Origin of the sequence: Limnohabitans sp., from assembly GCF_031539175.1 — a bacterium.
Classification (GTDB): Bacteria; Pseudomonadota; Gammaproteobacteria; order Burkholderiales; family Burkholderiaceae_C; genus Limnohabitans.
Genome location: NZ_JAVKLQ010000032.1, coordinates 1 through 113,903 on the forward strand (window position 1 = coordinate 1; position 113,903 = coordinate 113,903).

Genomic DNA, 113,903 nt, shown 5'->3' on the forward strand with positions numbered 1-113,903 from the left:
TCGCCGCCAAACTTGGCCGACAGGATCGTGGTGATCGCTGCAGTCAAGGTTGTTTTGCCGTGGTCAACGTGACCAATCGTGCCGACGTTCACGTGCGGCTTGGTACGTTCAAATTTTCCTTTTGCCATTTTTCGACTCCGAAAAAAATAAGTCAATCACAAAAATTTGGTGCCCTTGGCGGGAATCGGACCCGCGACCTCTCCCTTACCAAGGGAGTGCTCTACCACTGAGCCACAAGGGCAAAACTCTGACCGCCAATCAATCCAACAAAAACAACAATTGGAGCGGGAGACGGGAATCGAACCCGCGTCATTAGCTTGGAAGGCTAGGGTTCTACCATTGAACTACTCCCGCATCTAGCCAGAAACTGGCTTTAGCAGCTGCAGGATCACCTAGGCAACGCTTGTTGTTTTCGCTGGTGGAGGGGACTGGATTCGAACCAGTGTAGGCGTAAGCCAACAGATTTACAGTCTGCCCCCTTTAGCCACTCGGGCACCCCTCCGGCGACCCTCAGACTATAACAGAGTTTAGAAGCGCAGAGCCGATCCTGAATAAATTTTGCTCATAAAGCCCAAGAGATTTCTTGATGGTGCTGAGCAAGCCACGCTGTCGCCGTCGAAAAATGCCCGCAACCCATGAAAGGCTGCGGCGGGCGCAAAGCAGACAACGGCGATGGGTGATTCGCCTGCAGCACCAAAGCCTCACGACGAGGCGACACCTCGCCCTCAACATCAGAAACAACCTGCCGCGTCTGCATCTCAATCATTGACGCCTTCGCTTGCGCATGGGCACCCCACAACATATAAACACACGCGGGCGACGTGCGCGCCACCTGTGTAAGCAATGCATCCGTCAAACTCTCCCAGCCTCTCTTGGCATGACTCGCTGGCAGGCCTTGCTCAACCGTCAAGCAGGTATTGAGCAACAACACGCCACGCTTGGCCCACGCTTCGAGAGAGCCACTTTGCGGCAAGGGCAACCCCAAATCTCTCTGCAATTCTTTGAAAATATTGCGCAGTGAAGGCGGTATCTTGACGCCCGGCGCCACGGAAAACGACAAGCCTTGCGCTTGATAAGGTCCGTGATAAGGGTCTTGCCCAAGAATCACCACGCGCACGCTCGACAATGGCGTGAGCAACAAAGCCCGAAGTGGGTGTTCTGGGTAAACAATGGCGCCAGCAGCCAATCGCCCGCGCACAAAAGTCGCCAAAGACTGGCCTTCAGGACTGCGCCAAAAAGCATCCAATATCGGCCGCCAATCCTCATGGACCTGCCACGCCTCTGGGGACCATGCTTTCAAATGCGGCGCCAACGAAGAGGCCGCACCTGCCGCCATCTCATCGCCAAACAAATCCCGCGTCATTCCCGCCGCTCAAGCACTCAAGCAGCAAACAATTGCGCCAGCGCAGCCCCTGGATCTGGCGCGCGCATGAACGCCTCACCCACCAAAAATGCGTGCACATTCGCGTCACGCATGGTTTGCACATCGCTGCGCTGCACGATGCCGCTCTCGGTCACCAACAATCGATCAGCGGGCACATCTGTCAACATGCCAAGCGTGGTGTCTAACGAAACGTCAAACGTGCGCAAATTCCGATTGTTGATGCCGATCAGTGGCGTTTTTAACTTCAAGGCACGTTGCAACTCAATGGCATCGTGGACTTCGACCAAAACCGCCATGTCCAAACTGCGCGCAATCGCCTCAAACTCCGCCATTTGCGCGTCATCCAAACAAGCCGCGATCAGCAAAATGCAGTCAGCCCCCATCACGCGCGACTCATAGACTTGATAGGGGTCGACCATGAAGTCTTTGCGCAACACAGGCAAATCGCATGAAGCACGCGCTTGCTTCAAATAGTCCACACTGCCTTGAAAGAAGTCTTTGTCCGTCAATACCGACAAGCAAGCAGCACCATGTTCGGCGTAGCTTTGCGCAATATCGGCGGGGATGAAGTCTTCGCGAATCACGCCTTTAGAAGGGCTGGCTTTTTTGATTTCTGCAATCACCGCCGGCAAACCCGCAGCGACCTTGGCACGCAACGCGCCCACAAAGTCACGGGTCAAGACGCGGCTTTCGGCATCCGCGCGCATGGCTTGCAATGATTTGCGTTTGAGCGCCGCAGCCACCTCTTGGTGTTTGACGTCGACGATTTTTTTCAAGATGTCACTCATGCTTGGCTTTCTTTTCGCCCTCGGGCGACTGATTTTTTAAAACATTCACAAACACGCGGTGCATCGCCACGCCAACGCACACAAAGCACGCAGAGACACCGATGGCAATCCAAGCCTCTAGGTTATTCCACATCGCTCGGGCTTTAAACAGTCAGGGCATGCGCAGCAGTCACCAACTGATCGAGCTTGGCTTTGGCCGCCCCCAAAGCCAACACCTCACGCGCAAGCGCAATGCCCACCTCGATGCTGTCTGCCACATTGGCCGCATACAAAGCCACGCCTGCATTGAGCAGCACGATGTCCCGGGCAGGACCGGCTTGGTTGTCCAACACCCCCAGCAACATGGTGCGCGATTGCTCAGGCGTTTCTACACGCAACGCACGGTTGCTGCTCATCGCAAAACCGAAGTCTTCAGGGTGAATTTCGTATTCGCGCACTTTGCCGTCTTTGAGCTCGCCCACCAACGTCGAGGCCCCCAACGACACCTCGTCCAAGCCGTCACGGCCATAAACGACGACTGCGTGCTCAGCGCCCAAGCGCTCCAACGCACGCACTTGAATACCCACCAAGTCAGGGTGAAACACACCCATCAAGATATTGGGTGCGCCTGCGGGGTTGGTGAGTGGCCCCAAAATGTTGAAGATGGTGCGCACGCCCAACTCTTTACGAACCGGCGCCACATTTTTCATGGCAGGGTGATGGTTGGGCGCAAACATGAAGCCAATGCCGACCTGCGCAATGCACTGTGCAATTTGTGCAGGCGTGAGGTTGATATTGACGCCCAAGCTCTCCAGCACATCAGCGCTGCCGCTTTTGCTGCTCACACTGCGACTGCCATGCTTGCTGACCTTCGCGCCAGCGGCCGCAGCCACAAACATGGAACACGTCGAAATATTGAACGTGTGCGAGCCATCGCCGCCCGTGCCGACGATGTCCACCAAGTGACGCCGATCGGCCACCTCCACTTTGGTCGAAAACTCACGCATCACTTGCGCGGCCGCGGTGATCTCGCCAATCGTTTCCTTCTTCACGCGCAAAGCGGTGATGAACGCCGACATCAACACCGGCGACATTTCGCCCGCCATGATGAGCCGCATGATGTGCAGCATTTCGTCGTGAAAAATCTCACGATGCTCGATCACGCGTTGCAGCGCTTCTTGGGGGGTAATTGCATGCATGGCCGTCATGGTGCGCCTTTACAAAAAGTTCTTGAGCATCGCGTGACCGTGCTCCGTGAGGATGGATTCAGGGTGAAACTGCACCCCTTGAATGTCGAGCTCCGTGTGCCGCACGCCCATGATTTCGCCGTCATCCGTCCACGCCGTTGGCTTCAAACACGACGGGCAGCTGCTGCGTTCAATGGCCAAGGAGTGGTAACGGTTGACCGTGAATTTCTCGGGCAAACCGGCAAACACGCCTTCTTGCGTCGTTGTGATGACGCTGGTTTTGCCATGCATCAGCGCTTGTGCGCGAATGATCTTTCCGCCAAAAGCGGCACCAATGCTCTGATGCCCCAAACACACCCCCAAAATAGGCAACTTGCCAGCAAAGTGCTGAATAGCCGCCACCGAAATACCCGCCTCAGCGGGTGAGCATGGACCGGGGGAAATCACCAAACGATCTGGCTTGCGCGCGGCAATGCCTTCCAGTGTGATTTCGTCGTTGCGAAAGACCTCAACCTCGGCCCCCAGCGCCCCAAAATATTGAACGATGTTGAAAGTAAAGCTGTCGTAGTTGTCGACCATGAGAAGTTTGATTTTTTTCATGATGTTTACTCCAAGCCTTCTTCCACCAACTCGCTGGCACGCAGCAGCGCACGCGCTTTGTGCTCCGTCTCTCTCCACTCCAACTCGGGCACAGAATCGGCCACCACACCCGCGGCAGCTTGCACATACAAGGTGTCGTTTTTGATGATGCCCGTGCGAATGGCAATCGCCACATCCATGTCGCCCGCAAAGCTCAAGTAACCGCAAGCACCGCCGTACAAACCGCGCTTGGTAGGCTCGAGTTGATCGATCAACTCCATCGCATGGACCTTCGGCGCACCTGTCAGTGTGCCCGCAGGGAACGTGGCCTTGAGCACATCCATGCTGGTGAGTGGCTGACCATCTGCGCCGTCAAGCAACAAACCTTCCACGTTGCTCACGATGTGCATCACATGGCTGTAACGCTCGACCACAAAAGCCTCGGTCACTTTGACGCTGCCAATTTTGGCAATCCGCCCAATGTCGTTGCGCGCCAAGTCAATCAACATCACGTGCTCGGCACGCTCTTTGGGGTCGTTGATCAACTCAACCTCTGCCGCCTTATCAGCCTCAGGCGTGGCACCGCGTGGTCGCGTGCCTGCCAATGGACGGATGGTGACTTTTTGGCCTTCAGGCGTGGACTCTTGGCGCACCAAGATCTCGGGGGAAGCGCCCACCACATGGGCGTCGCCGAGGTTGTAGTAATACATGTACGGGCTGGGGTTCAGCGAACGCAAGGCGCGGTACAACGACAATGGGCTGGCTGTGAACTTCTTGTGAATGCGCTGGCCCACTTGCACCTGCATGAAGTCGCCAGCAGCAATCAAATCTTTGGCACGCAAAACCGCCGCCAAATAATCGTCTTTGGCAAAGCTGCGCTCGGCGGGGTGACTGGCGCAAGGCGCAATCGACGGCGCTTGTGCGGGCGCTTTCAAGCGCTGCTTGAGTTCTGCCAAGCGCGCTTGCGCTTGTGGGTAAGCATCGGGCTGCGCTGGATCGGCGTACACGATGAGTGAGAGCTTGCCCGACAGGTTGTCAATGACCGCCAACTCTTCGGTTTGCAACAACAAAATGTCTGGCATACCCAAGTCATCGGGCGGGCACGAGTGGGCCAATTTCTTTTCAATGTGACGCACGGTGTCATAGCCAAAATAGCCCGCCAGTCCGCCGCAAAAACGGGGCATGCCGTCCAGCAACGCCACCTTGAAACGCTTTTGGTAAGCCGCCACAAAATCCAGCGGATTACCCGAAGCAGTCTCGATCACGACGCCATCGGTGACCACCTCGGTCTTCGCCGCAGCACCAAAGCCACTGGCGCGCAACAAGGTGCGTGCAGGCAACCCAATGAAGCTGTAACGCCCAAAACGCTCGCCACCCACCACAGATTCCAGCAAAAAGCTGTGTTTGCCATCGTTTTGGACATGCGCCAGCTTCAAATAAAGCGACAAAGGAGTTTCGAGGTCGGCAAACGCTTGCGCCACCAACGGAATACGGTTGTAGCCTTGTTGGGCCAATGTTTTGAATTCGATTTCGGTCATTGTGAGCCTCCACAGCTCTGCCCCGTGTAGATGGGGCGTTCATTCGGACAGGTGCTGATGCAAAACCATGCATCAACGCGGGGCACGGCTTGAGTCGCGTGCGTTAAACGAGCGTGAACAAAGGCGTACGCCAGGGCCAAGCTCCCCGGTCGTGACAACCTGTGACAGTGCTGCGATGAATGAACATAAAGATCAGTTTAACAAAGGCTCAGCAAGACAAGGTCAAGGCACCCTGAATTTGGGTCAACACGTCGACATGCGCGTCAGCATCCACCGCATCCACGGGTTCACCATGGTTGTAGCCGTAACGGACCAACACCACAGGGCAACCAGCGGCACGGGCGGCTTGGGCGTCGTTGCTGGAATCGCCCACCATCAAGGTGCGCGCCGGTTCCGTGCCCAAGATGTCGCAGGTGCGAATGAGTGGCAGCGGGTCTGGTTTTTTACGTTCAAAACTGTCGCCACCGAAGACATGCGAAAAATACCTGTCTAGACCTTTGGCCGCCAACAAGGGTTTGGCAAACGACAAAGGTTTGTTTGTCAGACACGCGAGCGTCAGCCCCGCGCTGCGCAACTGCTGCAGCCCCTCTGCCACACAGGGATAGACCTGCGCAAACTCACCGTTGATGGCCAAATAATGGTGTTGGTAGCGGGGCCACGCCAATTCATACAAATCATCTAAGGTGCGACTTGCGCACATCAGCCCGGAGGACGCCACCTCGGGTAAAGCCAATTGGTGCGTCAGCACCGAACGGATCAAATGCTCCGACCCTTTGCCTACAGTGCGCGACACCAACTCACGCTGAATCTGCGGCAGATCCAAATCTGCGAGCGTGCGGTTCAGCGCCACTTCGAAATCGCCCAAGGTATCGACCATGGTGCCGTCTAAATCGATGATGGCGGACTGCAAGTGTGAGAAATGGGTCTTCATGGTTTTGAGTTTATCGCCCCTAGCGATTGCGTTGAAAATACATGCTATCTACACAACGCTCCTCTGATTGCACCACGCCCATGCGCATCAAGACGCCCCTTCACGCGCTACAGCCGCTTCTCGCGGCACTGGCTGCCACGGTTGCAACCGTCGCCTTCGGTGCGTCTTATGAATTGCGGGTCTACGCTGATGACATTCCGAAAAAAGATGACGCTGAAATTGAACTGATTGCCAGCATCGCCAAACCCAAATCTTCGGCGACAGGCCCCAACGGCCATGTCACGCAGCTGCTGGTGGAATACGGCTACGGACTTGGCAATGGCTGGACGATCGGTCTAGAGTTGCCAATGTCGCAAGTGCAGGGACAGCGCAAACTTGAGGGGCTGAAAACAGAGGTGCAATACGTGGCACCGCACGCGCCCGATGTGGGCTTTTACTGGGGCGTGCGCGCAGATGTCGGGTACACATCCACGCCTTATGACAGCCAAGGGGGCAACAGCATCGGCATCAATCCCATCTTGGGTTTCCGATGGTTCACATGGCATGTCACCGTCAACCCGTCGTTGGAAATACCACTCAGTGGTGAGAGCACACAAGCGCAGTTTCAACCCGCGGCCAAAATTTCTAAGATGATCAATCCCCGACGCCAATTGGGGTTTGAATACTTCAGCAATTGGGGGGCCGCCTCAGCCCCGCTGGCACGGCATCTTCGAGACGAAGCCCTTTACGCCGTTTGGGACGAGAAGCTGCAGTCGCACCGACTCCAATTGGGCTTGGGTCGCCCTTTGCACCCCGCAGGTGGCAGCGTGGACAAATGGATCGTGAAGGTCGGCATGAATGTGGACATCGACTGACCGCTGCCAGCGGTGATCTCAAGACACGCCGTCCCTCAAGGCGCCGCCAAGGTCAATCCGTGCGCTTGAAAAATCTTGGTCAACTCACCGTTCTCGCGCAATGCACCCAATGCTTGGTCTAACGCAGTAGCCAGCGCGGTGTTGTCGGCTTTGACAGCCATACCAAGCGGCCAGCCATTGGGCATCACGCCAGGCAAAGTCAAGCTAGACAGCGCCCATTTGTTTTTCTCTCCTGCCGCAAAAATCGCAGCCTCGGCCTGCGCACGGCTGACAAACGCGGCATCCATCTGCCCCGACAACACCCGCTTGGCGGCCTCTATGCCGTCTTTGAAAATCGACACTTGCGTGCGCAGCAACCCACCGCGATAGCCCATCAAGGCACTGGCGGCACCACTGCCTTGTTCGGCAGACAAGGTCTTGCCCACCAAGTCCTCGGGGTTGTAGACCGAGGCAATTTTGGAAGGGTCGTGCAACACCACCAAATGCTCGCGTACATAAGCTCCAAAAATCAAGGTCTGCTTGTTTTCACTCATCAAATACCGATCCACAGGCACATGCATCATCACATCCGCAGGACCGTAACCTAGGTAGTGCCCCTTCCAAACCATGTTGCGCAAATCATCATTCATGTTTTCGCCAGCATCAAATGGCAGCAAAGACAACTTGAGATTCAACTGACGCGCCAAGGCCTGGGCCAGCGTGATGTCTAAACCGTGCAGATCGTTTGCGGGGCCATCCGAGTAAGGACCGTTGTCTTTGTAGACTGCGACCTTCAGCGTGCCGCGCGCTTTGATTTTTTCCATCGCGCTCGGTTCTTGCGACCACGCAGAGGCGCCCCATAACAAAGCAGCAAGCCCCATCGCCTGACGTCGAGAAACAGTGTGGCGCAAAGCGCTAGAAACGGGCATGCATCTCTCCTTCATAAAGTCGCTCATCGGCTCAAGGCTCGCGTCGGGTTTCAAGGTAAGTTTTGATGGACCACATGGCTTCTTGGGTCAACACCCCCTCAAACGGCGGCATATACACACGGCCATCGCGGGTGCGTCCACGTCGCACCGTGGCGACAAAGTATTCATCCATTTCTTTGAAGCACGCATTCTTCTTGGCAGCATCGGCCAAATCGTTGCAATCGCGGTCGAGTTTGCGCAAATCGGGAGACACGCCACCCGAAATAGCCTCTAGGCCATGGCAACGTGCGCAGTTTTGGTTGTACGCCGATGTACCAATACGCAACGCCTCTTTGCTGGCGGGGCCAGTTGAGAATGGATTGGATTCCTGCCACTTAGGACCCAATTGCGGCAAGGTGCTGGTGTCCACCGACTGCGGCACCACGTCGCCATGCGCCAACGCCTGTGACGACACAGCCCCCAACATGAGTGCCAACGAAACGCCGAGCAAGCGGCGAAGAAGAGAAGTAGCAACGAGAGACATGACAAGCACAACCTTTATAGAAACGGTGTTGGAGCAAGAGTTATCTCTGTCTAGCAAAGATCAAGCCATGAGGTGGTTGTGCAATTTGTCTCAATTTGGAACACCTGTGCGTTGTTTCGTCACAAAAAGCTAGGGAAACAACTGAGTGGGTTAGACAAGCAAGTCCGCAAAATCTTCATACTGAAGAGTATTACAAAAACGAACGATGTCACGGAGACTGCATGCTCAACTCAACTGCCGCATTGCCGCTGGGCGCACTCAAAGCCTACGTTCAAGGTGCCGCCTTCAATAGCCCTGAACATGCAGCCATCATCGCGTCGTCCAAAGAACGCTCACGCGATTACGGACTCAACACCGTCGACCTTCCCGACTACACGCCTCTGAATTTAGGCGCTCTGGAACAACTGCGCGAGGACAACCATTTTTTGTTCCAGCATGCCGCCCCTGTGATGGAGACGCTGTACGAGCAAATCGCCAACACACACAGCATGGTGATCTTGACCGCGCGCAGCGGCACGATCTTGCACTCCCTTGGCGACCTCGATTTTTTAGAAAAGGCGGCGCAAGTTGCCTTGGCGCCAGGCGCGGAATGGTCCGAACGCTGCAAAGGCACCAATGCCATTGGCACAGCATTGACAGAAGGCCAGCCCATCGTTGTCCACGGCGATCAGCATTACTTGAAAGCGAACCAGTTTTTAACATGCTCATGCACCCCTATCTTTGACCCGCATGGGGCAGTCATCGGCGCGCTCGATGTCACTGGCGACCACCGCAGCTACCACCAACACACCATGGCTTTGGCGCGCATGTCTGCACAAATGATTGAAAACCATATGTTTGCCGACGTGTTTCCCACGGAGGTACGGGTCCACTTTCATGCGCGCTCTGAGTTTCTCGGCACATTGATGGAAGGCATCGCGGTCTTCTCCACGGACGGTCGGTTTTTGTCGGCCAATCGCAGCGCCCAATTTCAATTCGGACTATCGGTCAACGCACTCAAAGCACACACTTTTTCGTCGCTGTTCAACGTGGCGGTGTCACAGTTTCTCGATCGCGTGCGCGAAGCGCGCGGCCAAGCATTCAGCCTGAGCCTCAGCAACGGCGTCAATGTTTGCTGCAAGAGCGACCTGCAATTTCCGTCCGCCTTCAATGCCATGAACTTCGCTGAGCCCCAATCGGCCCCTACGGCACCACCGCCTGCACGTGAAAAACCGTCGATCGACAAAGCCCCTCTCTCGAGCTTGCGATACCTCGACACAGGGGATCCCCAAATTGCGTCCGTGATCCACAAATTGCGCATCATTCAAGGCCGCGATATTCCAGTCATGATCTTGGGCGAAACCGGCACCGGCAAAGACTTGCTGGCTCAGGCCATTCACAACGACTCCGCCAGGGCGCACAAAAACTTCGTCTCCGTGAACTGCGCCTCCATTCCCGAAAGTTTGATTGAGTCAGAACTGTTTGGCTACGAAGAAGGGGCGTTCACAGGCGCCAAACGCAAAGGATCAACGGGCAAGATTTTGTTCGCCAATGGCGGCACACTGTTTCTAGATGAAATTGGCGACATGCCACTGCACTTGCAAGCCCGTTTGTTGCGCGTGCTGCAAGAACGCAAGGTCAGCCCTCTGGGCTCTGGGCGCGAGGTCGATGTCGATGTCGCGGTGGTTTGCGCCACCAATAAAAACCTGAAAGAAATGATCGCGCAAGGCACATTTCGCGAAGACTTGTACTACCGGCTGAACGGCCTTGTGGTGAAACTTCCTGCATTGCGAGACCGTCAAGACTTGGAGGTGGTGACGCGCAAAATACTCAACAGCGTTTGCTCAGCCAGTCAGCCAATTGGCCTCTCACCCGAAGTGATGTCTATCTTTCGTACCTATGCATGGCCCGGCAATTTCCGACAAATGTTCAACTTGCTTCGCACAGCAGTCGTGATGGCGGAGTGCGCGCACGACATTGGCCTTGAGCATTTGCCCGATGACTTTTTAGATGAAATCAAAGAAGCACAGCACACGCACATCAAGTCGCATCAAACGCTGCCGCATGCCAACGCGTGGTCAGCACCATGCTCCGTGGCAACGCCATCACCCACCCCTTCGTTGGTTTTAGAAAACGTCGCCATCGACACCATGGCACAAGCCTTGAGAACAGCAAAGGGCAATGTGTCGGTCGCAGCCAAAATCTTAGGCGTCTCGCGCAACACGATCTACCGTAAAAAAGCGCAGCTTCCAAGCGACGTTTGGGGATAAATCAAAGAGGCCAGCAACGCTGAAAGGGTAGGTCGGGTTTATTTCACCGTGAGCACCCAGCGCGCCAACAAATTCAAATCGTCGTTGCTGATGCTGCCATGTGCAGGCATAGGAATGCGCCCCCACTTGCCCTGCGAGCCATTGCGAATAGATTGGGCCAACGATGCTGCGGCGTCTTTGTCGTCGCTGTATTTGGCCGCAATTTTTGAATAGGCTGGACCAACAATTTTTTCATCCATCGCATGGCAGCTTAAACAGCCATTGCTCTTGGCCAACTCGACGGCGGCTGCCGACTCTTTGGCACTCAAGCTCGGCGCAGCCAAGGCGGCTTGACCGCAAGCCCAAACGATCATCAAAGATAGTGTGATTTTTTTCATCATGTGTGTGTCATTGAAAAAGGGGCTCCGTCGGACTCTCGTCCTTCAGAAACCCCTTTTTATGTTCAAGTTAATCGAGGTTTACTTGGGCAGTTTGAAAGTCCACACGGAACCACCCTGCTCGAGGAAGTTGACTTTCTTCGCTACTTCGCCGCCCCACAAAGGCACAGCACCGCCCCAACCCGACACCACGCTCACGTACTGATCAGCGCCATCGTTCCAAGTGATGGGAGGCGCCACAACGCCAGAACCCGTTTGGAACTGCCAGAGGACTTTACCTGTTTTCGCATCGGCCGCTTTGAGGTAACCCTCTGGCGTGCCCCAGAACACCAAGTCGCCAGCTGTCGTCAAAACACCACCCCACAAAGGCGCGCTGTTTTTAACTTCCCAAGCCACCTTGCCCGTTTTGGGGTCGATCGCACGGAGTGAGCCGATGTGGTCGTCAAACAAAGGCTTGATGGTGAAACCAGCGCCTAAATAAGCCGCGCCCTTTTTGAAGCTGATGGGCTCGTTCCAGATTTCCATGCCCCATTCGTTGGTGGGCACATAGAACAACTGGGTCTTGGGGCTGTAGGCCATTGGCATTTGGTTTTTGCCACCCAAGAAACCGGGTGCCGCAAACACAGAAGCGCCTTTCTTGCCATCGGCGCTGGCGGTTGGATCGCCAGGGCGGTTGGCAGGGTCAAACACAGGACGGCCGGTGTTCAGGTCAATGCTGCTGGCCCATGTTGTTTTCTTCACGAAGGGGAAGGCGTTGACCAGTTTGCCGGTCTTGGCATCGTTCACATAGAAGAAGCCGTTGCGGTCGGCCTTGCCGCCCATGCGTTTGCCATCCATGTCAAAGGTGACAAATTCGTTCACGCCGTCAAAGTCCCAAGCATCGTTCGGGGTGTTCTGGTAGCTCCAAGCGATCTTGCCGGTCTTGACATCAATCGCCACCGTAGACGATGAGTACAAGTTATCGCCCTTACGCACATGGCTGTTCCATGGACCGGGGTTGCCCGTACCGAAATAGGCCAAACCGGTAGAGGCGTCATAAGAGCCGCCCAACCAAGTGGAAGCACCACCGGTTTTCCAAGTTTCACCCGGCCATGTGGCATTGGTGGTGCCACTGATGCCGTTTTCTTTGCCATCTTTGTAGCCCATGTGGCCTTCAACGGTGGGGCGCGTCCAAACCAGTTTGCCCGTCTTGGGGTCGCGCGCTTCGACACGGCCAACAACACCGAATTCACCGCCGGACACACCGGTCAGCAACAAACCTTCGGCGATCAGCGGTGCTGCGGTGTAGCTGTAACCTGCCGCGTAGTCGTCGATCTTTTCGCGCCACACCACTTTGCCGGTGTTCTGATCGAGGGCCACGAGCTGCGCATCGAGCGTGCCGAAGATCACCAAATTGTCATAAAGGGCAGCACCGCGGTTGACCACGTCGCAACAGGGCATGATGCCTTCGGGCAGGCGGTGTTCATATTTCCAAAGCTTTTCACCCGTCTTCACGTCCACCGCAAAGATACGCGAGTAAGAGGCCGTGACAAACATCTTGCCTTTGTAGACCAACGGCTGAGATTCTTGGCCGCGCTGCTTTTCGCCACCGAAAGACATGGACCACACCGGGGCCAATTTGCTCACGTTTTTGGTATTGATGGTGGTCAAGGTCGAATAGCGCTGACCTTGTGTGCCCATGCCCCAACTCAACACGGAATCCGTGTCTGTCGCGTCTTTGGCAATCATGGCATCGGTCACTTGGGCTGATACGTGCGCCGTGGCGAGCATGACAAGCAGGCTCAATAGTTTTCTTTTCACAGCAGGTCTCCTGTATTTTTAACGGATGATTTGGCAATCGACGGTGTGTCGAATGTTCTTAAGCGAGCCGCGCGTTGCACATCACGCGAACCCGTGCGTTGTGGTTAGCAATACACATGCCAAAACACAAACCGACCTGACGGCCTCAAAGTAGAAAAAATCCGAGAAGTGCCGCGTTTGCCTTAGACATGTTGAAACGAGACGTCGCCCATGGTGTCGCGCACTGTCACACTGTTCAAATTTGGAACACTTCACGTGTCACAAGGCACACCTCATGCAGAATGCCACCGCAGCCCCTCCGAGGCCTTCCAACGACCGGACTTGTGCACCACCAAAGCATCCACACGCCAAGCCTTGGCCAAGGCCAAGGCTTTTTCAAAGCCCGCGACAAACAACACCTTCGTCAACGCATCCGCCTGCAAACAATTCGAAGCCGCCACCGTGACGCTGGCCAGATCGGTGGGTGAGTAGCCCGTATGCGGATCAAAAATATGATGATGCCGTCGGTCCTCGCTGAACGCACACAACGCATCGGCCGACGTAGCCACACATCGCCCCTGCAAAGACAAACGTCCTAACAGGGCATGGTCCTGACGAGGGTCGGCCACACCCAGCGACCAATCGGCCGCGTGCGCCGACTGGCCCAGCGACGACCACTCCCCAGTGTTGATCAAGGCATGCGCGATACCCGCCTGTTTCAACGTCTCTCGCACCCGATCGGCGGCATACCCCTGCGCAATGCCATTGAGGGTGATGCCCATGCCCGGAGTTAAAAATCGAACTTCGCGTGCATCCACCGCCAAGCGCTGCCACCCCACGTGTTGGGTCGCCGCCGCAACCTCGCGTGCATCAGGCAAAGCGCCATGCGCTTTGGCTTGCTCAAAGACACGCCAAAGTGGCTGCACCGTGATATCAAACGCACCTTGGCTTTGTGCAGAAATTTGCTGGCTGCGTTGAAGCACATGCAACAAATCAGGCGCAGGCGTGCGCAATATGCCCTCGCGATTGAGTTGTCGAATGGCACTGTCGGGGCGAAACAAACTCATCTGATCTTCGACGCGCGCAATCACTTGTTTCGCCTGTTGCAACGCCTGCTCGAGCACACCCAAATCCTGATGCGCCGCCCGAATAGACAGCACCGTGCCCAAGCCCGTGAAGGTGATGTTGCGCCACTGCAAACGGGCAGTTGCCTCAGATACAAATGGCAACAAGCCTAGCCCCAAACCCGTTTTCATCCATGCTCTGCGCTTCATGATGTCATCTCCTTCGACGGTCCAACTGCCGCGACGTTGATTGGAATCACCCGCGCATTGGCACCTTCACGCTGCGCCAAGATGAGTGGCACACACAAGCTGTCGCTTTCGTAAATCACCATGCAATCGGTGCACTGGAAACACTCGTCATAGTCCACCTTGCCCTGCTTGTCGATGGCTTGGTACGCGCAATCGTTGCGACAGCGCTGGCACGGCTGGCCGCATTCGCTGCGCCTTGCAATCCAATCGAAACGTCGCAGCTTGCCCAACACGCCCATGCCCGCACCCAGCGGACACAGGTAACGGCAATAACCTTTGTAAAAAAACGAGCTCACCAGCACCAAGGCTACCGCCCACAAGACGAACGGCCACGCGCGCACAAAGTTCAGCGTGATGCTGGTCTTAAACGGCTCCACCTCCACCAATCGGTCCGTCCAAGCCACCGACACACAGGCGCTCACCAGTAAGGCCGCAAGCACCACGTACTTCACCTTTTTCAAACGCTGGTCCCACACCTGCGGCACGCGAATCCACGACAACCCCAAGCGCCGCGTGACTTGACTCACCAACTCTTGCAAAGCCCCAAACGGACACAACCAACCGCAAAAAGTACCACGCCCCCAAACGAAAAACGTCACCACGACAAACGCCCACAGCAAGACCGTCATCGGGTCGTACATGAAGAAGTCCAAACTACGCCCCGCCAGCACCGCTTGCACCACCGCCGTGAGGTTGACGATGGACAACTGCCCTTGCGCATACCACCCAATGAAGCACAGCGTGAACACCAAATACGCCATGCGGAACTTGAACATGCGCGCGGGGTGGTGCATCAGCCACGTCGGCTCACGCAAGGCCCACACCAACACCGCCAAACCACACACCAGCACCGCCAGCTCGACCCACCGGTCGGTCCAAATCGAATGCCAGGTCTTTTGATCCGAACTGGCCTGCGTCACATAGTCGCTCGGCAACTGACCACCAAACGCAAAGCTTTGCCGTACACGTTCTGGGTACACCATGCCTTTGATGCGCGTGACATTGAGCTGAAAATCCAAAGGCATCGCGGGGTCTAAACCTGCAGGGGCAATCACACGCACCACCATCCACTGCGCACCCTGTAAATTGGCCGGCACCTTCAAGACCGCATCCAAATCCAAATCACGGATTTCGATGGGCAGCTTTTGTTGATTGAGCGTGAACCCATCGGGCACGGTGCCACGTACAAAGTCATCAGACATCAAGGCAGGTCGCCCTACCGCCATCACCAACAATGCGTGATCGCCTGGGTCTAAGCGTTGCTGCAAATAGTCCCACTTCTCGGGACTCAATAAGTTTTTCCCAACGGCGGGCACATTCAAATGTGCCGCGTACAAATCGACGTACACATCATCAGGGGCACGCGTCACCTCGGCATCCAAACCTTCACCGGCGGTGCCTGCAAATGCTTTTTCTACCTCTTTGTTTTTCAGCGTCGTGCGATGCACCAAGCCTGCTTTGAGCAAGGCGTTCCAATCCATGATCTTGAAAACATCGGGCCGGATGCGTCCGATCAAATCGGGGTCACGTCCTTCGCCGTAACCCAACTTGGCTCGCGCGACTTTCAGCGAAGCGGCCAACAAGGTTTGGTTCAGAATTCGCACCGACGCCGTGGCTTTGGCCACGCCATCGATGTAGACATTGGCGCTGCCATCTTTGCCGCCTTTGCTTTGGCCGGTACCAATTTTGATGCTTTGTTTGAGTGACAAATCTTTGTACTGCTCGACAAAGGTCAACAGCGGCTTCTCACCCAATCCATCCAAAAACACGGGCTCGTGATGGGACAAAACGCGTACATCCATGAACTGCCCATTGGGATCGAGCGCGATCAACAAATTGAACGGTGTGCCAGAAAAACCAGGAATGGCCACGAAGTCTTGCGACTCAAAGGCGTACGCTGCAATCGTGGTCGACGTCAGGTCTTGTTTGAAGATCGGCCACACCGGTAAATCGCGCTCTTTTTCGCCCACCACCAACGGCGCGGGAAAAGCCTGCACCATGCGCTCACGGGTCATGACACCGGCCTGCGCACATGCCCACAACAAACTCGCCATAACCAAGGTGACTCGCCCGATTAGGCGACACAGATGAAGACTCATAAGATGACAAAACTCCAGGCATCGATCGGTTCAAATACGATCGAATGCATGACATCAAGCACGAAAAATGCCACCTTTCAAAGACGCTCACGCATGGAACAGCTTTTGCTTTTATTCATTGCGCCACATGAACAAAACATCGCATCTAGACCACGGAAGACACCATGAAGAAAACACAAAAACATCAAAATCTTGAAATTCGTCATACGCTCAAACTTGTGGCAAGTTTGTGTCTTGGGGTTTTCCCCAGCGCCGCATTGCATGCCCAAAGTGCAACGACCGCACTAGCTGATGTGATGGTGCAAAGTGGGCGTTTAGAGCAAAAGCAATTTGATGCACCTGCGTCAGTTTTTGCGATCGATGCAGACACCATTCGCAATTCAGGTCCACAAGTCAATATCTCCGATGTGCTGAATCGTGCGCCCGGCGTGGTGGCCCTCAACCGCAACAATTACGCCCAAGACGTGCAAATATCGATCCGCGGTTTTGGCTCGCGCGCCGCCTTTGGCTTACGCGGCATCCGTTTGATCACCGATGGCATTCCCGCGTCTATGCCAGATGGGCAGGGTCAAGCGTCCACCGTCAGCATGACTTCCGCAGATCGGGTTGAAGTCCTCACCGGACCTTTGGCGCAGCTGTACGGAAACGCATCAGGTGGCGTGATTCAGACCTTCACGCGTGAAGCGGGCGCCACACCTGAAGCACAGGTCAGTTTGTACGCAGGCTCATACGGCATGACGCGCACGGACTGGCAGATCAGCCAGCGTTCAGGCAACGTCGGCCTAGTGGCTGACTACAGCACATTTGCCATCGATGGTTACCGTCAAAACAGCGATGCACGCCGCCAACAACTCAACAGCGTCATCACCGTCGATGCACAACCTGACACACGCATCAAACTGATCGTGAATGTGTTTGACATGCCTTACGCCAAAGACGCATTGGGATTGACCTCTGCCCAACTGGCCGCCAACCCTGCACAAGCGGGAACCAGTGCACTCGCGACTGGCACACGCAAAACCGTCAAGCAAGAGCAAGTGGGCGCGGTGCTGGAGCACAGCGTCAACAGCGACTTGCGGTTGCAAGCGCGCGTCTACGGTGGCACACGCAGCAATTTGCAATACCAAGCCACCAGCGCTTGGACAGGCTTGGAGCGTCGCTTCGAAGGTTTAGGCCTGCAAGCCAATGGCAAGGCACAGGTATTTGATGGCCAACGCATGACCTGGGTGGTCGGCTATGACCAGGATCATGCACAAGAACAACGTCAAGCAGGTGCGACGGCGGCTGGTGAAAAAACAGCCACGCCCGTCACACGCAATGAACTGAACGAAGCCAGCAACCGAGACTTCTTTGCGCAAGCCAATTGGTCCTTGGGCGAACGCTGGACCCTGACCACAGGGGCACGCCAAAGCACCGTCACACTGAAAAGCAGCGACAACATGCCCGTCACAGTGACCGATCCCGACGGCTCAGGCAGCGTGACCTACAAAGCCACCAGCCCCGTCCTAGGTCTGACTTGGCATGCCAGTGACAACTTGAACATTTACCTCAACCAAGGCAAAGGCTTCGAAACCCCCACACTGGCTGAGGCTGCCTACACACTGACGGCGCCCACCACCATCAAAGGGCAATTCAACCCCAACCTGCTGGCCTCACGCAGCAAACATTTGGAGCTGGGAACCAAATGGCAACCCACGTCAGCCACGCGAATTGATGCGGCGTGGTTCCAAATCAAGACCGACGATGAGATCGTCACGGCCCGCTCATCATTTGGCCAAACTGCGTTCACAAACGCATCCAAAACCGTGCGTGATGGCTTCGAGCTGTCACTGCGTCACCAACACAGCAGCCATTGGCGCAGCCAAGTTTCAGGCACGGTGATGAACGCCACCTACGACCAAGCATTCAGTAGCGTGATCAGCGGTGCCAGCGTCCCTGTCGCTGCGGGCAACAGCCTTCCCGCCATTCCCAAACAACAGCTCTTCGCATCGCTGCAATGGTCTGAAAAAGGATTCAGCGCGGCAGGTCAAAAACCCGCGCTCGGCACTGAATTTGGCATCGACTGGATCAACCGCTCTAGCATGTGGGCCAGTGACACCAACTCTGCGGTAGATGGCTTAGCGCCAGGCTACAGCGTCTTCAACGCCCGGGTTCGCCAGCGCTACCAAGTGGGTGCCGCACGGGTGGAAGCCTTTTTGGGCATCGACAACTTGACCAACCAATCAACGGTGAGCTCCGTGATCGTGAACCAAGCGTCCAAGCAATACTTCGAACCTGGCCTCCCCCGCAACTGGGTGGTGGGCCTGACCAGTCAAATTCCACTTTAAACCGTCTATGAAGCGCCATCACTTCTTTCTCAGCCTGTGCCTCATCGGCATGACCAGCCTGCCCGCCTTTGCCGCCAACCAAGTCTTTGTGACCAACGAAGGCAGTGGTGATATTTCCGTTGTAGACAGCAAAACAGATGAGGTGGTGGGCAACATCAAAACTGGGGGCAAGCCACGTGGCATTGCGTTGTGCAAAAACGACGCGCACTTGTATGTGAGCAACCAACAAGGTTCGCAACTGCAAGCGATCGACACACGCACACTCGCCACCACGCAAACACTGACATTAGGCGACTCGCCTGAAGCCGTGTATTGCTCACCCGATGGTCAATGGATCGCCGTGGCCAACGAGGGCAGCAACAGTGTGAGTTTTGTGTCGACGGCACGCTGGAAGTTGGAGTTCAGCATTCCCGTGCACGGCAAAAATCCAGAGCACGCGGTGTTCAGTCCTGATGGCAAACGCATGTTGGTCTCGGCAGAAGAGGCAGACCAGGTGGATGTGCTGGACCTCACCACGCGACAGCAAATTGCCAGCATTCGTGTAGGCAATCGCCCGCGCGGCATCGCCTTCAGCACCGATGGCAACACGGCCTATGTCGCCGTCGAAACCGACAGTTTGCTGGTGGCCATTGACATGCAGCAACTCAAGGTCAAGGGCACGTTGCAAGTCGGCGCACGCACCAACGGTGTGGTGATGCACCCCAATGGAAAATGGCTGTTTGCCAGCAATGGTGGCGATGCCGACGTGGCCGTGATCGACACCCAAAGCTTCACCGTGATCGCCAAAGCAGCCGTAGGGCAACGCCCTTGGAATATGGCCATCAGCGCCGATGGCGGAAAAGTCTACGTGGCCGCAGGCCGTAGCCACGCATTGAGCGTCATCGATGTGGCCACCTTCAAACCCCTCAAGAATATTCCCGTGGGTCGTTTGCCATGGGGCGCTGCGGCCAACTAACCTGTCCACATCGAACTACTTATGACTGCCACAGCCCCCGAAGACCTCACCACCGCCATACCAACACCTGGCCGATACACCACTGTCGCCATCGTGCTGCATGCGGTGTTGGCGATCGGCTTGATGTACCAATTGGGCTTAGGCGTGTGGATGGACAGCGTGCCCAAAACGCCGCCCGGCTTGCGCGCGGGCTGGTTCAACTGGCACAAGTCCATCGGCATGGTGCTGGGCTTGCTGATTGTGTTGCGCGTGCTTTGGCGTTTGACACATGCGAGTCCCCCGCTGCCTGACACCACACCACGTTGGCAAATTCAAGCGGCACGCCTGAACCACGCCACGCTTTATGCCTGTATGGTCGTGATGCCCTTGAGCGGTTTTTTGGGTTCGAGTTTCACAAAATATCCAATCAAGTTTTTTGATCTGGCTTTGCCCCGTTTGTGGGAAGCATCGGCTGAACTCAAAACACTCTTCGGCACCATTCACACGGGGGCAAGCTACGTCTTCATGGCTGCCATTGCGGTGCACATCTTGGCAGCCGTATGGCATGGCGTTCGGCGCGATGGCGTGGTCTCACGCATGCTGCCGCAACGCACCCGAGCACCTATCGAAGCCGACACACACTGAACGTCTGACATGCCCGCACACCAACACCAGACCGCCGCACGCACTTGGCGTGACGCCTTGGGTGTGATCGCGGTGGTGGTGTGCTTCGCCAGCATTGCCTTTCACTTGGAGTTGTCCGAGCTGCTGCTGCCTTGGCTCAAGCGTCATGAGTCTTGGCAACTCGACGAATTGCCACTCACGCTTGTGGTCTTGTCATTGGGCTTGGTGTGGTTTGCTTTTCGACGCGTGGCCGACACCCAACGTGAACTGCACGAACGTGAGGTCGCACAAGCGCAAGTCACCACGCTGCTGGCACACAACCGCGATTTGACGCAGCGCCTTTTCAACGCGCAAGAAGACGAGCGTCGCCTTTTAGCGCGTGAGCTGCATGACGAAGTGGGGCAAGCTTGCACGGCGTTGCGCATTGAGGGCAGCTATATTGCCAAAGCCGCCTTCACACAGCCCGACGCTGTGGTGTTGGCCGCCCATCGCATCAGCACCACGTCACAACGCATGCACAGTTTGACGCGCGACATGCTCAAACGCTTGCGTCCACCACAACTCGACAGCATGGGACTGGAGAGCGCACTCCATGAACTGTGCCGAACTTGGCAAACGCAGTGCGGCATTCCATGCCAACTCAAGATACAAAGCGTGTCCGACACGCTAGACGATTACACCTCGACAAGCCTGTACCGCGTGACGCAAGAAGCCCTCACCAACATCGCCAAACATGCCCAAGCCTCGCAAGTGCACATCCACTTGCAACGCCTCACCGACACCCTGCACCTGTGCGTCGAGGACGACGGCATCGGCATGACCCGTGCAGCAGACGACACACACGGCTTGGGCTTGATGGGCATGCGAGAACGAGTCGCCAGTCTGCAGGGGCGTATCGACTGGGCCGATGCCCAGCCAGGCTTGCGCATCGACGTTCATATTCCGATGAAAGATGCACACCCATGATTCGCGTGCTCTTGGTCGATGATCACCCCATCGTGCGCGATGGCTACGCGAGATTGCTGATGCAAGACGGCGACATGGTGGTCGTCGCCAACGCAGCCTCGACCGAGGAAGGCTACGCTGCGTTTATAGACCACGCCCCCGATGTGACCGTGTCTGACATGGCGATGGGGGGTGCCGGTGGTTTGGAGTTGTTGCGAAAAATCAAACAGCGCGACGCGCAAGCAAAGGTCCTGCTGTGCAGCATGTATGACAGTGACAGTGTGGTTCGTGCAGCGTTGGAAGGCGGCGCCATGGGCTTTGTGACCAAAACTTCGCCCCCCGAAAATCTGTGTCACGCGGTGCGTGCTGCCTTCGCTGGACAACGCTATCTGAGTGAAGATTTATCACCCCAATTGATGCAAAGTCGCCCCAACGAAGAAGCCGAACGCATCGCTCAGCTGAGCTTGCGTGAGCTTGAAATTTGGCGCTTACTGGCCATGGGCCGTTCTCACACAGAATGTGCGCAGTTGCTGAATTTGAGTTTGAAAACAGTGGCAAACAACCAAACTCAAATCAAAGAAAAACTCGCGGTCAGCAACACAGCCGCCTTGGTCCATCTGGCTCAACGTCACCAGTTGATTGCTGCTCCCACGCTTTGATGCAGCGAAGGTCTTGCGGACGCCCTAATTAACGACCTAATTTGTACGTCAAGCTCACCCAAATGCCACGCGGTGGCGCAGGCGTGTTGAACTGCTGCGTGACCAAGGTGTAAACGCTGGTCATGCCAGCCAAGCCGTAGGTCGAATACGCCTTGTTCAACACATTGTTGATCTGGGCCGACACCCGCACATCTTTGCTCAAGGCGTAGTGCGCATCAACGTTGAACAAGCTGTAGCCTGCCACCTTGCCATCCGGGTCGTTGTTGCTTTCATTCCCATGTGCATATTGACTGCCTACAACGATCACATTCGCACCGAATAACAAATCGGGGCTCGCGGCGTAAGTGGGCCGCAACTTGAGGGTTTGGCTGGCGATGCCTGGAATTTTCTTGCCCGACGTCACGTCTTGCCCAGCGGCTGTCGTGAAGGCTGATTTGTAAGTCGCATCCACATAACCGTAGTGAGCGGACAGAGACCATTTATCCAGTTTGGTGTGGGTGCCCCATTCAAAACCACGCCGCTCGGTATTGCCGACATTGGAAAAATAGCCCAGGGCGGCAGACGACGCAATGAATTGGATGTCATTGCTCAGGCGTGAATTGAACACGGCGGCATTCCAAGAGGTGCTGCGACTCAGTTTGCCTCGACCACCCAACTCGATGGTTCTCGCCACCACCGCCTTGAGATCGGGATCCCCATTGAAACCCGTCGGCAACGCACAAGGACTGTTGGGATCAGCACAAGACAGTTCGATGGAAGTGGGGGCGCGCATCGATTCGCTATAACCCCCAAAAATCCCACGCTCATTGTCAAAGTTGTAGTTGAAGCCGAGCGCTGGATTAAAGCGCCGGTATTGATGCTGCCCGTTCAGGCTATTCGTTTGTGGCCCCGCGATGCCGCCCACCAGCGCCGTGACGGCGGACACACCAGTCCCCGCATTGGCAGACTTGTACGACCCGAGATAGGCAGGGTTGTAGTACGACGTGCCATCCAACGCGGTCCAGTTGTAACCGCCATCCTCATTCAAATATTGCTGATTAGCGCCCGTCTGATCAATCGTGGTTTGGTTCACGCTGCCCGATGCCGTGATGCTGAGCTGGTCGCTCCATGCCATCGTGTCTGTGAAGTACACACTCAGATTGGTCGTCTTGGAATCTAAATTAACCGCACCCAACACATTGCCGCCATTGAAGCTGGGGAGGTTGCTGGCCGATGGTGCCAAGCCATTGGGGGTGAAGCCGTAATTTTGATTGGGTGTCGCGAGCACTTGGTAATTGACCAACTTCGCTAATGTGGTGCTCTGCGCATACGTGACCTTGGACTGATCAAATGAACCGCCAAGCGTGAAGGCATTTTGGCGGCCAAGCCAGTGATCAAAGTTGGCCCATTGCAAAGACGTACCCACCGTCTCTTGCTGCGTCGTTGAACTCACAAGGCTCGAATTGATGACGCTGGTCCAGCGGCCATAACCGTACGCCAAGGCATTGGCATTGGAAACGGAATTAACTGCTGTGCCATTGGGTGCTTTGTTGGCGCATTTGGGGGCGCTGCCGGCCATGACCAAAGAGCCATCGGCGTTGAAGCACCCATCGTCCAAATTCACATTGCTGTTGACGTTGTTGGAATGGCCTTTGCGGAAAAAAATATTTCCCGCCAAGTGTTGGTGGTCGTCCAGCACATGGGTGCCCTTCAATTGAAGAAGCGCCATCCGGTTTGCCGTGCTGTCTGGCCACGTGTAGGCCGCACGTCTGTTGTCCATCATGTCCATGGGCAGGGCTTGGGTCCCGCGCAACGTCGTATCGGCCAAGGCGCCCGAGAGTTCCAAGCGCGTATTGCCACCATTGCCTCGCCAGCGGGCTTTGCCAAACAACTGTTTGACGTCTGAACCTGAATGGTCACGAAACCCATTCTGTTGATCCACGTTACCTGCAAAGAAGTAATCGGTGTCGTGCTCGCGGTCGACCCAGCCATTGTCAAAGTTCACGCGCTGTCGGCCGAATGAACCGCTCAAAATGCCGATCGATGCGCCGGGGCTGTCTTTGCCGTTTTTCGTATCGATCACCAAAGCCCCCCCGAGCGTGTTCAAACCAAACATGGGGTTGGAGCCCGGCAACACGCTCACGCGAGACATCGCGTTCATCGGGATCAGGTCCCAGTTCACCACCGAGCCGAAAGGCTCGTTCATCCGAATGCCATCGAAGTAAACCGACAAACCCACAGGCGCGCCCAACAACGACGAGGCTTGAAAGCCGCGGTAGTTGACGTCGTTTTGGTAGCCATTGCCAACGCCATTGCTCACGCTCACAGGGCCGAGGTTGTTGTTCAACAAGTCAGCGAGGTTGGTCACGCCTTGCTCGTTCGCATCCTTCGCCGTGAGTGTTTGTGCATTGGCGGGAAACTGAGACAGTGGCACCCCCACGCCCCCTAAGGGCGTGGCGCCCACCACTTCAACCGTGGGCATTTGCAAAGGGGTCAATTGATCTGCCGAGAAAGCAGGCGGCATCCAGCCTGCAGCCATCAGGACAACCGAAATAAACGACAGGGGTAGCTTTGCCATACGAACAGACTGAACCTCAAAAGCCAAATAGCGAAAGGTAAAAACCTTCCCAACATGCCGTTGAATTTAGACTGTTCGCCTCAGAAAAAGTAGGGAATAAATCCCGCTCACAGCACCCAACTGGCTAGGTAAAACCCGAGGGCGATCCAGATCGCCACAAAGCATGCAGCCGCCCACAGGCTGCGCGGCCTCGCCAGCATGGCATCGGCTTGGATGCGCGCATTGGCCAGCACCTCGCGGGGCATCAAACGCATGACCAGCAACAGGCCCAAGGGCACGATGAGCAGGTCATCCAAGTAACCCAAGACGGGGATGAAGTCGGGAATCAAATCAATCGGGCTGAGCGCATAAGCCGCCACCAGCGCAGCCAACAAGCGCGCACCCCAAGGCGCTTGGGGGTCGCGCGCAGCAAAGTACACCGTCACCACGTCGCGCTTGATGCTGCGTGCCCACGTCTTCGCTCGCGCGAGCAGCGAGGTCTTGGGTGTGGGTGAATCAGTCATGTTCAAAAAAGACGCGATAGAAAATGGTGGCTGACGATGGCGTGTTCTGCGCGACGCGTTAAGCTAACGCCACCCGCATTTGGTCAATCACCGCCTTGTAGTCAGGTTTGCCAAAAATCGCGCTGCCGGCCACAAACGTGTCGGCGCCTGCATCGGCCACTTGACGGATGTTGTCAGGCTTGATGCCGCCGTCCACTTCCAAGCGAATGTCGCGGCCGCTGGCTTCGATCAGTTTGCGGGCGTGCTCCACTTTGCGCAGTGCAGAGTCGATGAAGCTTTGGCCACCAAATCCTGGGTTAACGCTCATGATCAAAATCAGATCAATTTCATCAATGGTCCAGTTCAACACATCCAACGATTCGGCAGGATTGAACACCAAACCCGCCTTCACGCCTTTGCTCTTGATGGCTTGTACGCTGCGGTGCACATGGGCGCTGGCATCGGGGTGAAAGCTGATGAGGTCCGCACCGGCATCGGCAAACGAAGCGGCCAAGGCGTCCACGGGCGAAATCATCAAATGCACATCGATCGGCACGGCCACACCCGCTGCGGTTTTGGCGTGGGGTTTCAGGGCTTGGCAAATCATGGGCCCGAACGTCAAGTTGGGCACGTAATGGTTGTCCATCACATCAAAGTGAATCCAGTCAGCGCCAGCGTCAATGACGTTTTTGACCTCTTCGCCCAAGCGGGCAAAGTCGGCCGACAAAATGGAGGGTGCGATACGAAAGGTGGGGCTTTTGCTGTTCATGGGGGTGATTATTTCATCCCCGCCAAGGCCCCTTGAGGCTTAGGCCAAAATCAACCCATGCAACGCTACAAATTCCAAGTCGAAGTTCATCCCCAATACCTGCCCGAGCAATCGGATCCAGAGGGCGGGCTGTACATGTTTGCCTACACGATCACCATCACCAACATGGGGACCATCGCCGCGCAGCTGATCTCGCGCACTTGGAACGTGAACGACGCCGAAGGCATGCACGAAAAGATTCGTGGCTTAGGTGTGGTGGGCCATCAACCCTTGCTCAAGCCCGGCGAACAGTTTGAATACACCAGCGGCACCCGCTTGCGCACCCCCACGGGCACCATGCACGGCAGCTACTTTTGCGTGGCCGAAGACGGCGAAAAGTTCGATGTGGACATTCCCATGTTTGTGCTGGACGCCTTGAGCGATGCGCCAGGCAATCGCAATCTGCACTGAGGCCACTCATGGGTGAATTCGAACTGATTGAACGCTACTTCAAGCGCCCCACCCAAAAAGCGGTGCTGGGCGTGGGTGACGACTGCGCCCTGTTGGCCCCCACACCGGGCATGCAACTGGCCATCTCCAGCGATATGTTGGTGGAAGGCCGTCATTTCTTGAGCACCGTGGACCCCGCCCGCTTGGGCCACAAAGCCTTGGCCGTCAATTTGAGCGACTTGGCGGCTTGTGGCGCCACCCCCATCGCCTTTACCTTGGCCCTCTCGCTGCCCCGCGTGGACGAAGCGTGGCTGGCGGGGTTTTCCAGTGGCTTGCTGCAATTGGCAGACGCGCACGGCTGCGAGCTCGTGGGCGGCGACACCACCCAAGGCCCGTTGAACATCTGCATCACCGTGTTTGGTGAAGTGCCCCCGGGCGATGCACTGCTGCGCCACAACGCGCAAGTGGGCGACGACATTTACATCAGCGGCACCGTGGGCGATGCGCGCTTGGCCCTCGAAGTCTTTCGCGGCACCCAGTCCTTGGATGCTGCGGGCTTAGAGTTCGCCCGTTTGCGCATGGAGCGTCCAACACCACGCGTGGCCCTCGGCACCGCCTTGCGCGGCGTGGCCAACGCCGCCATCGATGTCAGCGACGGTTTGCTGGGCGATTTAGGTCACATCTTGAAGCGCTCGGGCGTGGGTGCGCAAATCGACACCGCATGGTTGCAATCATCCAACACCCAACGCCACAGCGCAGGCCTTGAAGCGGATGCAGGCATCAGTCCTTGGCTGGCGGCACTGTCGTGGAACAAACGGCTCGACTATGCCCTCGCAGGCGGTGACGACTACGAGCTGTGCTTCACCGCCCCCGTCGAACAGCGCGAAATGGTCCACGCCGCCGCGTGGGAAAGTGACACGCCCGTGACCCGCATCGGCCGCATCACTGCGCAGCAAGGCTTGGTGGTGCTTGACCCACATGGGCAACCCATTGCACGCCGCTTTGCCTCGTTTGATCACTTTGCGTGAGCGCTGAGCGCTGCACCACCCCTCACCGAACCCTCATGCTGAACCGCCGCTTCGTCCTCTCTCATCCCGCCCATTTCATCGCGCTTGGCGCGGGCTCTGGCCTGAGTCGTTTCGCACCAGGCACGGCTGGCACCTTGTGGGCATGGGCAGTGTTTTTACTCTTGCAAATTTGGCTCACGCCCTTCCAAATGGGCCTGCTGATTGGCGCATCCACGCTGGTGGGCTGGTGGGCTTGCACGCTCACCGCTCGCCACATGGGCGTGGCCGATCCGGGCGCGATTGTGTGGGACGAGGTGGTCGCGTTTTGGTTGATCTTGTGGCTGGTCACACCCACGACGTTTGGCGGCGAGTTGGGCGCATTCATCTTGTTTCGTTACTTCGATGCGGCCAAACCCGGCCCCGTGCGTTGGGCGGATCAACTGTTCAAGGGCTTTGGTTGGCGCGGTGGCTGGGGCATCCTGTTTGACGATTTGGTCGCTGCGTTTTGCACGTTGTTGGTGATGGCTTTATGGAGAGTTCTATGACGACAGAAACGACATCGACGAACGTTGAGGCCTTGGCACAAGCCCTGCTTCAGCACGGCTGGATGCTGGCCACAGCCGAGAGTTGCACGGGGGGCATGATCGCCGCACGCTGCACCGACTTGGCAGGATCCAGCCAATGGCTAGAACGCGGTTTTGTGACCTACTCCAACGAAGCCAAGCACGAGATGTTGGGCGTTGACAGTGCGTTGATCGCACAGCACGGCGCCGTGAGCGAGTCCGTGGTGCAAGCCATGGCTTTGGGTGCGATGCGCCATTCGCGGGCGCAAGTATCGGTGGCGGTGACAGGCGTGGCAGGTCCCACCGGCGGCTCAGCCGAGAAGCCCGTCGGGGCGGTGTGGTTCTGTTGGGCATTGCCCAGCGATGCAGGCCCAACACTGGGCGCAGAAACGGCGTGGGTCAAAACCGAAGTGATGCACTTTGCGGGCGATCGCGCTGCGGTGCGCGAGGCCACTGTGCAGCACGCTTTGCGCACGCTGCTGGCCTTGCTGCAAACACCTTAAAGAGAAGCTCTGCGCCAACAACGCCAGCAGCCTTCTCATTTGCCGCTTAGCCCGGCAACACCGCCGGAAAACGCTTGGCAACAGCCACCCCCAACCGAGCCATGCGGTTGCGCATGGTCAACACGGCTTTGTCTTTGCTGATGAGTTGTGCCTTGAGCTGCGCCGCGAGGTCGATGAACTTTTGATCATCCCCGTCTTTGCACATGAACTGCGCTTTGGGCGCGATGGAGTGCAACACCGCATGGGCATCAAACTGGCGCAAGATATCTTCAGCTGTCAACGCGCTGAAGGCCAAGCGCCGGGCGATGTGGGTGTACGCCAACACACGTTCCAACTCGTCACGCATGACTTGCGTCGCACACCATTGCACAGACTTGGCGCTCAGCGCCGCTTGCAGCTCAGGCGTCGCAGGGTCTTGGTACAGCCACAGGTCCAGCACGATGTTGGTGTCGAGCACCACGCACACAGGCGACAGGCTGGCTTGCAAATTCAAGCCATCACTCACGATGTGGCTGGCCCTTTGCCCTCGGTGTGCTGAGCATCAGGGGCTTGGGCGTCGCTGGGCTTGTTGCGCATCGAGCCAGCGCGCAAATCAAAGCGGAACATGCGGCATTCGATCGGGCCGTTCCACATGGGCACGCGACGCGACTCTTTGAAACGCATGCGGGTGGGCAGCTTGAGGTCAGGGGTCAGCATCCATGCCGACCAACCGGCGTAGTTTTTCTTCCAGTGGCTGGCAAGTTGGGCGAAGAAATCGCCACCGTCTTCGGTTTGGGCAATGTCACGGGCGCCAAAGCGCGGCACATCGTCTCGGATCATGCCGCTGTCGTCACCTGATTCGTCATCAAACCCTGCATCGCCGTTGCGCTTCACGTCTTCGTAAGGTGACACATATTCGCTAGGCGGCGCGTAACGCGCACGACGCGCGGCACCCGCAATACCGGCGGCTTCAATACGCTCGCCATAAGGCGGGTTGACCAGCATCACGCCCGGTTGTTCGCAAGGTGGCATGCGTTGCAAGGCATCGCCACCGCGCAATTGCACGGCATGCGCCACGCCACCGCGCTCGGCATTGCGCTCGGCAAAGTCGACCATACGGAAAGCCACATCGCTGCCAAAAATTGGCGCACGCGGTTCGCATTCTTGACTGCGCGCGTTGTTGAGCAAGCCTTGCCAAACGTGGGCTTGGTAAGGCACCAATTTTTCAAACCCAAAACGGCGCATCGAACCCGGGGCGATGTTGCACGCGATTTGCGCCGCTTCAATGGCGATGGTGCCGCTGCCGCAACATGGGTCATACAACGGCACGCCTTGCGCCACCAACCCGTCTGGATTGGCCGCCGTGCCGTCGCCTTGGCTCCAGCCGCTGGCCGCCAACATGGCTGCGGCCAATGTTTCTTTCAATGGCGCATCGCCTTTGTCAGCGCGCCAACCGCGTTTGAACAAAGGCTCGCCCGAGGTGTCGATGTAGAGCGTGAGGTTCTCGGTGGTCAAGTGCGCGTAGATGCGGGCATCGGGCCACTGCGTGTTGACGTCAGGGCGCACGCCGGTCTTGTGACGGAAGCGGTCGGCCACCGCGTCTTTGATTTTGAGCGCCGCAAAGTTCAAGCTTTTCAACGGACTGTGCTGCGCAGTGATTTCAATCTTGAACGACTCTTTGGGCGAGAACCACAACTCCCACGCCACTTCGCAAGCGGCGTTGTAGAGGTCTTGCTCTTGGCGATAAAACGTGTGCGACAACTCCACCAACACGCGCTGCGCCAAACGGCTGTGCAGGTTCAGCAACATGGCATCGCGCCACGAAGCACGCAGCATCACGCCGGCGCGGAAAGCACGCAAATCCTCATCGGCCACGCCGGTGATGCGTTTGACCTCGGTGGCCAAATAGGTTTCAACGCCTGCCGCACAGGGCAAGAAAAGGGTCAACTGATTCATAAATGTCTTTAAAGCGCTTTGCGCAAAGTGGTTGGCGCAATGCGTAGCGCCTCACGGTACTTGGCCACGGTGCGGCGGGCGCACTCAATGCCTTGTTCTTTCAGCATCTCAGACAGCTGGTTGTCTGACAGCGGCTTTTTGGTGTTTTCGTTGGCGACAAACTGCTTGATCAACGCACGCACCGCGGTGCTGGACGCGTTGTTGCCACTGTCCGTTTCGAGCCCCGAGCCAAAGAAATACTTCAACTCAAAGGTGCCGTAGGGCGTGCTCATGTACTTGTTGGTGGTCACACGGCTGATGGTGGACTCGTGCAAGCCCAACTCCTCGGCAATCTCGCGCAGCACCATCGGGCGCATGGCAAGTTCGCCGTGGATGAAGAAGTTTTTCTGGCGCTCGGCAATCGCATTGCTCACGCGCAAGATGGTGTCAAAGCGCTGCTGAATGTTTTTGATGAACCAACGTGCCTCTTGCAAACGCTGCTGCAGTCCGGCGTGGTTATCGCCTTTACCGCCCTTCAAGGCGCTGGCGTAAATGTCATGCACACGCAAACGTGGCATCACATCGGGGTTCAAGGCCACGCGGAATTTGGGGGCGGCGGTGGACTTGCCCACACGCGTCACCAACACATCGGGCACCACCACATGGCGCTCCACATCGGCAAAGCGGCGACCGGGTTTGGGCTCCAAACGGGCGATCAAGGCAATGGCCAATTTGACGGTGGCTTCGCTGTCATTCACGGCCACGGCCAGTCGCTTGAAATCGCGCTTGGCCAGCATCTCCAGCGGCTGTTTGCACATGGCCAGTGCCACGTCGCGCACATTCGTGGCCTCTTCGCTGAACACATCCATGGCCTTGAGTTGCAAGGTCAAACACTCGGCCAAATGGCGAGCGCCCACACCCACAGGCTCTAAGCTTTGCAGCAGCGACAGCGCCACTTGGAAGCGGTGTTCGAGCTCTTCGATTTGCTCTTCGTCGTCACCACCCAAACCTTCGGCCAAACTGCGCAAGCTGTCTTCGAGGTAACCATCGTCGTTGAGGTTTTCAATCAAGTAGCGCAGGGCGGCGCGGTCGGTTTCGCTCAAACGCAGCGCCAAGGCTTGGCGGTGCAAAAACGAGGTCAGCGATTCTTGGCTGCGTGCCAGCTCGGTGGCGTCAGCCACATCGCTGTCGGCGGTGTTGTTGTTTTTGCTGGCGGGGGCGTCGCCGCCCCACTCAGAGTCGTCCGCTGAGAACTCCACGCTGCCATCACCATCCCAGCTCTCGGCAATGCCATCCACACTGGGCTCGGTGTCGCTGGCGGTGTTGTCGACCGTGATCTCGGACATCCCGCCGTCGAGCGAAGGCACCTCACGCACAGGCTCAACCTCTTCGTCGCGGGTGGGCGTGTCCGCTTGATCGAGGCCAAACTCTTCACGCGGCGCTTCTTCAAACTCTTTGTCGAGAAAGGGGTTGTCGTCGAGCATTTGCTCGATCTCTTGGCTCAACTCCAGCGTGGACAACTGCAACAGACGGATGGACTGCTGCAACTGGGGCGTGAGCGCCAGATGCTGAGAAACGCGAAGTGATAAGCCTTGTTTCATGCCATCACATTCGGAAGTGTTCGCCGAGATACACGCGGCGCACGTCGGCGTTTTCGACGATCTCAGTGGGTGTGCCCTGCGCCAGCACGCGTCCATCGCTGATGATGCACGCGTGGTCGCAAATGCCCAAAGTCTCGCGCACGTTGTGGTCGGTGATGAGCACCCCCATGCCACGCGCTTTCAAAAAACCAATGATGCGTTGGATCTCGATCACCGCAATTGGGTCGATACCCGCGAACGGCTCGTCCAACAAAATAAAGCGTGGGTTGGTGGCCAAGGCTCGCGCAATCTCGACGCGACGGCGCTCACCGCCCGACAACGCCACCGAAGGCGAAGCACGCAAGTGCTCCACGCGCAGTTCTTGCAACAAAGAGGTCAGGCGCTTTTCAATTTCATCGTGACTCAACGGCTTGCCGAGGTCATCGCGCTGCAGCTCAAGCACAGCGCGCACGTTGTCTTCCACATTCAGCTTGCGAAAAATCGAGGCTTCTTGGGGCAAATAACTCAGCCCCAAGCGCGAACGGCGGTGGATGGGCAAATGCGTCACGGGCTGGCCATCAATCGTGATGGTGCCGCCATCGGCGCGCACCAAGCCCACGATCATGTAAAACGAGGTGGTTTTGCCAGCGCCGTTGGGGCCCAACAACCCCACCACTTCGCCCTTGTTCACCGCGATTGAGACGTCATGCACCACCTTGCGACTGCCGTATGACTTTTGCAAATGGCGTGCTTCTAGACGACTCACAGCCGCCTGTGTGGGTGCCACGGGAGACAAGGGAACGATCACTTTTTATCTTTGTCCAGAGTTTTGTTGCGCGGGGCCAACGTCACGCGCACACGCCCAGGCGTGGGCTTGCCGCCCTCTTCGGTGCGTTGACCGTCGATGGCGAACACATCGGTCAAGTTGTCATAGGTGATGAGTTTGCCGGTCATTTGGTCACCCAACACCGCGCCTCGGTAACGACGCACCTCGGCTTGGTCGATCAGCTTGACGCGGTCCGCGCGGCCGTCATATTCAATGCGCAAGCCTTCGCCTTCCATGAATTCGTCAACGCCCTCGCGTTTTTGACGAAAGAAGGCCCGCTTGTTGGGCTCCGGCAGGATGGTGCCGAACTGATAACCATCGGGATCTTGGCGAATTTCAATGCGGGCGCCGCGCAGAATCATGGTGCCCTTGGTCAACACAGCGCGCCCCGTGAACACGCTGACTTGCTTCAGCTCGTCGTGCACCATGCTATCGGCCTCGATGTTCATGGGCTTGTCGCGGTCGGCTTTTTCAGCCCACACCGCAGCAGGGGCAAGCGCCACCAACGACATGATCAACAAGGAAAGAAATGAGTTCAAGGCACGAATATTGCTGTATTTAACTGAGGCTGATTCTAACCACGCCCCAGACCGTCCTCGCTGGCCGCCGGCGCGGCCACTTGAGCTCAGCGACCGCGACGCACTTCACTCAACAAATAGTCGGTCACTTGAACCGCACGGTCCATGCTGCCCGTCAACGAACCGTCGGTGTAGAAGCGCCCAGCAATGCCCAAAGCGGGCACGCCTTGCACCTTGAATGCTTCTTGCAACTGGGTCGCGCGGCGGGCTTTGGTGGCGACGCCAAAGCTGTTGAAGGTTTCGGTGAACTTTTGCTCACTCATGCCGTTTTTGCCAGCCCAAGCGGCCAAGGCAGCCCCCGTGTTGAGCGTCTGACGCTCGGCATGGATGGCATGAAACAGCTTGCCGTGCATAGCATCCACCAGTCCTAAGGACTCAAACACGTAATACGCGCGCTGCTGCGCTTCAAAGTCATCACGGAAACGCACGGGCACACGCTTGACCACCACGTCTTTGGGCAAGGCCTTGATCCATGCCGCGAACCGAGGTTCAAACGCGTTGCAATGCGGGCAGCTGTACCAAAAGAACTCGATCACTTCGATCTTGCCAGCTTCCACTTCGGTGGGCACGCGCTTGTCGAGCGAGATGTACTCAATGCCTTCTTCCGGCTTTTTACCCGCAGCAGGGCCTTGGGCCTGCGCCAACAAGGGCAGACCAGCCATGGAAATGGCGGTCAAAGAAAAATCACGACGTTTCATAAGTCACCCTCAAAGGAAAATTTAACGTTGCACCCGCACCATGGCGGAGTCGAGATGCGCGGCTTCGAGCTTGGCGCGCACGCGTTCGGCTTCGATTTTGTCCAACGGCCCCACGCGGACGCGGTAGACCGTGCGACCGCCTTGATCGCGTTCGCTCACTTTGGCATCCAACGCCAACAGGCTCATTTTGGCGCGCTGTGCGTCGGCCTCCTCAGGCGTACGGTAAGCACCGGCTTGCACAAAATAAATGAAAGGGTCTGCAGCCACCGGCATAGGGGCAGGGGCCGACTTGGCATCGGCCGCTTTCGCCTCCGCTGTTTTGGGCTCAGCAACCTTCAGATCGGCTTTGGCTTTGGCCAAATCACCCAAAGGATCGGCACTTTTTGGATCGACTTTGACGGCAGCGTCGGGCTTGGACTCCACAGGTTTAGCGACCGGCTTCACGTCAGCCTTGACGTCTGGTTTGGGTGTTTCTGGTGCAGCGTCAGCTTTATCCGCAGCTTTCGCAGGGTTCTTGCCGTAAAGCGGGGCGTTGGGGTCCCAGTCTTTGTTTTTCTTTTCTTCCGCAGCGTCTTGTTCCGCCGAACGGGTCATGCCTTTGTTCATGAAAGGAATGGGCACCTTGGTCACGTAAACGGCCACGCCCAAGGCCACGGTCATGCCCACGACCAAACCCATGATGAAACCCACCAAGGTTCCGCCGCGTTGTTGATTCAACATTGAAATAGGTCTCCGAAAACAGGATTACATGCTGGCAGGCGCTGAGACGCCCAACACCGCCAAACCATTGTGCAGCACCTGTGCGGTGGCAGCCACCAACGCCAAGCGGGCTTTTTTCACCGTTTCGTCGTCCACCAAGATGCGCTCGGCATCGTAGTAGCTGTGATAACTGGCGGCGAGGTCGCGCAAGTAGAACGTCACATCGTGCGGCGCAAAATCGGCCGATGCGGCGCTCAGCATGGCGGGGTACTTAGCCAGCTGCAACATCAGTGCTTGCGCTTGTGGGCTTTCGAGCGCAGACAAGTCCACGTCTTGCAGCGAAGCCACATCGCCACCGTCTTTGTCAGCCCAGGCGCGCAGCACCGAGCAAATGCGGGCGTGCGCGTATTGCACGTAGTACACGGGGTTGTCGTTGTTCTTTTGCACAGCCAAGTCCACGTCAAAGGTGTACTCGGTGTCGGGCTTGCGGCTCAGCAAGAAGAAGCGCACGGCGTCTTTGCTGGTCCACTCGATCAGGTCGCGCAAGGTCACGTAGCTGCCGGCACGCTTAGAAATTTTCACCTCTTCGCCACCGCGCATCACGCGCACCATGGTGTGCAACACGTAGTCGGGGTAGCCCTCGGGAATGCCCACATTCGCCGCTTGCAAGCCCGCACGCACGCGTGCGATGGTGCCGTGGTGGTCGGTGCCTTGGATGTTGACCACCTTGGTGAAGCCGCGCTCCCATTTGGCGATGTGGTACGCCACGTCCGGCACAAAGTAGGTGTACGTGCCGTCCGTCTTTTTCATCACACGGTCTTTGTCGTCACCGTAGTCGGTGGACTTGAGCCACAACGCGCCGTCTTGCTCGTAGGTCTTGCCAGCGGCTTGCAGGCGACTCACGGCATCGGCCACTTTGCCGCTGGTGTAGAGGCTGCTTTCCAAGTAGTAGTTGTCAAACTTGACGTCAAAGGCCTTCAAGTCGAGGTCTTGCTCATGGCGCAGGTAGGCCACGGCGAACTCGCGCATGCCGTCCACATCGTTCACATCGCCGCTGGCGGTGAATTCGCGGTCGTCTGACCTCACCGTTTTACTGGCTAAGAAATCGGTGGCAATGTCTTGGATGTAGTCGCCGTTGTAAAACGCTTTGCTCTCTGGGTTCTCGGGGTCCACAGGCCAGCACTCATCACCGGGCTTGAAACCTTGGGCGCGAAAGTGCGTGCTCTTGGCCAAGGTGTTGATTTGTACGCCCGCATCGTTGTAATAAAACTCACGGTAGACGTCGAAGCCTTGCGTGGCAAACAAATTGCAAATCGCATCGCCCAGCGCGGCTTGGCGGCCGTGACCCACGTGCAGCGGCCCCGTAGGGTTGGCTGACACAAACTCCACCAACACGCGCTGGCCGTTGTCGGCTTGGAAGCCGAATTGTTCTTTAGCAGCCAACACCTCGCGCACGATTTGTTGCTTGGCGGCGGGTTTCAAACGGATGTTGATGAAGCCAGGGCCTGCAATCTCAATGTCTTGCACCCACTGTTGGTAAACGGGCGCCGCCAGCAGCGCGTCGCGCAGCTGTTCGCCGAGTTGACGGGGGTTGAGTTTGAGGGGCTTGGCCAGCTGCATGGCCGCGGTGATGGCGTAATCGCCGTGCGCGGCAACCTTGGGCGATTCAAAAGCGGCCTTGTTGCCGGAACCGGGCAACAAACCGTCGAGGGCTTGGCTCAGGGCGGCCAGCAATTCTTGTTTAACTTGGAGCATGGCAAGATTTTACGGGGCACCCCTCGCTTTCAGGAGATACGCCATATTTTTTGGCATGATCTACCCCACTATGCGCGACGCCCACGACCTCTCCCCCTCCGACCGTTTTCAATACACCCCCACCCTGTCGTGCGTCATGCCCGCCTACAACGAGGGTAAAAACTTGGGCACCTTGGTGCCACAGGTGCTGCAAGCCTTGCAGGCGCTGGGCTCGCAAGTGGAAATCGTGCTCATCAACGACGGCAGCCGCGACGACACCGCGCAAGTCATGCAAGCCTTGTGCGAAGCGCACCGCGAGGTGGTGGGCATCAACCTGTCACGCAACTTTGGCAAAGAAGCCGCCCTGACCGCTGGCATTGACGCCGCACGCGGCGAGGTGGTGGCGCTGATGGACTCCGACGGTCAGCACCCCGTGTCGCTGGTGGCAGACATGCTCAAGCGCTGGCGCGAGGGCTCAGACGTGGTGTATGCCATTCGCCGCACACGCGACGACCAATCGGCCTTGCACGCGGGGCTGACAGGCATGTTTTACAAGCTCATCAACATGGGCAACCGCGTGAAAATTCCTGCACACGCGGGCGACTTCCGCTTGATGGACCGCCGTGTGGTGGACGCCCTCAAGTCACTGCCCGAACGCAACCGGTTCATGAAAGGCTTGTACGCCTGGGTCGGTTTTGCCAGCACCGCCATTGATTACGAACCGCTGCCCCGTGCCGCAGGCGAGAGCAGTTTTGGTTTGCGTGGGTCGTTTGCCTTGGCCTTGACGGGCGTATTGGCGTTTTCCATCGCGCCCCTGCGCGCCTTGACCGTGTCAGGCTTGCTGCTGGCCACGGTCGCCATAGGCTACGGCGCTTGGGTGGTGGCGGAGTATTTCATGTGGGGCATTGATGTGCCGGGCTACGCCACGCTGGTGGTGGGCATGATGTTTTTCAGTGGCATTCAATTGCTGTCTATCGGCATCTTGGCTGAGTACGTGGGGCGTATTTACGAAGAGGTCAAGCAGCGGCCCATGTATTTGGTGAGCCACCACTGGGGCTCGGGATTGGCCTTGGCGCCCGTCAAAGCGCCAGCGCCTTCGATGGCTCAGTTCGATAACGAACACCCGATCTAAAGCGATGCACAGTGGCTTTTGGTTTTTGGTGGTGGGCAGTGCCGCAGCGGCCACCCACATGGGAGTGTTCGAGCTGACCAAAGCCCATCTGTGGCCCGAGTTGGCCAATGCCGCTGGGTTTTGCGTGGCATTTGTGGTCAGCTTTGCGGGCCATCGGCGCTTGAGTTTTCAAGATGCGGGCACCAGCTTTTGGCAAAGTCTGCGTCGGTTTGCAGCGACCGCGCTGGCGGGCTTTGTCGCCAACGAACTCATGTTTGTGGCGCTGCTGCGGGGCTTGAATTTGCCAGACTGGTTGGCTTTATTTTTGGCCTTGGTCTTTGCATCCGCGCAGACCTTTTTGCTCAGCCGCTTCTGGGCTTTTCGCCGACGCAGTTGACGCCGGCGCACCTAGGGTCGCCGCACTCGATTGGTACAGGCTCCAAGCGCGGCCTGCAAACACCAACTCAAATCCTGCGTGATGCTGCATATTCAGCGTGCTGGAGGTGTTGGGCGCAACCACCCATGCATGCGGCGTTTGCTTCAAACTGTCTAAGCGAGACAGGGGAACCAAGCTGCGCGCAGCGTGCGCATCAAAGTCTGCACCTTCAAACAACTCACGGCGCCAGTTGTCACCCGCGGTTTGACGCAAGGTGTCCCAATCTTGGATGACTTCCAGCGGTTGGGTGAATTGCGCGTAAAACGGCAAGTCGTAGGGGTATTCGTCCACCGCAGCCACCACGTCTGAAGGGCGCGCTTGACACGCGAGCACAGCGGCGACATCTAAGCTGCTGTGTTTTTGGGTGTAGCGCTCAGCGGCCACTTGCCCACCCACAGCCAGCGCCACATTGAGCCCCACCACGATGGCAAAAATCCGATCACCCCATGTGCGTGTCGCCACATGGTTTTGCCACCACAGCGCAGCGAGCAGCGCCAGCGGGGGCATCACAGGCAAGGCGTAGCCAATCAGCTTGGAGTTGGGAATAGAGAAAAATCCCAAAATGGCCACGATCCAAATCCAACATAGCGCGGTCCAGCGCGGGTCAACGTTCACCTCCGCATGCGACGTGTTTGCCGTAGGCAACGTGGAGGTCGATGGCACGGAGGCTTGCGGCTTGAGTGCGATCACCCGCTCGCGCAAACTGCGCACAGCACTGGCTGCCACCAAAAACACCCACGGGAACATCAACACCGCAATGGCCACGCCATAAAACCACCAAGGTCTCGCGTTGTTGAAGGTCGTGGCGGTGTAGCGACCAAACTGGTGCTTGCCAAACATATAGGCCAGCATGTCGGGATGCTCGCGTGCGGCCACCACAAACCAAGGCAAAGCCACCGCCAAGAACAACACAATGCCGCTGAGCCAAGGCAAAGCCCACACTTTGCGCCATTGCCACGTCCAAGTCACCCACACGCACAGCACCAAGCCGGGCAGCAGCAAGCCAATCAAACCTTTGCTCAAGACGCCCAACGCGCAGGCGATAAACCCAGCACGTGCCCAGCCCGCATGCACGCCGTTCGCCTGCATCAAGGCACGGGCAAAGCACCAAATGCCCACGCCCATCCACGTCGCCACCATGGTGTCGTGGTTGACGTATTGGCCGCCGATCAAAAATGCCAAGCTGCTGCCCAACATCCAAGCTGAGCGGTTGGCCACAGCCACGCCGGCGATGTGGCGCGCGCACGCCCAGAGCAAACCCAACATCAAGCAGGCATGCAACGCGACCACCAGCCGTGCCGCCCAAGGGGTGGCGCCCAACACGGTCATGGCGCTGGCTTCTAACCAGTAAAGCAAGGGCGGTTTGTGAAAGAAAGGAATACCGTCCAAGCGTGGGGTGAGCCAGTCACCGCTCATCGCCATCCATCGGCCCACCTCTGCATAACGCCCTTCATCGGGCAGGGCCAAAGGACGCAAAGCAGCCAAGATCAGCAGCAACACAGGCAGCAACACCAGCGCCCAAGTGCGGCCTTCGACACGCGGTTTAGAAGAAGTCATATGAAAACGCAGGTGATGCGCAGCAAAAGTGCGCGGTTAAATCGAGGCCATGGGCTGGCCGCTACCGCGCACCAAGCGAACACCAGCGTCGCGCAAATCTTGCACGAAATCGTGGCTGGCCAAATAGGAAAACTCTCGGGCGCGCGCGGGACCGATCTCGTCATCCGCGTGCGCCGACGCAGCAGGGTGGCACATGATGATGGCGGGGTGTGCCGGGGCATCGGGCAAATCAGCCAACCAGCCACGCATGCGGTTTGCATAGTCGGCCACGTTGCCGTCAAACGCGTAGGCGCCCGACAAGGGGCTGACCGTAGGCCAGTGGTGATCGTCCGCCCAAGCCTGTAAGGTTTTGGAGCCCATCGTGGAGATCACACGCGCTTTAAACCCCGCTTGTGCCACGTTGGAAATACGCAGCCACGGACGCGGCGCAGCGCGGCCGTAGCGGCGCAACAGCACCTCGAACAGCGCATCACGCAAACCCGCAAATTGGTGCACATGCTGGTGGCCATCGATGTGGTCTGGCGCAGCGTGCCAATGTTGCTCAAAGGCATCGAGTTGGCGCTCGATCTCATCACGCAAGACTTGGACATCGAAGCGGCGCAGCGCAGCACGGCGCATCACCGTGCTCAAAGCCCCACCAAAACCGGCGCTTTGGGCAAAGCTGCTGGTCCAGTCCAAATGCAAGCCCACGTCCAAGCGGCCACGCAGGTCTCGCAATGCGGGTGCGTCCTCTACCCAACGGGGGGAAAGCGTCATCACGCTGGTGGCGCTCAAACGGCCTAGCACCACCAAAGCCACGATGCCTTGCGATGTAGGCGCGTTGACTGCGTAGTCATCGGCGCAAAGCACCACGTCTCGGATGGACTGGGCACTCATGCGGCCGCACTCCAATAAGTGGCTTGGCCGTAGTGATCTTTGAGAAAGTCAATCCACAAGCGCAACCGCAATGGCAGGTGCTTGCGCTGCGAAAAAATGGCATAAATACCATTCGGCGGCGCCGCAAAGTCATCCAACAGCGTGACCAATTGGCCACTGCTCACCTCAGCCTCGACCTCCCAGGTGCTGCGCCATGCGATGCCATAACCCGCCATGCACCAATCGTGCAGCACTTGGCCATCGGAGCAATCCATCGGACCACTGGGGCGCAAGTGAATCACCTCATGGCCGGCGACCTCACCGCCTTTGGCCGAAGTGGGCGCACGAAAGGCCCAGCCACGGGTTTGCGACGCATCGCTGGACAAGGTGAGGCAGTGAAAGCGCATCAAGTCATGTGGCGTTTGTGGCGTGCCGTAGCGCTTCAAAAACTCAGGGGTGGCCACGCACAGGCGACGGTTGTCAGCCATGCGCACGCTGACCAGCGACGAGTCGGGCAAATCGCCCACGCGCACAGCGCAGTCAAAGCCCTCGGCGGCCAAGTCAACCACACGGTCGCTGAGGTTGAGCGACACCGTCACATCGGGATGCATGGTGTGAAATTTGGGCACCAGTGGCGCCACATGACGCCGACCAAACCCAGCCGGCGCGGTGATGCGCAAATGGCCGCTGGCTTTCAAGCCGCCTGCGCTGACGCTGGCTTCGGCGTTGGCCACCTCGGCCAACAAACGTTGGCAGTCTTCCAAAAAGGCGGTGCCTTCATGCGTGAGCGTGATGCGCCGTGTGGTGCGCACCAAAAGCTTGACGCCCAAGTGCGCTTCGAGGCTGTCCAAACGTCGGCCCATGATGGCGGGTGCCACGCCCTCGGCGACAGCGGCCGCAGTCAAGCTGCCCTTTTGGGCCACCGACACGAAGGACTCGAAGACTTTGAGTTTGTCCATGCCGTCGATTATCCACGCGAGGCCTCTGAGAAGCCCACGCCTAAAATCGGCCACATGAACGCCACCACCCCCAACGTCCGCACCCCATGGGCGCACCACGCCATCGCACGCTTGGCGCATCTGAGCCCCGCTTGGTTTGTGTTGGTCATGGGATGGTGCGGCTTGGCTCAAGCTTGGCTGCGCGCCACCGATGTGCTGGGCGACATGGCGCTGGGCATGAGCTTGGTCTCGGGAGCCTTTGCCCTGCTGATTTTTGCCATTCTCTGCGTGGCTTGCCTGGTGCGACTCAACACCCACAAAACTGCCGTGCAAGTCGACCTGAAGCACCCCGTGCGCCATGCGTTCATGGCCACGCTGCCGATTTCGCTGATGCTGCTCTCGACCTTGGTCGCAGGATTGTTTTGGAATGTCCACCCGTGGCTGGACCAGCTGCTGCGCACGACGTGGTTGCTGGGCTCTCTGTTGGAGTTGGCAGCCACCGTGTGGGTCTTGGGTCGCTGGCTTCGCGCCAAAGAACAAGGCGGCTTGCAATGGGCCACCTTCACACCTGTGCTGTTCATCCCCGTGGTGGGCAATGTGCTGGCCCCCTTGGGCGGCGTGACGATGGGGTTTGCGCCTTGGGCCACCGCACAATTTGGCATCGGTCTGCTGCTGTGGCCCGTGCTGCAAACCTTGCTCATCGTGCGCTTGGTGCAAGCGGGTCCGTTGCCTGAGCGCATGAGCCCTGCGCTGTTCATCACCGTGGTCCCGCCGTCCATCATTGGGCTCGACATGTTGCAACTCAATGCCCTCATGCCCGTGGTGTGGGCCCTGTGGGGCGTAGGCCTGTTCTTTTTGATGTGGGCCATGACACAGCTCGACACCATCCGCTCACAGCCTTTTGGGATGGGGCATTGGGGCATGAGCTTTCCGTTGGCCGCCTTTACCACCTTGACCTTGCGACTGAGCAGCGCCCCCGAGGGGACCTGGCTACAGCTGCCCGCGACGGCCCTTTTGGCCATCACCTTTTTGGTGATTTTGGGGCTGACTTTGGGCACTTGGCGCGGTCTGCGCGCGGGCACGCTGTTGGTCGCCGAAGGCTGATTAGGCATCTAGAAGTCACGACATCTGAAAAATTTAGCCACGCAATACGAGCGTGGCTTTGACCTAAGATTCGTCTTGAATTTTTGTTTTTGAGATCTGTATTTTTGAAACTACCTGAGAGAGTTGACCCATGACCCAAAACACCACACCACGCACGCAAATTCACAGCCTGCAAGTGGCCACCCAGTTGCAAGACTTCATCAACACCCAAGTGTTGCCAGACACCGGTGTGAGCCAAGACAAATTCTGGAGCGGCTTTGATGCCATCGTGCAAGACTTGGCCCCCAAAAACATCGCCTTGTTGGCAGAGCGTGATCGAATCCAACTGGAAATGGATGCTTGGCACAAAAAGAACCCCGGCCCCATCAAGAAGATGAAGGCCTACCGCGCCTTCCTTGAAAAAATCGGCTACCTCGTGCCACAGCCTGACAAAGTCAAAGCCACCACCAAGAACGTGGACGCTGAATTGGCCTTGCAAGCTGGCCCCCAATTGGTGGTGCCCGTCTTGAATGCCCGCTACGCCTTGAACGCTGCCAACGCACGTTGGGGCTCGTTGTATGACGCCCTGTACGGCACCGATGCTTTGCCAGAAACCAACGGCGCTGAAAAAGGCAAAGGCTACAACCCCGTGCGCGGTGCCAAAGTGATCGAGTACGCACGCTATGTGCTGGACCGCACGGCCCCACTGAAGAGCGGCTCGCACATCGATTCCACCGGCTACACCGTGGTGGGTGGCGAGTTGGTCGTGTCCTTGAAAAATGGCAAGACCACCAAGCTGGCCAAAGCCGCGCAATTCATCGGTTTCCAAGGCGATACGGCTGCCCCCTCGTCGGTGCTGTTGCAACACAACGGCCTGCATTTGGACATCCAAATCAACCGCAACACCGCCATTGGCGCGTCTGATGCAGCGGGCGTGAGCGATTTGATCGTGGAAGCCGCCTTGTCCACCATCTTGGACTTGGAAGACTCCGTGGCCGTGGTCGATGCCGAAGACAAAGTGCTGGCCTACGGCAACTGGTTGGGCATCGTCAAAGGCACTTTGACCGAGGCTGTCGAGAAAAATGGCAAGACCTTCACCCGCGGCCTCAACGCTGACCGCGTGTATACCGGCAAAGACGGCCAGCCCGTCAAGCTGCATGGCCGCTCGTTGCTGTTCTTGCGCAACGTGGGTCACCTGATGACCAACCCCGCCATTTTGTACACCGGCAAAGACGGCGCCACCCACGAGATCCCCGAAGGCATCATGGATGCGGTGATCACCACCACCATCGCCCTGCATGACTTGCAAGGCCACGGCAAAGACGGCATTCGCAACTCGCGCACGGGCTCGGTCTACATCGTGAAACCCAAAATGCACGGCCCCGCTGAAGTGGCGTTTGCCGCTGAGTTGTTTGGTCGCGTCGAGAAGGTTTTGGGTTTGGCTGACAGCACCGTCAAGCTGGGCATCATGGACGAAGAGCGCCGCACCAGCGTGAACTTGAAAGCCTGTATCGCCGCTGCGGCCAGCCGCGTGGCGTTCATCAACACCGGCTTCCTCGACCGAACCGGCGACGAAATGCACACCGCCATGTACGCCGGCCCCATGATGCGCAAGGGCGACATGAAGTCCAGCGCGTGGATTCAAGCCTACGAAAAGAACAACGTGCTGGTCGGTTTGTCATGCGGCTTGCGCGGCAAAGCGCAAATCGGCAAAGGCATGTGGGCCATGCCCGACTTGATGGCCGAAATGCTGAAGCAAAAAATTGGTCACCCCAAAGCCGGTGCCAACACCGCTTGGGTGCCAAGCCCCACCGCCGCCGTGTTGCACGCCATGCATTACCACCAAGTCAAAGTGGTGGACGTGCAAAAAGAGTTGGAAAAAGTCGACTACAGCAAGGTGCGCGATGGCATCTTGGACGACTTGCTGCAAGTGCCCGTGGTGGCCAAGCCCAAGTGGAAAGACGCCGACAAGCAACAAGAGTTGGACAACAACGTGCAAGGCATCTTGGGCTATGTGGTGCGCTGGATCGACCAAGGCGTGGGCTGCTCGAAAGTGCCAGACATCCACAACGTGGGCTTGATGGAAGACCGCGCCACGCTGCGTATTTCTAGCCAACACATCGCCAACTGGTTGTTGCACGGCGTGGTGACACCTGCTGAAGTGAAAGCCACGTTCAAGCGCATGGCGTCTGTGGTGGACAAGCAAAACGCGGGCGACCCGTTGTACCAAAAGATGGCCGGCCGCTTCAGCAAGAGCGCTGCCTACCAAGCCGCCCTCGACTTGGTGTTCAAAGGCAAAGAACAGCCCAGCGGCTACACCGAGCCATTGCTGCACGCTTGGCGCCTGAAGGTCAAGGCTGGCGAGGCGTAATCTGCCTGCGTTTTGACCTTGCGCAAACGGCTCCTTCGGGAGCCGTTTTTCATGGGCGCTCGGCACTATGATTCGGCATACTTTTCACTTCTTTCGAGAAACACCATGACCGCCCCTTTTGCCCAAAATTTGATCCGCGTCGCCTTGCGCTCTTTGATGGGCTTGGTGCTCATCGTCGCGTTGATAGCGGGCGGCTACCTGCTGTTTGCTTATCACTTCACCTACTCCAAGGGCGAGAGCGTGGGCTACGTGCAAAAGCTGTCCTACAAAGGTTGGGTCTGCAAAACATGGGAGGGCGAACAAGTTCGTGCCTTAGCCAACATGCCGACCATTCCCGAGAAGTTCACCTTCACAGTGCGTGACACCGCGATTGCCGATCAAATCAACGCGCACATCGGCCAAAAAGTGGTGCTCGAGTATGAGCAACATCAAGGCTTGCCGGAGTGCTTCGGCGAAACCCAGCACTTCATCGTGGCAATTCGCTTGGCCCCTGGCGAGTAAGCGGCGACACCAATTGCTGCAAGTGGCGCACGTCTTTGGTGACTTGCGTCCACCATTTGAAAAATGAGTCTTGTGGTTTTTCCAACTGCTTGAACAAGCGCGGCGCGGGGCGTTGCACCAAGTTGACACGCGCCAGCTCGGGCAAACGCAAATGGGCCACCGTGTGCACCTGCGCAGCCGTTGACAAGGCCAAGGCCACCTCTTGCCGCGTGCCGAACCAACGCTGGGACGCGAGATGCGACATGCGCTCCCCAACAAACTGCCAACGCATCACGTTCCAAGGCTGGGCCCACGCCAAGTCAGACCAAACAACGGCGACACACACCACATCGTCAGGCAAATCCGAGGGCATGTCTGCCAAATGCCAGGGGTGTACCAACCACACCGTTTTGTTCAGCACGTCGTGATGGGCAGGCGTGGTGAATCCCAAATGTTCGGGGGGGTGTGACACAACGGCGGGCTCTTCGCAGGGCTCGCTCTCTCGACGTTCATGCGCCACGGTGGCACGGTTGTTCGCCAGCAACTCGATGACGTCGTAACTCGCATCCAACACGGTACCGGGGCTGTGCCAAGACGGTGGCGCAAATTTTTCCAAGCTCTCCGCATTGAACAAATACGGCTTGCTGCTGCTGGTGCCCGCGATCCACTGCCAACTCAAATAGTTGCTGGCCAAGTCGCCATCGAGCAAATGGCTGTAGAGCCAATCGGCGGCGACGCGCCAATGCACTTTGCGGAAATGCACCAAATAGCTGGCCAGCCACATGCGCGCGTGGTTGTGCAAATAGCCTGTGGCATAGAGCGAGCGCACCGCTTGGTCAATCACCGGCACATGGGTACACGCGGTACGCACATCGTCGGGTACCGAATCGCTGTAGGCGTCATCGGGTAGCACACCGGCGTGCAAAGACTGCGCAATGCCATCGCCCAAGTGGGCATGTAAATGTTGGTAGTACTCCCGCCAGCCCAATTCAAACAACAGCTTGTGCTGCACACCCAAACGATGCTGCTTGTACATGGCCAAGGCCACCTCAGGCACGCTCAAAAATCCGTGGGTCAAATAAGGCGATAAACCCGTGACCGCGCCATCCAACGCATTGCGCGTCTGGGCATAGTCTCTGGGGTTGACCTGGGCTAACCGCTCCTGAGCGGCGTGGGGCGTGGGAAGAAATGCGTGCATGTCGTTTTTGTCAATTGTGCCTTGCCCGCGTGGCTACACTTGGTTGCATGCACGCACCAGGCTCACTCGCCGACCTCCAAAGCCGCTATGGCACGCGTCACCGCTGGCTGATGTTGACCACGGTGATGATCGGCTCCATGGCGGCCATCATGTCGTCCACCATCATGAACGTGGGCATTCCCGGCTTGAGTTTGCACTTTGGCATTGGCCAAGAACAAGCACAGTGGGTGAGCTCCAGCTTCATGGTGGCCATGACCGTGTCGATGCTCACCACCCCTTGGTTGCTGGCACGCTTTGGCTATCGCACCACCTATTACGGCTGCATGTGGCTGCTGATGACCGCAGGCATAGGCGGTGGACTGGCCACCGACTACAACTGGGTGCTGGTGGCGCGGGTCAGCGAAGGCCTCGCCGCAGGCGTGGTGCAACCCATTCCCGCCATCATCATCTTGCGCGCTTTTGACAATGCCGAACAAGGGCGTGCCAACAGCTTTTTCGGCATGGGCGTGGTGCTGGCGCCCGCTATTGGGCCCAGCATTGGCGGCATTTTGGTGGATTGGATGAGCTGGCGCTCCTTGTTTTTCATGGTGATTCCGTTTTGCTTGGCCTCCCTCTGGATGGCCAAACGCTACGTCCCCGTCACCGCGCCCGGCGGCGTGAGCGCCAACCATGGCAAACCCACGCTCGATGTAGGCGGACTCACCCTCGCCACCGTGGGCACTTTGTGCCTGCTCAATGGCTTGGTGCTGCTGCACAGCGGCCAGTGGGTCACCTCCGCGTGGTTGATTGCTGGCGCTTTGTTGTGCATCGCGAGCTTCATCGGATGGCAGCGTCTGCAAGCCCAACGCGGTGGCCTGCCTTTGATGAATTTGACGCTGTTCAACCACCGCCCCTTCGCCATGGGAACGCTGGTGGCCTTCATCTACGGCATTGCCATGTTTGGGTCGACCTATTTGATCCCCGTGTATTTGCAGCTGGGGCTTGGGCTGTCGCCGAGTCATGTGGGCACCTTGATGCTGCCTTCTGGCTTGTTACTCGCGTTGACCATCGCCGTGGTGGGGCGCTATGCCAGCACACACCCGACACATTTGTTTGTGAGCTTTGGCTTGTCACTGCTGGCGCTGTCGTTCGCCCTGATGGTGCTGGTCAATTTACAAACGGCGCTGTGGGTCTTGGTGGCATTGGCAATTTTGGGACGCATCGGATTGGGGTTCATCTTGCCGTCGCTCAACATGGGTGCCATGCGCTCGCTGCATGCCAGCCTGATTCCACAGGGCGCGAGTGCCATTAATTTTTTACGCATGTTGGGCGGCGCGGCGGGCGTCAGCTTGTGCGGCATTCTGTTGGAATGGCGCTTGGCGGTGCACGGCGACACATTGGGCAACACCGCCACCTCGGCCGCTAGACTGGCGGCTTTTGACGATGTCTTTTTGATGCTGGCCGCCGTGTGCGCCTTCGCGTTGATTGCCGCTTGGCAGATTCGCGAACCGCGTGTGCAGCGCCATGACGACACGGCGCCGTGATCAGCGCCTGAACCCGCACCTTTTGCCACTTCAATTTTCTTCACCAAGCTCTCACCATGTGCCAACTGCTAGGCCTCAACTGCAACAACCCAACCGACGCCACGTTCAGCTTCAGTGGCTTTGCACAACGTGCCGGCGTGACCGATCACCACGCAGACGGCTGGGGCATTGCATTTTTTGAAGGGTCAGAACAAGACCGAGGATTGCGTCATTTCATTGACCACTTGCCTGCCAGCAACTCCCCCGTGGCAGAGCTGATTCGCAAATACCCCATCAAGAGTCGCAACGTCATTGCACACATCCGAAAGGCCACACAAGGCGTCGTGGCGCTGGAGAACTGCCACCCATTTGTGCGCGAACTTTGGGGGCGTTATTGGGTGTTCGCCCACAACGGCAACCTTGAAAATTACAAACCCAACTTGCACGGCAACTTCAAACCCGTGGGCCACACCGACAGCGAAGAAGCGTTTTGTTGGTTGATGCAAGAGATGGCCAAATCACATGCCAGCGTGCCCACCACCGAAGAGCTCACCCTGACCTTGCGCGAGTTGGTGCCACAGATCGCCAAGCATGGCACCTTTAACTTCTTGCTCTCCAACGGGCAGGCGCTGTGGGCCCATGCCTCCACGCACCTCTGGTACATCGAGCGTCAATACCCGTTTGCCAAGGCCACCTTGAGCGATCAGGACATGAGCATCAACTTCGCAGAGCATGCCAAAGCGGACGATCGTGTAGCGGTGGTGGTCACGGCGCCGCTCACCACCGATGAGGTGTGGACAGCATTCAAACCCGGGGAGTTGAAAGTGTTTGTCGAAGGCAAAAGCCAACGCGCTTGAGCGCCTTAAGCCGCGGCAGCTTCTAGGGCATCGATGAACATCGCGGCCACATCAAAGCCGGTTTGATCAAAGATTTCTTGGAAACACGTGGGGCTGGTGACGTTCACCTCGGTCAAGCAATCGCCAATCACATCGAGGCCCACCAGCAGCAAACCGCGCTCGGCCAACACGGGGCCCAGCGCTTGTGCAATGTCGCGGTCACGCGCAGAGATGGCTTGCGCCACGCCTTTGCCGCCCGCCGCTAAGTTGCCGCGCACTTCACCGCCCTGTGGAATGCGCGCCAAGCAAAACGGCACCACTTGACCACCGATGACGAGCACGCGTTTGTCGCCTTGCTCAATGGCGGGAATGAACTTTTGCACCATCACGGTTTGAGCGCCGTCTCGGTTGAGGGTTTCGATGATGGCGCCCAAGTTCAAGCCATCGTCTTTCACACGGAAGATGCCCATGCCACCCATGCCATCGAGTGGCTTCAAAATGATGTCACGATGCTGCGCATGAAAAGCGCGAATGGCGTCAGCACTGCGGGTGACCAAGGTGGGGCTGATGAAGCGTTCAAACTCCAAGATCGCCAACTTTTCAGGATGGTCGCGTAGCGCGCGCGGCTTGTTGAACACCTTGGCACCTTCTCGCTCAGCTTGCTCCAACAAGTGGGTGGCGTAGAAGTATTCGCTGTCAAAAGGCGGGTCCTTGCGCATCACAATGGCGTCCACGCTGTGCAACGCGCAATGCGCGTCCACACTTTGCACCTCGAACCACACTGTCGCGTCGCCTGTCAAACGCACGTGTTGCACGCGTGCTGTGACTTTTTGACCGCTTTGCCACACGATGTCTTGTGGCTCGCACGCCAACACCTGATGGCCCCGTTTTTGCGCCTCGCGCATCATGGCGAAGGTGGTGTCCTTGTAAATTTTGAAGGACGACAACGGGTCAGCGACGAACAGAATGTGCATGGGTTAGATCTCGATCTTGCTGCCCAACTCGACCACCGAGTTGCTCGGCAAGTTCAAGAAGTCCGCAGCCGAGCTGGCGTTGAGATGCATTTGTGCAAAGATTTTTTCACGCCATGGCGCCATGCCCGTACCAATCGTTGGCACGATGCTGTCACGCGACAAAAAGTAGCTGGTGGTCATCGGATTCACCTCGCAGCCCATGCCACGCAAATGCGTCAAAGCGCCTGGCACATCGGGGTTGTCTTTGAAACCGTAATGGATCACCACTTGCCAGCATTCATTGGCCAACGGTGTGATGACCAAGCGTTCGTTCTCTGCGATCCAAGGCACTTCGTGGTTTTGCACGTTCACAAACAAGTTTTGTTTGTGCAGCACTTTGTTGTGCTTGAGGTTGTGCAGCAAAGCGTTAGGGACTGAACCTTTGCCGGTGGTCAAGAACACCGCGGTGCCTTCAACACGCGTAGGCGGAGACAAAAAGACGGCCTCTAAGAAGCTGTCCAAATCCAGGGCCTCTTCTTTGCGAATGTCATTGAGCAATTCACGACCATCGCGCCAAATCAGCATGAGCATCATGATGAAGGCGGCGATCAACAGCGGGAACCAACCCCCGTCAAACAACTTGAGCAAGTTGGACGCCCAGAAGGTCAAGTCGATGACAAAGAAAAAGCCGGTCGCGCCCAAGCACATCCAGAGCGGGTATTTCCAGCTGTAGCGAATCACAAAGAACGTCAACACGGTGGTGATCAGCATGTCGGTACACACCGCAATGCCATAAGCCGCCGCCAAATTGCTAGACGACTTGAACATCACCACGGCCAACACGATGACAGCAAACAAGCCCCAGTTCACAAAGGGGATGTAGATTTGGCCGGTGTCTTTGACGCTGGTGTGCAGCACTTGCAAACGCGGCAAAAAGCCCATTTGCACCACTTGCTTGGTGACGCTGAACGCACCTGAAATCAAGGCTTGCGAGGCGATCACCGTGGCCGCCGTGGCCAACAACACCAAAGGCAACAGTAACCAGTCAGGGGCCATGTTGAAGAACGGGTTAGAAACCGCATCCGGATCACTCAACAGCAGCGCGCCTTGGCCAAAGTAATTCAAAGTCAACGAGGGCATGACGACCGTGAACCATGCCATGCGGATGGGCTTTTTGCCAAAGTGGCCCATGTCCGCATACAAGGCCTCACCGCCCGTCACGCACAACACCACAGCGCCCAAAATCAAGAAGGTCACCGCAGGCTCTGCAAAGATAAAACGCAAAGCATGGTGCGGACTGATGGCCCACAAAATCTCAGGATGCGATGCGATGTGGTACAGACCCAAAGCCGCAATCGCCATGAACCAAATCACGGTGATCGGTCCGAAGAATTTGCCAATACCGCTGGTGCCACGCTTTTGGACGGCAAACAAGCCAAACAAAATCACAATGGTGAGCGGAATCACATACTTCTTAAAGGCCGGCGAAACCACCTCCAAGCCTTCCACCGCAGACAGCACCGAAATGGCAGGGGTGATGACACCATCGCCATAAAACAAACAGGTGCCAAAAATACCCACGATCAGCATGCGTTGTCGCAGTTTGGGCTTGTCTTTGACGGACATTGAGGCCAGCGCCAGCATCGCCACCAAGCCCCCTTCACCATGGTTGTCAGCGCGCAGCACCAACACCACGTACTTGATGGACACGATGATGGTCAGCGTCCAAAAGAAGATGGACAAGATGCCAAAAATATTGTCGGGTGTGAACTGCACATGGCCAGACCCAAATACCTCTTTCATGGCATACAGCACACTGGTGCCGATGTCCCCATAGACCACGCCAATGGCGCCCAAGGTCAGCGCCGCGAGCGACGATTTAGCGTGTTGTTCCATGAAAAATCTCAGTCGTAATTTTCAGCTTCGGGGTCAGTCGCTTCCAGCTCGTAGCTGGCGGCCAACATCGCAAGGCGTCCAATGACGCCGTACATATAAAAGCGATTCGGGGTGCTGGCACCCGGCTTCATGCCTGGTTGCGGCGTGTGGGCGCTTTGCTCGAAAGCCAAGGGTACAAAACTGGCACCGGGGGCGTTGAGGTTTTCGTCCACACCACGCTCGGCGTGCACACGGTAAAAGCCGCCCACAACGTAGCGATCCATCATGTAGACCACCGGCTCGGCCACCGCGTCGTTGACGCGTTCGTTGGTCAACACGCCTTCTTGGATGATGACTTGGTTCACCGACTGGCCATCTTTGACCACGCTCATTTTGTTGCGCGTTTTGCGGTTGAGGACATCCAAGTCTTTCACGTCGCGCACGGTCATGATGCCCATGCCATACGTGCCGTTGTCTGCCTTCACCACCACAAACGGCTTTTCATTGATGCCGTACTCTTTGTATTTACGCTTGATCTTGGTCAGCAAGGCGTCCACATTGGTCTGCAAACACTCCATGCCCGTGCCTTCGGCAAAGTTGACTTCGCCGCATTGGTTGAACATGGGATTGATCAGCCAAGGGTCGATGCCCAACAGCTTGCCAAAGCGCTTGGCGACCTCTTCGTAGCACTCAAAGTGCTTGCTCTTGCGGCGCACGCTCCAGCCCGCATGCAGTGGCGGCAACAGGTGCTGCTCGTGCAAGTCTTCCAAAATGCCGGGAATGCCCGCGCTCAAATCGTTGTTGAGCAAGATGGTGCACGGGTCAAAGTCTTTCAAACCCACACGGCGAGCGCCACGGATCACAGGCTCCAAGGTGACGCTGTCGCCATTGGGCAAGTTGATGGTGGTGTTTTCTTTGATCTCGGGGTTGATGGACCCAATGCGCACATTCAAACCAGCCATGTGGAAGATGCGCTGCAACTGCGCCACGTTCGACAAATAAAACGTGTTGCGCGTGTGGTTCTCGGGAATCAGCAGCAAGTTGCGTGCTTCAGGGCAAATCTTTTCGATCGCGGCCATGGCCGCTTGCACCGCCAAGGGCAGCATCTCAGGCGTCAGGTTGTTCCAGCCGCCGGGATAGAGGTTGGTGTCCACGGGCGCCAGCTTGAAGCCAGCGTTACGCACGTCGACCGAACTGTAAAAAGGCGGCGTGTGCTCCATCCATTCCAGACGAAACCAGCGCTCAATGGCAGGCATGGAGTCGAGAATGCGCTGCTCAAGCTCGTTGATGGGGCCGGTGAGGGCCGTGATGAGATGGGGAACCATGGTGTCCTTCTTGATGGAGCGCAATTCTAGGCCGTTAGGGCACCTCACTCATTAGAGGCGCAACCCAAGTACCGGACGGATTTAAACCCGAACCTCGCCTTGACCCAAAACCACGTATTTGAGCGAGGTCAAGCCTTCAATGCCGACAGGGCCACGGGCATGGAACTTGTCGGTTGAAATGCCTATCTCGGCGCCTAAACCGTATTCAAAACCATCCGCAAAGCGGGTGCTGGCGTTGACCATGACGCTGGATGAGTCCACCTCACGCAAAAAGCGCTGGGCGTGCATGTGGTCACGGGTCAGGATGGCTTCCGTGTGATGGCTGGAGTAGTGGTTGATGTGGGCGATGGCGTCGTCCAACCCTGTCACCACTTTGACACTGATGATGGGGCCGAGGTATTCCTCAAACCAATCTTGCTCAGTCGCGTCTTTCAGACTCGCCCCTTGAACACTGGCCAAAATGGCTTTGGCCTCGGGGCAGCAACGCATTTCCACGCCCTTCGCCGCGTAAATCGCACCGATCTTGGGTAAAAACTCGGCGGCCACACCACGCGCCACCAGCAAACTTTCGCTGGCGTTGCAAGGGCTGTATTTTTGGGTCTTGGCATTGTCAGCCACGGTGACGGCCATGGCGATGTCGCATGGATCATCCACGTAGGTGTGGCAGTTGCCGTCCAAATGCTTGATGACGGGCACTTTGGCATCGCGACTGATGCGCTCAATGAGCCCCTTGCCACCGCGTGGAATGATGACGTCCACAAACTCTGGCATGGCGATGAGGTGGCCCACGGCTTCGCGGTCGGTGGTTTGCACCAGTTGCACCGCATCGGTCGGCAAGCCGCTCTCGCTCAGCGCTTGTTGGACGAGCTTGGCCAAGGCTTTGTTGGACTCGATCGCTTCCGAGCCACCGCGCAAGATGCAGGCGTTGCCACTTTTGATGGACAACGAGGCGGCCTCAATCGTCACGTTGGGGCGGCTCTCGAAAATCATGCCGAACACACCCAAAGGCACGCGCATTTGCCCCACGCGAATGCCGCTGGGTTGCTCTTTCAACCCCGTGATCTCACCGATCACCTCGGGCATGGATGCGAGTTGCTCGCAGCCTTGCGCGCAGGTCTCCAAGACTTTGGGGCTGAGTTTCAGGCGGTCCACCATGGGTGCATCCAGCCCTGCAGCCAAGGCGCGCTCAATGTCTTTGGCGTTGTCAATTTGCAGCGCATCGATGTTGGCGCGCAGCAAAGCAGCCAAGCTGCGCAAGGCTTTGTTTTTAACGGCTGCCGAGGCTTTGGCCATTTGAGCCGAGGCTTTTTTGGCTTGTGCGCCCAAGGCGTGCATGTGGTCGGCGACGTGGGATTCGGTCATGGTGTGATTCTCTTTCAAGCCTGGCGCGGCATACAAGCGCGGCACAGACGCAAGGCCAAACGGTGCAAGGCCTGCCAGTTATCGGTGGGCCAATCGGCCACTTTGAGGCCTTTGACAATGCCATCGACTTGGTGTGCCGATTGCAACAATTTCTCGAGCATGCCCACGCTCAAGCGCGGCAGCACGCGTTCAAACAAACGCTCACGCGGGCCCCAAATGCGTTGCTCGCGCAGCGCCATGGGCAAGGCTTTACCAGCAGCCACCGCGTCTTTGACGCGTTTCAAAGCACGAATTTCTTCGGCCAACGTGTAATGCACCAGCACTTCGGCTTCGCCCTCTGCTTTCAGACCATCGAGCATGCGCTGCACGCGCAGCGGTTGACCACTCAGCACCGCCTCCGACAGTTTGAACACGTCGTAGCGCGCCACGTTGAGCACCGCCCGCTCCACTTGCTCAAAGCTCAACTCGCCAGCAGGGTAAAGCAGCCCGAGTTTTTGAATTTCTTGGTGGGCGGCCAACAAGTTGCCTTCGACCCGATCGGCAAAAAACTGCAAGGTGTGCTGGCCCGCTTCGCCTTCGCTCACACGCTGCTGTTGCGCGCCCAAGCGATGCGCAATCCAAGTGGGCAAGGTGTGACGCTCGATCGGGTCAACCTGCACGCTGATGCCGTTGTTCTCTAATGCGGAAAACCAAGCCGAGCTTTTGGTGGCTTTGTCCAAACGTGGCAGCAGCAACACCGTCAAGTTGCTGTCGTTGCCCACCGCCAACTCCGCGATGTTTTGCAAGGCCACACTGCCGTCTTTGCCGGGCTTGCCTGAAGGGATGCGAATCTCAATGATTTGCTTGTCGGCAAACAAACTCATGGAGCCGCCTGCGGCCAGCACCTCACCCCAATCAAAGTGAGCCCCAGCCACCGTGAACACACTGCGCTCGGTGAAGCCCTGCGCGCGGGCTGTGGCGCGCAGCGCATCCAAGGCCTCTTGCTGCAACAAAGGCTCATCACCATGGAAGGTGTAGAGGCTGCGCAGCCCTTTGGCGGCTTGCGTCTGCAAGTGTTGGCTGAATTGATGGGCGGCGACTTGCATGGTCAGAGCTGACGAATCGCGGCCAAACGTCGCTGAATTTGCTGCACCAAGTCGTTTTCCATGTCGCGGTACAGCAAGCCTTCTTCAGACTCTTTAGAGAGTGCGCCGGTTTCGTTGAAGTTGATGTCACGGGTGAGCACCAACTCGGTGTCAGGAATCAACTCTTTGCCCGCTTGTGTGCGGACACGGAAGCGGTAGCGCAAGCGCAATTGGAATTCACGGATGGCCCCTGTCGAGGTACGCCCCACCACCACTTTCTCACGCAGCTCCATCAGCTGATCGAAGATGACTTGGGCACGTTCGATTTGCTTGGGATCGCTGATGACTTCCACTTGGCCCGTGGCCGCCAAACTGCGATGCAGCTTGATACCCAAGGGTGACACCACGGGCACGCTGCTGAACAGGGTGCTGAAGGCATAGTTCGGCGCCTTGCGCAACTCGAAGCCACACCCCGCCAACCCAACAACGAAGCTAGACGAGATCAGCAGGGCACGGCGTGTGGTGAACATGGCAACGCTTAAACGACGATGTTGACCAACCGGCCAGGCACGACGATGACCTTCTTCGGCGCAGCGCCATTGGCTTGCTTGATGAAGGCTTCGGTGGCCAAAGCGGCTTGTTCGATTTGCTCTTTGGTCGCTGTCGCGCTGACCAACACGGCGCCACGCAGCTTGCCGTTGATTTGCAACATCAACTCCAACTCGTCGCGTTGTAACGCGCTTTCATCCACTTCTGGCCAAGCGGTGTCGAGCAAGTCGCCGGTCTTGGAAGCGTAGCCCAATTCAGTCCACAAGTTGGCCGTGATGTGCGGGCAAGCGGGGTAGAGCATGCGCAGCAAGATGGAGACGCCTTCGCACAACACGGCGTTATCGCCGTCACTGCCGTCCGCCTTGAAGTCTTCCAAGGCATTGAGCAATTTCATGCAGCCCGACACCACGGTGTTGTATTGCATGCGGTCGTAGTCGTAGCTGACTTGCTTCAACACCACGTGCATTTCGCGGCGCAAATCGGCAGCTTCTTTACGCGGCTTGGTCGCGCTCAGGTTGCCAGCAGTAGCAGCCTTGAGGGTGGCTTCGTGTTTGTGCGCGAAGTTCCACACACGACGCAAGAAACGGTAGCTGCCTTCCACCGCCGCATCGTTCCACTCCAGCGTGGCTTCCGGCGGCGCGGTGAACATGGTGTACAGACGCGCGGTGTCGGCGCCGTAGCGCTCGATCAGGTCTTGCGGGTCCACGCCGTTGTTCTTGGACTTGGACATGGTGCCCACGCCTTCGTAGTCGATGGCAGTACCCACGGGCAGTTTGCCGTCGCTGCTATCGGCTGCGTTTTTGAGCTTGGCGCCCACCACTTTGCCTGCGTCATCGAGCACGTGCTCGACATCGTGTGGCCAGAAGTAGTCTTTGCCACCTTTGGCCGTGCGGCGTGAGTAGATGTGGTTGAGCACCATGCCTTGCGTGAGCAACTTGGTGAACGGCTCGTCCACTTTGACCAGGCCCATGTCGCGCATGACCTTGGTCCAGAAACGTGCGTAGAGCAAATGCAAGATGGCGTGCTCAATGCCGCCAATGTATTGGTCCATCGGCGCCCAGTACTGCGCCCCCTCGGCCACCATCGCTTCGGCATTGGTCGGGTCGCAATAGCGCATGAAGTACCACGACGAATCCACAAACGTGTCCATCGTGTCGGTCTCGCGGCGTGCGGGCTTGCCGCACACAGGGCAAGTCACACCCGCATGGAAGCCCACGTGCTTGTGCAGCGGGTTGCCAGAGCCATCGGGGATGCAGTCTTGCGGCAATACCACGGGTAAATCTTTTTCGGGCACAGGCACTGCGCCGTGTTCGTCGCAGTGAATGATGGGGATCGGCGTGCCCCAATAACGCTGGCGGCTGATGCCCCAGTCGCGCAAACGCCAGGTGGTTTTCTTCTCGCCTAAGCCTTTGGCTGCGAGCAACTCGGCCACTTTGTTGACCGCTGCTTTTTGGTTCAAACCGTCGAGCTCGCCAGAGTTGATACACACGCAGCATTGCTTGTCGCCGTACCACTCCTGCCACTCTTTGTCGTTGAACGCTTGGTCTTTGACCGATACCACTTGTTGGATGGGCAAGTCGTATTTCAAAGCAAACGCAAAGTCACGTTCGTCATGTGCAGGCACGCCCATGACGGCGCCATCGCCGTAAGACATGAGCACGTAATTACCCACCCACACTTCGACTTTCGCACCGGTCAATGGGTGCGTGACAAACAAGCCCGTGGGCATGCCTTTTTTCTCTTGCGTAGCCAACTCGGCTTCAGTCGTGCCACCGCTCTTGCATTCTTCGAGGAAGGCAGCCATTGCAGGGTTGGTCGCCGCAGCGTGCAACGCCAGCGGATGCTCAGCTGCCACCGCGCAGAAGGTGACGCCCATGATGGTGTCGGCACGCGTGGTGAACACGTACATCCTGCCCTGCTCACCAGCAGGTGAGCTTTCTGATGCTCCAACCAACGCGCCGTCTGCACTGCGAATGTCGTGCGTGAACGCAAAGCGCACGCCCTCAGACTTGCCAATCCAGTTCTCTTGCATCAAGCGCACTTTGTCGGGCCAGCCGTTCAAGGTGGCTTTGTCGTTGCCCATCTGCACGTGCTCAAGCAACTCTTGCGCGTAGCTGGTGATGTCGAGGTAGTAGCCAGGAATTTCACGCTTCTCAACGGGTGCGCCTGTGCGCCAGCCTTTGCCGTCTATCACTTGTTCGTTGGCCAACACGGTTTGGTCCACTGGGTCCCAGTTCACCACTTGGGTCTTGCGGTAGGCGATGCCTTTTTCAAGCATCTTCAAGAACAACCATTGGTTCCACTTGTAGTAGGTCGCATCGCAGGTGGCCACTTCGCGTGACCAGTCAATGGCCAAGCCCATCGCCTGCATTTGCTTCTTCATGTAGGCGATGTTTTCGTAGGTCCACTTGGCGGGTGGCACACCGTTTTTGAGCGCGGCGTTTTCAGCGGGCAAACCAAATGCATCCCAGCCCATGGGCATCAACACGTTGAAGCCCTTCATGCGCAGGTTGCGCGTGAGCATGTCGTTGATGGTGTAGTTACGCACGTGGCCCATGTGCAGCTTGCCGCTGGGGTAAGGCAGCATGGAGCAGGCGTAAAACTTTTTCTTGGACGCGTCTTCGGTCACGCGGTAAGCATCGGCGTGGGTCCAAGCGGCCTGAACAGCGCGCTCGACCTCGGTGTGGTTGTATTTGTCTTGCATGGAATCAGTCAGAGAACCCCGACGAGTACGGGGAGCACCGCCTTTAAAAGCAAAGGCTGGATATGCCTAGATTTTAGGGCTTGGATCAGGGTGGAAGTCAGGGGGTCGTCGCGGGCGGTTTGCGCTCGGTCACAAAGCCAATGCGGTTCATGCCCACTTGCTGGGCCAGGCCCATGACTTCGACGACACGCCCATAGGGCACACGCTCATCCGCACGCAATTGGACCTCGGGTAACTCACCCGCCCCTTGGGCCATGGCTTGTGCGGCTCGCTGCGCAAGGATCTGCTTCAGCTCAGCCCATTCAACGATCTTGTCGTCCAAAAAGACATCGCCTTTGGCATCGATGGCAACATTCACAAATCGGGGCGGCGCACTGCTGGCCGACACGGCTTCTGTTTTCGGCAAATCCAGCTTCAACGCACCGAGCATCAACGGTGCGGTGATGATGAAAATCACCAGCAATACCATCATCACGTCCACCAAAGGCGTGACGTTGATGTCGCTCATTGGCGTTTGACCTGGCGTGCGTTCAAAACGTCCGAAAGCCATCACAGCGCTCGCAAATCGTGGGCAAACCCTTCGAGCTCTTGCTCCAAACGGTTGATCACCCGCCCCATCACGTTAAAGGCCAACACAGCCGGCAGTGCCACGGCCAAGCCAGCCGCCGTCATGATGAGGGCCTCGCCCACGGGGCCTGCCACTTGTGCAATGGAGAGTTGACCGGCCGTCGAAATGCCCGTGAGCGCGTGGTAGATGCCCCACACCGTCCCCAGCAACCCCACAAAGGGCGCGGTCGAGCCGACGGTCGCCAACAGCACCTGTCCCGATTGCAAACGGTGCAGCACCTCATGCAAGGCATCACGCAGCAAGCGGGTGCGCTGGGCCACATCATCACCTTGGGCACCCAAGGTGCCAGGCATGCGGTTTTGCTGGGCTTGGGCCAGCGGCAGTAAAACTCGGCAACGGTCTAAAGCACCCAACGCTGTCAAGCCCTGCGCGATGTCTCGGGCCTGCCAAAAGGCGGCTTTACCTTGGACCACATCTGCGCTGACGCGGCGCAACAGCCAAACTTTGTAAAGAATCACCGTCCAAGTGGCGACCGACATCGCCAGCAGCACAACGTCCAGCGTCACACTGAGCGCATCGCCTTGCCAAGCAGTTTCGAAAAAACTCATCGCGACATGGATTCAGTGAACAACTTAGCGCAGGTTCAACACATCAAACATGTCGAACAGCCCTTTGTCTTTGCCGGCCAAAAAGCTCGCAGCGCGCAAACTGCCTTGCGCATACGTGGCACGGCTCGACGACTTGTGGGTGACCTCAATGCGCTCACCCGTCCCAGCGAACAACACGGTGTGATCGCCCACGATGTCGCCACCGCGGATGGTGGCAAAACCGATGGTGGACGGATCGCGCTCCCCGGTGTGACCGTAACGCTCGTAGACCGCGCAATCTTTCAGATCGCGACCCATCGCCTCAGCAATGACTTCGCCCATTTTCAAAGCAGTGCCTGATGGGGCATCCACTTTGTGACGGTGGTGGGCTTCGATGATTTCGATGTCGTAGCCCGTGGGCATGGCCTGTGCGGCCATTTGCAACAGTTTCAAAGTCACGTTGACGCCCACGCTCATGTTGGGTGCCATGACGATGGCGATGTCTTTCGCCGCTTCGGCGATCTCAGCTTTTTGGGCGTCGGTAAACCCCGTGGTGCCAATGACGAGCTTCACACCCAGTTCACGACACACCTTAAGGTGGGCTAATGTCCCCTCGGGGCGGGTGAAGTCAATCAACACTTGGCTATTTTTCAAACCTTGGCGCACATCGGCCTCGATGTTGACGCCGCTGGCTTGACCTAAAAAACCCGTCGCATCGTTGCCAATGCCAGGGCTGGCGGGCACATCCAAAGCGCCGCTGAGTTGAAACTCGGGCGCGTGACGCACAGCCTCGATCAACATGTGGCCCATGCGGCCGCTGGCGCCAGCGATGGCAATTTTCAAAGGAGGTGTTGTGTGGGCCATGGTGTGGGCACTTTCAAAAATCAACGGGCAGGAACTTCAAGCGGCGGGTAGGTCGCAGGCTTGGAGGGTGCGGGAGCTGGCGCAACAGGGGCAACCGGCTTGGCAGGAAATTGGGCCAAATCAGCCTCAGTGGCCTTCAGATCGGGGAGCTTTTTGGCGGCGACCCGTGTGTCAATCTTGGCAGCGAACTCGGCCTCGGAAGGCAACGGATCTCCATCAATCTGAACCAAAATATCGTTCTTGAAAAATACACTGAAACGTCGCAATTGCGGCTCTGCGCCTTGGCGACGGATGGTGAACGCGTAGTCCCAACGATCGCCGTGGAACACGCTGGTCACCAAGGGGGTCCCCAGAATGTCTCGCACCGCTTGGCGAGGCATGCCTAGGCGCAAGGCTTGCGCTTGTTCGCGCGAGACAAAGTTGCCTTGCACGACCTCAGGTTGATAAGGCGTGATCAAGCTTGAGCACGCGGTCAGCCCTAAGCCAGCAACCAGACAGGCCGCCACGAGCGAAGTGTGCCGACTGAACGACGAGAAAGAGGCTTTTCGACAGAATTCAAACATGGTGTGAAAGGCCGAATTGGGCTGTAACGCTATGATCTGTTCATTGTAGCGGGCCCCCTGTTTCGCCCGTCTTGGAGAGACCTCATGGCCCACGCCGACGACTTGAAAAGCATTGGGCTCAAAGCCACTTTGCCACGACTCAAAATTCTGAATTTGTTTCAGACCAGCGGACAACGCCACATGACGGCCGAAGATGTCTATCGCCAATTGATGTTGCAAAACGTGGACATCGGCTTGGCCACGGTGTATCGCGTGCTGATGCAGTTTGAACAAGCCGACATCCTCAAACGCAGCCACTTTGAAAGCGAACGCGCGGTCTACGAGCTCAACGAAGGTGAGCACCACGACCACTTGGTGTGTCTAGATTGCGGCCGAGTGGAAGAATTTCACGACAAAGAGATTGAGGCGCTGCAAATCAAAGTGGCCAAACGCCAAGGGTTTGAAATTGCCGACCATGCTTTGAGTTTGTATGCCCACTGCCGCAAAACCAATTGCGAGCACCGCCCCGTCAAGGCCTAACGCCGCTTAGTTCTGGGACATGGCACGTTGGTGCCTAGAAATAAATTCTTGATACGTGTCGACACCGCGCAATTGCAAGATGGTGTTGCGCACAGCAGCCTCGACCAGCACCGCAATGTTGCGCCCCGCCACCACTTGAATGACGGCCTTGCGCACAGGCACACCCAAAACGTCTTGGGTCAGTGGCTCATGCGGGAGTCGCTCGTAATCGCGCTCCAAAGTCTCTTTGCGAACCAGGTGAACAATGAGCTTAAGGCGCATTTTGCGTCGCACCGCTGTTTCGCCAAAAATCGCACGAATGTCCAGCAAACCAATGCCCCGAACTTCAAGCAAGTTTTGAATCAGCTCAGGGCAACGCCCTTCGATGGTGGTTTGGTTGATGCGAAACAAATCAACGGCATCGTCAGCCACCAAGCCGTTGCCACGCGAAATGAGCTCTAAGCCCAACTCGCTTTTGCCCAAGCCCGACTCGCCCGTGATCATCACGCCCAAGCCCAAAATGTCCATGAACACGCCGTGCATGGAGGTGCGATCGGCAAAGTGCTTTGACAAGTAAGCGCGCAACACGTCAATCACAAAAGCGGCTGACTCGGTGGTGGAAAAGAGCGGAATCTGCGCGCGCTCGCACATCGCAATCAGTTCAGGCGGGGCAACTTGGCCATCGGCCAAAACCAACACAGGCGGCTCCAAAGTCACGATGCGTGCGATGCGACGTGCGCAATCTGCAGCCGAACATTTGGAAATGTAATTAACTTCGCGCTCACCCAGCACTTGGGTTCGGTAAGGATGGATGTAATTGAGGTAACCCACCAAATCAGCGCCTGAACGAGCAGCGCGAACGGCAACCTCATCAAAATGGCGCTCCGAAGCGCCTAAACCGGCCAGCCATTCCCAGCGCAAACTGCTGCGAAAGGCCTCGAACAACAGATCGGCACTGATGACGGTGGGTTTCAAATGGGCACCGAATTCCAGGTTGACACGATGCGGTGCAACTCAGCCGCGTTGTTGCACGATTTGATTTTCTCGCGCAGCGCGGTGTCGCTCAGCAACTCCGCGATTTCCGACAAAATTTCAAGGTGCTTTTGCGTGAAGGCCTCAGGCACCAGCAAAAAGATCAACAAATTGACCGGTTGCTCATCGGGGGCATCAAAGCCAATGGGCTGCTGCAACTGAAACACCGCCGCCATGGGCGTCTTCAAGCCTTTGATGCGGCCGTGCGGTATGGCGACGCCATGCCCTAAGCCGGTAGAGCCTAAACGCTCACGCGCAAACAAGCTGTCGGCCACCATCGCGCGACTCAATCCGTGCAGACCTTCAAACAGAAGACCCGCCTCTTCAAAAGCGCGTTTTTTACTGGTGACCTCAACTTGCACAAGAACTTGTGCTGGAGGCAGGATGGAAGCTAATCGATTCATGGTGTGAGCGCAGATTATGCACCCCTTGTGAGCCGTACTTAAAAACACAAAAACCGCCAAAAATTAGCGGTTTTTGCAGATTTAGGCACTAAAAAACGTTACATCAGACGCTTGGGGCTTTCGTGATGGTGTTTTTGAAGCTTGTCTTTGTGGCGAACCACTTGCCGGTCCAGCTTGTCCACCAACTCATCCACCGCCGCATACAAATCTTCATGGGCGCTCTCAGCAAACATGTCGTTACCTTTCACATGGATGTTGCATTCAGCCTTTTGGCGACGCTCTTTCTCCGTCTGGTTTTCGATACTCAAGAGCACTTTCACATCCACAACTTGGTCAAAGTGTCGGGTGATTCGATCTAACTTACCTGTCACATAACTGCGCAATGCGGGCGTAACTTCAAGATGGTGACCACTGATCGTCAAGTTCATAAAAGCCTCCTAGAGTGAATTGGCAGTTTCACTATGCGCCTGCCGCCGAGAAAAAACAATAGCTAAGACTCAAAGATTTCGTAAAAAGACCCTGCTGAAAACCCCTACCTTAGGCAGCCTGAGTGCCATAATTCGAGTCACTTCAACAGCGGAGATCTCTCCTTGGAAACCTACCCTAGTCGGTAGCTTTCGGATCGCATCAGGCCCTCGTGCCGCTCGGATTCGAAAGCTGCATTTCACCTCCTTCGAATTTCGGTGCCACACGCACAAGGAACGCCATGCTCAATATTTTCACGCTGGCCAATGGCCGACTCTTCCAAGAAGAGATCGAGTCGCTGGAAGAACTCTCTAAATTTCAACCCATCTGGGTAGACCTAGAAGCCCCCACGGTCGAGGAAAAGCGCTGGATCAAACAGTATTACGGCCTGTCCATCCCCGAGGATGCGATGGACGAAGACATTGAAGAATCCGCCCGCTTTTACCAAGAAGACAACGGCGAACTGCACATCCGCAGTGACTTTTTAATCGCCGACGAAGACGAACCGCGCACCGTGCGCGTGGCCTTCATCTTGAACCAGAACAACGACGCTCTGCGCAGCCGGGGCGTGTTGTTCTCCATCCACGATGAAGATGTGCCTGTGTTTCGCCTGCTACGCATGCGTGCCCGGCGCGCCCCAGGCTTGATTGAAGATGCCAAAGAAGTGCTGCTCAAGCTCTTTGACGCGGATGCCGAATACTCCGCCGACACTCTCGAAGGTATTTACGACCAGCTGGAAAAAGCTGGCAAATTGGTGCTCTCTGAAGACGTGACCGACGCTTTGGCCGGTGATGTGCTGGGCGCCATCGCGCGTCAGGAAGACTTGAACGGACGCATTCGTCGCAACGTGATGGACACCCGACGCGCCGTGAGCTTCATGATGCGCTCGCGCATGCTCAACGCCGACCAGTTTGAAGAAGCGCGCCAAATTTTGCGCGACATTGAATCGCTGGACAACCACACCGCGTTCCTGTTCGACAAGATCAACTTTTTGATGGACGCCACCGTCGGCTTCATCAACATCAACCAAAACAAGATCATCAAGATTTTCTCGGTGGCCAGCGTTGCGTTGCTGCCACCGACGCTGATTGCCAGCATCTACGGCATGAACTTCCAGTACATGCCGGAGTTGAACAAAACTTGGGGCTACCCGTTCGCGCTGGCTTTGATGCTGGCCAGTGCGTTGGTGCCCATGTGGTACTTCCGCAAACGTGGTTGGCTGAAGTAAGCGCGTCAGGCCAGGGCCTTTGAGCCATCACGCCTCATGACACAGGCAACTGCGCCAGCAAACGGTCCAACACGGCCACGCTGTAACGGCTCGCAATGGTTTGGATGAAGCGGGGAAAGTCCACATGCGCGGCATCATCCGCACGGTCTGAGATGGTGCGAATGGCCGCCAAGGGCACGCCGTAATCACGGCACACCTGCGCCATGGCCGCGCACTCCATCTCCACGGCCAACGCTTGCGGCAGACGCCGCTGCAGCTCTGCACTCTCTGCGTTGGTCGACACAAACCGGTCACCACTGGCCACCAAGCCTTGATGCACCGTGGCAGCATCCAGCGCCAAACCCAGCCAGTCGCTGGGCGGCAAACTTTGCACCAAATCCGCCAACGCCAAGGGCGCAACGGCCAAGAGCGCATCACTCAAAGCGACATCCGAAGGGAAATGGGTCATGCCGGTCAACGGCACTTCATGGCGCGGAAATAGCGGCGAGGCATCCATGTCGTGTTGCACGAACGCACGTGCCACCACCACATCGCCCACGTTGACATGTGGCGCCAAACCACCGGCCACGCCAGTAAAGAGCATGCGGGTGACACCAAATCGCTCAATCAGGGTCGTGGCCGTGGTGGCAGCCGCCACCTTGCCGATGCGAGACAACACGGCGACGACCTCATGGCCATGCCAATGCCCGATCCAAAACTCACGGCCTGCCACCACCGTTTTCTGCTCGTCGGGCATGCGCGCCAGCACCGCAGCCAGCTCTTCGTGCATGGCGCTGACCAGAGCAAGTCGGCTCATTTTTGATCGCGTAATTCGCGGCGCAACACTTTGCCCACCGGCGTCTTGGGCAAGTCGGCACGAAATTCGATGACGCGGGGCAATTTATAGCCGGTGAGGTTTTGTTTGCAGTAGTCACGCACGTCGGTTTCCGTCAAAGCAGGGTCTTTTTTGACCACCACCAATTTGACCGCTTCGCCCGAGCGCTCGTCTGGAATGCCGATCACGGCACACTCCAACACACCGGGCAAGCTCGCCACCACGTCTTCGACCTCATTCGGATAGACGTTGAAACCGCTGACCAAAATCATGTCTTTTTTGCGATCGACGATGCGGAAAAATCCACGCTCATCCATCACACCCACATCGCCGGACTTGAAGAAGCCGTCTTGCGTCATCGCCCGTGCGGTTTCGTCAGGACGCTGCCAATACCCCGCCATCACCTGCGGACCGCGAATGACAATTTCACCTGGCACGCCTGGCGCAACCTCACGGCCATCGTCGTCAATGATCTTCATTTCTGTGCTGGGAATTGGCACACCAATGCTGCCGGTGTATGTCGAACTGGTCACGGAGTTACAGCTGGCGGAAGGGCTGGTTTCAGACAAGCCGTAGCCTTCGCAAATTGGGCAACCTGTTTTCTCCAGCCATATCTTGGCCACCGCACCTTGGACGGCCGTACCGCCCCCCAACGACACCACCAAATGCGACCAATCTACTTTGCCAAAATCTGGATGGTTGGCCAAACCATTGAACAAGGTATTAACCGCAGGAAACATGTGAAAGCGATGCTTAGACAGCTCCTTGATCACCGCCGGCAAATCGCGCGGATTGGGAATCAAGATTGAACAACCGCCCACGCGCATGGTCAGCATCATGTTGATGGTGAACGCAAAGATGTGATACAGGGGCAAAGCGCAAACAAACGTGAGCTGTTCATCAGCGGGAACGCGTTTGAGCGCTGGGTCATTCCACGCCGCAGACTGCAGCACGTTGGCCACCAAATTGCGGTGCAGCAACTCTGCGCCTTTTGACACACCGGTGGTACCGCCGGTGTACTGCAGCACCGCCAAATCGTCACCCGTGATCGCTGGCAAAGTCAGCGTGCTGCGTTCACCAAAAGACAAGGCGTCGTTGAAACGCACCACATCTGGCAGTTCAAATGGGGGCACCATTTTTTTAACGCGACGCACCACTTGGTTGACCACAAACCCTTTGAGCAGGCCCAAACGATCACCCATGGCGCATAGCACCACATGCTTCACCGGCGTTTTAGCGAGGCATTGCTGCAGCGTAGCCGCAAAGTTTTCCAAAATCACAATGGCTTTGGCGCCCGAATTTTTGAGCTGACCTTCCAGCTCACGCGGGGTGTACAGGGGATTGATGTTGACCACCACAAAACCTGCGCGCAGCACCGCAGCCACAGCCACGGGATATTGCAAAACGTTAGGCAACATGATGGCCACACGGTCGCCCGCCACCAACCCCAGACCTTGCAGATACGCGGCAAACACTTGGCTCAAGCGATCCAACTCGGCATAGGACATGTCGCGCCCCATGAAGTTAAACGCTGGCCTATCGCCATAACGCCTAAAGCTGTCTTGCATCAACTCCACCAGCGACGCATACGCACTGGTATCAATGTCAGCGGGGACGCCTTCAGGGTAGGCGCTCAGCCAAGGGCGATTCATCATGCTTATTCCACTGCCTTGATCATGTCTTCCACCACCTTCTTCGCATCGCCAAAGACCATCATGGTTTTGTCCATGTAGAACAACTCATTGTCCAAACCGGCATAACCCGCGGCCATTGAGCGTTTGTTCACGATGATTGTTTTGGCCTTGTAGGCTTCCAAAATTGGCATGCCATAAATGGCGCTGCCTTTTTGCAACGCAGCGGGGTTGACCACGTCGTTGGCGCCCAAAATGATGGCCACGTCGGCTTGCGCAAACTCGCCGTTGATGTCTTCCATCTCGAACACTTGGTCGTAAGGCACTTCAGCTTCGGCCAACAACACGTTCATGTGGCCAGGCATGCGGCCTGCTACGGGGTGAATGGCGTACTTCACGGTGATGCCTTTGTGCATCAGTTTTTCAGCCAACTCATTCACCGCATGCTGCGCACGCGCCACCGCCAAACCGTAGCCGGGCACGATGACCACGGTCTCCGCGTTGGCCAAGATATAAGCCGCATCGTCGGCGCTACCGCTCTTGACAGGACGCTGCTCTTGCGCACCTGCCACCGCCGTGGTGGCTTCGGCACCAAAGCCGCCCAAGATCACGCTGAAGAACGAGCGGTTCATGGCCTTGCACATGATGTAACTCAAGATCGCGCCCGAGCTTCCCACCAACGAACCCGCAATGATCAACATGCTGTTGTTCAACGAAAAACCAATACCGGCTGCCGCCCAGCCCGAATAGCTGTTGAGCATGGACACCACCACCGGCATGTCCGCACCACCAATCGGGATGATGATGAGCACGCCCAGCACAAACGACAAAGCCAGCATGGCAAAGAACGCTGTCCAGCTCTCCGAGGCGACAAACATCAAGCCCAGACCCAAGGTGGCCAAACCGAGCACCAAGTTCAGCATGTGCTGACCCGCAAAGCTCACAGGCGCGCCTTGGAACAAACGGAATTTGTATTTACCCGACAACTTGCCAAACGCAATCACCGAGCCGCTGAAGGTGATGGCACCAATCGCTGCCCCCAAAAACAGCTCCAAACGGTTGCCCGCAGGAATGGGGAAGCGCTGAACCATTTCCGTGATCACCAAACCACTGGCGGTTTGCACCCCCGCGGCCACCTCTTGCGGTGCGGCGGTGATGCCAAAAGCCCAAGGCTCAGCCACAGCCGCCACGCCAATGAACACCGCAGCCAAACCAATCATGCTGTGCATGAACGCCACGAGTTCGGGCATCTTGGTCATCTCGACGCGCTGCGCCATGAGGGTACCCGCACCGCCGCCGATCACCAGACCCAGCAACACCCAACTCATGCCGATGCCAGAGCCCGACAGCTTGATGATCAACGCTGCCGTGGTGATGACGGCAATCGTCATCCCCGCCATGCCGAACACGTTGCCGCGAATCGACGTGGTGGGATGGCTCAAGCCTTTGAGCGCCTGGATGAAACACACGCTCGCCACCAAGTACAGCAAGGTGACCAAATTCATTGACACAAAGTCCATGTTCATGCTTTGTCTCCTGTCGCCGCTTTAGCAGGCTTGTCTTTTTTCTTGAACATTTCCAACATGCGACGCGTGACCATGAAGCCACCAAACACGTTGACGGCAGCCAGCATCACCGCCAGCACGCCCATGGTCTTACCCAGCGTGGTCTCGGTCATGGCGGCGGCCAACATGGCACCCACGATGACGATGGCTGAAATCGCATTGGTGACGGCCATCAAAGGCGTGTGCAACGCAGGCGTGACGGTCCACACGACGTGGTAGCCCACGTAAATGGCCAACACAAAAATGATGAGGTTGATGAGGGTGGGGGAGACGGCATCCATATTCTTAGGTCCTTGCGATCACTTTTTAACCACGGCGCCATCACGGGTGACCAAGCAGGCCGCCACGATGTCGTCTTCCAGATCGATGTGCAACGCGCCTTCTTTGTTGATGACGAGCTTTAAAAAATCGAGCACGTTGCGGGCATAGAGTGCGCTCGCGTCGGCGGCAACCAAGGCCGGTAAGTTGGTTTCACCCACCAAAGTCACGCCGTGCTTGATCACGGTTTTGCCGGCCTCTGTCAGCGGGCAGTTACCGCCCACGCCATCGGCACCTTTGCCAGCCGCAATGTCAATGATGACCGAGCCTGGCTTCATGGCTTGCACCATTTCTGCCGTCACCAACACGGGGGCGGCACGGCCGGGGATCAAGGCGGTGGTGATCACCACATCGGCCTGTGCCACGCGCTTGGCCACTTCCACCTTTTGGCGGTCCAGCCAGCTTTGCGGCATGGGACGGGCATAACCGCCCACCCCTTCCGCCGCTTCTTTTTCTTCCGCCGTTTCAAACGGCACATCAATGAACTTGGCGCCCAAAGACTCCACTTGCTCTTTCACGCTGGGGCGCACGTCGGTGGCTTCAATCACCGCGCCCAAACGCTTGGCCGTTGCGATGGCCTGTAAGCCCGCCACGCCCACGCCCAGAATCACCACGCGTGCGGCTTTGACGGTGCCCGCTGCGGTCATCAACATGGGGAAAAAGCGTTGGTATTTGTCTGCGGCCAGCATGACGGCTTTGTAGCCCGCGATGTTGGCTTGGCTCGAGAGCACGTCCATGCTCTGCGCACGCGTCGTCCTAGGCGCGGCTTCCAGCGCGAACCCAACGGCACCTGCAGACGCCAAACGCTGCAACCCCTCGGCATTGAAAGGCTCCAACATGCCCACCACAGCGCTGCCGGATTGAACGCTAGCGGCCTCTGCCGCCTCTGGCACACGCACCTTGAGCACCAAATCAGAGGCCCATGCCTGCGCGGCATCCACGATGGACACACCCACGGCGGCGTATGCCGCGTCCGTGATGCTGGCGGCAACACCTGCGCCCGACTGCACACGCACCGTGTGGCCTTGCGCGATCAATTTTTTAGCCGTCTCTGGCGTGATGGCCACACGGGTTTCACCGGCCGATATTTCGGCAGGAACGCCAATCTGCATGGGGAGCTCCTAATAGATAAGTTCGTCGTTGTCAGAACGAAGAAAGGTTACACCAGAATCACTAGGATCTTGAGACGGACTTACCCGAAAGATAATGCTGAAATGAACAAACGTTGGAAACCCAGCGTCACCGTTGCCGCCATCATTGAACGCGACGGACGCTATCTGCTCATTGAAGAACACACGCCCGAAGGCCTGCGTCTGAATAACCCTGCGGGTCACCTCGATCCAGGCGAGTCTCCAGAAGCGGGTTGCGCGCGCGAAGCCTTTGAAGAAACCACACACACCTTTGCCCCCACTGAGCTGGTCGGCATCTACATGTCACGCCTTGAGCGCCCTGCTCGCGAAGGGCGCGCAGCGGAAGACGTGACCTACCTGCGCTTTGCCTATTGCGGCACCTTGGGCGACTCGGTGGCAGGCGCCAAGCTGGACCACGGCATCGTGCGCACTTTGTGGATGACGGCAGACGAGGTGCGCGCCAATGCGCATCGGTTGCGCAGCGCCTTGGTGCTGCGTTGCATCGAAGATCATCAAAATGGCCAACGGTTCCCGCTGAGCATGGTCTACACCGACCCCAGCGTAGCACGCCCCGCAAAGGGATAATTGCCCCTATGGCAAACAACAAACGTGTGGTGGTGGGACTCAGCGGCGGCGTGGACTCTGCGGTCACGGCCTACCTGCTCAAACAACAGGGCTATGAGGTCATCGGCATCTTCATGAAAAACTGGGAGGATGACGATGACTCCGAGTTTTGCTCCTCCAACATCGATTTTGTTGACGCCGCTGCGGTAGCTGACGTGATTGGCATTGAGATTGAACACGTCAACTTTGCCGCTGAGTACAAAGACCGTGTGTTCGCCGAGTTCTTGCGCGAGTACCAAAGCGGGCGCACGCCCAACCCCGACATTTTGTGCAACGCCGAAATCAAGTTCAAAGCGTTTCTTGACCATGCCATGCGCTTGGGCGCTGAAAAAATTGCCACAGGCCACTACGCGCGTGTTCGCGAAGTCAACGGCGAATTTCAGCTGCTCAAAGGCTTAGACCCCAGCAAAGACCAAAGCTACTTTTTGCATCGCTTGAACCAAGCGCAGTTGTCTAAAACCATGTTTCCCGTTGGTGAGTTGCACAAAACTGAAGTGCGCCGCATCGCCGACGAAATCGGTTTGCCCAACGCCAAGAAAAAAGACTCGACCGGCATTTGCTTCATTGGTGAGCGCCCTTTCCGTGACTTCTTGAACCGCTACATCGCCAACGCACCAGGCCCCATCAAAGACGAGCGCGGCCGCAAGATTGGCAACCACGTGGGATTGAGTTTTTACACCTTAGGTCAACGTCAAGGCTTGGGCATTGGGGGGCTCAAGGCAAAAGGCGCAGACATGGAAGCACTCCGCGCCCGCGGATTGCGCGGCGCTGGCGAACACCAGCCGTGGTTTGTGGCGCGCAAAGACTTGGCCACCAACACCTTGTACGTGGTGCAAGGCCATGACCATCCGTGGTTGCTTTACGGCTCGCTGCATGCGGATGACCTGAGTTGGTGTGCCCCGCACCAGCCAGCACCTGGACGCTACGCGGCCAAAACCCGCTACCGCCAAACAGACGCACCTTGCGCACTGAGTTACAACGAAAAAGGCGAGCTGGTGCTCGCCTTTGATGATCCTCAGTGGGCCGTCACACCTGGCCAATCGGCGGTGCTGTATGACGGTGACATTTGTTTGGGTGGCGGGGTGATTGCCAGCGCTGCAGCGCTGAGCACAACACCCGCCTGAGCGGTCACGAGGCTGCCATACGCTTACTTCACGGCGTCAGCTTTAGGCGCAGCTTCAGCCTTCTTGGCCTCGTGCTTGGCCTTACCGAGGTGTTTGCCTTCGGCTTTTTCCGCTTTCACGGCGGGTACAGCATCTGCTTTGGCAGCAGCAGCGGAGGCGGGCGTTGCGGGCGTGGCTGGTGTCGCAGGAGCCGCAGGTGGCACAGCAAAAGCTGCGGCAGAAAATGCACCAACGATCAAAGTGGCAATCAGCTTGTTCATAAAAGTTTCCTTTAGGTTGTTGAACAACTCCAAGTTGGAGTGCACCTACAACGGAGGCTGAATGACAGATGTTGACCTGAATATTTAATTATTTGCGTCAACGTTTCGCGCAACTTTGCCGTTACGCCAGCTTTGAAATCACATTCGTTGTGACCAGTGACCTTGGCATTTGGGGCACGTGATCTCGATGTGACGGAAGTAATTGCCTCGACATTTTTGCTGGCAATGCGGACAGCGCACCACCACTTTGTCGTTCAACACTTGAGGTATTTCAATCGCATCTGCAAGCACAAAAAGCGGCGCCCTCAAGTCGTAGCAATTCGATTTTTTGAAATGAATTTGAACGCCTGAAATCTGCGCGTCGACGTTAGCCAAATCAGCCGTCTCGATGAAGATGTTGGACAACTTGTCACCCAAGCCATCCACCGACTTGTACCAACGGGACTCGGGCAATATCTCGATCAACGCCAATCCCGCCCGATTGAGCACCACCTTCTCAGCCTGCGGTACCACAAGGCGTGACTGCTCCATCAACAACTTCACAGCATATTGCGAGTGGTTTTGGTAGGCGTAAAAGTAGTGCCCAAAATAAAGACACCCGTCCAATGGATTGCCAAACGAATACCACCTGAGGGCCAACAAGCGCAGGACGTTGACGACTGTCTTTGTATCTTCTTTGACGGTGAACAAACGGTCGTTGATGCATGCAATCAGCACCAAGCGCAATGCCGTCTCAAACCCCAAATCTTGGCGCACACCTTGCGGGTGGCCAAACATGTTTTTTTGGGTAATGCTGCGCTGCGCAATCGCCATCGTTCGAAAAAACTCTGGCATGGCAGCATTCACTTGAGGCAACTTTTCTTGAAATAATTTCGCCTGATGGGCGTCAGATCGAAGATGCTCAAATGGATACTGCATGGCGTTCACCTAGTCTTTGCTGAGATGGGCCACCAAATCAGATTTGATGGTTTCAAAGTCAATCGGTTGCGTGACCCCTTCACGAATCAACGAATACGTGTTGATCCAGCCGTGGTGAATTCTGATTCGGCAATCGAATGCTTTTTCGAACAAATCAATGACCTGAATTTCGTCCAACGAGTTTTTGTCCAGTTGGGTAATCAAGGCCTGACTCTCTTTGGACGTCACGGTTGAAGGCTTAGCTTCAATTGACGCCTTTTTCGCTGTCAATGAGGCGCGTAAATCGTCATAGATTTTGCGCAAGGTCGGATTGCCGATGACCGCATACGCCTCATTCAACACCGCCATCTTCGCCGTGTTTTCGACTTTGTTCGAAAGGTGTCGATCAGGGTGGTACTTTTGCGCCAAGGCTTTGTAAGCGGCTTTGATCACGACCTCTTCTACATCGTGCAGCAGTCCTAATGTTTTGTAGTGGTTTTTCATTCAAATCATGGATAAGCCAATAACGTAAAAGCCGGTTGACTTGAGATCAACCGGCTTTGCATTCGGTGTTCATTGAGTTGAACGCCCATCGAATCATCCAACCTCAAAAAGGAATGTCATCATCCATGTCGTCAAAGCCGCCGCGTGCAGGTGCGGGCGCAGGGGCTTGACGTTGGGGCGCGGGTGCGGCTTGGCGAGCAGGCGCTGCAGGGCGGCTGTAACCACCGCCACCTTCTTCGCCACCACCGCTGGGGCCGCCCATGCCTTCACGGCCGCCCAAGAGTTGCAGTTCGGTGGCGATGATGTCCACGGTGTTTTTTTCCACGCCTGTGGTTTTGTCGGTGTAGACGCCGTATTTCAAACGACCTTCGACATAGATAGGACGGCCCTTTTTGACGTATTCGCCAGCGATCTCGGCCAAACGGTCATAAAACGTGACGCGGTGCCACTGGGTGTCTTCGATCATCTCGCCGCTGTTTTTGTCTTTGCGACGGCTCGATGTCGCCACGCTCACGTTGGCCACGGCTTGGCCGCTGGGCAGGTAGCGCACTTCAGGGTCGCGGCCACAGTTGCCGACGAGAATTACTTTATTAACGGATGCCATGGGTCAATTCCTCCAGATAAGGGCTAATTATGCGGTCTTGGGAGTGGTCACAGGACGGGCAGGGGCGACCATCGGCCACGCTACCACCAACCACAACACCATCAGCGCCGCACAGCTCAAAAACAAACCTTGTGTGCCGTAGCTCTTGACGAGCTGACCGCCCATCAACCCACCGGCAAAAAACCCCAGCGATTGCAAGGTGTTGTACACCCCCATCGCCGCGCCGCGCGACGCCGCTGGCGCAATGCGCGACACCAAGCTGGGCTGCGTGGCCTCCAGCACGTTGAAGCCACAGAAAAACACAAACAGCAACACAGCCAGTGACGTGATCGACGGCGCACCCGACGACACCCACAGCAGCGCCACTTGCACCAGCGCAATCAAGCCAATGGCACTCAAAAACACGCCACGCAAATAGCCACGGCGCTCCATCGGAAACACACCGCCCATGACCACAAACGACGCCAGCACGGCGGGAAGGTAAATTTCCCAATGGTCATTCTTGGGCAGTCCAGCCTGCACCAAAAAGGCAGGAATCGCCACCCACATCGCCAGTTGCACTGCGTGCAACACAAACACGCCCACGTTCAAGCGCAACAACGCCGGATTTGCCAAAACTTGGCGTAAACCGCCCCGGGCCGCATCTTTGTGCACCACCGGCTCAGCGGGAACCGCCCAAATCACCACCGCACAGCCGATCACGGCCAGCACGGCCGTCAGCGTGAACAAGCCCGACAAACCGATCCATGTCGCCAACAACGGCGACAACACCAACGACAGCGCAAACATCAAACCAATGCTCGCACCCACCAACGCCATGGCTTTGGTGCGCACGTTGTCGCGGGTCAAATCAGCCAGCAACGCGGTCACGGCGGCAGAAACGGCGCCGGCGCCTTGCAGGGCACGGCCCATCAGCAGTTGGTTCAAGGTGTCAGCCATACCCGCCATGGCGCTGCCTAAAGCGAACACCAACAGACCCAACACGATCACGCGTTTGCGCCCAAACCGGTCCGAGGCCATGCCGAACGGAATTTGCAGCACGCCCTGCGTGAGGCCGTAAATGCCCATCGCCAAGCCAATGAGGGCGGGGTCGTCACCGCCGGGGTACTTGCGGGCCTCTAGGGCAAACACAGGCAAGACCAAAAACAGGCCCAGCATGCGCAAAGCAAAGATAGACGCCAAGGTGCCGCTGGCACGCCGCTCGGTGGGCGTCATGGAGGGGCTGTCGTCGAGGGAGGGGTCGGGGGTTAAGTTCATCGTCACAAGGGGAATTGTCCTGCATTCCGCGCCGCCCAAACTGGGGGCCACTATCATGGCGGGTTGCCCTTAATTTGACTGCCCCGTGAACAAACCCACCGATGACGGCGCCTACTTAGGCCAAGCCATGCACCACCCCTCTGCCATGCGAAACATCAGCATTCGCGGGGCGCGCACGCACAACCTGAAAAACATCGACCTCGACATTCCGCGTAACCAGCTGGTGGTCATCACGGGCTTGTCGGGTTCTGGCAAGTCCAGCCTTGCGTTTGACACGCTGTATGCCGAAGGCCAACGCCGTTATGTGGAAAGCCTCTCGGCGTATGCCCGTCAGTTTTTGGGCCGCTTGGACAAGCCCGATGTCGACCTGATTGAGGGCCTGTCGCCCGCCATCAGCATTGAGCAAAAAGCCACCAGCCACAACCCACGCTCGACCGTGGGCACGGTGACCGAAATTCACGACTACCTGCGCTTGCTATTTGCCCGCGCGGGCACGCCCTATTGCCCCGACCACAACTTGGCGCTGCAAGCGCAAAGCGTGTCGCAAATGGTGGACGCCGTCATGGCGCTGCCCGAAGACACCAAGCTCATGCTGCTCGCGCCCATCGCTCGCAACCGCAAGGGCGAGTACAGCGAAATCTTCACGCAGCTGCAAGCACAAGGCTATGTGCGCTTTCGCATCGAAGGCAAGGTGTACGAATACGATGACCTGCCCGAGCTGAAGAAAACCGAGAAGCACGACATCGACGTGGTGGTGGACCGCATCAAGGTGCGCCACGAAGCGCCAGCGGCCGCCGCGCCTGTGGCAGCACCCAGCATTGGCGACATCGCCACCGCCCCAACCGCACCGCCGCCGCCCGCCCTGCGCCAGCGTTTGGCCGAGAGCTTTGAAGCCGCCTTGCGTTTAGCCGAAGGGCGCGCCATTGCGCTAGAGATGGACACGGGCGTGGAGCACGCGTTCAACGCCAAGTTTTCTTGCCCGCAGTGCACGTATTCCATCAGCGAGCTTGAACCCCGTTTGTTCTCGTTCAACTCACCCGTGGGCGCTTGCCCCTCGTGCGATGGCTTGGGCCACCAAGACTTTTTCGACCCCGCACGCGTGGTGGCGTTTCCGTCATTGAGCCTCGGCAGCGGCGCCATCAAGGGCTGGGACCGCCGCAACGCGCATTACTTCACCCTGCTGGAGAGCTTGGCCAAACATTACAAGTTTGACCTTGACGCCCCGTTTGAAAACCTCAGCCCCGACGTGCGCCAAGTGCTGCTTTACGGCTCGGGCGACGAAGAAATCAAGTTCAACTACAGCTTGGACAGCGGCGCATCGGGCGGCAAAAAACTCAGCAAAAAGCACCCCTTCGAAGGCATCTTGGTCAACATGGAGCGCCGCTACCACGAGACCGACTCGGTGGTGGTGCGCGAAGATTTGGCGCGCTACCGCGGCACGCGCTCGTGCGTGGCCTGCGGCGGCACACGACTGCGCCGCGAAGCGCGCAATGTGCGCATTGGCGACGGCGCGCAAATGCGCGGCATTTTTGACATCAGCCACACCACACTGGGCGAATGCTTTGGCTACTTCAACACCCTGCAACTGCAAGGTGCCAAGGCCGAGATTGCCGACAAAGTGGTGCGCGAAATTGCCTCACGCCTGAAGTTCTTGAACGACGTGGGCCTGAACTACCTCAGCCTCGACCGCAGTGCCGACACGCTGTCGGGCGGCGAAGCACAACGCATTCGCTTGGCGTCACAAATTGGCTCGGGCCTGACGGGTGTGATGTACGTGCTGGACGAACCCAGCATTGGCCTGCACCAACGCGACAACGACCGCCTCATCGACACCCTCAAACACCTGCGCAACATTGGCAACAGCGTGATCGTGGTCGAGCACGACGAAGACATGATTCGCTGCGCCGACTTCTGCGTGGACATGGGCCCCGGCGCGGGCGTGCACGGTGGTCAAGTGATGGCCAGTGGCACTCCCGCCGAAATCGAAGCCAACCCCAACTCGCTGACGGGCCGCTATTTGGCACAAACCCTGCGCATTGACGTGCCCACAAAGCGCAACAGCTTTTGGCCCGTGCCCGCCGACGACTTGGCCTACAACCGCAAGCTCGACAAAGACGCGAGCGAGCACCAAGTCATCCGCATCAAAGGCGCACGCGGCAACAACCTCAAAAACGTGACCGCTGACTTCCCTGTCGGCTTGCTCACCTGCGTCACTGGGGTGTCGGGCTCTGGCAAGTCAACGCTGGTCAACGAGACGCTGTACACCGCTGCCGCGCACGCCATTCACCGTGCCCACGACGAGCCCGCAGCACACGACGAAATCACGGGCCTCGACTACTTCGACAAAGTCATCAACGTCGACCAATCGCCCATTGGCCGCACGCCTCGCAGCAACCCCGCCACCTACACCGGCTTGTTCACGCCTATTCGCGAACTGCTGGCCGAAGTGCCGATGGCGCGCGAACGCGGCTACGGCCCAGGGCGCTTCAGCTTCAACGTGGCTGCAGGCTCGGGCGGTGGCCGCTGCGAAGCCTGCCAAGGCGACGGCATGGTGAAAGTCGAGATGCACTTCTTGCCCGACGTGTACGTGCCCTGCGACGTGTGCGCGGGCTTGCGCTACAACCGCGAAACGCTAGAGGTCATGTACAAGGGCAAAAACATCGCGCAAATTTTGACGCTCACCGTCGAAGCCGCGCTGGTGTTTTTCAACGCTGTGCCCAACATCGCCCGCAAGCTGCAAACCTTGATGGACGTGGGCTTGTCTTACCTGCAGCTCGGCCAAGCCGCCACCACCCTGTCGGGTGGTGAAGCACAACGCGTGAAGCTGGCCTTGGAGCTGAGCAAACGCGACACCGGCCGCACGCTCTACATCTTGGACGAGCCCACCACGGGCCTGCACTTTGCCGACATTGCACTGCTGCTGAAAGTGCTGCAGCACTTGCGCGATGCGGGCAACACCATCGTCATCATCGAGCACAACCTCGACGTCATCAAAACCGCCGATTGGCTGATTGACATGGGGCCAGAGGGCGGCAGTGGGGGTGGCATGGTGGTGGGTGTGGGCACACCCGAAGACCTGGCGGCCAACCCTGCCAGCTTTACCGGCAAATACTTGAAGCGCTTGCTGCCCAGCTGAGTGCGCTGCCCGAGGGGCAGCACCACATCACCACTTAACCGTGCTGATGCCCATGCGCGCCATGCACATGGCGGTGGGCAATTTCTTCAGCCGTGGCGGCGCGCACATCCGTCACGGTGCAGCTGAAACGCAGGGCTTGGCCCGCCAATTCGTGGTTGCCATCCAGATGCACTTCGGGCCCTTTGATTTTGACCACGTTGAACACGCGCGGCTGACCGTCGTCGCCCGCACCTTGCAACTGGCCGCCCACTTTCACGCCCGGTGGGAATTCGGCTTTAGGAATGACGCGCACCAACGATTCGTCGCGTTCGCCAAACGCGTCTTCGGCGCTCAAATCCAGCTTGACGGCAAAGCCCACCGCTTGGCCATTGAGCGCGGCTTCGACCTTGGGAAAGATGTTTTCGTAGCCGCCGTGCAAATACGACAAATGCCCCGAGTCCAAAGGCTTGCCTGCGGGTGTGGTGACTTGGTATTTGATGGTGACGGCCGTGTCTTGGGTGATCTGCATGGCTAGGCGTTTGAATGAAAACCGCCATTGTCCACGACCGCGCAGCCCACCCGCCTTCAGGCCTTACCATTCCCTCCCATGAAACCTGTCATCCGTGTCTTCTTTAAAACCGTGCGCCTCGTGCTGGGCCCCGTCATGCTGCTCAAAGAGCGCCTCACCCAACCCAAGGGCGTGCAGCGCGACGCTGCCGCACAAGCCGCCGTTGAGCTGCAGTGCCAAAGCTTGGCGCTTTACCAATTCAGCACTTGTCCGTTTTGCATCAAGGTGCGCCAAGAAATGCGCCGCTTGTCATTGCCCATCGACAAGCGCGATGCACAACACGACAGCACCCACCGCAATGCACTGCTAGAAAGCACTGGCGCCACCAAAGTGCCTTGCCTGCAAATCACCGACGCCAACGGCCAAACCCAATGGCTGCAAGACTCGACCGCCATCGTGACCTACCTGCGCGAGCGGTTTCAGCCCGCCGCACTTTAAAAAATCAGCAGCCGCAGCAGTGCTGCACGCCATGGAAACCGAACTCAAACTCACCTTGGTCGCACAAGACCTGCCGCGGTTGCTGACGCATCCGCTGCTGGCAACGGGCGGCAGCACGCAACGCTTGCTCAATACCTATTTCGACACACCCGATCTGGCGCTGCAACAGCGTCGCATGGCCGTGCGCGAACGCTTGGCAGGCACGCAATGGCTGCTGACCGTGAAGACCGCAGGCCAAAGCGAAAACGGCCTGTCACGCCGCCAAGAGTGGGAAGGCCCGACCACGCCGGGCACGCTGCAGTTCGATGCGTTGGTAGATGACACCGCACTTGCCGCCGATCTGATGACGCTTCGCCCCCATTTACAGGCGCTGTTTTGCACCGACTTTGAGCGCCAGCGCTGGGTCGTCACGCACGAGGGCGCCCACATCGAAGTCGCCCTCGATCAAGGCCAAATTCACGTGCCCGGCACCCCCCTGAGCGAGCCGCTGCTAGAGCTCGAACTCGAATTGCTCAGCGGCCCCGAATCTGCACTGACCGCCTTGGCCGATGTGCTGCGCCAAACCCCGCAAGGCCCCGTCACACTCACGCCCAGCGATGCCAGCAAAGCGCAGCGAGGCATGGCGTTGTGGCAACGCCGAACCTGACCTCTTGTGCGCAGGCGTCATCTGGCGCGTCGGCCTGTCGGTTGCTTTAGGTGATACCGCATCGTCGGAGGCTGGTGTACAAAACGCTCTAATTTTGGAGCGCCCGATGACCCAGACCGCACACACCGCCTTGCCCCATGCCCAACCCGCCGACGTCGGCCTTTGCCCCGAGCGCACCCAACGCCTGATGGACGTGCTGCGCCGCGAAGTGGCCAGCGGGCGTTTGCCGGGGGCCGTGGCCATGATTGCCCGCCAAGGAAAGATTGCCCTCTTCGAAGCCGTGGGTCAGCAAGACCCCGCCAGCGGTTCGACCATGCAGCCCGACAGCATCTTTCGCATCTACTCGATGACCAAACCCGTCGTGTCGGTCGCGGTGATGATGCTGGTCGAGCGCGGCCTGTTGTTGCTCAGCGACCCCGTGAGCCACTGGTTGCCTGAATACGCCAACCCGCAAGTGGCCACCGCCAACGGACTAGAGCCGGTCAAGCAAGCCGCCACGGTGCAAGACCTGCTGCGCCACACAGCGGGGCTGACGTATGAGTTTTTGGGCACCTCGTCGGTGCAACAGCAATACGGCCAAGTCAAGATTGGCTCACGCGAGCGCACCAATGCCGAGTTCTCGCAAACGCTGGCAGCACTGCCGCTGCAGTTTCAGCCCGGCAGCGTGTGGGCCTACAGCCGCGCCACCGATGTCCTGGGGCGGCTGGTCGAGGTGGTCAGCGGGCAAAGCTTGGGGACCTTCCTCCAAACCGAAATCTTTGGCCCGCTGGGCATGGTGGACACAGGCTTTTCCGTGCCGCCCGAGCAGCACCATCGCATTGCCGAGCCCTTTGCACACGACCCCGATGGCGGCGTGCCGATGAAGGTGATCGAACCTCGGCAAGTGCCCACCATGGAAGGCGGCGGCGGGGGCTTGATGTCCACCGCCATGGACTACGCCCGCTTTTTGCAATGCCTGCGCAACCGTGGCGAGCTGGACGGTGTGCGCCTGCTCGGCCCGCACACGGTGGACTTCATGACCGCAGACCACTTGGGTGACATCCCGTCCGATGGTCCCTTGCTGCCGCCCGGCCACGGCTTTGGTCTGGGTTTTGCAGTGCGCACGCAGCTGGGCGTGTCACCCGTGCCCGGCTCAGTGGGGCTGTATTACTGGGGCGGCATCGCAGGCACCACGTTTTTTGTGGACCCCGCGCTCGACCTGTACGCCATGCTGATGATTCAAGCCCCGAACCAGCGGGACTATTACAGGCCGCTGTTTCGCGACTTGGTGTACGCGGCGTTGCTGTGAGTCAGACTCAACACCATCCAAACAACAAAAACAGTAAGGTCTCAGCCTTTGGCTGCTTGCAAGGTCTCTCGCGTTTGCAAGGCCACGCGTCGCGCAGCGTCTGCGAAGTCGTCGCCTTTGGACGCATACAAAATCGCACGCGATGAGTTGACGATGATGGGGCCGGTGGTCACACCGTCGGCCACACGCAAACCTGCTTTGACGGTCGCCACCGCATCGCCACCTTGTGCACCCACGCCTGGAATCAGCAAAGGCACGGTGGGTGCGAGTTCACGCACACGCTCAATTTCTTTGGGGTAGGTCGCGCCCACCACCAAGCCCAATTGGCCGTTCAAGTTCCAAGGGCCTTGGGCCAATTTGGCAATGTGCTCGTACATCAAGGGCTGGCCTTCGACCGAAGCGAGGCGTTGGTTTTGCAAATCGTCACCGCCGGGGTTGGAGGTGCGGCACAGCAAGAACGCGCCTTTGCCGTGGTACTTCAAATACGGAGCCACCGAGTCCCAGCCCATGAAGGGCGAGAGGGTGACCGCATCGGCACCGTAGCGCTCAAAGGCTTCGATGGCGTATTGCTCGGCGGTACTGCCGATGTCGCCGCGCTTGGCATCCAAGATGATGGGCACATGGGGCGCCACGCGTCGCATGTGCTCCATCAAACGCTCCAACTGGCCTTCGGCACGGTGTGCGGCGAAGTAGGCGATTTGGGGCTTGAAGCTGTTCACCAAATCAGCGGTGGCATCGACGATGGCGGCGCAGAAGTCGTAAATCTTGTTCGAGTCGCCCTTGATGCGGTCGGGGAACTTGGTGGGTTCGGGGTCAAGGCCCACGCACAGCATGGAAGCGTTTTGGCGCTCGGCGGCGCTCAGCATGTCAAGGAAGGTCATGCGGGGATTTTAGAAGGCTTACCATGTTCCCCCATGAATGCGCAGCACACGCCCCCGCCTGCCTCACAGGCCACCCCAACATCAGCCCAGACACGTCTGCCGCTGCTGACCCGTCGCCAACTGTGGACCCTGATTGCACTGACCCTGGTCTGGGGCTTGAACTGGCCCATCATGAAACTGGGTGTGACGAGCTTTCCACCGCTCACGTTTCGTAGCCTGTCCATGATTGGGGGCTTGCCGTTGTTGGGCTTGGCACTGGTGGTGATGAAAGTGCCATTTCGCATTCCACGGGCGCATTGGCGTGAGTTGCTGGTGCTGTCGGTGTTCAACATGTTTGTGTGGCACATCTTGGTGATCTTGGCGATTCCGCTGCTGTCCAGCGGACGCGCTGCCATCTTGGGCTACACCATGCCGATTTTTTCAGCCATGTGCGGGGTGTGGTGGTTCAAGGCGCCACTGCGACCTCGGCAGTGGTTGGGCGTACTCGCTGCCGCGGTGGGGGTGTTGCTGCTGCTGTGGAATGAATTGACCCACTTTGCCGGCCAACCCGTGGGCGTGCTGATGGTGTTGGTGGCAGCGGCCACTTGGGCGTACGGCACACAGCGTCTGCGCCACACGCATTTGGAGGTGCCCACGCTGACCATTGCGTTTTGGATGACCACCCTCACCACGTTACTGATGATTGGCTTGAGCATCGCCACCGAACAAGACCGCTGGCAAATGCCCGCCCCCAGCACCGCATGGGCCATTGTTTACAACGCGGTCGGCGTGTTTGCTTTTGCACAAGCGGCGTGGCTGACGTTGGCGCGAGGCCTGCCGCCCGTCGCCTCCACCCTGAGCGTGATGTTCATTCCCGTGCTGGGCGTGTTCAGCGGCGCTTGGTGGCTGGGCGAGGTGCTGCACTGGCAAGACTGGACGGCCGTCGCCTTGATGGTGGTGGCCATTGCCTCGGTGCTGTGGCCCGCGAAGGCCGCGTCTTAAGGCTGATCGCTGATCTGCGCCATGGCCAAACACAAATCGGCCCACACCTTGGCTTTTTCTGGCAAGTTGCGCAGCACGTAAGCGGGGTGGTAGGTCACCACCACCGGCACGCCTTGGTAACGCCGCACCTGTCCGCGCAGCTTGCCCAAAGGGGTGGTGTCCAGTTCGGGCACGGTGTCTTGCAGCAAGGCTTGAATGGCCACACGGCCCATGGCCACGATGACTTTGGGTTTGAGCAAGGCCACTTGTTGTTGCAAATACGGCGTGCATTGCGCTGCCTCTTCGCGTTTGGGATTGCGGTTGCCCGGTGGGCTGCACTTGAGCACGTTGGTGATGAACACCCCACCCGCATCGGGTGCCGCGCCTTTTAAAGGACCGGTGCGCGATTGGCCGCAGGCGCGCAGCATGTTGTCGAGCAGCTCGCCCGCAGCGCCCACAAAGGGCTCGCCCTGCGCATCTTCCGCTTCGCCTGGGGTCTCGCCCACGATGAGCCAATCGACCTTGGGGGCTTGACCTTCGGCGACAGGACCACCGACACCAAAAACCGTGTTTTTTCGGGTGCCACACAGGGTGCACGCTTGACAGCTCGCGACGGTGGTTTGCAAGGTGGGCCAGTCCATCTGGTCCAACCCTTCAGGGCGCTGGATGATGACGGGCGCTGCCGTTGCGACGCGGGGGGTCGGCGCCACCGCAGGCGCACGGGCCACGCTCGCGGGTGGCAGCACTTGCGCAGCCAAGTCCGCGGCTGAAGCAAAAGAGGATGGGGTGCCAGAAACGCTGACGTCCGCCATCGATGCGCTCAATCCAGCATCGATGTTGGAACCCGTGGAGGCCAACGCGTGCGGCTCGGGCGCCAAATCCGGCTCCCACGCGGGGGCCCAGACGCGCACATGCATCTCGGCCAGCATGGCGCGTTGACGGGGATCGAGGTTGAGGGACGTCATGACAAAAGGCTCACAGTTTGAACGACATGACCACCGCGTGTTCGCGTTGCCCAAGGTTGGCGGGGTAATAGTTTTTGCGCTCACCGACACGGCGATAACCGTAACGCTCGTACACCTGCATGGCGCGGGCATTGCTGGCACGCACTTCCAGCCACAACCACTCGGCGCCACGTCCGCGGGACCAGACCGCCAAGGCATCCAGCATCAGCACCGCCCAACCTTGGCCCTGAAATTCAGGCGCCACGGTGATGTTGAGCAAATGCACCTCGTCCACCCCCTCCATCGCCACAAAGTAGCCCAGCAAGGTGTCGCCGCCCATCAGCGCCAGCACTTGGTAGCCCGCCTTGAAGGAGTCCGCAAAGTTACCGCGTGTCCAAGGGTGGCTGTACGCGCTTTGCTCCACGCGCAGCACCTCGTCGAGCAGCGCGGGGGTCAGCGGCTCTAGGCGAACTTCGGGTTTCAAAACGGCGCTCATAGGGGCATTGTCGATCAAGCGGCAGACGGCTGTTTCGCCAGCAAACGTTCCTCGGTGGTCTGGGCCACCTTGTCGCGGATGTACAGCGGCAAAGCCTCTTCGGGCGGCACGGCTCTGCCTTGTGCCCACACTTGCGGGGCCAAGCGCAACAAGGCAGTGGCGGTGGGCAAGGCGGCCATTTGCGATGCGGAGGCGGTGAAAGCCTCGGGCCATCGTCCGGCGTACACGCCCCATGCGTTGCCTGCGGCGATGAAAGCAGGCACGCGGGTGCCAGAGCTGCCGTCACTTGCCTCGTCGGCTGCCCAAGTGCTGGGCCAATGCAGTGTGTCTGGGTTTTGCAATTCGGCTTCTTGCACGCAACGCCATGTGGGCACAGCGTCGCGGTCAGACGGGTCGCACTCGTAAGCGGCCACGTACACCTGGTCCATGCGGGCGTCTAGCACTGCGAGCACGCGGGTGACGGGTGTCAGGGGGCGGGCCACATCCTGCGGCGCAGAGGGCGCCATCTCGTAGGCTTGCGCCGCGCCGCACGCGTAGCGGGCTTCTTCGGCCACCGCCAACAAGGTGTCGATGGGCAACACGGGCACGTCAGCACCAAAGGCCAAGCCCTGCGCCACCGAGCATGCGGTGCGCAAACCGGTGAATGCCCCCGGCCCGCGCCCAAACACCACGGCTTGCAAATCGGCAAAGGCCAAGCCTGCTTCACCCATCAAACGCAAAGTCTGTGGCAAGGTCTGCGACGACGCCTGTGCGCCGCCTGCGCTGGTGTGCGCCCACGTTTGTGCGCCACGCGAGACGGCGAGGGAGAGGGTGTCGGTGCTGGTCTCTAAGGCCAGCCAAGGCTTGTTTTGCATGGCGTGATTATCTCGCTGTGATAATTTGCCTATGACCTTGATGCGCAGGCCCCTCTCTCTCTTTGTTCGGCCTTTGACTTGGCGTCTTGTTTTACCGCTGGCCTTGATGCAACAAACGCGCACCGCCACCCCACACCGACGCAACGTATGGGCCATGGTGGCCATGTTGTCGCTCGCGGCTGTCGCCCCTCACCTCAGTCACGCCCGCCCCGAAACGCGAACCCAAGCAGCACGAACCCAAGCCGTGCCCCATCACACCCCGGGTGACCTCGGCCAACTGCCCCCCGAGGTGGACGCAGCGTTGCAACGGGCCAAAGTGCCCCGCGACGCCTTTCATGTGATGGTGGTGGAAGCCAGCGGTCATGCTGCGCCGCGTTTGAGCCACCAAGCGCAAGTGCCGGTTAACCCCGCCTCGCTGATGAAGCTGGCCACCACCACCGCCGCACTCGACCTGCTCGGCCCTGCCTTCGTGTGGCGCACCCCCGTGTTTGTGGACGGCCCCGTGCGCGACGGTGTGCTGCAAGGCAACATCTACATGCGCGGCAGCGGCGACCCACGCTTGGGCGTGGAGCGCGTGTGGCTGCTGATGCGCCGTTTGCAGGGCTTGGGTATTCAAAAAATTCAAGGCGACATCGTGCTTGACCGCAGCGCCTTCGAGGTGCCGCCCCGCGATGCCGCCAGCTTTGACGGCGAGCCCCTGCGCCCCTACAACGCTGCGCCCGATGCGCTGCTGTTGAACTTCAAATCGCTGCTGATTCAGTTCGTACCCGACCGCGCAGCCAACGTGGCTCGCGTGCACGTGGAGCCGCCGATGGCAGGGGTGCAATTCCCCACCACCGTGCCCCTGTCCGCCGGAGATTGCAACGATTACCGCACCAGCCTGCGCGCTGACTGGACCGACGCCACGCGGCCCCGATTTGCAGGCAACTTTCCTGCCGTGTGTGGTGAAAAGATGTGGCCCATCGCCTACAGCGCGCCCCAACAATTCGCGGGTCGTGCGGTGTTGGGCATGTGGCAACAGCTGGGCGGCCAACTCAGCGGTCAGGTGCGCGAAGGCACGGTGCCCAACGGGCTGCAGCCCGCGTTCACCGTCGACTCCCCCACGCTGGCCGAGGTGATTCGCGACATCAACAAGTTCAGCAACAACGTGATGGCGCAGCAAGTCTTCCTCACCCTGAGCCAACAACAGCGCGGCGTCGGCAGCTTTGAGGCCTCACGCGACGTGATGCAGCGCTGGTGGCGTGAGCGCGTGGGCGGCGATGTGCCGGTGTTTGACAACGGCTCGGGCCTGAGCCGCGAGGAGCGCATCAGCGCCCAAGGCTTGGCGCGTTTGCTGCAAACCGCGTGGGCCTCGGCCAGCATGCCCGAGCTCATGAGCTCACTGCCCATCACCGGCTTAGACGGCACCTTGAAACGCAGCAAAGCCCAGTTTTCAGCCCATCTCAAAACGGGCAGTCTGCGCGACGTGGCCGGCATTGCGGGCTTTGTCGATGGCCCCAACGGCAAGCGCTGGGTGCTGGTCGCCGTTTTGCATCACGCCAATGCCAACGCAGCCCGCCCCGCCCTCGACGCGATGGTGGACTGGGTCGCGCAACAACCTTGACCCCCTGAAAACACACCTGCGAAAGAACCCATGCAACTGACCGATTTGATTGGCTACGCCGCCGCCTCGTTGACCACCGCCAGCTTCATTCCACAGGCGTGGCTGACGTTCAAAACACGCGATGTGCGCGGCATTTCTCTAGGGATGTACAGCGCCTTCACCTTAGGCATCGCGCTGTGGCTGGCCTACGGCTTGCTGATCGACGCGTGGCCCGTGGTGATCGCCAACGTGATCACGCTGGCGCTGGCATCCAGCATTTTGTGGATGCGCTTGCGATTTGGCGCGACCGCAAGCCCGAACCCAAGTTCCACCGAGGCTTAACGCCAAGCCGCTTGGTAAAACTTGGTGTTGTAGATGTAGTTGGCAATCAAGGTGTTGCCCAGCGGCGTCAGGTTCAGGTTGTCAGCGAACAAGTAACTGTTGAACGTGGTGTCGGTCCAAATTGCAGAAGAGGCATTGACGGTGCAGCCCGTGCTGTATCTGAAATCTGTGGCCACGTAGCTGATCGCTGTCGTGGGTGGCGTACCCACAATCGCCACGGCGCAGGCGGGTGTTTTGGGCGCTTGAGCCACACCATAAGACAAGTAGGTATTCAAGTTACCTGTTTCGGTGGTACCCGACCACAGATTGAGCTGCTGCGCCAAATCGACGTGCAAGACGCGGCGGCTGTCAGCGTCTGTTTTGTATTTGTCCATCAAGGCGACGGTCAGCTTGCAATGGAACGAGTTGTTGGCGTTGGTCTTCAAACAAGCCTCATCCGTGTCATACGACAAGGACCACAAAAAGTTCTTAGACTTGCCATCGGCAGACGCGCTGCTGCCGTCTAACGACAAGCCCCAAGGCGTGCGCGCCAAGTTCATGGGTTCGACCACCAACACATGGGTAGCACCAGCCTGCACCAACAAATCAATCGAAGCCATCAACCCGTTGCTGCCGTTGACCACACGGTCCAACTCAGCAAATGCGGCAGTTTTATCGGCCAAGGAACCACCCAGCTGGGTAACCAAGGTGCTGTCGATGTTGATGGAGGTTGTGCCATCGGCTGCCAACATCGTGGCATTGCGGCCAAAGTAACGGTAGGCAATCGAAAACAAATCACGCGTGCCAGCGGTGATGACGATCAAGTCATCGGTGGCCACTTTGTTGTTCACGCGGGCCAAATAATCTTGCACTTGGGCCATGAGCGTAGGCTCATCGCCGCCCAAGCTACCTGTCTTCGTTGCAGCGTCGGCTTTGCGAATCATGGCGTTGCCTTTGGCATAGCTGACCAAGCCTGTGGCGGGTAAGGATGTTGTGTCGCCAATCGTTCTTGCCACGGGCGGCAAGGCGGCAGACCACAAACCATACACACCCGCAAGAACCTCGCTCACAGTGGTGGGCGTGGCCAGCGTGGTGGTCGCAGCGGCAACTGTATCGCTGCCATTGATGGTGAAGCGCCCACCCAACCCGGTGACGCTGCCCGTGCCCACATCGCTCAGGCCATCACCAAACGCGATGATGCGCGTGGGATGCAGGGGGTTGACGGTGCTGCTGGCGCCACCACAGGCCGAAAGCACGGCCAAGGCGGTGATCGCGCACAGGGCTTTGAAGGTCTGACTAACAATCTGGTTCATCGCGTGCTCTTGGTTGGTTGCGGCGCTAGTTTAACGAGCCGGGGTGGCGGCGCGGGTGAGGCGGTCGCGCACACCGTCCCAAGCGGGGGTGAAAGGCGGTATTTCGACCCAAATCTGCGCCACGCCTTGGGCGTCGAAGCTGCGGAGTTGGGCGAAAAGGTGGTGGGCGCAGACCGCGGGGTCTTGCGGCATGGCATGCAGGGCGACGCCACTGCGCTGCGCGGGCGTGATGTCTAAGGGGCTGCGTGCCCAAATGGCGATGCCCGGCGCTGCATCACAGGCTGCATCCATCGCGGCTGGTAGAGGAGCCAAACCGCGCAAAGCCTCTTGCATCTGAACGGCCGTCATCAACCGCACTTGGGCATGCGGGGCGTAATGCGAGGCCAAAGTGCCCGATGCGCGCGGGGCGTCGGCATCCGGTGCCTGCGGGGTGACCACAGGGACGCCACAGGCCGCGCTGAGTTGCTCAGGCGTCAACACCCCGGGGCGCAGCAACACAGGGGCGGCACGGGTGCAATCGACGATGGTGGACTCAATGCCCACCGCGCAAGCCCCGCCGTCAACGATCAACAAATCCGGACCAAACTCACTCGCCACATGGGCCGCCGTGGTGGGGCTGACGCGCCCAAACAAATTGGCACTGGGTGCGGCCACGCCGTACACGCCCAAAGCTTCGGCGCTTTGCAGCACGGCTTGCGCGATCGCGTGCGCTGGGCAGCGCAGGCCCACGGAGTTTTGCCCGCCAGCGGCCACCGCCGCCATGTCCGAGCGACGCGGCAAGATCAAGGTCAAGGGCCCCGGCCAGAACGCATCCATGAGTTTTTGGGCAAACACCGGTACGGCGCTGGCAAACCGAGTCACGCTTTGCGGGTTGGCCACATGCACGATGAGCGGGTGGTTGCTGGGTCGGCCTTTGGCCGCAAAAATTTTGGCGACAGCGGCATCGTTGCCTGCGTCGGCAGCCAAGCCATAGACTGTCTCGGTGGGCAGGCCCAGCAGATCGCCACGCTGCAACGCTTGCGCAGCAGCGGTGATGGCGGGAAGGGACTGACCGTCAAGAATCATAGGGACATGCAAAAAGGTGAGGCCGCAAAAACGTGTGACGTCGCCGTCATCAAAACGGCGCAATGCCCAAAATAGCGGCAGCTTTCAACGCCACGTGACGCGCGGCGTCGGGCGTTGCGGCGGTGATGTTGAGGTGACCCATCTTGCGCCCCACACGGGCTTCGCGCTTGCCATACAAGTGCAAATGCGTGCCGGGCAGCGCCAGCACGTCGTGCCAAGCGGGCTCAACCTGCAAAGAACGCGGCGCTGCAGAAGAATTGTGGAACCACAAATCGCCCAGCAAATTGAGCATGATGGCGGGGCTGTGTTGTCGGGGCTGGGTCAAAGGCAAGTCGGCCATGCACCGCACTTGCAGCTCAAACTGAGACACGTCACACGCGTCTTGGCTGTAGTGACCGCTGTTGTGCGGACGGGGGGCAATTTCGTTGACGACCAACTCACCGTCGGCCAAGACAAAAAATTCCACGCAGAGCACGCCCACGTAGTTCAAACCTTCGGCCACGGCTTTGGCCGCTGTGACCGCGCGCTGGGCCAAGTCGGCCGACACATTGCCCGCAAACACCTCGGTCACGGCCAAGATACCGTCGCGGTGCAGATTGCGCTGCACCGGCAAATTCACCATCGCGCCATCGCGGCCGCGGGCCAAGATGACGGAGCATTCGGCGGCCAACGGCAGCATTTTTTCCAACACGCAAGGCACTTGACCGAGCTGTGTCCAACCGACATTGAGCTGCTCAAGCGTGGTCACGCGCAACTGGCCTTTGCCGTCATAGCCCATGCGGGAGGTTTTCAAAATGCCGGGCAGCAAGTTGTCGTTCACGGCGGCGAGTTGCGCTACCGTGTCGATCACCGCATGCGGGGCCACAGGCACGCCACACGCCACAAAATGGGCTTTCTCACGCGCACGGTCTTGGGCCACAGCCACCGCAGACGCGGCGGGCGACACAGGGACGGCAGCGGCCAACTGGGCCAGCGCATCGGCGGGCACGTTCTCAAACTCGGTGGTCACCGCTTGGCTCACTGCGGCGAGTTGCTTCAAGCCTGCGGCGTCTAAGTAGTCGGTGTGGATGTGGTGATGGCTCACCAAACCCGCGGGGCTTTGGGCATCGGGGTCGAGCACCGCGGTGTTGTAGCCCATGCGCTGCGCAGCGTGCGCAAACATGCGGCCCAACTGACCGCCGCCCAACACGCCCAAAGTTGAGCCGGGCAGCAATGGCTTCAAAGCGTCGCTCATACGGGAGGCAAGGTCATGTTGCGGGCCACTTCGGTTTGTGCCACGCGGAAGGCTTGCAGCTTTTCAGCCAACACGGGATCGTTCGATGCCAGCAGCGCCACGGCAAACAACGCGGCATTGGCGGCGCCTGCGTTGCCAATGGCAAAAGTCGCCACAGGAATGCCTTTGGGCATTTGCACAATGCTGTGCAACGAGTCCATGCCCTGCAGATGCTTGCTCGCCACCGGCACGCCCAACACCGGCACGATGGTTTTAGCGGCAATCATGCCCGGCAAATGCGCCGCACCGCCTGCGCCCGCAATGATGGCGCTCAGGCCACGCGACTGCGCCGCTTCGGCGTAGGCAAACATGTCGTCAGGCATGCGGTGGGCGGAAACGACGCGCGTTTCAAAAGTGACCCCAAATTCTTGGAGAATCTGGGCTGCGTGTTGCATGGTGTCCCAATCAGAGTTGGAACCCATGACGACGCCGACTTGGCACTGGGTCATGATGTGGCTGTGTGTGTAAGCAAAAACGAATTTTAAGACGGGACCCCCATGATCGATGTGACGATGGAAAATTTCGAGGCCGACGTGATCGCCGCCTCACAAACCACCCCCGTGTTGGTGGACTTCTGGGCCGACTGGTGCGCGCCCTGCAAATCCCTCGGCCCCGTGCTGGAAAAGCTGGAAACTGACTACGAAGGCCGCTTCAAGCTGGTCAAAATCAACGCAGACACCGAGCAGCAGCTCGCGGGCGCGTTTGGCGTGAAAAGCTTGCCCACCTGCATTTTGTTGATCGGCGGTCGCCCTGTGGACGGCTTCATGGGCGCGATTCCCGAAGGCAAAGTGCGTGAGTTTCTCGACAAACACCTGCCCTCCGAGGGTGAAGTGGCCGCTCAAGCGGACGCCCAAGAGGCCGAGCAACTCATGCAATCGGGCGACGCCCAAGCTGCACTGGCCAAACTCAGCGAAGCCTTGAGCCAGAACCCCGGTGACGACGAAACCCGTTACAACTTGGTCAAATTGTTGATTTCCGTGGGCGAACTGGCCGAAGCCGAAGCGGCCTTGTCCCCCAAACTCACCGAAATTCCGCTGCAGTTGCGCTTTGACGCCCTCAACTACTGGCTGCAAGCCCTGCAATTTGTGGCCACGGATGAGCGCGGCGGCTGGAGTTTTGAACAATTTGACGCCTTGATCGCCCAAAACAAACGCGATTTCGACAGCCGTTTGGCCAAAGCCCGTTTGTTCATCGCTGCCGAGTTGTTTGAGAACGCGATGGAAGAGTTGCTCGAAATCATCATGCGCGACAAGACGTGGAACCACGACGTGGCCCGCAAAACCTATGTGGCCATCCTCGAATTGCTCACGCCCCCCAAGCCCAAAACGGACGATGCCGCCTTCGGCAAATCCGCAGGCGGCATCGAGTTAACCGGCAAAGCCGCGGTGCAAGAAGACCCCGTGTTGGAGATGATTTCTCGCTACCGCCGCAAGCTCAGCATGGCGCTGAACTGATCAGTCCTGCAACCGATCCCAAGCCTCTTGGTACTTGGCGGCGGTTTGGGCAATCACCTCTTGCGGCAAATGCGGCGCGGGGGGTGATTTGCTCCAAGGCTTGCCTTGCACTTGGGCGGTTTCCAACCAGTCACGCAAAAACTGCTTGTCGTAGCTGGGTGGGTTCACACCGGCTTTGAAGCTCTGTTCGTAGCCCTCCACAGGCCAGTAGCGTGACGAATCGGGCGTGAGCACTTCGTCCATCAACACCAAGTCGTTGTTGGCATCCAAGCCGAACTCAAACTTCGTGTCGGCAATGATGATGCCTTTGGCCGCAGCTACGTCACGGGCGGTTTCGTACAGGGCGATGCTGACGGTTTTGATCTTCTCGGCCAAGTTGCCGCCAATCATCTCGACCACTTGTTCGTAGGTGATGTTCTCGTCATGGTCACCCACGGCGGCTTTGGCGGCCGGCGTGAAGATGGGCTCGGGCAACTTGCTGGCGTTCTTCAAACCTTTGGGCAGCTTGACGCCACACACCGCTTGGTTGGCTTGGTACTCGGCCCAGCCGCTGCCAGCCAAATAACCACGCACCACCGCTTCCACAGGAATGGGCTTCAGGCGCTTGACCAACATGGAACGGCCCGTGACTTGCGCCACTTCGTCGGCACTCACCACGCTCTCAGGCGCTTCGCCGGTCAGGTGGTTGGGGCAAATGTGGCCGAGCTTGCCGAACCAAAACAAAGCCATCTTGGTGAGCAATTCGCCCTTGCCGGGGATGGCTTCGCCCATGATGACGTCGAACGCGCTGATGCGGTCCGACGCAACCATCAAGATGCGGTCGTCGCCCACGGCATAGTTGTCGCGCACTTTGCCGCGCGCCAAGAGGGGCAGGGAGGTCAAAGCAGAGGTATGCAAAGCGGAAGTCATAGATTTCACAATTCAAATAAGAAAGCCCGTTGAACGTTCAACGGGCTTGGAACTATTCCAGCGAATTATCGCAAGAGTTGTTCAGCTTACTTCACCAGTTGGGCAAGTTCGCCCTTGGCGTACTTGGCGGCCACGACTTGCAGGTTGTCGCCCTTGATCTTGCCGCCTTGGCCTTCGCAACCGAATTCCAAATAGCGTTGCTTGCAAATGGCCATCGCCGCTTCGCGCGCTGGCTTGAGCCATTCGCGGGCGTCAAATTTTTCGGGATTTTCGAACAAGAACTTACGCACCGCGCCAGTCATGGCCAAGCGGATGTCGGTGTCGATGTTGATCTTGCGCACGCCGTGCTTGATGGCTTCTTGAATTTCAGACACGGGCACGCCGTAGGTCTCTTTCATCTTGCCGCCGTATTGGTTGATGATGGCCAACAGGTCTTGTGGCACGCTGGAGGAACCGTGCATGACCAAGTGCGTGTTGGGAATGCGTGCGTGAATTTCTTTGACGCGGCTGATGGCCAAGATGTCGCCCGTGGGCATGCGGCTGAATTTGTAAGCGCCGTGGCTGGTGCCAATGGCGATGGCCAAGGCGTCGAGTTGTGTAGCTTTGACGAACTGAGCGGCTTCTTCAGGGTCGGTCAGCATTTGGCTGTGGTCGAGTTTGCCCTCAGCGCCCACGCCGTCTTCTTCACCGGCTTCGCCAGTTTCCAAATTGCCCAAGCAACCCAATTCACCTTCAACAGACACGCCCACTTTGTGCGCCATGGCCACGACTTGTTGGGTGACTTGCACGTTGTAGTCGAAGCTAGACGGTGTCTTGCCGTCTTCCATCAAGGAGCCGTCCATCATGACGGAGCCGAAACCGAGGTCAATCGCGCCTTGGCAGATCTTGGGCGACGTGCCATGGTCTTGGTGCATGACCAAAGGGATGTGTGGGTAGGCTTCGGTGGCAGCTTGGATCAAATGCTTGATGAACGACTCACCGGCGTATTTGCGAGCGCCAGCACTGGCTTGCAAAATCACAGGGGCGCCCACCGCGTCGGCAGCGGCCATCACGGCCTGCACTTGCTCTAAGTTGTTGACGTTGAAGGCGGGAATGCCGTAACCCTGCTCTGCAGCGTGGTCCAAAAGTTCGCGCATCGAAACGAGTGCCATGGAAGATTTCCTCTAAAGTTAAAAACCTGTAAAACTGCCCAAATTTTAAGCGTGGCAGCTTGGCGGGAAGCTGACAGAGCGTAGCCGTCGAGCCCCCGCGACAAAAACAATCACGCGACTTCGCAAATACGCAGCATGTTGGTGCCGCCAGGTGTGCCCATGGGGTCGCCGCAGGTGATGGCGTACACATCGCCTTTGTCCATGATGCCGCGTGACTTCAAACGCGCTTCGGCTTGGGCCAAGGCCGTATCGCGGTCAGCGCTGGTGTCCATCAGCAAGGGGCGCACGTTGCGAAACAACGCCATGCGACGCTGCGAGGTGACTTTGGTGGTCAAGGCGTAAATAGGGATGTGAATGCGGTGGCGGCTCATCCACAGGGCGGTCGAGCCTGACTCGGTCAAGGCGACGATGGCCTTGGCGCCCAAGTGGTGGGCGGTGAACAAGGCGCCCATGGCGATGGTTTGGTCAATCCGGGTGAAGGTTTGGCCGGTGAAATCGGCATCCAATTCGACCTGCTCGGCACCTTCGGCGGCGGCACAAATCTTGGCCATTTCTTCCACGGTTTCGAGCGGGTATTTGCCAGCGGCGGTTTCGGCGCTCAGCATCACGGCATCGGTGCCATCGAGCACGGCGTTGGCCACGTCACTCACCTCGGCGCGGGTGGGCACGGGGTTGGTGATCATGCTTTCCATCATCTGGGTCGCAGTGATCACCACTTTGTCGTGCTGGCGCGCCAGCTTGATCATGCGTTTTTGCAGCGCGGGCACAGCGGCGTTGCCCACCTCAACCGCCAAATCGCCACGCGCCACCATGATGCCGTCGCTGGCGCGCAGGATGGCTTCGAGGTGAGGAATGGCCTCGGCGCGCTCAATCTTGGCGATCAAGCCAGGTTTGTGGCTGTATTCGGCACCCGCCACGTTGCACAGTTGACGTGCCATTTCCATGTCGGTGGCGTTTTTGGGGAAGCTCACCGCCACGTAATCGGCCTGAAAACTCATGGCAGTACGGATGTCGTCCATGTCCTTGGCGGTCAACGCGGGTGCGGTCAATCCGCCGCCTTGCTTGTTGATGCCTTTGTTATTGGACAACTCGCCCCCCACTTTGACGGTGGTCAGCACTTGCTCGCCGCGCACAGCGTCCACTGTCAGCACGATCAGACCGTCGTTGAGCAAGAGCAAGTCGCCGGGCTTCACATCGCGAGGCAGTTCTTTGTAGTCCAAGCCCACGCCTTGCAGGTCGCCGAGCTCGGTGCGCGATGCGTCGAGCACGAATTTGGCACCGTTTTCCAGCATCACTTTGCCTTCTGCGAACTTGCCAACACGGATTTTGGGGCCCTGCAAGTCGGCCATGATGGCCACTTCACGGCCAGCGCGCACGGCGGCTTCGCGGACCAAACGCGCACGGTCAATGTGGTCTTGGGCTTTGCCATGGCTGAAATTCAAGCGAACCACGTTGACGCCGGCGCGGATCATTTGCTCCAGCAACGCGGGATCGCTGGAAGCTGGGCCTAAAGTAGCAACAATTTTGGTGGCGTGACGGGGCATTCAGAGTCTCCTTGTGTGTATTCTTTGCACTGATTCTCACATGTTTGACATGCAAATTTTGCAAAGTAGACCACCCCATTTCTAGAGGCATGAACCGCCAAAGCCCATACAGCACAGAGGCAGACTCCCGCCAAGCGGCTCAACAGAGCACAAAAAGCGATAATCAGACACGCATTTGATTCAAATCAGTGCAGATTGCCTCGGCAAACCTAAGATTCAGCGACTATGACCACCAACATCCAACCTATTCTTCCCGGCGAACCGATGCCACACCGCAAAGTCATGCGTGAGTGGCTGCTGCCTTTGGCAGAGCGCACCACGGGCCTCGCGTTCGTTTTACTGATTACGGATTACATTTTGTGGGCAGCACTGCTCACCGGCACCGTGCTGTTCGACGCCTGGTGGGCCAAGCTCTTGTGCGGCTTGGTCGCTGGCTTCGTGATCGGACGCCTGTTCATCTTGGGCCACGACGCGTGCCACCAAAGCCTGACGCCACACCGCAACCTCAATAAGTGGCTGGGCCGCATCGCCTTTTTGCCCTCGTTGACCGCCTACAGCTTGTGGGACATTGGCCACAACGTGGTGCACCACGGCTACACCAACCTCAAAAACTTCGACTTCGTGTGGGCACCCTACACGCCCGAAGAATTCGCCGCATTGAGCCCCTTCGAAAAACTGCGTGACCGCGTGTACCGCAGCGGCTGGGCACCTGGCCTGTACTACATGATCGAAATCTGGTGGAACAAGATGGTGTTCCCCAACGAAAAGAACATGCCCACACGCCGCCCCATCTTCACCAAAGACTGCTGGTTGATCACCGTCTTCGGCTTCGCTTGGGTGGCGGTCATGGCTTGGGCCGCTGTGGCAACCGAGCAATCGATTGGCTACATCTTGTTGATGGGCGTGGTGGTGCCCTTCTTCTTCTGGGTCACCATGATTGGTTTCGTGGTGTACGTGCACCACACCCATGTGGACGTGTCTTGGCACGAAGAGCGCACCGGATGGTCCAAGGCCTCGCCTTTTGTGTCCACCACCGTGCATCTGACCTTCCCCATGCACATCGGCGCGCTGATGCACCACATCATGGAGCACACCGCCCACCATTTGGACATGAGCATTCCGCTGTACAAGCTCAAGCAAGCGCAAAGCAAACTCGAAGAGTTGTTGCCCGAACGCATCATCGTTCAGCCCTTCTCTTGGAGCTGGTATGTGCAAACCGCCCGCGACTGCAAGCTGTATGACTTCAAAACCGACAGCTGGATGACGTACGACGGCAAGGTCACCAGCCCCCGTGCAATGAAAGCAGCCTGAGTCTGATTGACGGCCAGACTCAACGACAAAGCCCCGCACTGCGGGGCTTTTTCATGGGTGCGAGCCATATGCGGGTGCCACGTCATACTTGCGCAGATGCACCGCTTGGGCTGAATTCAGTGCGATCAATTCGCGCAAATCTTCTCGCCAGTGGACTCGCGTTTGAAGCAATTCAAAGGCAGTTTAGCCTCAGCGCTGTTCAGCCTAGGAGGCGGGGGCGCATAGCGTTCCTTCATTTGTCTGTCCCATTCTTGCCCCTCGGCCTTTCCCCGTTTTTGACAGTCCTGAACCGCCTCGTGGGTAGACAAGGTTTCGCAACGCCTTGACTCCAGCGGAAACGCTTGAAGGCCTTGTGCTGAGGCCATCAGCGGCAAGTAAACCGCGACGGCGCAAACCAATCTTAATGTGTGACGCATCTTCAAAGCCCCAAATGAAAACACGGGCAAAGATACCCGTGTTGCTTGGTGCCCAGTTGAGTTCAGCTCAACTTATGAACAGGCCTTGGCTAACCCGCGGCGCGCTTGGTCAAGATCTCAAAAGCGGGCAAGGTCTTGCCTTCCAAGATTTCCAAGAAGGCGCCGCCGCCAGTGGAGATGTAGCCCACTTGCTTTTCAATGCCGTACTTAGCAATCGCCGCCAAGGTGTCGCCACCGCCGGCAATGCTGAAGGCGCTGGACTCGGCAATGGCGTGTGCAATGACTTTGGTGCCGTTCTCAAACGCAGCAAATTCAAACACGCCCACAGGGCCATTCCACACGATGGTGCCAGCCGATTTGAGTTGCGCGGCCAATTTGGCAGCGGTCTCTGGGCCAATGTCCAAAATCAGGTCGTCGTCGGCCACTTCGGTGGCTTTTTTCACGGTGGCCACAGCGTCGGCCGAGAAGGTTTTGGCAGTCACCACATCGGTAGGAATCGGCACTTCGGCGCCGCGTGACTTCATCAAGGCGATCACCGCTTTGGCTTCGTCGATCAAATCGGGTTCGGCCAAGCTTTTGCCGATCTTCAGACCAGCCGCCAACATGAAGGTGTTGGCAATGCCGCCGCCCACGATGAGTTGGTCCACGTTGCTGGCCAAGCTCTTCAGAATCGTCAACTTGGTGCTGACCTTGCTGCCTGCCACGATGGCAGCCAAAGGACGCTTAGGGGCCGCCAAGGCTTTTTGGATGGCATCAATTTCTGCGGCCAACAAAGGGCCAGCACACGCGACAGGTGCAAATTGCGCGATGCCGTACGTGGTGCCTTCGGCGCGGTGGGCGGTGCCAAAAGCGTCGTTCACAAAAATGTCGCACAAGGCGGCCATCTTGCGGGCCAAGTCTTCGTTGTTCTTTTTCTCGCCTTTGTTGACGCGGCAGTTTTCCAGCAACACCACTTGACCGGGGGCCACGGTCACACCGTCCACCCAGTTCGCAATCAGCGGCACCTCACGGCCCAACAACTCGCCCAAGCGCTTGGCCACAGGGGCCAACGAGTCTTCGGGCTTGAATTCGCCTTCGGTGGGGCGACCCAAGTGACTGGTCACCATCACGGCGGCACCCGCAGCCAGCGCCATTTGAATGCAAGGCACCGAAGCGCGAACGCGCGTGTCTTCGGTGATGGCACCGCTGTCGTCTTGCGGCACGTTCAAGTCGGCACGGATGAAAACACGTTGGCCTTGGGCTTTGCCGTTGGCGCACAAATCAGAGAAGCGAATGACGTTCATGGTGGGCTGAGTTTGGAATTGAATAACCCGCCTATTCTAAAAGTCAGGGCTTGCGGAGCCTGACAGACCGCGATCTGCCCTGTTTGAGGGCGTGATCGCGGCCTGACCAGCCGTCTGACGTCACATCACCGCGCCCAATTGCCACGGCACAAACTCGTTTTGGCCATAGCCGTGCTGCTCGCTCTTGGTGTGCTGGCCCGAGGCGGCAGCAATCATCATATAAAAGATGCGTTCGCCCGCTTGCTGCACGGTTTCTGAGCCATCCACCACGCCACCGCAGTTGATGTCCATGTCGTCTTCTTGGCGCTGCCACAACGCGGTGTTGGTGGCCAACTTCAGCGACGGACTAGGCGCACAGCCATAGGCCGAACCGCGCCCCGTGGTGAAGCAAATCAAGTTGGCCCCACCCGCGACTTGGCCGGTCGCCGACACGGGGTCATAACCCGGTGTGTCCATGTACACAAAGCCTTTGGCCGTGATGGGCTGGGCGTACTCGTAGACATCCACCAAATTGGTGGTGCCGCTTTTGGCGATGGCCCCCAAGCTTTTTTCGAGAATGGTGGTCAAGCCGCCGGCCTTGTTGCCCGCAGAAGGGTTGTTGTCCATTTGCATGTTGTTGCGGCGGGTGTACGCCTCCCACCACGCAATGCGCGCGCGCAATTTATCGGCCACTGCCACACTGACGGCGCGACGTGTCAGCAAATGTTCGCCGCCATAAATTTCGGGCGTTTCCGACAACACAGCCGTGCCCCCGTGACGCACCAACAAATCGACCGCGGCGCCCAAAGCGGGGTTGGCACTGATGCCCGAATACCCGTCGCTGCCACCGCACTGCAAGCCCACCGTGAGGTGACTCACAGGCACGGGCTCCCGCTTGACGCGGTTGGCTTCAGGCAACATGGCTTTGATCAGCGCCACGCCCTTTTCAACCGTCTTGCGGGTGCCGCCGGTGTCTTGAATGTTGAAGGTGGCCAACTTCACGTTTTCTTGCAAGCCTTCTTGCGCAATCAAGCCCGTGATTTGATTGGTCTCGCAGCCCAAGCCCACCACCAAGACGGCCGCAAAGTTGGGGTGCTTGGCGTAACCACCCAAGGTACGACGCAAAACCTGCAACTCTTCACCATCGCTGGCCGTGGCGCATCCCATGCCGTGGGTCAGGGCCACCACACCATCGACATTCGGAAAGTCAGCCAAGGCTTCGGGGCGAATGTCGCGCCGAAAGTAATCGGCAATGGCGCGCGCCGCGGTGGCCGAGCAATTCACCGAGGTCAACACGCCGATGTAGTTGCGTGTGCCCACACGACCATCCGCACGCACGATGCCTTGGAACGTGGCGGACTGGGCCACATACGCCGTGGGCTGGGCCGCCGCGCCTGGCGCATGCTCACGCGCAAAGTCGCTGAAGGCCAAGTTGTGCGTGTGCACATGCTCGCCCGCTGCGATGTCACGCGTGGCCATGCCAATGATTTGGTCGTAGCGACGCACCGGCTGCCCCTTGGCAATGGCACAGGTCGCGACCTTGTGGCCCGGCGGCACCAAGCCCGACACCGTCACGCCCTCTTGCGCCAACACCGTGCCGCCCACCAATTGCGAACGCGCAATGACCACGTTGTCTTGCGCATGAATGCGGATGACGGGTGACATCAGTTGGACCACCCGCCGTCAATGATTTGCGACGTGCCGGTGGTGAAGCTCGACTCATCGCTGGCCAAGTACACGGCCAACAAAGCAATTTCTTCCACACGGCCCACACGCCCCATCGGCTGACGTGCGACAAAAGCGGCTTCGACTTGCGCAATGGTTTGACCGCTGGCCTGCGCCTGTGCCGAAATACGGTCACGCAAAGAAGGCGACTCCACAGTGCCAGGGCAAATCGCGTTGCAACGCACGCCCGTGGTGATGTAGTCGGCCGCAACCGCTTTGGTCAAACCGATGATGGCGGCTTTGGTCGTGCCGTACACAAAACGGTTGGGTGCGCCTTTGATGCTGCCTGCCACCGAGGCCACGTTGATGATGGAGCCTTTGCCTTTTTTCAACATGCCAGGCAAGAACGCTTTGATCATGTGGAACTGCGAACGCACATTGAGGTTGAACGCAAAGTCCCACTCGGCTTCGGTGCAGTCGAGCACGGTGCCTGCATGCACAAAACCCGCGCCGTTGAACAGCACATCGATCTCGCCATGCTTGGCGTGTGCCGCTTGGATGGCCGCGTTGCTGGTGACGTCCAACACGTCGATGTCGCAGCCGCATTCTTGTTTCAAGGACTCAAGCGCTGCCGCGTTCACGTCGGTCGCAATGACCTTCGCGCCTTCGCGCACAAAGGCCAGTGCGGTGGCGCGTCCAATGCCTTGACCTGCGGCGGTGACGAGGGCTGTTTTTCCTGTTAAACGTTGACTCATGGTTGTCTCTCTATCTGTGATTTAAGTGTTGGAAGTTTTAGGCACCAAAGCGGCGCCCGTGATGCGTTCTTGTGCCTCGACCAACGAGGGCACAAATTTTTTGCCAAAGCCCAAGGCGCTGGCCATGCTGAGTGACTGGTGCACCGCCTCGCCCATCAACGTGGGCACGCCCATGCCTTCGGCCAAGTGGGTGTAGTAACGGATGTCTTTGCGGGCGTTGTCGAGCTCAAACTTCAAGCCAGCCAAATCGCCATCCAGCGTTTTGGCCATGGCTTGGAACAAGCCTGAGTTCACAGGCCCTGCGCCCACCAACGCGACGAGTTGCTTGGGGTCAATGCCTGCGCGTTTGCCCACCGCAAATGCTTCGGCGGTGGCCGTGCAAATGGCTTGGCCAATGAAGTTGTTGAGCAGCTTGATGCCGTGGCCCGCACCGGGCCCACCCACATGGAACACGTTTTCCGCACAGCACTTCAAGACCGGTTCAAGCTTGGCAAACACGGCGAGCTCTGCGCCGACCATGATGTTGAGTCGGCCCGCCTCGGCCTCCACGGGGGAGCGTGCCAAAGGTGCATCCACAAAAGTGACCCCTTGGGTCTGCGCCAATTCGCGCAAATAGGTGGTGGAGTGCGGCTCGCTGGTGGAGCAATCGACGATGACCAAGCCCGCTTTGGGTTTGGACAACAAACCATTCGCACCGGACACCACCGCTTCGACTTGGGGTGAGCCGGTGACGCAAATCAACACCACGTCGCACGTGGCACCAAGCTCGGCAGCATTGGCTGCGAGGGTGGCGCCTGCGTCCAACAAGTCTTGCACGCGGTCACGTTGCTGGTGAACCGTGATCGCCACATGTTGGCCTTTGGCCAATAAGTTTTTTGCCATGCCATGCCCCATGAGGCCGGATGCGCCGATATAACCAATGTTCATGTCTGTCTCCTTGATGTTTGTTTGCTCTATGTTTGACCCATTGAAATTCATACACCGGCCGCGTCGAGCGCTGCACGGGTGGGCAGGCCTTCACAATCGCCACGCACTTGCACAGCACGTGCGCCCATCCATGCGCCACGACGGGCCGCTTGTTCTAAGGTCGCGCCTTCCAGCAAAGCGCTGATCACGCCGACCGCAAATGCATCGCCTGCGCCCACGGTGTCTACCACTTTTTCAACGGGGAACGCAGGCACAAAAGCGCACCCTTCGGGGCCATCGACATACGCACCCTGCGGCCCCAGCTTGACCACCACCTGTGTGGCACCGGCGTTGCGGTAAAAGCGTGCAATGTCTTGCGGCGTGTCGCAACCCGTGAGCAAGCGACCTTCTTCCCAACCCGGCAGCACCCAATCGGCTTGCGCCGCCAAAGCGTTGAGGGTGTCGCGCATCACGGCGCGATCGGGCCACAAAGCAGGGCGCAAGTTGGGGTCGAAGCTGATGGTTTTGTGGTGGGCCCGCATGTGGCGCATGGCCGCTTGCGTGGCGGCCATCGTGTGGGCCGACAGCGCGGGGAAAATACCGGTCACATGCAAATGACGTGCGCTCGCCAACCAAGGCAAATCCAAATGCTCAGGCCCGAGCTGACTGGCTGCCGAGTTCGCGCGCTGATAGGCAATGGGCGGGTCGGTTCCGTCGTCCACGCGGCCCTTGCGCATGGATGCGGTGAGGCCGCCGTGCACCGTGGCCACATGCGAACAATCGACACCTTCGCGCTCAAACGCTTGTCGCAAATAGTCACCGTTCACATCGTCACCCAAACGGCTAACCCAGCCGACGTGCAAGCCCAAACGCGCCAAGCCCACCGCTACATTGGTTTCGGCCCCTGCGGTGTGTTGGCTGAAGCTTTGCACCTCAGCCAAGGGCCCCGTTTGCTCAGCGGCCCACAGCACCAAGGCCTCGCCCAGCGTCACCACATCAGGGGGTGCGGCGTGTTGCATGGGCTGGGTGAATGGGCGTTTTAGCCGCGACCGACGAAGGGCATCTGGTTCGCCATCACCGTGACAAACAAGATGTTGGACGACAACGGCAAGCTGGCCATGGTCATGAAGGTGTCCACCACCGAGCTCATTTCCATGCGGGCTTCAGGCTTGATGGTGCCATCGGCTTGGTGTACACCATTGGCCATCTTGATCGTCATGTCGCTGGCCACGTTGCCAATGTCGATTTGACCCACGGCGATGTTCATCCCGCGGCCGTCCAAATTGGCCGCACGGGTCAAACCGCTGATGGCGTGTTTGGTGGCCGTGTAGGCAATCGAGCCAGGGCGGGGCGCATGCGCCGAGATCGAGCCGTTGTTGATGATGCGACCGCCTTGTGGCGACTGCGTCTGCATTTGTTTGAACGCGTGCGAGAGGCAATAAAACGCGCCGTTCAAATTGACGTCCACCGCTTGACGCCATGTGTCTGCCGTCATGTCACCGGGCAAGGTGTAGGGCAGCGAAATGCCGGCGTTGTTGAACAACAAGTCCACACGGCCAAACTTCGCGACCACGGTTTTGAAGAGTTGCGCCACGTCTTCGTCTTTGCTCACATCGGTGGGCACGGCCAAGGCGTTGCCACTGTTGGCACCGGCTTCTGCAATGGCGGCATGGAGCGCATCTGCGCGACGCCCGACCAAGGCCACCTGCCATCCGGCTTGGAGCAAGGCCAAGGCGCATGCCTTGCCAATGCCTGAGCTTGCGCCCGTTACAACTGCTACTTTTGTCATCTCGCTTGTCCTCTTGAAATCTGGATCACTGGGAGTTAATGGTTGTCTTTGGGCACGGCAGACCCGCGCATGCCACGCAAGAAGTCTAGGTCAGCGCCTTCGTCCGCTTGCAGCACATGGTCAATGTAGAGCTTCCAATAGCCGCTTTCCATCGCAGGGGCTGGTGGCGTCCATGCGGCGCGGCGCTTGGCCAACTCGGCGTCATCCACATGCAAATGCAAGCTGCGCTTGGGCACGTCGAGCGTGATCAAGTCACCGTTTTGCACCAAGGCCAAGATGCCACCGGCGGCAGCTTCAGGCGCGGTGTGCAACACCACCGTGCCGTAAGCCGTGCCGCTCATGCGGGCGTCGCTGATGCGCACCATGTCGGTGATGCCCTTGCGCAACACCTTGGGAGGCAAGGGCATGTTGCCCACTTCGGCCATGCCGGGGTAGCCCTTGGGGCCGCAGTTCTTCAACACCAAGATGCAGGTTTCATCCACATCCAAGTTCTCGTCGTCGATGCGGGCATGGAAATCGTTGCTGTCTTCAAACACCACCGCACGACCGGTGTGCGTCATCAACTCGGGCGTGGCTGCGCTGGGCTTGATCACCGCGCCGCGAGGTGCCAAGTTGCCACGCAAGATGGCAATGCCTGCTTTCTCTTTGAAAGGCTGATCAAACGGCTTGATGACTTCGGTGTTGTAATTTTGGGCGTCAGCGACGTTTTGGCCCACGGTCTTACCGTTGGCGGTGATGATCTCGGTGTGCAGCAGGTGCGCGATTTCTTTCATCACCACGGGCAAGCCGCCGGCGTAGCAGAAGTCTTCCATCAGGTACTGGCCCGATGGCTGCAAATTCACCAAACAAGGCAACTCACTGGCCAAACGGTCAAAGTCGTCGATGCTCAAAGGCACGCCCAAGCGACCTGCGATGGCGACCAAATGGATCACCGCGTTGGTACTGCCACCAATGGCGGCCAAGGTACGGATGGCGTTCTCGAACGCTTCACGGGTCAAGATTTGTGAAATCTTGATGTCGTCTTTCACCATCTGCACGATGCGTCGACCCGCGTCGCGTGCCAGCACATTGCGACGACCATCCACCGCAGGGTAAGCGGCATTGCCAGGCAAACCAATGCCCAAGGCTTCGACCATGCTGGCCATGGTGCTGGCCGTGCCCATGGTCATGCAGTGGCCGTGGCTGCGGTGCATGCAGCTCTCGGCCTCAAAGAAATCTTGCAGCTTCAAGGTGCCTGCGCGCACTTGCTCGCTCATGCTCCACACGCCAGTGCCTGAGCCCAACTCTTGACCACGCCACTTGCCATTCAACATCGGGCCACCGCTCACACCGATGGTGGGCAAGTTGGCGCTGGAGGCACCCATCAACAAACTGGGGGTGGTTTTGTCACAGCCCATCAACAGCACAACGCCATCAATCGGGTTACCGCGAATGCTCTCTTCCACATCCATGGAAGCGAGGTTGCGGTACAGCATGGCGGTAGGGCGCAACAAAGTTTCGCCCAAGGACATGACAGGAAATTCAAGCGGGAAGCCACCGGCTTCATACACGCCAATCTTGACCTGCTCGGCCAAGGTGCGGAAATGCGAGTTGCAAGGGGTGAGCTCGCTGAAGGTGTTGCAAATGCCAATCACAGGGCGGCCATCGAACTGGTCATGTGGCACGCCTTTGCCTTTGACCCAGCTGCGGTAGGCAAAGCCGTCGCGGTCTTGACGACCGAACCATTGTTGGCTGCGTAAATCTTCGGGGCGTTTTTTGGGCTGGTCGGTCATCGGTGTCTCACTGGTTTACTGGTTTCCCCGCATCCACATGCAGGGCACCCGAGCATATTATGGTATGACGATTGAAATCCAACCCCGTGAAAGCCCTAGGAGCCCACTTTGTCTCAAATTGATGTCTTGTCCGTGACCAAACTCTCGCCGCTGCTTGAACCGCAATTGCGCGCCGTCTTCAACCTGCATGATCGCCTCCACGAAACCAACCCTGCCGCGTTTGCCAAGATCGCACCCAGCATCCGCGCCATCGCGGCCAGCGGTGAGTCCAAGGTGCCCGCGTCGCTGATTGAGCAGCTGCCCAAGCTCGAAATCATCTCCGTCTTTGGCGTGGGTTACGACGGCGTCGATGTGGCCGCAGCCAAAGCACGCGGCGTGATGGTGACGCACACCCCCAATGTCTTGAATGACGACGTGGCCGATCTGGCCATCGGTTTGATGCTCGCCGCAGCACGTCAATTGCCCGCTGCCGACCGCTACGTGAAAGAAGGCAAATGGCCCACAGGCCCCATGCCCTTGGCGCGCAAAGTGTCAGGCGCACGCCTCGGCATCGTGGGCATTGGTCGCATTGGCCAAGCCATTGCGCAACGCGCGCTCGCGTTCAACATGTCGGTGGCCTACACCGCACGCAGCGCCAAAGCAGACTTGCCCTTCAAGTACATGGCCACGCCTGAAGCCTTGGCCGCTGAAAGCGATTACTTGGTGGTCATCACCCCAGGCGGCGCGGGCACGCGCAAACTCATCAATGCCGACGTGCTGAAAGCCTTGGGCACCAAAGGTATTTTGGTGAACGTGGCACGCGGCTCAGTGGTCGACGAGGCCGCTTTGATTGAAGCCTTACAAAACGGTGTGATCGGCGGCGCAGGTTTGGACGTGTTCGAGAACGAGCCCAACGTCCCCGAAGCCTTACGGGCTTTCCCGCATGTGGTGTTGGCACCGCACATTGGCAGCGCCACCACACAAACCCGCCAAGCCATGGCTGACTTGGCATTCAACAACATGAAGTCGCATTTTGATGGGCGTGCGGTACATACCCCCGTGCCCGAATGCGCGGCCAAGGGTTAACCCAGAAATGCGGGTAACTCCGCATTTTTGACCCGCCCAATCATCATACGATAGCACCAAGGTTTAACCGGCCTTGCATTTCCAACATAAGGAGACAACAGATGAAACTGAAAACTTGGCTGACTGGCGCAATGGTCGCAGCAGGCTTGGTGACGGCCGTCGGCCCCGCCATGGCGCAAGAGAAATTGACAGTGTGGTGGGTGAAAGGCTTTTACAAAGCTGAAGACGATGCTTTGTTCGTCGCCATCAAAAAATTCGAAGAGAAAAACAAGGGCATCAAGATCGAACTCTCGCAGTACCCGATCCAAGACATGATCCCCAAAACCGTCGCAGCGCTCGACTCAGGCAATCCGCCTGACGTGGCTTATGCCGACGTGTACGACTTCCAAGTCACCGCCAAGTGGGCCTATGACGGCAAGCTCGAAGACGTCAGCAGCGTGATTGACAAAGTGCGCGGCAACTTTGAACCGGCCGCCTTGTCGACCACGTTCTTGTACAACAACCAAGCCAAGAACCGCGCGTACTACGCCTACCCGATCAAGCAACAAACCATGCACATCGAGTACTGGAAAGACATGCTGGCCGACTCTGGCTACAAAGAAAGCGACATCCCCACAGACTGGAAAGGCTACTGGGACTTCTGGTGCTCGAAGGTTCAAACTGGCTATCGCCAAAAAACCGGCAAGCGTGCATTTGGCACCGGCTTCCCCATGGGCGTGGACTCCAGCGACTCGTTCTTCTCGTTCCTCACGTTCATGGATGCGTACAACGTGAAGTTGGTCAACGATTCCGGCAAACTGTTGGTCGATGACCCTGCTGTTCGCCAAGGCCTGATCAGCGCTTTGAACGACTACACCGCGGTGTACGGCAAGGGCTGTACGCCACCGTCGTCCACCAGCTGGAAAGATCCGGACAACAACGTGGCCTTCCACAACAAGACCACCGTGCTCACGCACAACGCCACCATTTCGATCGCAGCCAAATGGCTCGACGACATGAACAACCCTGCCCTGACGCAAGAACAACGCGACATTGGCAAGAAAAACTACACCGAGCTGATTGCCACTTCGGGCTTCCCCAACAAGCCTGATGGCACCAAGATGGTGTATCGCAGCGCGGTGAAAACCGGCGTGATTTTCAAGGAAGCTAAGCACAAAGATGCCGCGAAGAAATTCGTGTCGTTCTTGCTGGAAGAAGCCAACTTGACACCTTACGTGGAAGGTTCTTTGGGTCGCTGGTTCCCTGTGACCAAGGCTGCGCAACAACGTCCGTTCTGGAAAGCAGACCCACATCGTTTGGCCGTGTACAACCAGTACATGTCCGGCACTGTACCGTTTGAGTTCACCAAGAACTACAAGTTCACCGTGCTCAACAACGAGAACGTGTGGGCCAAGGCGATGAACCGCATCATCAACGAGAAAGTGCCGACTGAAAAAGCTGTGGACGAAATGATCGCCCGCATCAAAGAAGTCGCCGGCAACTAAGCCCCAAGCACACGCCGGTGCCAGCCTCGCGCTGCACACCGGTGTGTGTCTTCCTTCCCCCGATTGACATTGGGTTGCAGCGCTGAAAACTGCGACCTCTGAGGCGAACTTTGCCCATGAATACTCAAGTTATTCCTCTCACACCCCCGCCCGCCAAGCCTTTATCGCCTTGGGAGTTTTGGGGCCGCCTGATGGTGGTGCCCTACCTCGTGGTGTTTGTGGTGTTTGTGCTCTACCCCGTCGGTTACGGTTTGTGGCTCGCACGCCACCCACAAAGCTATGTGGACTTGTTCAACGACCCGATCTTTTTCCGCAGCGCCGTCAACACCTTGGTGTTCTTGGTGGTCGGCATCAACATCAAAATGATGGTGGCTCTGGCGCTGTCGGGCTTCTTTGTGATGGAGCGTTGGTGGATCAAAATTGTCTCCGCCATCTTCATCTTGCCTTGGGCTGTGCCCTCGATCCCGACCATCTTGTCGGTGCGCTTCATGCTGAACCCCGAGTGGGGCATCATCAACAGCGCCATCTTCCGCTGGACCGGTTTGGATGGTCCCAATTGGCTGAACGACCCCACCTTGGCGCTGTCGTTTTCCATGCTCATGCACATCTGGAAATCGCTGCCATTTTGGACACTGATCTTGGTCGCTGCCCGCTTGGCCATTCCCACTGAGCAATACGAAGCCGCCTCTGTTGATGGGGCCACACGTTGGCAAAAATTCAAGTTCATCACTTGGCCCTCCATGCGTTCGATCTACCTGACGTCCACCATCTTGTCGATGATTTGGACGCTGGGCGACTTCAACAGCGTGTACCTGCTGACCGGTGGCGGCCCCGCTGACATGACACACGTCTTGGCCACCTTGGGCATTCGCTATCTGCGTTTAGACCAAGTCGACTTGGCGATGGCCTCCATCGTCGTGGGGCTTCCTTTTGTCTTGCCCTTGGTTTACTTCATGATGAAAAGGCTGTCGAAATGAGCTTGAAAAATATAGCTTCCGAAGCCAAGCTGCTGTTGATCGGCATCCCTGTGCTGCTTTGGACTTTGTTCCCCATCTATCACATGGTGTTGTTTGCGATTTCGCCACGCGACACCGCAACCTCAGGCCTCCTCTGGCCTGAGCACCCCACGCTGCAAAACTTTGAAATCGTGTTCAAACGAGATCACTTTTACTTGGACCATTTCTGGCAACAGCTGGGCAACTCCTTCCTCATCGCAGTGGCGGTCGGAACACTCACCCTGATCGTGGCCACCACCTCGGCGTTTGCCATCAGTCGCCTGAAGATCCGCGGGGGTCGCACCGTGATGAACTTGGCCTTGTTCACCTATTTCATCCCAGCCGCTTTCTTGGCGGTGCCGATGTACAAAACCATGGGCTTGTATGGTTTGTTGAACAACCAGTGGTCCTTGATCTTGGCCATGGTCACCATCGCGTCGCCTTACTGCATTTGGGTGCTCAAACAAGCCAGCGACAAGCTGCCGTTTGAGTTGGATGAAGCCGCACGCATCGATGGCGCAACGCCCTTGCAATTGTTCTGGATGGTGTATCTGCCTTTGATGGTGCCGTCGCTCGTCGCCGTGGGCACCTATGCCTTGCTGCTGGCTTGGAACGAATACCTGTATGCGTTCTTGCTGCTCTCCAACGACCAAGACGTGACCTTGGCCGTCGCACTGGGTAACTTCTTATCGGCGGACGACTCACCTTGGGAGCTGCTGATGGCCACAGGCTTGATCTACGCCTTGCCACCCGCCGCGATTTACTACACCTTCAAACGCTACATGGTGTCGGGCCTGACCGCCGGCGCTGTGAAGAGCTAACTTTTTTGCGCAACTGGAAATCAAACCATGGCATCCGTCTCCTTTAACAACGTTCAAAAAACCTACGGCAACAAAGTCAAGGTCATCCACGGCATCACGTTCGACATTCAGAACGGCGAGTTTGTGGTGTTGGTCGGCCCCTCGGGCTGCGGCAAATCCACTCTGCTGCGCATGTTGGCGGGTTTGGAAGAAATCTCGGGCGGTGAGATCAGCATTGACAGCACCGTCATCAACGAGCTCGAATCCAAAGACCGTGACATCGCAATGGTGTTCCAAAGCTACGCGCTGTACCCGCACATGACCGTGCGCGAGAACATGGCGTTTTCGCTGCGTCTGCGCAAAGCCGATGCCAAGACCACCGAAGACCGTGTGGCCCACGCTGCTCGCATCTTGAACCTTGACGCGCTGCTTGAGCGCTACCCCCGTGAACTCTCCGGTGGTCAACGCCAGCGTGTGGCCATGGGCCGCGCGATCGTGCGCGATCCCAAAGTGTTCTTGTTTGATGAACCGCTGTCTAACCTCGACGCCAAGCTGCGCGTGGCCATGCGCGCTGAAATCAAAGCACTGCATCAACGCCTGAAAACGACCACCGTCTATGTGACCCACGACCAAATCGAAGCCATGACCATGGCCGACCGCATCGTGGTGATGCACGACGGCATCGTCGAGCAGATCGGCACACCGCTGGAGCTGTTTGACCGTCCCGGCAATTTGTTTGTCGCGCAGTTCATCGGCTCACCCTCGATGAACGTGTTCAAAGGCACGGTGCAAAACGGTCAAGTGGCCGCCTTGGGTGCCTCGTGGCCCATGCCGCCCACGGCCAAGCCTGTGTCGGACGGCACGGCTGTGCATTACGGCGTGCGCCCAGGTGATTTGGAGTTGGCAGAAAGCGGTATTCCCGCACAAGTGGTGGTGGTCGAGCCCACAGGCGCGGAAACTGAATTGCTGCTGCAAATTGGCGACCAAAAATTCACGCTGGTGATGCATGGTCGCACCGACGTTCAGCCCAACGACACCGTGTACCTGAAGTTCGACGTGAACAAGGCACACGTGTTTGACGGCACCACCGAACAACGCCTCTGACCATGACACCTCCTCGCCTGATCATCATGGGCGTGAGCGGCTGCGGGAAAAGCACCGTTGGACGGCTCTTGGCCGAACGCATTGGCGTGCCTTTTTTGGAAGGCGATGAGTTGCACCCCCCACGCAATGTGGCTTTGATGGCCGCAGGGACGCCCCTCACCGACGCCGACCGTGCGGGCTGGCTAGATGCCATCGCCCAACGCCTGTCGGATCTCGGCCCCGAAGAAGGCATGGTCGTGTCGTGTTCCGCGCTCAAACGCGCCTACCGTGACCGCTTGCGTGCCGCCACACCGAACTTGCACTTTGTGCATTTGCACGGCACGCGTGCTTTGTTGGCAGCGCGTTTACGCGAACGGCAAGGCCATTACATGCCGCCTGCGCTGTTGGACAGCCAACTCGACACCTTGGAAATTCCGAGCGCCGACGAAGCCGTGCTCACCCTCGACATTGCCGAACCTGCACACCCACTGGTCGCGCAGATTGAACATCACTTGCAATTGAACCTCGCATGATCACCGCACAAACTTTTCGACTCGATGGCCGCTTGGCCTTGGTCACCGGCTCTTCGGCTGGCATTGGCTTAGGCCTGGCACGGGGCTTGGCCCAAGCGGGCGCCAGCGTCGTGCTCAACGGACGCGATGCCACCAAACTCAAAGCCACAGCGGCCACCTTGCGCGCCGAAGGCTTTGATGTGTTTGAACGCGCCTTCGACGTGACCGATGCCGACGCCGTGAAAACACACATCGATGCCATTGAGCGCGATGTGGGGCCCATCGACATCTTGATCAACAACGCAGGCATCCAACGCCGCGCCCCGTTGCACGAGTTCGACCACAAAGACTGGCACGAACTGATGCAAACCAACTTGGACAGCGTGTTCTTCGTCGGCCAAGCTGTGGCACAACACATGATCACGCGCAAGAAGGGCCGCATCATCAACATTTGCTCCGTGCAAAGCGAACTGGGTCGCCCCGGTATCTCGCCCTACATGGCCAGCAAAGGCGCCTTGAAGATGTTGACCAAAGGCATGGCGATTGACTGGGGTCCGCTGGGCCTGAACGTCAACGGCATTGGCCCCGGTTACTTCAAAACTGAACTCAACGAAAAACTGGTGAACGACGCCACCTTCAGCGCTTGGCTGACCAACCGCACCCCCAGCCGTCGCTGGGGCGATGTGGAAGAACTCGCCGGTGCGGCCGTGTTCTTGGCGAGCGATGCCTCCACCTTTGTGAACGGTCACATCCTCTATGTGGATGGCGGCGTCACTGCACAGCTTTAAGGAATACACATGAAAGCCATCGTTTGTCACGCCCCCGAGGATTTGCGCCTCGACGCGTTTGAAACCGAAGTCCTCGGCCCCCAGCAGCTCGCCGTGCGCGTCGCCTACGGCGGCATTTGCGGCTCGGATTTGCATTACTACCGCCACGGTGGCTTTGGCACCGTGCGCATCAAAGAGCCCATGGTGTTGGGCCACGAGGTGTCGGGCATCGTCAGCGCCGTCGGCTCTGGGGTGACAAATTTTGCGCCCGGCCAACGCATTGCCATCTCGCCCTCGCGTCCTTGCGGCGTCTGCCAATACTGCCAAAAAGGCCACCACAACCATTGCTTGGACATGCGGTTTTACGGCAGTGCCATGCGCTTCCCGCACATCCAAGGCGCCTTCCGCGAGTCCTTGGTGATCGAGGCCTCACAGGCCCACAAACTCAGCGACAGCCTGAGCCTGTCGCTCGCTGCACTGGCTGAACCGTTGTCCGTCGGTTTGCACGCCATCCAGCGTGCAGGCTCGGTATTTGGCAAACAAGTGTTGGTCACCGGTTGCGGACCGATCGGCGCACTCTTGATTGCAGGCCTGCGTCGTGCCGGTGCGGCGCGCATCGTGGCCGTTGACGTGGCCGACAAACCACTGGAATGCGCGCGCGCCATGGGCGCCGATGAAACCATCAACCTCGCCACCACACCCAATAGCTTGGCCCCGTTCGCGGCCAACAAAGGTGTGTTTGACGTGATGTTTGAAGCCTCGGGCAACGACAAAGCGCTGCGCAGCGGCCTAGACGTGGTGACGCCACGCGGCGTCATCGTGAGCATTGGCCTCGGCGGTGACTCGACCTTGCCGTTGAACCAGCTGGTGGGCAAAGAGCTGGAGTTGCGTGGCACCTTCCGATTCCACGAAGAATTTGCGGTCGCGGTGCGCTTCCTCAACGAAGGCTTGATCGATGGTCGTCCTGTGATCTCGCATGTGGTTGACTTTGATCAAGCCACCCAAGCTTTTGAGCTGGCCTGCGACAAGAGCCAAGCCATGAAGGTTCAAATCAACTTTGGCGCGGA

The 113,903-nt window shown here is 58.2% G+C and carries 110 protein-coding genes and 3 tRNA genes (1 of these 113 running past the window's edge); 39 read left to right on the forward strand and 74 right to left on the reverse strand.

All coding sequences use genetic code 11. The features are described 5' to 3' along the window. The 10 genes from RMS95_RS05365 to gph all read right to left on the reverse strand — a co-directional run. Window positions 1-128: GTP-binding protein (locus tag RMS95_RS05365; protein WP_310644664.1), on the reverse strand; the 128-nt coding region annotated here is incomplete at its 3' end. A 38-nt stretch (window positions 129-166) separates the two neighbouring features. Next, window positions 167-241, reverse strand: a tRNA-Thr gene (locus tag RMS95_RS05370). A 39-nt stretch (window positions 242-280) separates the two neighbouring features. Next, window positions 281-354 (reverse strand) — tRNA-Gly (locus tag RMS95_RS05375). A 62-nt stretch (window positions 355-416) separates the two neighbouring features. Then, window positions 417-502, reverse strand: a tRNA-Tyr gene (locus tag RMS95_RS05380). 60 nt (window positions 503-562) lie between these two features. Then, window positions 563-1,336: a uracil-DNA glycosylase gene (locus RMS95_RS05385; RefSeq protein WP_405023365.1), complete on the reverse strand. Its 774-nt coding sequence runs from the start codon at window positions 1,334-1,336 to the stop codon at window positions 563-565. A 44-nt stretch (window positions 1,337-1,380) separates the two neighbouring features. Beyond that, window positions 1,381-2,172: an indole-3-glycerol phosphate synthase TrpC gene (trpC, locus tag RMS95_RS05390; protein ID WP_310644257.1), complete on the reverse strand. Its 792-nt coding sequence runs from the start codon at window positions 2,170-2,172 to the stop codon at window positions 1,381-1,383. Between the two features lie 143 nt (window positions 2,173-2,315). Further along, window positions 2,316-3,359 carry an anthranilate phosphoribosyltransferase gene (trpD, locus tag RMS95_RS05395; protein ID WP_310644259.1) on the reverse strand — a complete coding sequence of 348 codons (1,044 nt, stop codon included), beginning with the start codon at window positions 3,357-3,359 and terminating at the stop codon, window positions 2,316-2,318. 9 nt (window positions 3,360-3,368) lie between these two features. Further along, entirely contained in the window at window positions 3,369-3,938 is a 570-nt protein-coding gene (locus RMS95_RS05400; protein ID WP_310644261.1) for an aminodeoxychorismate/anthranilate synthase component II, read from the reverse strand. Between the two features lie 5 nt (window positions 3,939-3,943). Further along, window positions 3,944-5,455 (reverse strand): anthranilate synthase component I, encoded by a 1,512-nt coding sequence (trpE, locus tag RMS95_RS05405; RefSeq protein ID WP_310644263.1) that lies wholly within the window; start codon window positions 5,453-5,455, stop codon window positions 3,944-3,946. A gap of 208 nt (window positions 5,456-5,663) precedes the next feature. Beyond that, window positions 5,664-6,386, reverse strand: coding sequence for a phosphoglycolate phosphatase (gph, locus tag RMS95_RS05410; RefSeq protein WP_310644265.1), 723 nt, complete (start codon window positions 6,384-6,386; stop codon window positions 5,664-5,666). Between the two features lie 41 nt (window positions 6,387-6,427). Between gph and RMS95_RS05415 the strand changes: the two genes are divergently transcribed. Further along, entirely contained in the window at window positions 6,428-7,240 is an 813-nt protein-coding gene (locus RMS95_RS05415) for a hypothetical protein (RefSeq protein WP_310644267.1), read from the forward strand. A gap of 35 nt (window positions 7,241-7,275) precedes the next feature. Here RMS95_RS05415 and RMS95_RS05420 read toward each other — a convergent pair whose 3' ends face one another. Both RMS95_RS05420 and pedF read right to left on the reverse strand, forming a co-directional pair. Then, the gene (locus RMS95_RS05420) at window positions 7,276-8,148 is read right to left on the reverse strand and encodes a transporter substrate-binding domain-containing protein (RefSeq protein WP_310644269.1); all 873 of its coding nucleotides are present in this window, start codon (window positions 8,146-8,148) and stop codon (window positions 7,276-7,278) included. Window positions 8,149-8,179: 31 nt separating this feature from the next. After that, the gene (gene pedF, locus RMS95_RS05425; protein ID WP_310644271.1) at window positions 8,180-8,671 is read right to left on the reverse strand and encodes a cytochrome c-550 PedF; all 492 of its coding nucleotides are present in this window, start codon (window positions 8,669-8,671) and stop codon (window positions 8,180-8,182) included. A gap of 221 nt (window positions 8,672-8,892) precedes the next feature. Here pedF and RMS95_RS05430 point away from each other — a divergent pair, with 221 nt between their 5' ends. After that, a complete protein-coding gene (locus RMS95_RS05430) occupies window positions 8,893-10,920 on the forward strand; it encodes a sigma-54-dependent Fis family transcriptional regulator (RefSeq protein WP_310644272.1) in 2,028 nt (675 codons plus the stop codon). A gap of 38 nt (window positions 10,921-10,958) precedes the next feature. Here the strand turns inward: RMS95_RS05430 and RMS95_RS05435 are convergent, their stop codons facing one another. From RMS95_RS05435 to RMS95_RS05450, 4 genes are all read right to left on the reverse strand, one after another. Further along, window positions 10,959-11,300 (reverse strand): c-type cytochrome, encoded by a 342-nt coding sequence (locus RMS95_RS05435; protein ID WP_310644273.1) that lies wholly within the window; start codon window positions 11,298-11,300, stop codon window positions 10,959-10,961. 78 nt (window positions 11,301-11,378) lie between these two features. Continuing rightward, a complete protein-coding gene (locus tag RMS95_RS05440) occupies window positions 11,379-13,067 on the reverse strand; it encodes a PQQ-dependent methanol/ethanol family dehydrogenase (RefSeq protein WP_310644666.1) in 1,689 nt (562 codons plus the stop codon). Between the two features lie 302 nt (window positions 13,068-13,369). Continuing rightward, window positions 13,370-14,350, reverse strand: coding sequence for an FAD:protein FMN transferase (locus RMS95_RS05445; protein ID WP_310644274.1), 981 nt, complete (start codon window positions 14,348-14,350; stop codon window positions 13,370-13,372). Beyond that, the gene (locus RMS95_RS05450) at window positions 14,347-16,443 is read right to left on the reverse strand and encodes a 4Fe-4S binding protein (protein ID WP_310644275.1); all 2,097 of its coding nucleotides are present in this window, start codon (window positions 16,441-16,443) and stop codon (window positions 14,347-14,349) included. Before RMS95_RS05450 ends, RMS95_RS05445 begins: the two co-directional genes overlap by 4 nt. Window positions 16,444-16,652: 209 nt before the next feature. On the opposite strand from RMS95_RS05450, the gene RMS95_RS05455 reads away from it, so the two are divergent. Genes RMS95_RS05455 through RMS95_RS05475 form a run of 5 tightly spaced genes read left to right on the forward strand, consistent with a single transcriptional unit; the run spans window position 16,653 to window position 21,977 of the window. Continuing rightward, window positions 16,653-18,815 (forward strand): TonB-dependent receptor, encoded by a 2,163-nt coding sequence (locus RMS95_RS05455; RefSeq protein WP_310644277.1) that lies wholly within the window; start codon window positions 16,653-16,655, stop codon window positions 18,813-18,815. Window positions 18,816-18,822: 7 nt separating this feature from the next. Continuing rightward, complete coding sequence (locus RMS95_RS05460) at window positions 18,823-19,770, forward strand: beta-propeller fold lactonase family protein (RefSeq protein WP_310644278.1); 948 nt, start codon at window positions 18,823-18,825, stop codon at window positions 19,768-19,770. Between the two features lie 21 nt (window positions 19,771-19,791). Continuing rightward, entirely contained in the window at window positions 19,792-20,394 is a 603-nt protein-coding gene (locus tag RMS95_RS05465; RefSeq protein ID WP_310644279.1) for a cytochrome b, read from the forward strand. A gap of 9 nt (window positions 20,395-20,403) precedes the next feature. Beyond that, a complete protein-coding gene (locus RMS95_RS05470; protein ID WP_310644281.1) occupies window positions 20,404-21,339 on the forward strand; it encodes an ATP-binding protein in 936 nt (311 codons plus the stop codon). Next, window positions 21,336-21,977, forward strand: coding sequence for a response regulator transcription factor (locus RMS95_RS05475; protein ID WP_310644283.1), 642 nt, complete (start codon window positions 21,336-21,338; stop codon window positions 21,975-21,977). The genes RMS95_RS05470 and RMS95_RS05475 overlap by 4 nt, the downstream gene beginning before the upstream one ends. Window positions 21,978-22,005: 28 nt before the next feature. On the opposite strand, the gene RMS95_RS05480 is transcribed toward RMS95_RS05475, so the two are convergent. The 3 genes from RMS95_RS05480 to rpe form a co-directional block, all read right to left on the reverse strand. Then, on the reverse strand, window positions 22,006-24,534 hold the full coding sequence (locus tag RMS95_RS05480; protein WP_310644285.1) for a TonB-dependent receptor domain-containing protein: 2,529 nt from the start codon (window positions 24,532-24,534) through the stop codon (window positions 22,006-22,008). 107 nt (window positions 24,535-24,641) lie between these two features. Then, on the reverse strand, window positions 24,642-25,037 hold the full coding sequence (locus RMS95_RS05485; protein ID WP_310644286.1) for a DUF1232 domain-containing protein: 396 nt from the start codon (window positions 25,035-25,037) through the stop codon (window positions 24,642-24,644). Window positions 25,038-25,095: 58 nt separating this feature from the next. Continuing rightward, window positions 25,096-25,785 (reverse strand): ribulose-phosphate 3-epimerase, encoded by a 690-nt coding sequence (rpe, locus tag RMS95_RS05490; RefSeq protein ID WP_310644288.1) that lies wholly within the window; start codon window positions 25,783-25,785, stop codon window positions 25,096-25,098. Between the two features lie 57 nt (window positions 25,786-25,842). Here rpe and apaG point away from each other — a divergent pair, with 57 nt between their 5' ends. From apaG to RMS95_RS05510, 4 genes are read left to right on the forward strand one after another with little or no spacing between them, the layout of a single operon-like run. After that, entirely contained in the window at window positions 25,843-26,235 is a 393-nt protein-coding gene (gene apaG, locus RMS95_RS05495; RefSeq protein WP_310644290.1) for a Co2+/Mg2+ efflux protein ApaG, read from the forward strand. An 8-nt stretch (window positions 26,236-26,243) separates the two neighbouring features. Beyond that, window positions 26,244-27,242: a thiamine-phosphate kinase gene (gene thiL / locus RMS95_RS05500; protein ID WP_310644291.1), complete on the forward strand. Its 999-nt coding sequence runs from the start codon at window positions 26,244-26,246 to the stop codon at window positions 27,240-27,242. Between the two features lie 35 nt (window positions 27,243-27,277). Continuing rightward, window positions 27,278-27,766, forward strand: a complete 489-nt coding sequence (locus RMS95_RS05505) for a phosphatidylglycerophosphatase A (RefSeq protein WP_310644292.1) — start codon at window positions 27,278-27,280, stop codon at window positions 27,764-27,766. Continuing rightward, on the forward strand, window positions 27,763-28,287 hold the full coding sequence (locus RMS95_RS05510; protein ID WP_310644293.1) for a CinA family protein: 525 nt from the start codon (window positions 27,763-27,765) through the stop codon (window positions 28,285-28,287). The genes RMS95_RS05505 and RMS95_RS05510 overlap by 4 nt, the downstream gene beginning before the upstream one ends. A 46-nt stretch (window positions 28,288-28,333) precedes the next feature. Here RMS95_RS05510 and RMS95_RS05515 read toward each other — a convergent pair whose 3' ends face one another. From RMS95_RS05515 to argS, 8 genes are all read right to left on the reverse strand, one after another. After that, window positions 28,334-28,792, reverse strand: a complete 459-nt coding sequence (locus RMS95_RS05515) for a putative toxin-antitoxin system toxin component, PIN family (RefSeq protein ID WP_310644295.1) — start codon at window positions 28,790-28,792, stop codon at window positions 28,334-28,336. Beyond that, window positions 28,789-30,222 (reverse strand): THUMP domain-containing protein, encoded by a 1,434-nt coding sequence (locus RMS95_RS05520; RefSeq protein WP_310644297.1) that lies wholly within the window; start codon window positions 30,220-30,222, stop codon window positions 28,789-28,791. The genes RMS95_RS05515 and RMS95_RS05520 overlap by 4 nt, the downstream gene beginning before the upstream one ends. Window positions 30,223-30,230: 8 nt before the next feature. Continuing rightward, window positions 30,231-31,802, reverse strand: coding sequence for an RNA polymerase factor sigma-54 (locus RMS95_RS05525; protein WP_310644299.1), 1,572 nt, complete (start codon window positions 31,800-31,802; stop codon window positions 30,231-30,233). Window positions 31,803-31,806: 4 nt separating this feature from the next. Next, the gene (gene lptB / locus RMS95_RS05530) at window positions 31,807-32,589 is read right to left on the reverse strand and encodes an LPS export ABC transporter ATP-binding protein (RefSeq protein ID WP_310644300.1); all 783 of its coding nucleotides are present in this window, start codon (window positions 32,587-32,589) and stop codon (window positions 31,807-31,809) included. Beyond that, a complete protein-coding gene (gene lptA, locus RMS95_RS05535) occupies window positions 32,586-33,119 on the reverse strand; it encodes a lipopolysaccharide transport periplasmic protein LptA (protein WP_310644668.1) in 534 nt (177 codons plus the stop codon). The genes lptB and lptA overlap by 4 nt, the downstream gene beginning before the upstream one ends. Before the next feature lie 113 nt (window positions 33,120-33,232). Further along, a complete protein-coding gene (locus RMS95_RS05540; protein WP_310644302.1) occupies window positions 33,233-33,883 on the reverse strand; it encodes a thiol:disulfide interchange protein DsbA/DsbL in 651 nt (216 codons plus the stop codon). Window positions 33,884-33,904: 21 nt separating this feature from the next. Beyond that, window positions 33,905-34,603, reverse strand: coding sequence for an SPOR domain-containing protein (locus tag RMS95_RS05545; protein WP_310644304.1), 699 nt, complete (start codon window positions 34,601-34,603; stop codon window positions 33,905-33,907). Between the two features lie 24 nt (window positions 34,604-34,627). Next, complete coding sequence (gene argS / locus RMS95_RS05550; protein ID WP_310644306.1) at window positions 34,628-36,337, reverse strand: arginine--tRNA ligase; 1,710 nt, start codon at window positions 36,335-36,337, stop codon at window positions 34,628-34,630. A gap of 55 nt (window positions 36,338-36,392) precedes the next feature. Here argS and RMS95_RS05555 point away from each other — a divergent pair, with 55 nt between their 5' ends. Further along, window positions 36,393-37,448, forward strand: a complete 1,056-nt coding sequence (locus RMS95_RS05555) for a glycosyltransferase family 2 protein (protein WP_310644308.1) — start codon at window positions 36,393-36,395, stop codon at window positions 37,446-37,448. A gap of 4 nt (window positions 37,449-37,452) precedes the next feature. Then, entirely contained in the window at window positions 37,453-37,824 is a 372-nt protein-coding gene (locus RMS95_RS05560; protein ID WP_310644310.1) for a GtrA family protein, read from the forward strand. On the opposite strand, the gene RMS95_RS05565 is transcribed toward RMS95_RS05560, so the two are convergent. From RMS95_RS05565 to RMS95_RS05575, 3 genes are read right to left on the reverse strand one after another with little or no spacing between them, the layout of a single operon-like run. Continuing rightward, a complete protein-coding gene (locus RMS95_RS05565; protein WP_310644312.1) occupies window positions 37,747-39,420 on the reverse strand; it encodes a glycosyltransferase family 39 protein in 1,674 nt (557 codons plus the stop codon). The genes RMS95_RS05560 and RMS95_RS05565 overlap by 78 nt on opposite strands. A 36-nt stretch (window positions 39,421-39,456) precedes the next feature. Further along, on the reverse strand, window positions 39,457-40,296 hold the full coding sequence (locus RMS95_RS05570) for a ChbG/HpnK family deacetylase (RefSeq protein ID WP_310644314.1): 840 nt from the start codon (window positions 40,294-40,296) through the stop codon (window positions 39,457-39,459). After that, window positions 40,293-41,234 carry a LysR family transcriptional regulator gene (locus tag RMS95_RS05575; protein WP_310644316.1) on the reverse strand — a complete coding sequence of 314 codons (942 nt, stop codon included), beginning with the start codon at window positions 41,232-41,234 and terminating at the stop codon, window positions 40,293-40,295. Before RMS95_RS05575 ends, RMS95_RS05570 begins: the two co-directional genes overlap by 4 nt. 54 nt (window positions 41,235-41,288) lie before the next feature. On the opposite strand from RMS95_RS05575, the gene RMS95_RS05580 reads away from it, so the two are divergent. The 3 genes from RMS95_RS05580 (at window position 41,289) to RMS95_RS05590 (ending at window position 45,168) form a co-directional block, all read left to right on the forward strand. Beyond that, window positions 41,289-42,317, forward strand: a complete 1,029-nt coding sequence (locus RMS95_RS05580) for an SLAC1 anion channel family protein (protein WP_310644318.1) — start codon at window positions 41,289-41,291, stop codon at window positions 42,315-42,317. A 130-nt stretch (window positions 42,318-42,447) separates the two neighbouring features. After that, window positions 42,448-44,667 (forward strand): malate synthase G, encoded by a 2,220-nt coding sequence (locus RMS95_RS05585; RefSeq protein ID WP_310644320.1) that lies wholly within the window; start codon window positions 42,448-42,450, stop codon window positions 44,665-44,667. A gap of 105 nt (window positions 44,668-44,772) precedes the next feature. Continuing rightward, window positions 44,773-45,168, forward strand: a complete 396-nt coding sequence (locus tag RMS95_RS05590) for a hypothetical protein (RefSeq protein WP_310644322.1) — start codon at window positions 44,773-44,775, stop codon at window positions 45,166-45,168. On the opposite strand, the gene RMS95_RS05595 is transcribed toward RMS95_RS05590, so the two are convergent. After that, entirely contained in the window at window positions 45,134-46,345 is a 1,212-nt protein-coding gene (locus RMS95_RS05595; RefSeq protein ID WP_310644324.1) for an FAD-binding domain-containing protein, read from the reverse strand. The two genes, RMS95_RS05590 and RMS95_RS05595, sit on opposite strands and share 35 nt — an antisense overlap. A gap of 47 nt (window positions 46,346-46,392) precedes the next feature. Between RMS95_RS05595 and RMS95_RS05600 the strand changes: the two genes are divergently transcribed. Next, a complete protein-coding gene (locus RMS95_RS05600; RefSeq protein WP_310644326.1) occupies window positions 46,393-47,868 on the forward strand; it encodes an MFS transporter in 1,476 nt (491 codons plus the stop codon). Window positions 47,869-47,924: 56 nt separating this feature from the next. Further along, a complete protein-coding gene (locus tag RMS95_RS05605; RefSeq protein WP_310644329.1) occupies window positions 47,925-48,704 on the forward strand; it encodes a class II glutamine amidotransferase in 780 nt (259 codons plus the stop codon). Between the two features lie 5 nt (window positions 48,705-48,709). On the opposite strand, the gene gshB is transcribed toward RMS95_RS05605, so the two are convergent. The 11 genes from gshB to RMS95_RS05660 all read right to left on the reverse strand — a co-directional run bounded on the left by gshB (window position 48,710) and on the right by RMS95_RS05660 (window position 61,097). Continuing rightward, on the reverse strand, window positions 48,710-49,657 hold the full coding sequence (gshB, locus tag RMS95_RS05610; protein ID WP_310644330.1) for a glutathione synthase: 948 nt from the start codon (window positions 49,655-49,657) through the stop codon (window positions 48,710-48,712). Between the two features lie 3 nt (window positions 49,658-49,660). Then, a complete protein-coding gene (locus RMS95_RS05615; protein ID WP_310644331.1) occupies window positions 49,661-51,532 on the reverse strand; it encodes a potassium transporter Kup in 1,872 nt (623 codons plus the stop codon). 8 nt (window positions 51,533-51,540) lie between these two features. After that, window positions 51,541-52,836, reverse strand: a complete 1,296-nt coding sequence (gshA, locus tag RMS95_RS05620; protein ID WP_104798113.1) for a glutamate--cysteine ligase — start codon at window positions 52,834-52,836, stop codon at window positions 51,541-51,543. A gap of 81 nt (window positions 52,837-52,917) precedes the next feature. Next, window positions 52,918-54,198, reverse strand: coding sequence for a glutamate-5-semialdehyde dehydrogenase (locus tag RMS95_RS05625; RefSeq protein WP_310644334.1), 1,281 nt, complete (start codon window positions 54,196-54,198; stop codon window positions 52,918-52,920). A gap of 14 nt (window positions 54,199-54,212) precedes the next feature. Next, the gene (holA, locus tag RMS95_RS05630; RefSeq protein ID WP_310644336.1) at window positions 54,213-55,283 is read right to left on the reverse strand and encodes a DNA polymerase III subunit delta; all 1,071 of its coding nucleotides are present in this window, start codon (window positions 55,281-55,283) and stop codon (window positions 54,213-54,215) included. 2 nt (window positions 55,284-55,285) lie between these two features. Further along, complete coding sequence (gene lptE, locus RMS95_RS05635) at window positions 55,286-55,792, reverse strand: LPS assembly lipoprotein LptE (protein WP_310644338.1); 507 nt, start codon at window positions 55,790-55,792, stop codon at window positions 55,286-55,288. A gap of 8 nt (window positions 55,793-55,800) precedes the next feature. After that, window positions 55,801-58,515 carry a leucine--tRNA ligase gene (gene leuS / locus RMS95_RS05640; protein ID WP_310644340.1) on the reverse strand — a complete coding sequence of 905 codons (2,715 nt, stop codon included), beginning with the start codon at window positions 58,513-58,515 and terminating at the stop codon, window positions 55,801-55,803. A gap of 97 nt (window positions 58,516-58,612) precedes the next feature. Next, window positions 58,613-59,065 (reverse strand): biopolymer transporter ExbD, encoded by a 453-nt coding sequence (locus tag RMS95_RS05645; protein ID WP_310644342.1) that lies wholly within the window; start codon window positions 59,063-59,065, stop codon window positions 58,613-58,615. Then, window positions 59,065-59,691, reverse strand: a complete 627-nt coding sequence (locus RMS95_RS05650) for a MotA/TolQ/ExbB proton channel family protein (protein ID WP_310644344.1) — start codon at window positions 59,689-59,691, stop codon at window positions 59,065-59,067. The genes RMS95_RS05645 and RMS95_RS05650 overlap by 1 nt, the downstream gene beginning before the upstream one ends. A gap of 24 nt (window positions 59,692-59,715) precedes the next feature. Further along, window positions 59,716-60,534, reverse strand: coding sequence for a 4-hydroxy-tetrahydrodipicolinate reductase (dapB, locus tag RMS95_RS05655; RefSeq protein ID WP_310644346.1), 819 nt, complete (start codon window positions 60,532-60,534; stop codon window positions 59,716-59,718). A gap of 20 nt (window positions 60,535-60,554) precedes the next feature. Continuing rightward, window positions 60,555-61,097: an outer membrane protein assembly factor BamE gene (locus tag RMS95_RS05660; protein WP_405023362.1), complete on the reverse strand. Its 543-nt coding sequence runs from the start codon at window positions 61,095-61,097 to the stop codon at window positions 60,555-60,557. Between the two features lie 84 nt (window positions 61,098-61,181). On the opposite strand from RMS95_RS05660, the gene fur reads away from it, so the two are divergent. After that, window positions 61,182-61,616 (forward strand): ferric iron uptake transcriptional regulator, encoded by a 435-nt coding sequence (gene fur / locus RMS95_RS05665; protein ID WP_310644350.1) that lies wholly within the window; start codon window positions 61,182-61,184, stop codon window positions 61,614-61,616. Between the two features lie 6 nt (window positions 61,617-61,622). Here fur and hprK read toward each other — a convergent pair whose 3' ends face one another. From hprK to hpf, 3 genes are all read right to left on the reverse strand, one after another. Next, window positions 61,623-62,570, reverse strand: a complete 948-nt coding sequence (gene hprK / locus RMS95_RS05670; RefSeq protein WP_310644352.1) for an HPr(Ser) kinase/phosphatase — start codon at window positions 62,568-62,570, stop codon at window positions 61,623-61,625. Further along, window positions 62,567-63,031 (reverse strand): PTS sugar transporter subunit IIA, encoded by a 465-nt coding sequence (locus RMS95_RS05675; protein WP_310644353.1) that lies wholly within the window; start codon window positions 63,029-63,031, stop codon window positions 62,567-62,569. Before RMS95_RS05675 ends, hprK begins: the two co-directional genes overlap by 4 nt. A gap of 98 nt (window positions 63,032-63,129) precedes the next feature. Next, window positions 63,130-63,459, reverse strand: coding sequence for a ribosome hibernation-promoting factor, HPF/YfiA family (gene hpf, locus RMS95_RS05680; RefSeq protein WP_310644355.1), 330 nt, complete (start codon window positions 63,457-63,459; stop codon window positions 63,130-63,132). A gap of 278 nt (window positions 63,460-63,737) precedes the next feature. Between hpf and corA the strand changes: the two genes are divergently transcribed. Further along, entirely contained in the window at window positions 63,738-64,724 is a 987-nt protein-coding gene (gene corA, locus RMS95_RS05685) for a magnesium/cobalt transporter CorA (protein WP_104798102.1), read from the forward strand. Between the two features lie 34 nt (window positions 64,725-64,758). On the opposite strand, the gene RMS95_RS05690 is transcribed toward corA, so the two are convergent. Genes RMS95_RS05690 through RMS95_RS05710 form a run of 5 tightly spaced genes read right to left on the reverse strand, consistent with a single transcriptional unit; the run spans window position 64,759 to window position 70,164 of the window. Then, window positions 64,759-65,520, reverse strand: coding sequence for a 5'-methylthioadenosine/adenosylhomocysteine nucleosidase (locus tag RMS95_RS05690; protein ID WP_310644357.1), 762 nt, complete (start codon window positions 65,518-65,520; stop codon window positions 64,759-64,761). Further along, window positions 65,517-67,193 carry a long-chain-fatty-acid--CoA ligase gene (locus RMS95_RS05695; protein ID WP_310644358.1) on the reverse strand — a complete coding sequence of 559 codons (1,677 nt, stop codon included), beginning with the start codon at window positions 67,191-67,193 and terminating at the stop codon, window positions 65,517-65,519. The genes RMS95_RS05690 and RMS95_RS05695 overlap by 4 nt, the downstream gene beginning before the upstream one ends. Before the next feature lie 2 nt (window positions 67,194-67,195). Continuing rightward, window positions 67,196-68,680, reverse strand: coding sequence for an NAD(P)(+) transhydrogenase (Re/Si-specific) subunit beta (locus tag RMS95_RS05700; RefSeq protein WP_310644670.1), 1,485 nt, complete (start codon window positions 68,678-68,680; stop codon window positions 67,196-67,198). Between the two features lie 11 nt (window positions 68,681-68,691). Further along, window positions 68,692-69,015, reverse strand: a complete 324-nt coding sequence (locus tag RMS95_RS05705; protein WP_310644360.1) for an NAD(P) transhydrogenase subunit alpha — start codon at window positions 69,013-69,015, stop codon at window positions 68,692-68,694. 18 nt (window positions 69,016-69,033) lie between these two features. Further along, window positions 69,034-70,164 carry a Re/Si-specific NAD(P)(+) transhydrogenase subunit alpha gene (locus RMS95_RS05710; protein WP_310644362.1) on the reverse strand — a complete coding sequence of 377 codons (1,131 nt, stop codon included), beginning with the start codon at window positions 70,162-70,164 and terminating at the stop codon, window positions 69,034-69,036. A gap of 102 nt (window positions 70,165-70,266) precedes the next feature. Here RMS95_RS05710 and RMS95_RS05715 point away from each other — a divergent pair, with 102 nt between their 5' ends. Then, entirely contained in the window at window positions 70,267-70,767 is a 501-nt protein-coding gene (locus tag RMS95_RS05715) for an NUDIX hydrolase (protein WP_310644364.1), read from the forward strand. An 8-nt stretch (window positions 70,768-70,775) separates the two neighbouring features. Continuing rightward, window positions 70,776-71,930, forward strand: coding sequence for a tRNA 2-thiouridine(34) synthase MnmA (gene mnmA, locus RMS95_RS05720; RefSeq protein ID WP_310644367.1), 1,155 nt, complete (start codon window positions 70,776-70,778; stop codon window positions 71,928-71,930). A gap of 23 nt (window positions 71,931-71,953) precedes the next feature. Here mnmA and RMS95_RS05725 read toward each other — a convergent pair whose 3' ends face one another. From RMS95_RS05725 to RMS95_RS05745, 5 genes are all read right to left on the reverse strand, one after another. Further along, complete coding sequence (locus RMS95_RS05725) at window positions 71,954-72,190, reverse strand: hypothetical protein (RefSeq protein WP_310644369.1); 237 nt, start codon at window positions 72,188-72,190, stop codon at window positions 71,954-71,956. A gap of 138 nt (window positions 72,191-72,328) precedes the next feature. Next, complete coding sequence (locus RMS95_RS05730; RefSeq protein WP_310644371.1) at window positions 72,329-73,024, reverse strand: hypothetical protein; 696 nt, start codon at window positions 73,022-73,024, stop codon at window positions 72,329-72,331. A gap of 93 nt (window positions 73,025-73,117) precedes the next feature. Further along, window positions 73,118-73,591, reverse strand: coding sequence for a J domain-containing protein (locus RMS95_RS05735; protein ID WP_310644373.1), 474 nt, complete (start codon window positions 73,589-73,591; stop codon window positions 73,118-73,120). Window positions 73,592-73,694: 103 nt separating this feature from the next. Further along, the gene (ssb, locus tag RMS95_RS05740; protein WP_310644375.1) at window positions 73,695-74,195 is read right to left on the reverse strand and encodes a single-stranded DNA-binding protein; all 501 of its coding nucleotides are present in this window, start codon (window positions 74,193-74,195) and stop codon (window positions 73,695-73,697) included. Between the two features lie 27 nt (window positions 74,196-74,222). Next, entirely contained in the window at window positions 74,223-75,410 is a 1,188-nt protein-coding gene (locus tag RMS95_RS05745; RefSeq protein ID WP_310644672.1) for an MFS transporter, read from the reverse strand. Between the two features lie 169 nt (window positions 75,411-75,579). Between RMS95_RS05745 and uvrA the strand changes: the two genes are divergently transcribed. Then, a complete protein-coding gene (gene uvrA / locus RMS95_RS05750) occupies window positions 75,580-78,588 on the forward strand; it encodes an excinuclease ABC subunit UvrA (protein WP_310644674.1) in 3,009 nt (1,002 codons plus the stop codon). A gap of 34 nt (window positions 78,589-78,622) precedes the next feature. Here uvrA and RMS95_RS05755 read toward each other — a convergent pair whose 3' ends face one another. Continuing rightward, window positions 78,623-79,096 carry a peptidylprolyl isomerase gene (locus tag RMS95_RS05755; RefSeq protein WP_310644377.1) on the reverse strand — a complete coding sequence of 158 codons (474 nt, stop codon included), beginning with the start codon at window positions 79,094-79,096 and terminating at the stop codon, window positions 78,623-78,625. 78 nt (window positions 79,097-79,174) lie between these two features. Between RMS95_RS05755 and RMS95_RS05760 the strand changes: the two genes are divergently transcribed. The 3 genes from RMS95_RS05760 to RMS95_RS05770 all read left to right on the forward strand — a co-directional run bounded on the left by RMS95_RS05760 (window position 79,175) and on the right by RMS95_RS05770 (window position 81,507). Then, complete coding sequence (locus RMS95_RS05760; protein WP_310644379.1) at window positions 79,175-79,573, forward strand: glutaredoxin; 399 nt, start codon at window positions 79,175-79,177, stop codon at window positions 79,571-79,573. A 31-nt stretch (window positions 79,574-79,604) separates the two neighbouring features. Next, the gene (locus RMS95_RS05765) at window positions 79,605-80,219 is read left to right on the forward strand and encodes a CYTH domain-containing protein (protein ID WP_310644381.1); all 615 of its coding nucleotides are present in this window, start codon (window positions 79,605-79,607) and stop codon (window positions 80,217-80,219) included. Between the two features lie 106 nt (window positions 80,220-80,325). Continuing rightward, window positions 80,326-81,507, forward strand: coding sequence for a serine hydrolase domain-containing protein (locus tag RMS95_RS05770; RefSeq protein ID WP_310644383.1), 1,182 nt, complete (start codon window positions 80,326-80,328; stop codon window positions 81,505-81,507). A 41-nt stretch (window positions 81,508-81,548) separates the two neighbouring features. Here RMS95_RS05770 and pyrF read toward each other — a convergent pair whose 3' ends face one another. Beyond that, complete coding sequence (gene pyrF, locus RMS95_RS05775; protein ID WP_310644385.1) at window positions 81,549-82,388, reverse strand: orotidine-5'-phosphate decarboxylase; 840 nt, start codon at window positions 82,386-82,388, stop codon at window positions 81,549-81,551. Window positions 82,389-82,484: 96 nt separating this feature from the next. On the opposite strand from pyrF, the gene RMS95_RS05780 reads away from it, so the two are divergent. After that, window positions 82,485-83,369 carry an EamA family transporter gene (locus tag RMS95_RS05780; protein WP_310644675.1) on the forward strand — a complete coding sequence of 295 codons (885 nt, stop codon included), beginning with the start codon at window positions 82,485-82,487 and terminating at the stop codon, window positions 83,367-83,369. On the opposite strand, the gene RMS95_RS05785 is transcribed toward RMS95_RS05780, so the two are convergent. The 3 genes from RMS95_RS05785 to tsaB are packed head-to-tail and all read right to left on the reverse strand — an operon-like array spanning window position 83,366 to window position 85,642. Then, a complete protein-coding gene (locus RMS95_RS05785; protein ID WP_310644387.1) occupies window positions 83,366-84,313 on the reverse strand; it encodes a uracil-DNA glycosylase in 948 nt (315 codons plus the stop codon). The two genes, RMS95_RS05780 and RMS95_RS05785, sit on opposite strands and share 4 nt — an antisense overlap. 10 nt (window positions 84,314-84,323) lie before the next feature. Then, on the reverse strand, window positions 84,324-84,788 hold the full coding sequence (rimI, locus tag RMS95_RS05790; RefSeq protein ID WP_310644389.1) for a ribosomal protein S18-alanine N-acetyltransferase: 465 nt from the start codon (window positions 84,786-84,788) through the stop codon (window positions 84,324-84,326). A gap of 14 nt (window positions 84,789-84,802) precedes the next feature. Next, entirely contained in the window at window positions 84,803-85,642 is an 840-nt protein-coding gene (gene tsaB / locus RMS95_RS05795; protein WP_310644391.1) for a tRNA (adenosine(37)-N6)-threonylcarbamoyltransferase complex dimerization subunit type 1 TsaB, read from the reverse strand. A gap of 106 nt (window positions 85,643-85,748) precedes the next feature. On the opposite strand from tsaB, the gene dacB reads away from it, so the two are divergent. Both dacB and RMS95_RS05805 read left to right on the forward strand, forming a co-directional pair. Beyond that, window positions 85,749-87,245: a D-alanyl-D-alanine carboxypeptidase/D-alanyl-D-alanine-endopeptidase gene (gene dacB, locus RMS95_RS05800; protein ID WP_310644393.1), complete on the forward strand. Its 1,497-nt coding sequence runs from the start codon at window positions 85,749-85,751 to the stop codon at window positions 87,243-87,245. 30 nt (window positions 87,246-87,275) lie between these two features. Continuing rightward, on the forward strand, window positions 87,276-87,566 hold the full coding sequence (locus tag RMS95_RS05805) for a SemiSWEET transporter (RefSeq protein WP_310644395.1): 291 nt from the start codon (window positions 87,276-87,278) through the stop codon (window positions 87,564-87,566). Here the strand turns inward: RMS95_RS05805 and RMS95_RS05810 are convergent. Genes RMS95_RS05810 through purE form a run of 4 tightly spaced genes read right to left on the reverse strand, consistent with a single transcriptional unit; the run spans window position 87,563 to window position 91,645 of the window. Next, on the reverse strand, window positions 87,563-88,858 hold the full coding sequence (locus RMS95_RS05810; protein ID WP_310644397.1) for a hypothetical protein: 1,296 nt from the start codon (window positions 88,856-88,858) through the stop codon (window positions 87,563-87,565). The genes RMS95_RS05805 and RMS95_RS05810 overlap by 4 nt on opposite strands. Before the next feature lie 30 nt (window positions 88,859-88,888). Continuing rightward, window positions 88,889-89,923 (reverse strand): L-threonylcarbamoyladenylate synthase, encoded by a 1,035-nt coding sequence (locus RMS95_RS05815; RefSeq protein WP_310644399.1) that lies wholly within the window; start codon window positions 89,921-89,923, stop codon window positions 88,889-88,891. Between the two features lie 49 nt (window positions 89,924-89,972). Further along, window positions 89,973-91,157, reverse strand: coding sequence for a 5-(carboxyamino)imidazole ribonucleotide synthase (locus RMS95_RS05820; RefSeq protein WP_310644401.1), 1,185 nt, complete (start codon window positions 91,155-91,157; stop codon window positions 89,973-89,975). Then, window positions 91,154-91,645, reverse strand: a complete 492-nt coding sequence (purE, locus tag RMS95_RS05825; RefSeq protein WP_310644403.1) for a 5-(carboxyamino)imidazole ribonucleotide mutase — start codon at window positions 91,643-91,645, stop codon at window positions 91,154-91,156. The genes RMS95_RS05820 and purE overlap by 4 nt, the downstream gene beginning before the upstream one ends. 48 nt (window positions 91,646-91,693) lie before the next feature. On the opposite strand from purE, the gene RMS95_RS05830 reads away from it, so the two are divergent. Further along, complete coding sequence (locus RMS95_RS05830) at window positions 91,694-92,650, forward strand: tetratricopeptide repeat protein (protein WP_310644405.1); 957 nt, start codon at window positions 91,694-91,696, stop codon at window positions 92,648-92,650. On the opposite strand, the gene RMS95_RS05835 is transcribed toward RMS95_RS05830, so the two are convergent. The 3 genes from RMS95_RS05835 to pyk form a co-directional block, all read right to left on the reverse strand. After that, window positions 92,651-93,559, reverse strand: a complete 909-nt coding sequence (locus tag RMS95_RS05835; RefSeq protein WP_310644407.1) for a phosphoribosylaminoimidazolesuccinocarboxamide synthase — start codon at window positions 93,557-93,559, stop codon at window positions 92,651-92,653. Window positions 93,560-93,645: 86 nt separating this feature from the next. Continuing rightward, entirely contained in the window at window positions 93,646-94,710 is a 1,065-nt protein-coding gene (gene fba, locus RMS95_RS05840; RefSeq protein ID WP_310644409.1) for a class II fructose-bisphosphate aldolase, read from the reverse strand. Between the two features lie 110 nt (window positions 94,711-94,820). Continuing rightward, complete coding sequence (pyk, locus tag RMS95_RS05845) at window positions 94,821-96,254, reverse strand: pyruvate kinase (RefSeq protein ID WP_310644411.1); 1,434 nt, start codon at window positions 96,252-96,254, stop codon at window positions 94,821-94,823. A 225-nt stretch (window positions 96,255-96,479) separates the two neighbouring features. On the opposite strand from pyk, the gene RMS95_RS05850 reads away from it, so the two are divergent. Then, the gene (locus RMS95_RS05850) at window positions 96,480-97,565 is read left to right on the forward strand and encodes a fatty acid desaturase (RefSeq protein ID WP_310644413.1); all 1,086 of its coding nucleotides are present in this window, start codon (window positions 96,480-96,482) and stop codon (window positions 97,563-97,565) included. A gap of 505 nt (window positions 97,566-98,070) precedes the next feature. Here RMS95_RS05850 and RMS95_RS05855 read toward each other — a convergent pair. The 7 genes from RMS95_RS05855 to RMS95_RS05885 all read right to left on the reverse strand — a co-directional run bounded on the left by RMS95_RS05855 (window position 98,071) and on the right by RMS95_RS05885 (window position 106,130). After that, the gene (locus RMS95_RS05855) at window positions 98,071-99,264 is read right to left on the reverse strand and encodes a phosphoglycerate kinase (RefSeq protein ID WP_310644415.1); all 1,194 of its coding nucleotides are present in this window, start codon (window positions 99,262-99,264) and stop codon (window positions 98,071-98,073) included. Between the two features lie 120 nt (window positions 99,265-99,384). Further along, window positions 99,385-100,908, reverse strand: coding sequence for an altronate dehydratase family protein (locus RMS95_RS05860; protein ID WP_310644417.1), 1,524 nt, complete (start codon window positions 100,906-100,908; stop codon window positions 99,385-99,387). After that, a complete protein-coding gene (locus RMS95_RS05865; protein WP_310644419.1) occupies window positions 100,908-101,663 on the reverse strand; it encodes an SDR family oxidoreductase in 756 nt (251 codons plus the stop codon). Before RMS95_RS05865 ends, RMS95_RS05860 begins: the two co-directional genes overlap by 1 nt. Window positions 101,664-101,684: 21 nt before the next feature. After that, entirely contained in the window at window positions 101,685-102,590 is a 906-nt protein-coding gene (locus RMS95_RS05870) for an NAD(P)-dependent oxidoreductase (RefSeq protein WP_310644421.1), read from the reverse strand. Between the two features lie 47 nt (window positions 102,591-102,637). Beyond that, window positions 102,638-103,588, reverse strand: coding sequence for a sugar kinase (locus RMS95_RS05875; RefSeq protein WP_310644423.1), 951 nt, complete (start codon window positions 103,586-103,588; stop codon window positions 102,638-102,640). Between the two features lie 20 nt (window positions 103,589-103,608). Further along, a complete protein-coding gene (locus RMS95_RS05880; protein ID WP_310644424.1) occupies window positions 103,609-104,358 on the reverse strand; it encodes an SDR family oxidoreductase in 750 nt (249 codons plus the stop codon). A gap of 35 nt (window positions 104,359-104,393) precedes the next feature. After that, window positions 104,394-106,130: an IlvD/Edd family dehydratase gene (locus tag RMS95_RS05885; RefSeq protein WP_310644426.1), complete on the reverse strand. Its 1,737-nt coding sequence runs from the start codon at window positions 106,128-106,130 to the stop codon at window positions 104,394-104,396. Between the two features lie 108 nt (window positions 106,131-106,238). On the opposite strand from RMS95_RS05885, the gene RMS95_RS05890 reads away from it, so the two are divergent. The 8 genes from RMS95_RS05890 to RMS95_RS05925 form a co-directional block, all read left to right on the forward strand. After that, window positions 106,239-107,195 carry a 2-hydroxyacid dehydrogenase gene (locus RMS95_RS05890; protein ID WP_310644428.1) on the forward strand — a complete coding sequence of 319 codons (957 nt, stop codon included), beginning with the start codon at window positions 106,239-106,241 and terminating at the stop codon, window positions 107,193-107,195. Window positions 107,196-107,296: 101 nt separating this feature from the next. Further along, on the forward strand, window positions 107,297-108,679 hold the full coding sequence (locus tag RMS95_RS05895) for an ABC transporter substrate-binding protein (RefSeq protein ID WP_310644430.1): 1,383 nt from the start codon (window positions 107,297-107,299) through the stop codon (window positions 108,677-108,679). Window positions 108,680-108,795: 116 nt separating this feature from the next. Further along, a complete protein-coding gene (locus RMS95_RS05900; RefSeq protein ID WP_310644432.1) occupies window positions 108,796-109,656 on the forward strand; it encodes a sugar ABC transporter permease in 861 nt (286 codons plus the stop codon). A 2-nt stretch (window positions 109,657-109,658) separates the two neighbouring features. Then, a complete protein-coding gene (locus RMS95_RS05905) occupies window positions 109,659-110,495 on the forward strand; it encodes a carbohydrate ABC transporter permease (protein ID WP_405023363.1) in 837 nt (278 codons plus the stop codon). Between the two features lie 27 nt (window positions 110,496-110,522). Beyond that, window positions 110,523-111,578 carry a sn-glycerol-3-phosphate ABC transporter ATP-binding protein UgpC gene (locus tag RMS95_RS05910; RefSeq protein WP_310644436.1) on the forward strand — a complete coding sequence of 352 codons (1,056 nt, stop codon included), beginning with the start codon at window positions 110,523-110,525 and terminating at the stop codon, window positions 111,576-111,578. A 2-nt stretch (window positions 111,579-111,580) separates the two neighbouring features. Next, window positions 111,581-112,090 (forward strand): gluconokinase, encoded by a 510-nt coding sequence (locus RMS95_RS05915; protein ID WP_310644439.1) that lies wholly within the window; start codon window positions 111,581-111,583, stop codon window positions 112,088-112,090. Then, window positions 112,087-112,857, forward strand: coding sequence for a glucose 1-dehydrogenase (locus RMS95_RS05920; protein ID WP_310644441.1), 771 nt, complete (start codon window positions 112,087-112,089; stop codon window positions 112,855-112,857). The genes RMS95_RS05915 and RMS95_RS05920 overlap by 4 nt, the downstream gene beginning before the upstream one ends. Before the next feature lie 9 nt (window positions 112,858-112,866). Beyond that, window positions 112,867-113,903, forward strand: partial view of an L-idonate 5-dehydrogenase gene (locus RMS95_RS05925; RefSeq protein WP_310644443.1) — the 5' portion only. Its footprint extends 16 nt past the window's final position; the window shows 1,037 of its 1,053 coding nt (coding positions 1-1,037); it begins with the start codon at window positions 112,867-112,869; its stop codon lies beyond the right edge, outside the window.

Coding starts and splice junctions, on each gene's coding strand:
- RMS95_RS05755 (WP_310644377.1), bottom strand. CDS start 79,096: ATGCAGATCACCCAAGACACGGCCGTCACCATCAAATACCAAGTCACC.
- RMS95_RS05385 (WP_405023365.1), bottom strand. CDS start 1,336: ATGGCGGCAGGTGCGGCCTCTTCGTTGGCGCCGCATTTGAAAGCATGG.
- RMS95_RS05445 (WP_310644274.1), bottom strand. CDS start 14,350: ATGAAGCGCAGAGCATGGATGAAAACGGGTTTGGGGCTAGGCTTGTTG.
- ssb (WP_310644375.1), bottom strand. CDS start 74,195: ATGGCATCCGTTAATAAAGTAATTCTCGTCGGCAACTGTGGCCGCGAC.
- RMS95_RS05585 (WP_310644320.1), top strand. CDS start 42,448: ATGACCCAAAACACCACACCACGCACGCAAATTCACAGCCTGCAAGTG.
- purE (WP_310644403.1), bottom strand. CDS start 91,645: ATGACCCAGTGCCAAGTCGGCGTCGTCATGGGTTCCAACTCTGATTGG.
- rpe (WP_310644288.1), bottom strand. CDS start 25,785: ATGAACAGCAAAAGCCCCACCTTTCGTATCGCACCCTCCATTTTGTCG.
- RMS95_RS05455 (WP_310644277.1), top strand. CDS start 16,653: ATGAAGAAAACACAAAAACATCAAAATCTTGAAATTCGTCATACGCTC.
- RMS95_RS05900 (WP_310644432.1), top strand. CDS start 108,796: ATGAATACTCAAGTTATTCCTCTCACACCCCCGCCCGCCAAGCCTTTA.
- gshB (WP_310644330.1), bottom strand. CDS start 49,657: ATGCACATTCTGTTCGTCGCTGACCCGTTGTCGTCCTTCAAAATTTAC.
- RMS95_RS05870 (WP_310644421.1), bottom strand. CDS start 102,590: ATGAACATTGGTTATATCGGCGCATCCGGCCTCATGGGGCATGGCATG.
- pedF (WP_310644271.1), bottom strand. CDS start 8,671: ATGTCTCTCGTTGCTACTTCTCTTCTTCGCCGCTTGCTCGGCGTTTCG.
- RMS95_RS05435 (WP_310644273.1), bottom strand. CDS start 11,300: ATGATGAAAAAAATCACACTATCTTTGATGATCGTTTGGGCTTGCGGT.
- RMS95_RS05725 (WP_310644369.1), bottom strand. CDS start 72,190: ATGAACAAGCTGATTGCCACTTTGATCGTTGGTGCATTTTCTGCCGCA.
- RMS95_RS05850 (WP_310644413.1), top strand. CDS start 96,480: ATGACCACCAACATCCAACCTATTCTTCCCGGCGAACCGATGCCACAC.
- RMS95_RS05805 (WP_310644395.1), top strand. CDS start 87,276: ATGCAACTGACCGATTTGATTGGCTACGCCGCCGCCTCGTTGACCACC.
- RMS95_RS05885 (WP_310644426.1), bottom strand. CDS start 106,130: ATGACCGACCAGCCCAAAAAACGCCCCGAAGATTTACGCAGCCAACAA.
- RMS95_RS05730 (WP_310644371.1), bottom strand. CDS start 73,024: ATGCCAGAGTTTTTTCGAACGATGGCGATTGCGCAGCGCAGCATTACC.
- uvrA (WP_310644674.1), top strand. CDS start 75,580: ATGCACCACCCCTCTGCCATGCGAAACATCAGCATTCGCGGGGCGCGC.
- RMS95_RS05485 (WP_310644286.1), bottom strand. CDS start 25,037: ATGACTGATTCACCCACACCCAAGACCTCGCTGCTCGCGCGAGCGAAG.
- argS (WP_310644306.1), bottom strand. CDS start 36,337: ATGCTCCAAGTTAAACAAGAATTGCTGGCCGCCCTGAGCCAAGCCCTC.
- RMS95_RS05510 (WP_310644293.1), top strand. CDS start 27,763: ATGACGACAGAAACGACATCGACGAACGTTGAGGCCTTGGCACAAGCC.
- RMS95_RS05470 (WP_310644281.1), top strand. CDS start 20,404: ATGCCCGCACACCAACACCAGACCGCCGCACGCACTTGGCGTGACGCC.
- RMS95_RS05770 (WP_310644383.1), top strand. CDS start 80,326: ATGACCCAGACCGCACACACCGCCTTGCCCCATGCCCAACCCGCCGAC.
- RMS95_RS05705 (WP_310644360.1), bottom strand. CDS start 69,015: ATGGATGCCGTCTCCCCCACCCTCATCAACCTCATCATTTTTGTGTTG.
- RMS95_RS05555 (WP_310644308.1), top strand. CDS start 36,393: ATGATCTACCCCACTATGCGCGACGCCCACGACCTCTCCCCCTCCGAC.
- RMS95_RS05765 (WP_310644381.1), top strand. CDS start 79,605: ATGGAAACCGAACTCAAACTCACCTTGGTCGCACAAGACCTGCCGCGG.
- RMS95_RS05815 (WP_310644399.1), bottom strand. CDS start 89,923: ATGATTCTTGACGGTCAGTCCCTTCCCGCCATCACCGCTGCTGCGCAA.
- RMS95_RS05835 (WP_310644407.1), bottom strand. CDS start 93,559: ATGACTTCCGCTTTGCATACCTCTGCTTTGACCTCCCTGCCCCTCTTG.
- RMS95_RS05710 (WP_310644362.1), bottom strand. CDS start 70,164: ATGCAGATTGGCGTTCCTGCCGAAATATCGGCCGGTGAAACCCGTGTG.
- RMS95_RS05695 (WP_310644358.1), bottom strand. CDS start 67,193: ATGATGAATCGCCCTTGGCTGAGCGCCTACCCTGAAGGCGTCCCCGCT.
- RMS95_RS05420 (WP_310644269.1), bottom strand. CDS start 8,148: ATGCCCGTTTCTAGCGCTTTGCGCCACACTGTTTCTCGACGTCAGGCG.
- RMS95_RS05580 (WP_310644318.1), top strand. CDS start 41,289: ATGAACGCCACCACCCCCAACGTCCGCACCCCATGGGCGCACCACGCC.
- RMS95_RS05645 (WP_310644342.1), bottom strand. CDS start 59,065: ATGGCTTTCGGACGTTTTGAACGCACGCCAGGTCAAACGCCAATGAGC.
- RMS95_RS05745 (WP_310644672.1), bottom strand. CDS start 75,410: ATGACGCCCACCGAGCGGCGTGCCAGCGGCACCTTGGCGTCTATCTTT.
- apaG (WP_310644290.1), top strand. CDS start 25,843: ATGCAACGCTACAAATTCCAAGTCGAAGTTCATCCCCAATACCTGCCC.
- trpD (WP_310644259.1), bottom strand. CDS start 3,359: ATGACGGCCATGCATGCAATTACCCCCCAAGAAGCGCTGCAACGCGTG.
- RMS95_RS05480 (WP_310644285.1), bottom strand. CDS start 24,534: ATGGCAAAGCTACCCCTGTCGTTTATTTCGGTTGTCCTGATGGCTGCA.
- RMS95_RS05675 (WP_310644353.1), bottom strand. CDS start 63,031: ATGAATCGATTAGCTTCCATCCTGCCTCCAGCACAAGTTCTTGTGCAA.
- RMS95_RS05865 (WP_310644419.1), bottom strand. CDS start 101,663: ATGAGTCAACGTTTAACAGGAAAAACAGCCCTCGTCACCGCCGCAGGT.
- RMS95_RS05690 (WP_310644357.1), bottom strand. CDS start 65,520: ATGAGCCGACTTGCTCTGGTCAGCGCCATGCACGAAGAGCTGGCTGCG.
- RMS95_RS05415 (WP_310644267.1), top strand. CDS start 6,428: ATGCTATCTACACAACGCTCCTCTGATTGCACCACGCCCATGCGCATC.
- RMS95_RS05785 (WP_310644387.1), bottom strand. CDS start 84,313: ATGACGTCCCTCAACCTCGATCCCCGTCAACGCGCCATGCTGGCCGAG.
- RMS95_RS05735 (WP_310644373.1), bottom strand. CDS start 73,591: ATGAAAAACCACTACAAAACATTAGGACTGCTGCACGATGTAGAAGAG.
- mnmA (WP_310644367.1), top strand. CDS start 70,776: ATGGCAAACAACAAACGTGTGGTGGTGGGACTCAGCGGCGGCGTGGAC.
- fur (WP_310644350.1), top strand. CDS start 61,182: ATGGCCCACGCCGACGACTTGAAAAGCATTGGGCTCAAAGCCACTTTG.
- RMS95_RS05810 (WP_310644397.1), bottom strand. CDS start 88,858: ATGAACCAGATTGTTAGTCAGACCTTCAAAGCCCTGTGCGCGATCACC.
- RMS95_RS05475 (WP_310644283.1), top strand. CDS start 21,336: ATGATTCGCGTGCTCTTGGTCGATGATCACCCCATCGTGCGCGATGGC.
- RMS95_RS05860 (WP_310644417.1), bottom strand. CDS start 100,908: ATGTCACCCGTCATCCGCATTCATGCGCAAGACAACGTGGTCATTGCG.
- RMS95_RS05400 (WP_310644261.1), bottom strand. CDS start 3,938: ATGAAAAAAATCAAACTTCTCATGGTCGACAACTACGACAGCTTTACT.
- RMS95_RS05715 (WP_310644364.1), top strand. CDS start 70,267: ATGAACAAACGTTGGAAACCCAGCGTCACCGTTGCCGCCATCATTGAA.
- gph (WP_310644265.1), bottom strand. CDS start 6,386: ATGAAGACCCATTTCTCACACTTGCAGTCCGCCATCATCGATTTAGAC.
- RMS95_RS05910 (WP_310644436.1), top strand. CDS start 110,523: ATGGCATCCGTCTCCTTTAACAACGTTCAAAAAACCTACGGCAACAAA.
- RMS95_RS05540 (WP_310644302.1), bottom strand. CDS start 33,883: ATGAAACGTCGTGATTTTTCTTTGACCGCCATTTCCATGGCTGGTCTG.
- RMS95_RS05590 (WP_310644322.1), top strand. CDS start 44,773: ATGACCGCCCCTTTTGCCCAAAATTTGATCCGCGTCGCCTTGCGCTCT.
- dacB (WP_310644393.1), top strand. CDS start 85,749: ATGCAACAAACGCGCACCGCCACCCCACACCGACGCAACGTATGGGCC.
- RMS95_RS05895 (WP_310644430.1), top strand. CDS start 107,297: ATGAAACTGAAAACTTGGCTGACTGGCGCAATGGTCGCAGCAGGCTTG.
- RMS95_RS05465 (WP_310644279.1), top strand. CDS start 19,792: ATGACTGCCACAGCCCCCGAAGACCTCACCACCGCCATACCAACACCT.
- thiL (WP_310644291.1), top strand. CDS start 26,244: ATGGGTGAATTCGAACTGATTGAACGCTACTTCAAGCGCCCCACCCAA.
- RMS95_RS05460 (WP_310644278.1), top strand. CDS start 18,823: ATGAAGCGCCATCACTTCTTTCTCAGCCTGTGCCTCATCGGCATGACC.
- pyrF (WP_310644385.1), bottom strand. CDS start 82,388: ATGACCTTCCTTGACATGCTGAGCGCCGCCGAGCGCCAAAACGCTTCC.
- RMS95_RS05560 (WP_310644310.1), top strand. CDS start 37,453: ATGCACAGTGGCTTTTGGTTTTTGGTGGTGGGCAGTGCCGCAGCGGCC.
- rimI (WP_310644389.1), bottom strand. CDS start 84,788: ATGAGCGCCGTTTTGAAACCCGAAGTTCGCCTAGAGCCGCTGACCCCC.
- trpC (WP_310644257.1), bottom strand. CDS start 2,172: ATGAGTGACATCTTGAAAAAAATCGTCGACGTCAAACACCAAGAGGTG.
- RMS95_RS05920 (WP_310644441.1), top strand. CDS start 112,087: ATGATCACCGCACAAACTTTTCGACTCGATGGCCGCTTGGCCTTGGTC.
- dapB (WP_310644346.1), bottom strand. CDS start 60,534: ATGGCCCACACAACACCTCCTTTGAAAATTGCCATCGCTGGCGCCAGC.
- pyk (WP_310644411.1), bottom strand. CDS start 96,254: ATGCCCCGTCACGCCACCAAAATTGTTGCTACTTTAGGCCCAGCTTCC.
- RMS95_RS05600 (WP_310644326.1), top strand. CDS start 46,393: ATGCACGCACCAGGCTCACTCGCCGACCTCCAAAGCCGCTATGGCACG.
- RMS95_RS05525 (WP_310644299.1), bottom strand. CDS start 31,802: ATGAAACAAGGCTTATCACTTCGCGTTTCTCAGCATCTGGCGCTCACG.
- RMS95_RS05915 (WP_310644439.1), top strand. CDS start 111,581: ATGACACCTCCTCGCCTGATCATCATGGGCGTGAGCGGCTGCGGGAAA.
- RMS95_RS05520 (WP_310644297.1), bottom strand. CDS start 30,222: ATGAATCAGTTGACCCTTTTCTTGCCCTGTGCGGCAGGCGTTGAAACC.
- lptA (WP_310644668.1), bottom strand. CDS start 33,119: ATGTCGTTGGTGGCGCTTGCCCCTGCTGCGGTGTGGGCTGAAAAAGCC.
- tsaB (WP_310644391.1), bottom strand. CDS start 85,642: ATGCAAAACAAGCCTTGGCTGGCCTTAGAGACCAGCACCGACACCCTC.
- RMS95_RS05830 (WP_310644405.1), top strand. CDS start 91,694: ATGATCGATGTGACGATGGAAAATTTCGAGGCCGACGTGATCGCCGCC.
- hpf (WP_310644355.1), bottom strand. CDS start 63,459: ATGAACTTGACGATCAGTGGTCACCATCTTGAAGTTACGCCCGCATTG.
- RMS95_RS05595 (WP_310644324.1), bottom strand. CDS start 46,345: ATGCACGCATTTCTTCCCACGCCCCACGCCGCTCAGGAGCGGTTAGCC.
- RMS95_RS05880 (WP_310644424.1), bottom strand. CDS start 104,358: ATGACAAAAGTAGCAGTTGTAACGGGCGCAAGCTCAGGCATTGGCAAG.
- RMS95_RS05660 (WP_405023362.1), bottom strand. CDS start 61,097: ATGTTTGAATTCTGTCGAAAAGCCTCTTTCTCGTCGTTCAGTCGGCAC.
- gshA (WP_104798113.1), bottom strand. CDS start 52,836: ATGGTTCCCCATCTCATCACGGCCCTCACCGGCCCCATCAACGAGCTT.
- corA (WP_104798102.1), top strand. CDS start 63,738: ATGCTCAATATTTTCACGCTGGCCAATGGCCGACTCTTCCAAGAAGAG.
- RMS95_RS05565 (WP_310644312.1), bottom strand. CDS start 39,420: ATGACTTCTTCTAAACCGCGTGTCGAAGGCCGCACTTGGGCGCTGGTG.
- fba (WP_310644409.1), bottom strand. CDS start 94,710: ATGGCACTCGTTTCGATGCGCGAACTTTTGGACCACGCTGCAGAGCAG.
- leuS (WP_310644340.1), bottom strand. CDS start 58,515: ATGCAAGACAAATACAACCACACCGAGGTCGAGCGCGCTGTTCAGGCC.
- trpE (WP_310644263.1), bottom strand. CDS start 5,455: ATGACCGAAATCGAATTCAAAACATTGGCCCAACAAGGCTACAACCGT.
- RMS95_RS05650 (WP_310644344.1), bottom strand. CDS start 59,691: ATGAGTTTTTTCGAAACTGCTTGGCAAGGCGATGCGCTCAGTGTGACG.
- RMS95_RS05615 (WP_310644331.1), bottom strand. CDS start 51,532: ATGGAACAACACGCTAAATCGTCGCTCGCGGCGCTGACCTTGGGCGCC.
- RMS95_RS05430 (WP_310644272.1), top strand. CDS start 8,893: ATGCTCAACTCAACTGCCGCATTGCCGCTGGGCGCACTCAAAGCCTAC.
- RMS95_RS05855 (WP_310644415.1), bottom strand. CDS start 99,264: ATGAACGTCATTCGCTTCTCTGATTTGTGCGCCAACGGCAAAGCCCAA.
- lptE (WP_310644338.1), bottom strand. CDS start 55,792: ATGTTCACCACACGCCGTGCCCTGCTGATCTCGTCTAGCTTCGTTGTT.
- RMS95_RS05820 (WP_310644401.1), bottom strand. CDS start 91,157: ATGAGCGACGCTTTGAAGCCATTGCTGCCCGGCTCAACTTTGGGCGTG.
- RMS95_RS05760 (WP_310644379.1), top strand. CDS start 79,175: ATGAAACCTGTCATCCGTGTCTTCTTTAAAACCGTGCGCCTCGTGCTG.
- RMS95_RS05575 (WP_310644316.1), bottom strand. CDS start 41,234: ATGGACAAACTCAAAGTCTTCGAGTCCTTCGTGTCGGTGGCCCAAAAG.
- RMS95_RS05570 (WP_310644314.1), bottom strand. CDS start 40,296: ATGAGTGCCCAGTCCATCCGAGACGTGGTGCTTTGCGCCGATGACTAC.
- holA (WP_310644336.1), bottom strand. CDS start 55,283: ATGCAAGTCGCCGCCCATCAATTCAGCCAACACTTGCAGACGCAAGCC.
- RMS95_RS05875 (WP_310644423.1), bottom strand. CDS start 103,588: ATGCAACACGCCGCACCCCCTGATGTGGTGACGCTGGGCGAGGCCTTG.
- RMS95_RS05450 (WP_310644275.1), bottom strand. CDS start 16,443: ATGGCGAGTTTGTTGTGGGCATGTGCGCAGGCCGGTGTCATGACCCGT.
- RMS95_RS05605 (WP_310644329.1), top strand. CDS start 47,925: ATGTGCCAACTGCTAGGCCTCAACTGCAACAACCCAACCGACGCCACG.
- RMS95_RS05545 (WP_310644304.1), bottom strand. CDS start 34,603: ATGTTGAATCAACAACGCGGCGGAACCTTGGTGGGTTTCATCATGGGT.
- RMS95_RS05505 (WP_310644292.1), top strand. CDS start 27,278: ATGCTGAACCGCCGCTTCGTCCTCTCTCATCCCGCCCATTTCATCGCG.
- RMS95_RS05440 (WP_310644666.1), bottom strand. CDS start 13,067: ATGCTCGCCACGGCGCACGTATCAGCCCAAGTGACCGATGCCATGATT.
- RMS95_RS05625 (WP_310644334.1), bottom strand. CDS start 54,198: ATGACCGAATCCCACGTCGCCGACCACATGCACGCCTTGGGCGCACAA.